Below are 115343 nucleotides of genomic sequence, written 5' to 3'. Positions count from 1 at the left end.
CTCGATGCCCTTGCTGGTGGCACCCTGGCTCTCATGATAGGTCTGCTGCAGCCAGTCCAGATTGGCGGTGTCTTCGTCCAGCACGCCCAGGTTGTCCTGCGTGATGCGGAATGCCGACAGCGACAGGTTGAGCCGGTCATTGAGCAACGCGGCTTTGATACCCACCTCTTTGTTCACCCCTTCGATCGGTGCCAGATAGTGGCCACTGCTGTCGAGCAGGTTCTGATCCTTGAAGATGTCGGTGTAGCTGGCATAGGCAGAGACCTGATCGGTCAGCTTATAAACCGTGCCGACGAACGGCGTGACCTTGTTTGCGGTGGTGGTCGTGGTGTTTTTAAAGCTGTTGAAGCGGGCACCGAGCACCAGATCCAGACGGTCGGTTAGCGAAAAGTCAGCGCTGCTGTAGAAGCCGATTTGCCGCGTGCGGTAATCCATCTGTGGCATTTTGTCCGACCACTCGGGTTCACCCAGGCCACCGTTCCAGTCCAGTAAGCTGCCGCTAAACAGTTGTGAGGCGCTGGCACTACGATAGGTGCTGTAACTGTGCTGCCAGGCGGAAGAACTGCCCACCACAAATTTGTGGTTGCGGCCCAGCAGGCTGAAATCACCGTTCAGTTTCAGGTCGACCGCATGCTGATCGCGGTAACCCTCATAACGCCCGGCATAAGGGCTTGAAGGTTTCACCGCCCAGGTATCGGGATCGATTAGCCCACCAAGACTCATCGCCATTTTGGCATCGAAAGCCTGACGGCTATGGGTGTAGTTGGCCACGCCTTTCCAGTCGTTATCGAACTGGTGCTCCAGCGTCGCGAACTGGGTGCTGAGCGTGGTATCCCAGCTCGACCAGTCAGAAGCGCCGCTGTAGTGGCGATCCCAATTGATCTCGCTGCCGTCGCTGAACCAGCCGGTCGGCAGGGCACCGCCCCAGGTGGAGGCTTTAGGCCGGTTCTGCTGATAATCCGCGCCCAGGCGCAGCAACGTATCGCTGCTCAGATCGGCTTCCAGCGTGCCATAGATTGTGCCTTTACGTTCCTGATGCCTGTCCATAAACGAGTGACTGCGTTCGCCGGCGGCCGCGACGCGTACCCGGACGGTGCCTTCGTCGTTGAGCGGTGTGCCGACATCGACCGTGGTGCGGTAGTGATCCCAGGAACCGGCGGAGAGTTCGACGCGGGCAAAAGGCGAAAGGCTGGAGGCTTTCTTTCTGACCAGGTTGATGGCCGCCCCCGGATTACCGACGCCGTTCAGCAAACCGGCGGCACCCCGGACGATTTCGACATGATCGAGGGTGATCGAGTCAATTTCTGACTCACCGCCGGAATAGCCGGAATCAAAGAAGGTGGGCACGCCGTCGTATTGATAATTATCGACGCTAAAACCGCGGTAATTGAACGAGGAGCGTTCGCTATCGTAGTTACTCTCGCTGACGCCGGTGGACCAGCGCAGAATATCCTTCAGCGAATAAGCGTTGATATCGTCAATTTGCTGGCGGGTGATGACCGAAACCGACTGCGGCGTATCCTTGATGCTCAGCGGCAAGCCGGTCGCGGTGGTCATCTGGCTGGTGGTGTAGGAGCCGGTGTTCTCGGTGCTGCCGTCATCGCTGAACGGCGAAGCGACCACTTCCAGGGTTTCTTCTTTCTGTGGGCGGGGAGCCTGCTCGGTCCCCGCAGCCTGTGCCACCATCACCGGCAGGCACAGTAGTGCGCCACCGGAGAGGCGAATCATAAAACTCGTCATTACCTGCCTCATAGTTCGCCGAGATTAATCTTGAGCAGATAATCCTGCTTTTTCTCCATCTCTTCCTTGGACTGCTTGATGCTGGCAAAGAGGGTATTGCCGTCCGCAGAAAGGGCCAGGCTGTTAGGCAGTGCGGTGGTGAGGATGCTGTTTTTGACCTGGTAGCTATTGCTGTCCACGATGCTGATGCGTTTGGCCTCGCGGTGCGTGATGTAGATTTCGTTGCGTGCCGGGTTGAACAGCACCGCCAGTGAGTTGATCACCTCAATCTGGTGCAGGATTTTGCCGCTGTTGATATCGACAACCAGCACCTTCGGCAGGTCAGGATCGGTGAGGAAGGCACGGCCGGTTTTGCTGTCCAGGCTGATATTCAAGAAGAAGTGTTTTTTAGCGGGTTCCACCACCAGACGCTTGAGGATCTTGTGGCTGGTGGCGTCCAGGGTAATCAGTTCACCGCCGCCGTTAACGCAGTAGATATGGCCACGTTCGGTGTCCAGAGCAAGACCGGTAGGGTATTCCCCAACGTTGCTGATGGTGGCAATTTTTTCCCGTTTGGCGGTATCGATCACCCACAGTACGCCTTTCTGAGCGGTGCCAGAGACATACAAACGCTGATTTTTCTTATCGAGCACCATTTCACGCGTCGGGACGAATTGGTCGTCTTTCATGCTTTCACTGAGCTGGACGGTAGCGAGTTCTTTACCGCTCTGGGTATCGATCATCGTTACTGAACCGTCGACGGTGTTGCCGATGTACAAGACATGGCGTTCTTCATCCAGCGCGGTGGCAAAGGCGCGGCGTTGGGTGATGATTTTCCCATCGGTGGCCAGCGTGGCCGGATTGATACGGTAGACAATGCCGCTGTTTTTGCCTTTGGCGAATGAAGGGGTAGAAGCGGCAAACAGGCTGTTGTTTTGGCCATCAAATGCCAGCTCATACAGGCCGTATCCCACCGGTTTGGTTTGGAAATGGCTTTCTGGCAGCTCCGCCGCCAGCGTTGAGCAAGACAGCAGCAGCATGGCGGAAGTCAGGGTGCTGAAAGAGAAACCTTTGCCTGGGGTGAACAGGGGTAATTTCATATACATTCCTTTACATCAGTTTACGATTCAAGGATGCTAATGATATTGATAATTAATATCAATATCATTTAATTAATCATATGGTGATGGTTTCTCTTGTGTTTGAAATATAAGTAATTTATTAGTTTGCCCTTATAAATTAGGCTTGTTAAGCGATCTTGTTTCCCGTTTGTTTAGTGAATGTAATGATTTTCATTTCGTTTTAATGCGGGAAAATATCCGCTATATTCGCCGCTAACTGTTAAGAACTGTAAATAAAAATACTATCAACAGGGGTTATCCGGTGATGTGCGCAGTGGGCAGGTATTGGCCACTCACTTCTTGTTACGCCGCCGTTTTTGGATGCTTTGCGGGCTACAACACCAATCGGAAACAGGTTTTATTAGGAATAGTTATGATTGATCAACACTTCATGGGAAAACGCAGCCAAATAGCCAGAGCAATGGCGCTGGTATTGATTATTGCCCCTCCTGCTTATGCGCAGGAAGGGGAGGCAGAGCAGAAAAATAACGCCTCGCAGGAAGACCAACTGGTGGTCACCGCTTCCGGATTCAAGCAGAACAAGAAATATGCCCCGGCCAGCATTTCGGTTATCGATCAAAAGACGCTCGAGAAGCAGAACAGCCACGATGTGGCCGAAGCGGTTCAGGATATTTCTGGCGTGTCGGTCAGCAATGGTGCCGGCACTGAGGTTTCCGGCGACGTTATGATCCGCGGTATGGACTCGAGTTACACCTCGTTCATGGTCAACAGCATCAAGCAGAATACCGGCGAATCCCGTCCCTATGGTCAGAATGTCGGTACTGAAGCCGGCTTTTTACCGCCGGTGGCGGCCATCGATCGTATTGAGGTGATCCGTGGCCCGATGTCATCGCTGTACGGCTCGGACTCCATCGGCGGTGTGGTCAACGTCATTACCAAAAAGCCGTTTGGCGTACGAGAATGGATGGGCTCGATCGCTGCAAACAGTTTCCTGCAACAACATCAGGAGTTCGGTAATACCCAACAGACCAACCTGTTCCTGATTGGCCCACTGGTACCCGATGTTCTGGGACTCAGCCTGTCGGCAGATTATCTCGATCGACGCGAGGACGAAAAACCCAACTCGTTCAGCAAGAACAACAAAAAGTCGATCGACATGACGCTCGGCTTTGCCGCCAATGAGACCAATTTGTTCGATCTGAACCTGGTCAAAGGGGAGAAAAAACGTAGCCGGACGGAAAAAGGTGGCGGTACGCCCTGGGGTTGGGATTTTGATCGTGACGCCCTGAGCCTGACCCACTCGGGTTGGTATGCGGAAGATAGCGTGGCCACCACCAGCTATTTCCAGTACGAAAAAGGTGAGTCGACCTTCCACACCAGCACGCTGGCACCACAGCATATTCAGAGCGAGAATTATGTGCTGAACAGCCAGGCCAAGCTAAGCCTGGGTGAGCACAACCTGACCCTTGGCGCCAACTACAGCCGTGAAACGCTGAATGACGATTTCTATGCTGACAGCAAGCGGGCGCCAGGGATTGAGCCCGTCACCAAAATCTCGCGCGACGGCTGGGCGCTGTTCGCCGAAGGACAATGGAATATTGATGATTTTTCACTGACTACCTCGGCGCGTATGGATCGCGACAACTACTTTGGCACCCACATTAGCCCGAAACTCTATGGCAACTGGATCCTCGATTCAGCCTGGGCGCTGAAGGGCGGTGTTTCTTCCGGCTATAAAAAACCGTCGCTGCGGGAAAACTCCGATCAATTCATTACGCCGCGTGGCAGTAACCCGCCTTATCCCTATCTGTCGGTGGGCAACAGCGAGTTGAAACCGGAAACCAGCCTGAACACCGAACTGGGGCTGTACTGGAACAACAATCGCGATCTTTCTTTTGACGCAACGGTGTTTTATACCGACTTCAAGGACAAGATCGCGGAGGTGAATATCTGTGAAGCGAGCGCGAACCACCCCTGCGTGGTTAACGGGTATAGCGCAGAATCCATCGATAAGTATTTCAATATTGGCAAGGCCAACGTCTACGGTCTTGAGCTTAACGCAGACTGGCAGGCCACGGACCTTCTGAGTTTTAGCGCCAACTACACCTTCAACAAAAGCGAACAGAAAAACGGCGTTAATAAGGGTTATGCCCTGAATGACTTCCCGAAACACATGGCCAACTTATCCGCCAAGTTGGCAGCGACATCGGCGCTGGACGTCTGGTCCAAAGTCAATTATCGCAGCCGCAATGAGGAGACCGGCGACCATACCCGCTATGGCGCTTATGCTTTGCTCGATAGCGGGGTAATTTACCACTTCGACAAACACACCCAGGTGATGGCGGGTGTGTACAACATTTTCGATAGTGCGCCAAAGCGCACCACCAGTTGGGGAGAATATCCGCAGTTGGAAGGCCGCCGTTATAACCTCGGCTTACGTGTCGATTTCTAACTTTTGCCGAGCAAATTACCCGGCCGCTTGCCAACTGCGGCCGGGTTAGATCTTTTCTGCCGCTGATTTGATGAGTTAATACCGGAAGGGAATAGTCGGGAATATCCATTGATCAGATAAATACGAAAATGTGCACTATCCCCGGTTTTCGTGGGCGGCATCGTTCCCGAAGCTCTTCACTTGCTCAAAAAACAGGCGTAGAATTCGCTTCGTCTATTAATTGAGGTTGTAAATTATTATGGTTGATCGTGAGTTGGGAAACTGGAAAGACTTCATCGAAGAGATGTTAGGTAACTGACACTGCGTTGAGGTTGATAACAAGGTTGGTTTATTTGTTCGTGATTAAAGCACCCTGGGAACGAGACACTCGTTCGAGATAAAGCAGCATCGGTTTCCCGACGCTGCTTTTTTTTGTCTGCTATTGCGCGACGTCTTGCGCTTTGGCGGTGGCTGCCGGCTTGCCTGGGAAGCGGCGGCGTACCAGCACAAAGAACAGCGGTACGAAGTAAATCGCCAGCAGGGTGGCGGAAATCATACCGCCCATCACCCCGGTACCCACCGCATGCTGGCTGCCTGAGCCGGCCCCACTGCTGATGGTCATCGGCAGTACGCCGAAGATAAAGGCCAGCGAGGTCATCAGGATCGGCCGCAGGCGCATGCGTGAGGCTTCCAATGTGGCTGACATTAAATCCTGACCTTTCTGGTTTAGCTCGTTGGCGAATTCGACGATCAAAATGGCGTTTTTCGCCGACAGCCCGATGATGGTCAGCATCCCGACCTGGAAGTAAACGTCATTCTCCAGTCCGCGCAGCCAGGTAGCGGCAACGGCACCAATCAGGCCCAGTGGCACCACCAGCATCACCGAGAACGGGATCGACCAGCTCTCATACAGCGCCGCCAGACACAGGAACACCACCAACAGCGAAATGGCATACAGCGCCGGTGCCTGCGAGCCGGACAGGCGTTCCTGGTAGGACATGGCGGTCCATTCCAGACCGAAGCCGGTCGGTAACTGGCTGACAATCTTTTCCATTTCGGCCATTGCGGTACCACTGCTGACACCCTCTGCCGCTTCGCCCACAATTTCCAGCGCTGAGCTGCCGTTATAGCGTTCCAGACGTGGAGAGCCATATTCCCAGTGGGAGGTGGCAAAGGCGCTGAACGGCACCATGCCACCCGCGCTGTTGCGCACGAACCATTTATCGATGTCGCCAGGCAGCATGCGGAACGGTGCGGCGGCCTGCACATAGACTTTTTTCACCCGACCGCGGTCGACGAAGTCGTTAACGTAGGTGGAGCCCCAGGCGGTCGACAGCGTGTTGTTAATGTCATCAATTGAAACACCCAGCGCCTGGGCTTTGCGTTGGTCAATATCAATTTGCAGCTGCGGGCTGTCATCCAGGCCATTGTGACGCACGCGGGACAGCAGCGGGTTAGCGGCGGCCAGTTGCAGCAGTTGATTGCGTGCCGCCATCAGTTTGTCGTGACCCAGGCCGGCGTGGTCTTCAAGTTCCATATCGAAGCCGGAAGAATTGCCCAGACCGGTAATCGCCGGTGGACTGCTGGCAATCACCCGCGCCTCGATAATCTGGTTAAATTCCTTGGTGGCGCGATCGATGATATCGAATGAGCTGTTGGCACCGGAGGTACGCAAATCCCAGTCTTTCAAGCGAATAAACATGCGTGCCACGTTCTGCCCGTTCCCGCCGGGGCCGGCGCCAATGGTGGAGAACACTGACAGCACGTCCTGTTTTTCTTTGGTCAGGAAATAGTGTTCAACTTTTTCCACCACTTTGGTGGTCTGCTGCAGGGTTGAACCCGGCGGCAATTGCACCTGGACGGTGAATACGCCGCGGTCTTCCTGCGGCAGGAAGGAGGTCGGCAACTTGATAAACAGTAACGCCATGCCGCCGAGCAGTAACAGGTAAATCACTATATAACGCACACTGGAGTGCAGCACCCGCGCCACGCCGCGCTCGTAGCGGTCGGCGTTGCGGTTGAACATGCGGTTGAACCAGCCGAAGAAGCCGCGCTTGCCGTGATGGTGGCCTTTGGCAATGGGTTTGAGCAGGGTGGCGCACAGGGCAGGGGTGAGGATCATCGCCACCAGCACCGACAGCACCATGGCAGAAACAATGGTGATCGAGAACTGGCGGTAAATGGCACCGGTGGTACCGCCGAAGAACGCCATTGGGATAAACACCGCCGACAACACCATGGCGATGCCGACCAGCGCACTCTGGATCTGCCCCATGGATTTGCGAGTGGCATCCCTGGGCGACAGGCCTTCTTCACTCATCACGCGTTCGACGTTTTCCACCACCACGATGGCGTCATCCACCAATAGCCCGATGGCCAGCACCATGGCGAACATGGTCAGGGTGTTGATACTGAATCCGCAGGCCGAAAGAATGGCAAAGGTGCCCATCAACACTACCGGCACGGCGATGGTCGGGATCAGCGTGGCGCGGAAGTTCTGCAGGAACAGGTACATCACCAGGAACACCAGCACAATGGCTTCCAGCAGGGTTTTTACCACGTCTTTGATTGAGGCCTTAACGAACGGGGTGGTTTCATAGGCGACCTTCGCCTCCAGCCCATGCGGGAAATACTGCGACAGCTCGGCGATTTTATCCTTCACCAACTGATCGGTTTGCAACTCATTGGCACCGGAGGCCAGCTTGATGTTCATGCCGGCGGCCTGCATGCCGTTATAGCGGCTGAGATAGTCATAGTTTTCGCCACCGAGTTCGATGGTGGCAACATCGCCAAGCGTGACTAATGAACCGTCCTGGTTGACTCGCAGGGTAATCTTTTGGAATTGTTCAGGCGTTTGTAACTGAGACTGCGCATTGATGGTGGCGTTAAGCGCCTGTTTATCGACGGAGGGTGTACCGCCGAGCTGGCCGACGGCGACCTGGGCGTTCTGCGATTGGATCGCGCTGACGACGTCCTGGGTGGTGAGCTGGTAACTGTTAAGTTTGTTGGGATCGAGCCAGATGCGCATGGCGTATTGCGAACCGTAAACGTCCATACTGCCCACGCCGTTGATGCGGCTGAGCGGATCCTGCAGATTGGAAACGATGTAATCGGCAATGTCCTGCTTGTCCATGCTGCCGTCGGTGGAAACGAAGGCCACCATCATCAGCGTGGTATCACCGGATTTCGATACCGTTACGCCCTGGGTCTGCACGGCCTGCGGCAGCCGTTTAATCGCCGCCTGCAGTTGGTTTTGTACCTGCTGCATCGCCTCGTTGGGGTCGGTACCTGCTTCAAAGGTCAGCGTTACCGTGGCTCGCCCGGTGTTGGTGCTCTGCGACGACATATACATCATGTTGTCCAGGCCCGTCATGTTCTGTTCGATAATCTGGGTGACGGTGTTTTCCAGCGTCTGTGCCGAAGCACCTGGATAGGTGGCGCTAATGCGAACGTTCGGCGGCGCCAGATTCGGGTATTGTTCCACCGGTAAGGAAAAAATCGCCAAGGCGCCGGTCAGGCAAAGAATAATTGCCAGGACCCAGGCGAAAATCGGGCGATCAATAAAAAAATTGGCCATGCAGCGCGAACCTCGTTATGACTTGTTCTATCTTTAAGACGCATCGGAATTGCGTTTTCTCAGTGGCTGGGAAGGATTCCGGCACTTATGCACTTTACGCGTGAAGGGGGGGGAAAGCGTGGAGAAAAAAAGGAGATAATGTAAATAACGGTAGAAGAAACCCCTAATTACACCGTCATTACCGTTAACGGCGCGATTAAGACAATTTAATGACAATCAATGGCCTGAGTATTCGGGATTGTCAAAAAATAATCAGGACTCACTTTAATGCAGGAGCAAGGCATGGAAATTAACCCGGTATTTGCCCGTCGTCTTTATCTGTGCTGGCTGATCAGCCATAGCGAGCGGCCAAACGTCCCGCGTCTGATGGAGCTGACCGGCTGGCCGCGCCGGACCCTGCAAGACGTGTTGAAAGCCTTGCCCGGTCTGGGGGTAGAGCTGCAGTTTGTTCAGCAGGGCGTACGCAATAACGACGGTTTCTATCAGTTGGAAAACTGGGGACCGATCAACAAGGGCTGGGTTCACCAGCATCATCAGGCGCTGCTTGCCGCCATCGAATAAAGCCTCCCCGGCATGCCGGGGAGAGATTATTGACTCTTGTGCTCCAGGTACATCACCGTTGCCGCCACGCGTGAACGTACATCCAGTTTGCGCAGCATATTGCGAATATGTACTTTCACCGTCTCTTCAGAAATGTGCAACTGGGCTGCTACCTGCTTATTGGAAAGGCCACGCGCCACTTCCTGCAGCACGTCCAGCTCGCGTTCGGTCAGTTCGGCAAAGGGGTCGTGTTGTTCACTACGGGATGACAGATAGTCCGCCACCGCGTCGCTGATCACGTTCTTTCCTTCCGCCGCCGCACGAATGTGTTCCAGCAACTGTTCCGGTTCGCTGTCTTTCAGCAGGTAGCCGTCGGCACCGGCGTCGATCAACGCGTACACGTCGCTGCGTGAGTCTGACACCGTCAGCACGATAATACGGGCATCCACACCTTCATTACGCAGCGCTTTCAGCGTGTCCAGGCCGGACAAACCCTTCATATTCAGATCGAGCAGGATCACGTCCGGCGTGTGTTGCAGCGCGAGCGTAATGGCTTCGTTGCCGTTACTGGCTTCGGCCAGTACGGTAAACAGCGGATCCAGCCCCAGCAGTTGTTTAATGCCGCGGCGCATCAGCGGGTGGTCGTCGACGATCATCACTCGGTAATTCTTCATCACCATGAAATATGCTCCCTGTAGCGAGTAAAGCCACTCAAACGCGCCGTGCAGCACGCTTCACAGTGGGACAGACTCTTATAAAATAGTGGCGATTGGCGCCACGAACATCCTGAAATAGACCGTTAGACTCAGCTAAACCGTAACGAAGAGTGAACAGTCCTGATTTTATGGCGGGAATGTCAGGCGGACTTCCGTGCCGTCCGGCTCAACCCGCTGGATGCGCAGCGTTCCTCCCAGTCGCGCAGCGCGCTCGCTCATGATGGTCAGACCATAGTGACCTTCAGGTTCATTCAGGCTGGCGATGCCGCAACCGTCGTCAGCGATGCTGATGCTGTTATCACCCTCGGCCGTCATTTCGCAGCGAATGACGATTTCCTGTGCTTGGGCATGTTTGATGGCGTTAAGCACCGCTTCGCGCACAATCTGTAGCGCATGCACCTGCTGCTGGGCATTGAGCGCCTGGGAAGAAAGCCGACAGTGTAACTGAATCCGTGCGTCAGTAAGAACCTTTAATGGCGCCAGCAACTGGTGCAGCGCGGTGTTCAAATCGGCCTCCTGAATGTTCAGGCGGAAGGTGGTCAGCAGTTCGCGCAGTTGGCGATAGGCGTCGGCCAGCGCCTGGTCAAAATCGCTAATAATCTCTTGGGCTTCAGGGGTGCTGTCCGCCAGCGTGCGCCTGAGCAGGGTTAACTGAATACGCAAGAACGACAGCGCCTGTGCCAGAGAATCGTGCAGCTCGCGGGCGATGGTGGCACGTTCTTCCATCAGCAAGAATTGCATATGCTGTTTCTGCGCCCGGTTAAAATAAACCCCACGACTCAGCATATTGGCCACGCTCTGCATCAGGTGCGGATGTGGTGGCTGTTCCTTATGTTGCCAACTCAGTTCACCCAGCGGTTTGTCGCCCTGGATAATGGTCAGCGATTGCCAGGCCAGCGTCGGCGAAGGGCGGCCGCTGCGCAATTGCCATTCGCTGAGGCTGTCCGCCACGTTTAGCCGGATGCAGTGCAAATCTTCACTTTGGCGCACGATGTGCAGGATCTTCTCAAATGCCTGCTGGTCTATCTGCCGCACGTTAAGTGCTTGCGAGCAGTTGTACAGCACCTCCAGCGTCTTGTTCGCCTGTTGCAGACGCTGGGTTTTCTCCTGCACTTTCTGCTCCAGCGACTCATACAACTTGGCCAGGTCGCCCGACATGGCGGTAAAGGCCTGCGACAAAACGCCCAGCTCATTCGGCAGGGCGGTATCCAGCGGTGGGTGGTTAAAGTCCCGCTGTTGCACGCGCTGGCTGGCATCCACCAGATGCTTCAGCGGTGCCACCACCTGACGGCGCATAAAACGGATGCAAAACAGCACCAGGCCGATGATGGCGATAAAGCCCAGCACGCTGATGGCCGCCACAATAGTCAGTTTCAGCTCGGAATAACGCTGTAGCGCCAACACAAAATGGTCAATCTGGTTAACATAGCCGGCGATATTGGCCTGATAGTCGGCCGACTGGCCGGCCTGGATCTGCTGCGCCAAGGGTTGCCAGGCATGCTGCAAAGACAGGTACTTTTCCCGCACTTCTGCAGGCACGTAAAAACGGTCCAACTTCTGCAACGCCGGGGCCTGCAGGGATTGCCGATATTGTAATAGATGCTGTTCCAGCTCCGGAGCCGGGCCAGTGAGATCGTAGGCCAGCCGGTAGCTCTGCATGCGCAGCGAACCGGCAATGTTGACCGCTTCGGCGTCACGCAGGCTGTCAGCCACGGTGGTTAGCGCCAGCCCGGTAGAGAGCACGGACAAAATCACAATGCAAAACAGCGCCTTGGCCAGGCTGCTGGTCACTGAACGTTTAACAAGCAATCATGCATCCTTTTCTCGCGGGCGATGAGCATCACCGGGTTTCATTCGAAAGCAAAATTATAAGTTTTGCAACTAAAATGCGTAGCGTTTTGCATGAATTTGGCTGCCATCGTCACAAAAGGTGACCGCTGTATAATCAACTAGATAGCGAGTAAGTGGAAATCGCAGGGCTAAAATTCCGCCCCCCATCGGTAATTGATTGATCTGGCGCAAACTACTCCTGCATTTACCCCTTTAGGGGGATTATATACCCCCCGAACTGATATTATCTTACCCCCGTATTTATCAAGGTTTATGCCCACCGCCTTTAATGTCTTTAACGACAACCGGAAACTCCTTGGTAACGACTACAATAACAATACAAAAACAGGTTCTATTTATTACGCGCGGTGGCGTGTTTGCAATATCGAGGAAAACAGCATGACCGTATTGTCACGGCGTAACCTGCTCGGTGGACAATGGCGTCAGCCAGCCGCAGCGATCCGCCCCCCGTGGTCGCTGCAAGGATCCCTTTTTATTACCGGTTGCACTCGCTGCCAGGCCTGCGTTCGCGCTTGTGAAACCGGGGTGCTGATTAGCGGCAGCGGCGGTTTTCCCGAAATTGATTTTCAACGAGCAGAATGTACCTTCTGCGGACGCTGCGTGCAGGCCTGCGAAGAACCGCTATTCCGCCCGTTGGCAGAAACACCCTGGCAACAACATGCGGTATTCGGTAGCGGTTGTCTGGCGCAGCGGGGCGTGGAATGCCGCAGTTGTCAGGATAGCTGTGAGACTCAGGCGATCCGCTTTCGGCCCCGTCTGGGCGAAATGGCTCAACCGGTGCTGGAGATCGCGGCCTGCACTGGCTGTGGCGCCTGTGTCGCCGGTTGTCCGGCCGGTGCCGTTACCCTAACCCAGAGCGAAAATAATGATGAATAACGAATGGCACGTCAGCGGGCTGGTGGTGCAGGCACGGCCGGAAAAAATTCCAAGGCTGGTCGCCGAGTTGCTGGCTATCGCAGACACTGAAATTCCGGCCCAGGACCAGCAGCACGGCAAGCTGGTGGTGGTGATGCAGGCAGCTTGTTCCCATCAGCTGCTGGAAAAAATTGAGTCGGTACGCAATTTGGATGGCGTGCTGGCGGTATCGCTGGTTTATCACCAGCAGGACACTCAAGGTGAGGTAACGCCATGAAACTCAGTCGTCGAGACTTCATGAAAGCAAACGCCGCGGTCGCCGCTGCGGCAGCCGCCGGGCTGACTATTCCCACGGTGGTGCAGGCGGCGGCAGGCAGCGCCGACTCTATAAAATGGGACAAAGCGCCCTGTCGTTTCTGCGGCACAGGTTGTGGCGTGCTGGTCGGTACCCAGAACGGCCGCATTGTGGCCTCACAGGGCGATCCGGAAGCGGCGGTCAACCGTGGGTTGAGCTGCATCAAAGGCTATTTCCTGCCAAAGATCATGTACGGCAAAGATCGTCTGACTCAGCCACTGCTGCGCATGAAGGACGGTCAGTACCACAAAGAAGGGGAGTTTACGCCGGTCAGCTGGCAGCAGGCGTTCGACATCATGGCCGAAAAGTTCAAGCAGGCCCTGAAAGAGAAAGGCCCAGAGGCCGTTGGCATGTTCGGCTCCGGTCAGTGGACGGTGTGGGAAGGCTATGCCGCCGCCAAACTGCTCAAAGCCGGGCTGCGCTCCAATAACCTGGATCCGAACGCCCGTCACTGTATGGCGTCAGCGGTAGTGGGCTTTATGCGCACCTTCGGCATGGACGAGCCGATGGGCTGCTATGACGATATCGAGCAGGCCGATGCCTTTGTGCTGTGGGGCTCCAACATGGCGGAGATGCACCCGATCCTGTGGTCGCGCATCACTGACCGTCGCCTGAGCAATGAGAAGGTCAACGTATCGGTCCTGTCGACTTTTGAGCATCGCAGCTTCGAACTGGCGGACAACGGCATGGTGTTCACGCCGCAGACCGATCTGGCGATCATGAACTACATCGCCAATTACATCATTCAAAACAACGCGGTAGATCAGGACTTCCTTAATCGGCACGTCAACTTCCGCCGTGGAGCGACGGATATCGGTTATGGCCTGCGCCCAACCGACCCATTGGAAAAAGCGGCGAAAAACCCCGGTAGCGACGCTTCGGACCCTATGAGCTTCGAAGAATACAAAGCCTTTGTCGCGGACTACACGCTGGAAAAAACGGCCAAAATGAGCGGCGTGCCGGAAGACCAACTGGAAGCGCTGGCAAAACTGTATGCCGATCCGAACATCAAGGTGGTGTCGTACTGGACCATGGGCTTTAACCAACATACGCGCGGCGTATGGGCCAACAACCTGTGCTACAACCTGCATCTGTTGACCGGCAAAATCTCCAAACCGGGCTGTGGGCCGTTCTCACTGACCGGCCAGCCTTCCGCTTGCGGCACCGCCCGTGAAGTGGGCACCTTTGCCCACCGTCTGCCGGCCGACATGGTGGTCACCAACGAAAAACATCGGCAGACCGCCGAGCAGAAGTGGCAACTGCCGGCCGGTACCATTCCAGCCAAAGTCGGGCTGCATGCGGTAGCGCAGGATCGAGCGCTGAAAGACGGCACGCTGAACGCTTACTGGGTGATGTGCAACAACAACATGCAGGCCGGGCCGAATATCAATGAAGACCGGATGCCGGGCTGGCGCGATGCGCGCAATTTTGTGGTGGTGTCGGATCCTTACCCGACCGTCAGCGCCCTGGCAGCCGACCTGATCCTGCCGACCGCCATGTGGGTGGAGAAAGAGGGGGCCTACGGTAATGCGGAGCGCCGTACTCAGTTCTGGCGCCAGCAGGTGAAAGCGCCGGGCGAGGCCAAATCCGATCTGTGGCAGCTGGTGGAGTTCTCCAAACGCTTTACGGTGGAAGAAGTGTGGCCGGCCGAATTACTGGCACAGAAACCGGAATATCGCGGTAAAACGCTGTACGACGTGCTGTTTGCCAACGGTGAGGTCAATAAATACCCGCTGACGGAGATCCCGGCGGATCAGCTTAACGATGAAGCTCGCGACTTCGGCTTCTATCTGCAAAAAGGGCTGTTTGAAGAATATGCCGGTTTTGGTCGCGGTCATGGGCACGATCTGGCGCCGTTCGATAGCTATCATCAGGCTCGCGGTCTGCGCTGGCCGGTGGTGGATGGCAAAGAGACGCTGTGGCGCTATCGCGAAGGTACTGACCCCTACGTTAAAGCCGGAGAAGAAGTGCGTTTCTACGGCAAGCCGGACGGCAAGGCGGTGATCTTCGCACTGCCATTCGAACCGGCGGCGGAAAGTCCGGATAAAGAATATGACCTTTGGTTATCCACCGGTCGGGTGCTGGAACATTGGCATACCGGTTCGATGACGCGCCGGGTACCCGAGCTGCACCGTGCCTTCCCGCAGGCGGTGGTGTTTATCCATCCGCTGGACGCCAAAAGCCGCAACCTGCGCCGTGGCGAGAAGGTCAGGGTGCTGTCGCGCCGTGGCGAATTGATCAGCACGGTCGAAACTCGCGGCCGCAACCGTCCGCCAAGGGGGCTGGTGTATATGCCGTTCTTTGATGCGGCGCAGCTGGTCAATAACCTGACGCTGGACGCTACCGATCCGCTTTCCAAAGAGGTCGATTTCAAGAAATGCGCGGTGAAGTTGGAGAAGGTGTGAGGCTGACGAATTGCGCGATGAACACCTTATTTAATGACCCGGGAGCCAAATAAAAATGAAAAGCCCTGTTGTGAAAAAGACGTTTGCCCTGTGGGTGACCCTGTTGTCGCTGGCCTTTGCCGGCCTGGCGTTTGCTGCCAGTGATGTCGATCTCAGTAAGTCTCCGGAAGTGTCCTCGACTGCCAGCGGGCCGATCTCGATGCCAAAGCAGCAGGAACGGATGGCGCTGAACTACGTTAATCAGCCGCCGATGATCCCGCATAGCGTGGATGGCTATCAGATCAGCAAGAACACCAACCGCTGCCTGCAGTGCCACGGTGTGGAACATTACCGCACCACCGGTGCGCCGCGTATCAGCCCGACGCATTTTATGGACCGGGACGGCAAGGTGCTGAGCGAAGTCGCGCCACGTCGCTATTTCTGTCTGCAGTGCCACGTACCGCAAACCGATGCGGCGCCGATTGTCGGCAATGATTTCCAGCCCATGCCGGGCTTTGGGCATTAAGCGGGGGAGCTATGAGCGAAGACAAACACACCACCACTGAAAAAAAGCCCGGCCGCCTGTTGCGGATCTGGCGCTGGTGGCGCAGGCCAAGCCGCCTGGCGCTGGGTACGCTGCTGTTGCTCGGCTTTGGCGCCGGCATCATCTTCTGGGGCGGTTTTAATACCGGCATGGAAGCAGCGAATACCGAACAGTTCTGTATCGGCTGTCATGAAATGCGCGAAAACGTCTATGAGGAATACATGGGCACGGTGCATTACAACAACCGCAGTGGCGTGCGTGCCACCTGTCCGGATTGCCACGTGCCGCATGAGTGGGGGCCGAAAATGCTGCGTAAGATTAAGGCCAGCAAGGAGTTGTACGCCAAAGCGTTCGGGCTGATCGATACGCCACAGAAATTTGACCAGCATCGGTTAGCGATGGCGAGCAATGAATGGGCACGAATGAAGGCCAATGACTCGCAAGAGTGTCGCAACTGCCATAATTTTGAATATATGGACTTTACCGCGCAAAAAACCGTGGCGGCGAAGATGCATGACAAGGCGATAACCGAAGGCAAAACCTGTATCGATTGCCACAAGGGGATCGCCCATAAGCTGCCGGATATGCGCGACGTACCCAACGGCTTCTAAATACTTTTGAGGGTAAAAACCCCGTGGTTCTGTATGAGCTACGGGGTTTTTTGTTGCAAATCCGTTGTCACTTCGAAGCTTAATCGCGGTATCATTTTTGCGTTTCAGCTAACGGAAAAGAAGAAGGGTTCATGTCGGCGAAAATTGAGAATGTGAAAAAAGAGCTGTTGTCGGATAACTGGTATGTACTGCACAAATATACTTTTGATCTCAAGCGCAAGGATGGCGGTTCCGTTCAGCAGATGCGCGAAGTCTACGATCGTGGTAACGGTGCGACCATTTTGCTGTATAACCGCGCCAAGGGCACGGTGGTACTGACCAACCAATTCCGTATGCCGACCTATGTTAACGGCAATGAGAGTGGCATGCTGCTGGAAGCCTGTGCGGGCCTGCTGGATGCGGATTCACCGGAACAGTGCGCGCGGCGTGAAGCGGTGGAAGAAACCGGTTTTCAGGTCGGTGAGGTGAAGAAGGTTTTCGAAGCCTATATGTCGCCGGGTGGCGTGACTGAAATTATTCATTTCTTTATTGCCGAATACCATGACGACGAACGCCATGCGGCCGGCGGCGGTATCGAAGACGAAGATATTGAAGTGGTGGAACTGCCCTTCACCGAGGCGGTGGCGATGATCGCCGACGGGCGGATGAAAGACGGCAAGACCATTATGCTGCTGCAGTACCTGCAAATTCATCGGATTATGGACTGAGAAAACCCGGCATCGCTACAATGCCGGGCTGATGAGTGCAATATATTCAATATTGCCTGAATGGGCGTCACCCTCTCCCAAAGGAGAGGGAATGACTACTTCAGCAGTGCCTGCGCCTTGGCCACCACGTTGTCCACGGTGAAACCAAACTCTTTGAACAGCTGCTCTGCCGGGGCAGACTCACCAAAGGTGGTCATACCCACGATGGCGCCGTTCAGGCCCACATATTTGTACCAGTAGTCCGCGATACCCGCTTCCACTGCCACGCGCGCGCTCACTGCCGCCGGCAGCACGGATTCGCGGTACGCCGCATCCTGCTTGTCGAACGCGTCGGTAGACGGCATGGAGACCACGCGCACCTTACGGCCCGCCGAAGTCAGCTGGTCTGCCGCTTCCACGGTGATACCCACTTCCGAACCGGTGGCAATCAGAATGACGTCCGGCGTCCCGGCGCAGTCCTTCAGCACATAACCGCCACGGTAAACGTTGGCCAGTTGCTCTGCGCTACGCGGCTGCTGGGTCAGGTTCTGACGGGAGAAAATCAGCGTGGTCGGGCCGTCGTTGCGCTCGATGCCGTACTGCCAGGCTACCGCCGATTCCACCTGGTCACACGGACGCCAGGTGCTCATGTTCGGGGTCACGCGCAGGCTGGCCATCTGCTCAACCGGCTGGTGTGTCGGGCCGTCTTCGCCCAGACCGATGGAGTCATGGGTGTAAACGAACACGTTACGGATTTTCATCAGCGCCGCCATACGCACCGCATTACGGGCGTATTCCACGAACATCAGGAAGGTCGCCGAGTACGGCAGGAAGCCGCCGTGCAGCGCGATGCCGTTGGTGATGGCGGTCATGCCGAACTCGCGCACGCCGTAGTGGATGTAGTTACCCGCCAGGTCTTCGTTGAGCGGTTTGGAGCCGGACCACATGGTCAGGTTGCTTGGTGCCAGGTCAGCGGAGCCGCCGAGGAATTCCGGCAGCACCTTGCCGAAGGTTTCCAGTGCGTTCTGCGAGGCCTTGCGGCTGGCGATATTGGCCGGGTTGGCCTGCAGTTTTTCCACGAAGGCTTTGGCTTCGGCTTTCCAGTTGGCCGGCAGCTCACCGTTCACACGGCGTTTGAACTCGGCAGCCAGTTCCGGGAAGGCTTTGGCGTAGGCGGCGAACTTGTCGTTCCAGGCCGCTTCTTTGGCCTTGCCGGCTTCTTTGGCATCCCACTGGGCATAGATGTCCTGCGGGATTTCGAAGGCGGCGTATTTCCAGCCCAGCGCTTCGCGGGTGGCGGCCACTTCGGCGGCGCCCAGCGCAGCACCGTGCACGTCGTGGGTGCCGGCCTTGTTCGGGGAGCCGAAACCAATCACGGTTTTGCACATCAGCAGCGACGGTTTGTCGGTGACCTTGCGGGCTTCTTCAATGGCGGCCCTGATGGCGTCCGGGTTGTGGCCGTCAATGTGACGCACCACGTGCCAGCCGTAGGCTTCAAAGCGCTCGGCGGTGTTGTCGGTGAACCAGCCTTCGACGTGACCGTCGATGGAGATGCCGTTGTCATCGTAGAACGCGGTCAGTTTGCCGAGCTTGAGGGTACCGGCCAGCGAACAGACTTCGTGGGAGATGCCTTCCATCATGCAGCCGTCGCCCATAAAGGCGTAGGTGTGGTGGTCGACGATGTCATGACCCGGGCGGTTGAACTGCGCGCCCAGGGTGCGTTCGGCAATGGCGAAACCGACGGCGTTGGCGATGCCCTGACCCAGTGGGCCGGTGGTGGTTTCCACGCCCGGGGTGTAGCCGTATTCCGGGTGGCCCGGGGTTTTGGAGTGCAGCTGGCGGAAGTTTTCCAGCTCGCTCATCGGCAGGTCGTAGCCGGTGAGGTGCAACAGGCTGTAAATCAGCATGGAGCCATGGCCGTTGGAGAGGACGAAGCGGTCACGGTCAGCCCAGTGCGGGTTGGTCGGGTTGTGGTTCAGGTAGTCACGCCACAGGACTTCGGCGATGTCCGCCATGCCCATAGGTGCACCCGGGTGGCCGGAATTTGCTTTTTGTACGGCGTCCATGCTGAGTGCGCGGATGGCGTTGGCAAGCTCTTTACGAGAGGACATGTTTTACTCCAGTGTGATTACAGTTCAGCGGCCAGCATATCTTCCAGCTTTTGCTGGTCAACGGCGAACAGGCGGATACCTTCGGCCAGTTTTTCAACCGCCATGGCGTCCTGATTGTGCTGCCAACGGAAGTCAGCTTCGGCCAGTGGGGCAGGCTGATGGAAACCTTCGGTGGATGGCGTCAATTTACGCTCGACCGGTTGCTCGCTGTGCTTGAGTTGTTCCAGCAGGTTTGGTGCGATGGTCAGGCGATCGCAACCGGCCAGGGCCAGAATTTGCTCTACCTTGCGGAAGCTGGCACCCATGATCACCGTCTGATAACGGTGCTGTTTGTAGTATTCATAAATGTTGCGCACTGATTTCACGCCAGGATCCTGCTCTGCGTCGTAGTCAGCCGCAGGCTGTTTAGCCTGATACCAGTCATAGATACGGCCAACGAAAGGTGAAATCAGGAACACGCCGGCTTCGGCGCAGGCGCGGGCCTGGGCGAAAGAGAACAGCAGCGTCAGATTGGTATTGATGCCTTCTTTTTCCAGCTCCTCGGCGGCTTTGATGCCTTCCCAGGTAGAAGCCAGTTTGATCAGAATACGTGACTTATCGATGCCCTGTTGCTGATACAGCGCGATCAGTTTGCGTGCCTTGGCCACGCACATACCGCGGTCGAAGGACAGGCGGGCATCCACTTCGGTGGAAATGCGGCCCGGTACGCTTTTCAGGATTTCGACGCCGATATTGACCGCCAGTTTGTCGCAGGCATTAATCAATTGGGTTTCTTTGCTGCCGCCTTGCTGGCGGGCATAGCTCAGGGCTTCGAGGATCAGTGGCTTATACTGAGGCAGTGCAGCAGCCTTCAGGATCAGTGAAGGGTTTGTGGTGGCGTCTTGCGGTTCGAACTGGCGGATCGATTCGATATCGCCGCTGTCGGCTACCACCGTGGTTAGCTGCTTGAGTGCATCCAGTTGATTCATTTATAAGCTCCTTGACCAAACGTCAATGTAGGGAAATGAGAACGTTTTCCATCGTAGGCTGCACACACTGCATCAGAAGCCCGCCGATTAAAATGCGCTTTTTCTGATTGTTGCAATGGATAAGAACTATGGATCCCCGAAAACCAGGCTTATAGCGGAGACAGACAATAAAAAAGGGTTCAGCACCCGGCTGAACCCTGCGGTATTCCCCCTCCTTATTATTTAGTCAAATTAACGTCAATTGCCTGATAGAAGGCATTGGCCGTATCTGCCACATCCCACACGGCGAGGATCACGTGCGAACCACTACGGTCTGCCGGTATGTTGCAGTGGTGGGTGACCTGCGCAGCAGGGATCGCGCCGCCGTCGTTCTGTTGGCAGAACGGCGTCAGGTCAAACGATGCACGGGTCAGCGGCTGGGAGGCATCCCAGTTCGGTTTGGTAATGAAATAACGCCAGCTGGTGGTGCTATGGCGAGCCGTAAGCGTCCAGGTGAAGGAGTTGGCACCGGTGTGCAGGTTGATCTTGTTCCAGCGGGTTGGCGTTTGCTGATCCAGCTCGAAGAAGGTGGATTTGTCGGCGCTGGCGATATGCCCATCTGCCGGACCGGCCTGTGGGAAGCCTTTCAACCCTTCAACACTCTGCGGTTCGTATTGCACGCTGCCGCACTGGGTATTGAGTTGCAGCTTGCACTGGTAGGAACGACTGGCCGGGGTTTCGACATAGCCGTGGGCGACAGCCTGCTGTGATACGCCGAACAATGCGGCGCTCAACAGGCCAAGGGACATAAGGGTACGAGAAGTATTGTTCATAAGTCACTCCTGACTGAAGTTGTATTGTAAGTCGGGTTTATTTCACCGGTGAAATGAGAGGTTATTAACGAAATTAAAAACATCATTCTTGGCGGCTTGTTTTATTTTTACTCTTAGTCTCGGCTGTCAGGATGGAATGTTTTATAGGCTATTAACTAAAATTATTATGATGATTGCCTTTCGTTTCTTGGTTGAATTTATTTAAATACTGCTGTCTAAAAAAACGGCGCCATGATGAATTTTATTTAAAGGTTCGATGAATAGTCTTTCAGATGACGCTCTCCGATATGGAGTATATTGCTTGTGGTTTTACTTACTCTTGTGTGACTTGAACGACTTTTACGCGCCAACCACTTGGGAATTTAGTGTCAATTTTTTCTTATTTTATTTCAAAGAGGAATTTGTATGACTAGATTATCCCTGGATGCGATTAAAATAATCAGCACCATAAAAAGTACCGGCTCTTTCTCAATGGCGGCGGAGGCACTGCATAAAACGCCGTCGGCGATATCCTATAGGGTTTCCAATATTGAAAGTAAACTCTGCGTGAAACTTTTTCATCGTAATGGCCCGATGATTACCCTGACAGATGAAGGGGAATTCCTGTTGCAAGAGGGCAGCTGGATTTTAAATGCGGTGCAGGATCTTGAGAGTAGGGTAAGAAACATCCCGAAATTCGATAATAATATCCGCATCGTCGTCGATAATTTCTTTCCACTGGAAACTATCACCCAGGATATCCGTGACTATATCCAGCACAGCCCAAATGCCAACATTTCCGTACAGCGTGAAGCACTGAATGGTACCTGGGACGCCCTGAAGAACAACCGGGCGGATTTGATTATCGCTATCGGTCAGATCCCGGACAGCGTGCAGGCCAAAACGCTGATGCTCGGCAAACTGAATTTTGTGCTCTGTGTTTCACCTTCGCATCCCTTTGCGGCGCAGAAAAAGCCGGTGGATAAAAACCAGCGGCTGAACGATATCGTGGTGGTGATTGCCGACAGCAGCCACGAACTGCCCAAGCGTAACCACGGCACCATGCCGTTACAGCGTCAACTGGTGGTGTGCGACGTCGAAAGTAAGCTGTCGCTGTTGAAGCGCGGCATTGGTCACGGCTTCCTGCCACCGGCGCTGATAGAAAAAGAGTTGGCGAGCGGTGAGCTGGTGACGGTGCCGGTTGATATGCAAAAGGGGGACGAAATGATTTGGCTGGCCTGGCACCCGGCCAGCAAGGGCGCGGGATTTAGCTGGTGGCATGAGCGACTGACGCGTAAAAGCGACGTCTTTAGCCTGATGGGACGCGAAGTGATACGTGACGGGGGTTACCCTTGGTGTAACAACTGAGGGAATTGACCACGAAGGGATGCGAAAATTAAACGTTTAAAGCAATAAAAACCCCGTTGCCATCGGCCCCGGGGTTTTTTAATGCGGCAACCTGCCGTTATGCCACGCGGCCCACTTTCAGCCAGGCGCTGTCCGAGCCGGGTACGGAAGTGATGAAGCCCCACTTGGTCTGCCAGACATAGCCAAGATAAGACACCAGCGCCCCCTGGTTATAGGTGGTACCGGCAACGTAAGCCGGGGCGCTCATGATCGGTAAATTACCCGGACCAACGCCGGTATAACGCAGGCCGGTGCCCATATCCAGTTGACTGTCATCGTAGTCCGCCGCGTTGAAATAGCGGTCCAGCGACGCCAGCAGGTCACCGTTACGGTTATCCTGACCCAGGTGCCAGAACATCACGCCACCCAGTTGCTGCTGCTTGATGTACTTCGCCTTGTACTTGAAGCTTTCGACGTCGTCGTAGGTAACAAACAGGCCATTGGCCGCGTGATACAGGTACGGCGTTTTGGTCTTGTCGTTCCACAGGCGCTGATAGCCGTAGTTGCCCAAGAGCATTTGTTCCAGTTGGCGGTAGGAGGCGATGCGCGGATCCTTATCGCGGACACATTCTTCGCAACCGACCAGCCAGTAGTCGGTACCCGGGAACGGATCTTCCCCCGGGGTGCTGTGGCTGCTGTACTGGCCGCCGTTGCTGCTGCTGACGCCCTTGAACGCGCGACCGTAGAACGGCACGCCCATGACTATCTTGTTGCTCGGCACGCCTTCCAGCATCAGATGCTGTTGCACCGCCGCATCTACCGTCAGGCTGAACGGGCTGGGGAAGGCGCGGGTCAGTTCTTCCCAGCTCCAGCCCAGGTTGGCTTCACGCAGCGCGTTATAGAAGGTTGGCCCGGCGCTGTCGCCGAACAGTCCCGCCTGGTGGTTGGTGATTTTCTCCCACGGGCCGGCCAGATCGTAGGTCATCAGGTTGATGTAATCGAGTGAGGCGACGATCTGCGGCAGCTTGCTGTAGTAACGCGACAGGAAGAAAGCGCCGCCGGCCCCGGCAATGGTCAGTTGGTAAGGCAGCGCCTGACGACCGTCAGCCAGGGTTTGCTGGTTCAGCAGGGTGCGGATCTCCTGCAGCGCGGCGACAAAGCCGTCCACCTCGCTGCTTTGCGGATATTCCCAGTCAATGTCTACGCCGTCAAAACCGTAATCTTTCATGATGCGGACGCAGGATTGCGCGAATTTGGTACGTGCCGCCGGGGTTTTCACCGCGTTGACATAGTTGGCATGGGAAACGCCCAGGTCGTTGGAGTAATACCAGCCGCCGATGGAGAACATGATCCGCAGGCTGGGGTTGTGTGCCTTCAGCGCGGTTAACCGGCTGACCACGTCGCGCGCCTTGGCGTCGTTAGTCGCCGGGTCCCAGGCGCATTCCAGATTGCTGTTAATGTCGAGGAACGAGAAATTAATGTGGGTCAGCTGTTTGGCCTTGGCCGGGGTGATGTTGGACACCGGGAATGGCACGATTGAAGTATCAGACTCGGTATAGTTATTAATTTGGTTGGTCGGAATAAAATAATAACCAATAACGGCTTTACGTTCGGACATGGTATTTCTCCAGGGTTGAGGTTTGTTGTTATTGAGAGCCATTCTCTCGCCGCTATTAATGTTTATTTTTTCAATAAAGAGAAGTCGAAAAAAATCACAGTAAAGATGAATTTTTTATCGCTCGACGCCGTTATTTCCCACGGGTTGTTGTGCCATGGCTGAGCATGAATCAATTTTAACTTAGAGGCTGTATTTATTCATTTGCTTTGTTATAGCATCCTTAACTAGATTCTGAATGTACCGATATCCCACCGGCCGTGATTGGCAGTTAATTAAAATAAAATAGGAGTTCAGCTATGTCCAGTTTAGAGCCAGACGCTGTTGGCTTAATTATCCAGCGAGCATGTGAATATCTGCAGCCGGTGATGAATGCCATTTTGGCGGGCATCATGGCGTTATTGCACGGAGCTTACCGCAACGTAGGTATGCGGCGCCGATTATTAAATGCCGGCATGTGTGCATTATTGGCCTGGACGGTACGCGATGCATTAGCGCTGGCCGGGTTGGAATTAAAGTGGGCGAATCTTGCCAGCGTACTGATTGGCTTTCTTGGGGCCGATTATATCAGTGCATTAATTAAAAAAATCATAGGAAAAAAAACAGGGCTTAAAAATGATAAATGAAATTGAAGACATTCAGTTTACCGCCCGCAGTGAGGCGAATTTAATTGGCGTTCACCCGGATCTGGTACGGGTGATACGGCTGGCACTGCATTACTCGTTGGTGCCGTTTTCCATCACCGAGGGGCTGCGTACCATGGCGCGTCAGCGCGATCTGGTACGCGGTGGTCAAAGCCAGACGTTGAAAAGTCGGCATTTGACCGGTCACGCGGTGGATGTGGTGGCGATGCCGGCGGGCGTGGTGTCTTGGGAATGGGACTATTACGCGCAAATCGCGGTGGCGGTGCGCCGTGCGGCACGCGAATGTGCGGTTAACGTTGAGTGGGGGGGCGAATGGAAAACGCTGAAGGACGGGCCACACTTCCAGCTTTCCTTCAGGGATTACCCGGCATGAGCGGCTGGCTGAGCCGGTTGGCGCAGGGGGGATTGTTGCTGCTGCTGTTGGCAGCCATCTGCCTGGCCGCTTATAGCTCGCTGTTGTCGCATCGGCTGGATCTGATGCGACAGCAGGCGAGCGAACAGCAAAAGACCCTGGCGCAGCAGGCGGGGTTGATTGCCACGCTGCAAACCCAGGATGCCCAGAACCGGGCGCTGATGGCGGCTCAGCAGCAGCAGGAACAGCAGTTGCGCCAGCAAAGCGACGTTTACCAGAGGAAATACCGTGATGCGATTAAAAATGACGCCTGTGCTGGGCAGCCTATGCCTGGCGCTGTTATTGAGCTCTTGCGCCCAACCCCCGCAGACGGCAGCGCCGGTGGTGCTGTTGCCCCCTGAGTCGGTGTTTACTCCGTGCGAGCAGCCGCAGCTGCTGGGTAACTCCTGGGGCGATGCGCTGAGTTACACGCTGGCACTACAAACCTCGTTACAAATTTGCGCAGGCCGGGTGGCGACGCTCAATGCCTGGCGAGCCCAACTGCCGTCGCACTGACGGTATTCAGACTACTGATGATGCCCGATATTAGGGAGAGCGTGCCGAAGGGGTCGTAGCAGCCTTGGCTGCCGGAGCGCCCCTCGGTGCGCTAGGCCCGGGTATCTCGAGCTAAAAAACAACTTTGTTATCAAACTCACTATCAGTCGCACTGACGGAGTGTTTTTCTTTTCCCTCCTGTGGTACTTCTTTTTTTACTTTTAAAAAACTATTTCGATCAAGGTTATGGCCCGCTTCAAAGTTTGTGACGTTTCTCTCACTATACTGGTCTAGCCTTAAAGGTTTACAAGTCTTACCTCAACATAAAAGCAAAAAGCATAGGAACCCATAATGGACGAACAGCTCAAACAGAGTGCGCTTGATTTTCACCAGTATCCGACCCCAGGGAAGATCCAGGTATCTCCAACCAAACCGCTGGCAACGCAACGCGATCTGGCGCTGGCCTACTCGCCGGGCGTTGCAGCCCCTTGTCTGGAAATTGCTGCCGATCCTCTCGCGGCCTACAAATACACCGCACGCGGCAACCTGGTGGCGGTGATTTCCAACGGTACGGCGGTGCTGGGGCTGGGCAATATCGGTGCCTTGGCCGGTAAGCCGGTAATGGAAGGGAAAGGCGTCCTGTTCAAGAAATTTTCCGGTATCGACGTGTTTGATATCGAAGTGGATGAGCTAAACCCTGACAAGCTGATCGACATCATCGCCGCGCTGGAGCCCACCTTTGGCGGTATCAACCTGGAAGACATCAAAGCGCCGGAGTGTTTCTACATCGAGCAGAAACTGCGTGAGCGCATGAAAATCCCGGTATTCCATGACGATCAGCACGGTACCGCCATTATCACCACCGCCGCAGTGCTGAACGGCCTGCGGGTAGTGAAAAAGAATATTTCCGACGTGCGACTGGTGGTTTCCGGTGCCGGCGCGGCGTCGATCGCCTGTTTGAACCTGCTGGTGGCGCTGGGGTTGCGCCAGCAGAACATTACCGTCTGCGACTCCAAAGGGGTGATCTACAAAGGTCGCGACGCCAACATGGAACAGACCAAAGCGGCCTACGCCATTGAAGACAACGGCCAGCGGACGCTGGGGGATGCTATCCCGGATGCCGATATCTTCCTCGGCTGTTCCGGTCCGGGCGTGTTGACCCAGGATATGGTGAAAACCATGGCCAGGGATCCGTTGATCATGGCGCTGGCCAACCCGGAACCGGAGATCTTGCCGCCGCTGGCGAAAGCCGTGCGTCCGGATGCCATTATCTGTACCGGCCGTTCCGACTACCCGAACCAGGTCAACAACGTCTTGTGCTTCCCGTTCATCTTCCGCGGTGCGCTCGACGTGGGCGCGACCACCATCAACGAAGAAATGAAGCTGGCCTGCGTGCATGCGATTGCCGATCTGGCACTGGCAGAACAGAGCGACGTGGTGGCTTCGGCCTATGGCGATCAGGACCTGTCATTTGGCCCCGAATACATCATTCCCAAGCCTTTCGATCCGCGCCTGATTGTTAAAATCGCCCCGGCGGTTGCCAAGGCGGCGATGGAGTCCGGCGTGGCGACACGTCCGATCGAAGACTTTGACGCCTACGTCGAAAAACTGTCCGAGTTCGTCTACAAAACCAACCTGTTCATGAAGCCGATCTTCTCCCAGGCGAAGAAAGAAATGAAGCGCGTGGTGATGGCGGAAGGGGAAGAGGAAAGGGTACTGCATGCGACTCAGGAACTGGTGTCGCAGGGGCTGGCCTATCCAATCCTGGTCGGTCGTCCGAGCGTGATTGAAATGCGGCTGCAAAAACTCGGCCTGCAACTGACGCCGGGTAAAGACTTTGAAGTGGTGAACAACGAGTCCGACCCACGCTTTAACGAATACTGGGGCGAGTATTACCAGATCATGAAGCGTCGTGGCGTATCTCAGGAACAGGCGCGCCGTGCGGTAATTGGTAACCCAACGCTGATCGCTGCCATCATGCTGCATCGCGGCGAGGCGGATGCGATGATCTGCGGCACCATCGGCAGCTATCACGAGCATTACGACGTGGTCGAGAAAGTGTTTGGTTTCCGCGAAGGGGCGCACGTTGCCGGGGCGATGAATGCGCTGCTGCTGCCAAGCGGCAACACCTTTATTGCCGACACCTATGTCAATGACGATCCGACGCCGGAGCAACTGGCAGAAATCACCCTGATGGCGGCGGAAACCGTGCGCCGTTTCGGGATTGAACCCAAGGTGGCGCTGCTGTCTCATTCCAGCTTTGGCTCTTCCGATAACCCGGCGGCCTGCAAGATGCGTAAAACGCTGGAGCTGGTGAACAAGATGGCACCGGAGCTGGAGATTGACGGTGAGATGCACGGTGACGCCGCGCTGGTGGAAAGCATCCGTAACGATCTGATGCCGGATAGCCCGCTGAAAGGGGCGGCCAACGTGCTGATCATGCCGAATATGGAAGCGGCGCGTATCAGCTACAACCTGCTGCGCGTATCTTCTTCCGAAGGCGTTACCGTGGGGCCGGTGCTGATGGGGGTATCGAAACCGGTACACATCCTGACGCCAATTGCCTCGGTACGCCGCATCGTCAATATGGTCGCGCTGGCCGTGGTGGAAGCGCAGACCACGCCGTTATAAGCCTTGAGTGACTATAAGCCTTAAGTGACTACAAGCCTCCAGCGTTTCGGCGCCGGAGGCTTTTTTTATTTTATGCCCTGCAGCGTGTGGCGATCTGGTGGATATCCTGCGGTGTCGTGCGGCAGCAACCGCCAATCAGCCGGGCGCCGATGCGTTGCCATTCGCCAATTTGATCAATCAGGCTGCCGTGTGCCCCCCCACAGGCATGCCAGGTTTTACTTACCGCGTCGTAGTGTTCACCCGAGTTCGGATAGACCAGCAGCGGCTTGTCAGCCAGCGCGGCAAATTGCTGCAGCGCCGGGGCCACATTTTCCAGCGCAATGCAGTTAATGCCAATCGCCAGCACCTGTGGATTGGCGTGCAGCGCTGCCATGACCTCGGTCAGCGGCGTCCCGTCGCTGAGGTGTTGACTGTCGCGCAGGGTGAAAGCGAACCAGGCACCCAGGGTTGGGAACTCTTCCAACAGCGTCAGCAACGCCTGCAGTTCGCTGAAGGATGGCAGAGTCTCGCAGGCCAGTAAATCCACCCCGGCTTCGGCCAGTGCGCTGATGCGCGGGCGGTGGAAGGCGATCATCTCTTCCTGCGGCAGCGAGTAATCACCGCGATATTCAGACCCATCGGCCAGATAAGCGCCATAGGGGCCTACCGAGCCGGCAATCAGCAGCGGTGCGGCCTGCGGGTGTTGTGCCAGATAATCGCTGCGCGCCTGCTGCGCCAACTGCACGCTTTTGGCGATCAGCGCCAGTGACTGCGCTTGATCCAAACCACGGCGCAGAAAGCCTTGTGGCGTGGCCTGATAGCTGGCGGTGATGGCGCACTGCGCTCCGGCGTTGAAATAGTCGAGATGCACCTGATAAATCAGCTCAGGGTTTTCAATCAGCACTTTTGCCGACCACAGCGGATCGCTCAGATCGCAGCCGCGGGCTTCCAGTTCGGTGGCCAGTGCGCCGTCTAAAATCAGCGTAGGGTGGGCGCTCAAGAGTGTGGCGACAGGGTTGTTAACCGACATGATTCTCTCCCAGAGAGGTTTTTTGCCCGGCACGGCGGGTCAGGTAATAGGCGATGTAGCACAGGGCGACAAAGGGCAGCCCGCAGTAAAGCGCGATGCGCTGCTCCGGATCGAACGCCAGCCCGATGCAGGCCAGCAGGCACAGGGTGAAACCAACGATCGGCGTTAGCGGGTAACCCGGCGCGCGGTATTTAAGACCGGAAATGGGCTGGCCGCTGCGGACATAATGACGGCGGAAAGCGAAGTGCGAGGCACAGATGCTCAACCAGACCACCACCACCGCAAAACCGGAAATTGCCGACAGCGCCACGAACACCGTGTCCGGGGCGATCACGCTGGTCAGCAATGCCAGTACGCCGCCGAGCATGCTGAAGGTCAGCGCGTTGATCGGGATACCGCGTTTATTCACGCGGGAGAAATAGGCCGGCAGGGTGCGCTGGTTGGCCAGCGACCACAGCATGCGCCCCGACGCGTACAGGCCCGAATTGGCTGCCGACAGGATGGCGGTCAGGATCACGAAATTAAAGATATCGGCGGCATAGGGCACCCCGATGCGTTCAAACACCAGCACAAACGGGCTTTTGACAATCCCGGCCTGATCCATCGGGATCAACGCCGCCAGAATAAACACCGTCCCGATAAAGAACAGCATCAGGCGGATCACCGTGGTACGTATCGCCCAGGGCACCACCTTTTCCGGGTTCTCGGTTTCACCGGCGGCAATGCCGATAAGCTCGGTGCCGGAGAATGCGAAATTCACGGCCACCATGGTCATCAGGATCGGCAAGGTGCCGTTTGGCAGCCAGCCGGAGGCGGTCAGGTTATGCAGGAAGGGCGCTGGCGTGCCGTCTTTCATCGGCAGCAGGCCGAACATGGCCGCACCGCCGAGGATGATAAACGCCAGAATGGTAACGACCTTGATCAGCGAGAACCAGAATTCGCTCTCAGCAAAGAAGCGGGTCGTGACCACGTTAAGCAGGAAAATCGCCGCACAGAAGATCAAACACCACAGCCACACCGGTGATTGCGGGAACCAATACTGCATGCAGAAACCGGCGGCGGTCAGGCTCGATCCCAGTGCTACCGTCCAGGTCAGCCAGTACAGCCAGGCGACGGTGTAACCGGTGGCCGGGCCAAGATAGCGAGAAGCGTAGACGTGGAAGGCGCCGGTTTCCGGCATCGCCACCGACAGTTCACCCAGGCACAGCATCACCAGATAGACCACCAATGCGCCGATCAGATAGGCCAGCAGGGTGCCGAGAGCACCGGTAGTGGAAATGATATAGCCGGTGTTGAAGAACAGCCCGGTACCAATCACGCCGCCCAGCGACAGCATCACCAGATGTCGGGCCTTCATGGTGCGTTTGAACTGCCCTTCGGCGGGAACGGCTGAGTGCATAATATTCTATCCGTATAGACGTCTAAATAGCTAAATGGCTATCAGTTATACCCGCAATACTTCATGAAATCAATGTGTGAGCGGAAACCATAAAGCAAAAACCGTTATCAGCGTCTCACGACAGGTTGCTTTCTATATGCAAATGATAATTATTATCTATAATGTCGCCACTTTTATTACAAGGGCAGCATGATGAGATTTTTGATTTTATTGGCCGCGCTGGCACTGGGCGCCTGTAGTCAGGCACCGGTTTCCTCGCCGAAAAACAGCCTTGATAACCTGGGGAAAATTACCGACTTGCGCAGCGGCGAAAGTTTGTCACCCGAGCAACTGCTGACCCGATTGGCCGCTCAGCCACGGGTTATCGTCGGAGAAAAGCATGACAACCCATACCACCACCAGATTGAACTGTGGCTGGTGGAAAACTTACCGCAGCAGCGGCCGCAGGGCAGCGTACTGATGGAGATGATTAACCCGAATCAGCAGGCCAAAGTGAGTCAGGTGAAACAGTGGCTGCAGGGTAATCCGAGAGTGCGTGATGAGCGCGTGGCGGAGTTGATTGACTGGCAACCAGGCTGGAAATGGCCGCTGTACGGGGATTTGACGATGGCGGCGATGCGCGCACCGTACCCGCTGTGGTCGGCCAACCTGGATCGCGATGAAATCATGGCGTTTTATCAGCAGCCGGTTTTCCCGCAGGGCCAACTGTCAGTGCGTCCTGCGGTGCAGAAGGCGCTGGAAGAAACTATCCGCACTTCGCACGGTGGGAAAATTGAGCCTCAACAACTGCATGCCATGCTGGCGATCCAGCAGCAACGCGATCGACGTATGGCCGAACGGTTAATGGCCGCGCCGACGCCGACGCTGCTGATTGCCGGCGGTTATCATGCTTCCAAATCGGTGGGGGTGCCGCTACACGTGCAGGATCTGCAGCCGACAGCCGTGCCAACCGTGTTGATGCTGGTTGAGCCTGGTGTACAGGTCGATAAGCAGGTGGCGGATTACCTGTGGGTTACCCCAGCGGTTAACCCTGAGGGTAAATGATTAGGTTAAGACGGTGAAAAGAACTGTTAATACAAATTACAAATGATTATCATTAGCAAATGAGATCTAAAATCATTCGTAATTAAGTAATCTAATATCCCTATGCCGAGTCCGTCTTTATCTTATCCGCTCGCCTCCATGCCACAGCCGCGCTGGGCGCGCGGATTTTTATGTGCGATAGCGGCACATGTGGCGCTGGTACTGCTGTTTTATTGGCCACCCCAGCCGCTGCCGCCAATGCCGTTAGCGCCACCGGCGGTGATGATGAGTTGGGCGGCACAGATTGAAGCACCGGAAAGTCCCAAGCCGCTGCCGTTGGGTGTGCAACAGGCCGAGTCTTCTGCGGCACAACCGGCCGAGCCGCAGGATCAACCCGATTTGCCCAAGTTGGCGCGGGCCGAAAAGACCAAAATCAGCGTGGCTGAGAAAAAGCGAACCGAACACCAGCCACCGCAGAAAGCCCAGCCGAAGCCGGAACAGCAGCTGAAAGAGATCAGGCACGCCGCTGCATCCAGCGCTGCCGCACCGAAAGCCTTGAACATAGCCCGGCAGACGGCCGCACCGCTGAACAGCGATTCCGCAAGCAGCGAACAGGTCAGGCTGTCGTGGGAAAGCCGGGTAAAGGGAATGCTAAACCGCATCAAGCGTTATCCGTCAGATGCGCAGCGCCGCCGCCGTACCGGCATGCCGCAGGTGTCTTTTTCCGTGGATGAACAGGGACGGGTTTTCGATCTGACCTTGCATGCTCCGTCGGGCACCGCCTCGCTGGATCGTGAGGCGCTGGCCGTGGTCATGCGGGCGCAGCCACTGCCGCCACCGCCGGTCGAAATGCTGCGGCAGGGCAAGGTTCAGGTAACGATGCCCATCGATTTTAATCTGGCGGCGCTGGACGCCAGCCAATAATTTATTTCGTGAGCCGCGTTCTTTTGTTTACCCAAACAAAAGGGAGCTGCTGATGCCAAACTATCGTGAGGGACCATGAAACAAACACTTCTGTCGGGCCGCCAGCGTTGGCGTTCGGCCACCTATGCCGTGATTTCATTAAGCTTATTGGGCCAGGCCGCCTGGGCGCAGCCGTTGGCGCCCAGCGCCGAGATTATCCCGCACCCATTAACCGCCCAGGGGGAAACCCGGGTGGATGATTATTATTGGCTGCGTGACGACAGCCGGCAAAATAAAAAGGTGCTGAATTATCTGACGGCGGAAAACCGTTATACCGAGCAGATGATGCAGCCGTATAAAAAACTGCGCGATAGCCTGTATCAGGAAATGCTGGGCCGCATCAGCCCGGAAGATCGCTCGGTGCCCTACCAACTTAATGGGTATCGCTATCAGGAAAGTTACGCGGCGGGCAAAGATTTTGCCCTGTATCAGCGACAAGCCCTGACTGCCGATGCGCCGTGGCAAACCTTGCTGGACGCCAATCAGCGTGCGGCGGGGCAGGATTATTATCGTCTGGGCGGGATGGCGATCAGCCAGGATAACCAGCAGATGGCGGTTGCTGAAGATCTGCAGGGGCGCAGGCAGTACCGGATTTCGCTGCGTGAAATCGATAGCGGAAAATGGGCGCCGGAAGTGATTGAAAACACCTCCGGTGACATGGCGTGGGCCAATGACGGCAAGACGCTATTTTATATTCGCAACCACCCGCAGACCCTGTTGCCATATCAGGTTTATCGCCATCAGTCCGGCACGCCGGTTGCGGACGACAAACTTGTCTATCAGGAAAATGATGGCGGGTTCTATTTGAGCCTGGGTCGTTCTTCTTCGCGTGACTACGTCATTATTACCATCAGCGGCAATACCACTTCCGAGGCACGGCTGATTGACGCTAATCAGCCTCTGAGCACGCCGGTGTTGTTTGCCGCGCGCAAGAACGGCCACGAGTATTATGTAGACCACTATCGCGGTGAGTTCTATCTGCGATCCAACCACCAAAGCCCGCATTTTGGTCTGTATCACACCGCGGCAGTCGGCAAGCCATGGCAGGCGCTACTGGCACCACAGGAAAAGCGCGAGGTGGAAGACTTCACGGTGTTCCGCGACTGGCTGGTAGTGAAGGAACGTGCTGATGGCCTGGTACAGCTACGGCAAATCAGTTGGGACGGTAAAACCCAGCGCAGTATTCCGTTCGACGACGCCAGTTATATGGCCTGGCTGGGCTATAACCCGGATCCGGACAACCAGCAGCTGCGCTATGGCTATTCGGCGATGACAACCCCGACCCGCACATACCAATGGGATCTCAACAAAGGCGAGCGCACCCTGCTGAAACAGCAGGTAGTGAAGGGAGTGGATCCCAGCCAGTACCACAGCGAGCGGGTGTGGATTAACGCGCGTGACGGTGTGAAGGTGCCGGTCTCGCTGGTCTACAACAAAGCCATGTTCAAACCGGGGCACAGCCCGCTGCTGGTGTACGGTTATGGTGCCTATGGCATGAGTATGGATCCGGCCTTTAGCGCCAACCGCATTAGTTTGCTGGATCGCGGTTTCGTTTATGCGCTAATCCACGTGCGCGGTGGCGGTGAGCTGGGGCAGAACTGGTACCAACAGGGCAAGTTGACTCATAAGCCAAACACCTTCAGTGACTTTATCGACGCCACCCAGGCATTAATCCAACAGGGTTATGGTCAGCCGGGCCGTATTTACGCCATGGGGGGCAGTGCCGGCGGGCTGCTGATGGGGGCAGTGATTAATCAGGCACCGCAGTTGTATAACGCGGTGGTGGCGCAGGTGCCTTTTGTTGATGTGCTGACCACCATGCTGGACGACAGCATTCCGCTGACGGTCGGTGAATACGAAGAGTGGGGCAATCCGAATCAGCCGCAGGCCTATGCGTTGATGAAGTCCTATAGCCCGTATGACAACCTGGCTAAACAGGCCTATCCGAACCTGCTGGTCACCAGCGGCCTGTATGATTCCCAGGTGCAATATTGGGAACCGGCCAAATGGGTAGCCAAACTGCGTCGTTTTAAACAGGGTGATTCAGTGTTGCTGCTGGCGACCGATATGACGGCCGGCCACGGCGGAAAATCGGGCCGCCTGACGCGGCTGGAAAATAACGCGCTGGAATACAGTTTTATTATGGCGATGGATCAGAAAACACAGAAATAACCACTATCACCGTCGGGTAATAAGCCCGGCGGTTTATTAAAACTATAAAAAATAAATTTACCGTCGATTTCGGCGGGCTTTTTGCTGGGCATTGTCGGCCATAAAATCTTTTTGGCAATTTCTGGGGATATATGAAAATCAAATTAATAGTAAGCCTGATCGGCGCGGGAATAGCGCTGAGCGGGGCGGCGACGGCTGCGCAGAATGGGGCAGAAGAGGGAAAGGGCAAGGTCGTTTTCAGCCCGTTGAATGTTTCGGCGGCAGATAGCAGTACCAGCAGCAGTGAAAAAGAAGCGTTGGAAAAGCCCGGCGCTTTCAGCTCGCGCGGGGAAAATAAAAATCTGGAGTCGGTGGACAGCATTCTGCGCAGTATGCCTGGCACTTATACCCAGATCGACCCCGGCCAGGGTTCGGTCAGCGTCAATATTCGTGGCATGAGCGGTTTTGGCCGCGTTAATACCATGGTTGATGGCATTACCCAGAACTATTATGGCAGTTCACCCAGTGACGCGGCGCATGGCGGTTTGCCAACCAGCCAGTTTGGTGCGCTGATCGATCCTAACTTTATCGTCGGCGTTGATGTGGCACGCGGTAATGCGACGGGATCCGCCGGTGTCAATGCGCTGGCAGGCAGCGCCAACTTCCGCACCATTGGCGTGGATGACGTAGTGTTTTCGGATAATCCTTTTGGCGTGCGCACCAAGTTTTCTGTAGGCAATAACGGTATTGGCCGCAGCGGTATGATCGCCGTGGGTGGGAAAACCGGCGCATTCGGCGAAGGCGGTAGCCTGGGAGCCATGGCGGCTATCAGCGGCAGTTCGATCACCTCTAATTATAAGAACGGTTCCGGGTTTGACAGTGAAGAGTTTAATGTCGATAAAACTTATCGCCAGAATCCAAAATCTCAGTTATTTAAAGTGGATATTAAACCCGACGCTTTTAATAGTATTGAACTGTCGGCCAGAACTTATCAAAACAAGATCACCCGTCGCCATATCGACAGTAATGACTTCTATATTAAATATCATTACGCCCCGTTTTCAGAGCTGATTGATTTTAATCTGACTGCCAGTACCAGCCGGGGTGAGCAGAAGTTTATGTCCGATAATATGGCGGGATTTAGCGACAGCACCGCAAAAAATATCTCGGACGCGCTGGACGTCAATAACACCAGCCGTTTCAGCCTGCAGGAGGTCGACTTTGCCTTTAGCTATGGCGGCAAGCTGATCCGCAACGAATACAAGAAGCGCGCCTCCGGGCTGGTGACAGATGAGGGCCAGGCGGAAAGTTCGCCGGTGGGAATTGCTGGAAAACAAAATATAGCCAGCCTTTACAGTGGGCTGCAGCTTAATTACGGCATCTGGCAGGGTAATTTTGACCTGAACTACAGTGCCTATGATATCTCCGGCTATAAACCGGCCTGTGATGAACGCGTGGCCTGCTTCCCGCAGGGGGCCAGCAACATCAATTTGAAAGAGCACGGCTTTAACCCGGCGGTGATGTTGTCCGCACAGGTAACACCGTGGTTGCAGCCGTTCGTCAGCTACAACAAATCGATGCGTGGGCCGAATATTCAGGAAGTGTTCTTCGCCAACAGCGGCGGGCAGTCGATGAACCCGTTCCTTAAGGGGGAAACGGCAGAAACCTATCAGGCGGGTTTTAACGCCAATGCTCATGACCTGCTGTTTAAACAGGACAGCTTCCAGCTGAAGGCGGTGTATTTTGAGTCGAAAATCAAAAATTACATTTCCAGCCAGAGCTACATGGTGTGCAGTAATCGCCAAAAATGTAATCGTGCCCAGACTAGTCAGGAGGAATGGGATAACGCCGATGTGAATGTCGCCATGACCATGTACAGCAACTCATACGAGCCAGTCAGGTCGCGTGGGGTGGAAGTGGAGGCGATGTACGACGCCGGTTTTGCCTACACCAAACTGTCCCTGAGCAAGGAACACACCAGCCAGCCGACCAATCAGGCCAGCAATGTGTTCGGTGCCGGTGACATTAGCGAGCTGCCGGAATTGTACTTCACGCTGGATACGGGTGTGCGTTTGCTGGATGAGAAATTGACGCTGGGCGGGCTGGTGAAATACACCGGCAAGGCTGTGCGCCTTTCACCTGATTCTAACGTCGATGAGAATGAGCAGTTGCTGAAAGAGCCTGCGCCGCATATCCCGACCGTTATCGATCTTTACAGCACCTATCAGTTCAACCGCAATCTGCTGTTAAAATTCAGCGTGCAGAACCTGATGGACAAAGACTATTCCGATGCGTTGAACAAGATGAACGCCATGCCATCGCAATCAAGAGACTTCTCACCGACCAACACCGCCCGCGGCCGAACTTATATCTTCGGCGGCGAGGTGCGTTTCTAAACGGAATGCGGGCGCAATTACTGCGCCCGTTTTGCCTGCTGCAACCACTTGTCCAGCTCATTGGCGAACTGCTGGCGATCGCGCTGGTTCAGCGTATTCGGGCCGCCGGTCTGGATGCCGCTGGAGCGCAGGGTGTCCATAAAGTCACGCATGTTCAGGCGCTCACGAATGGTGTCCGGGGTGTAACGTTCACCGCGTGGGTTCAGCGCCACTGCCCCTTTTTCTATCACTTCCGCTGCCAGCGGGATATCGGCGGTGATCACCAAATCGCCTTTCTCACAGCGGCGCACGATTTCGTTATCCGCCACGTCAAAACCGGCCGCCACCTGCAGGGTGTGGATGTGCTTTGACGGCGGCGTTCTCAGCGGCTGGTTCGCTACCAGCGTCACCGACATTGCGGTGCGCTCCGCCGCCCGAAACAGCACTTCTTTAATTACGTTGGGACAGGCGTCCGCATCAACCCAAATCTGCATCATTCCGGCTCCTTCAACCAATCGCGTACCGGCAGGAAATCACGGTACAGCGCCGCTTCCGGGCTGTCTTCCGCCGGTTGATAATTGTATTCCCAACGCACCAGCGGCGGCATCGACATCAGGATGGATTCGGTGCGGCCACCGGTTTGCAGGCCGAACAGCGTGCCCCGGTCCCAGACCAAATTGAATTCTACGTAGCGGCCTCGACGATACAGTTGGAACTGGCGCTCGTGATCGCTCCAGCTCAGCGTTTTGCGTTTCTCTACGATCGGCAGATAGGCCTCGAGGAAGCCTTCGCCCACCGCCTGGGTAAACGCGAAACAGGTGGCGAAGTCCGGGGTGTTCAGGTCATCAAAGAACAGGCCGCCGATGCCGCGTGCTTCGTTACGGTGTTTGATAAAGAAATAGTCGTCGCACCACTTTTTGTATTTGGGATAGACCTGCTCACCGAAGGGCGCACACAGTCGTTCGGCGGTGCGGTGCCAGTGAACGGCATCTTCTTCAAAGCCATAAAACGGCGTCAGGTCAAAGCCGCCGCCAAACCACCACACCGGCTCTTCGCCCGGCTTTTCCGCAATGAAAAAGCGCACGTTGGCGTGGCTGGTCGGAATGTAAGGGCTACGCGGATGGATCACCAGCGACACGCCCATCGCCTGGAAACTGCGTCCGGCCAGTTCGGGGCGATGCGCGGTAGCGGAAGCGGGCAGGGTAGCGCCGGAGACGTGTGAGAAGTTGACGCCCGCCTGTTCGAACACCGCACCCTCGGTCAACACCCGGCTGCGGCCACCGCCGCCTTCTTCACGCGTCCAGCGGTCTTCGTTGAAAACGGCGCTGCCGTCGGCCTGGGCCAACTGCGTGCAGATGCGGTCTTGCAGCGCCAGCAGGAAGGATTTTACTTCTGCGATGGTCGATAAACTCATACGGGATAATTCACAGCGTCTGACTGAACAAGGCGCAGAGTATACCTTTATTCACCGCGGCTGGCAGTATCAGCCGGGTTTTCGTTGGTGTGAATCGTAATAGCTGAAGAAACTGATCACCCCGTCGGCAATGGCGCGGGCGATTTTCTCGCGGAATGCGGTGGTGCCCAGCAGACGCTCTTCTGCCGGGTTGGTAATGAACGAGGTTTCGACCAGCACCGACGGGATAGACGGGGATTTCAGCACCGCAAATGCCGCCTGTTCCGTACTGTTGCTGTGCAGGTGGTGAACCGGCCGGATTTGGCCGAGCACGTGGCGGCCGAGCGTCAGGCTGTTGTTGATGGTATCGGTCTGCACCAGATCAAACAGCACCTGTTGCAGATAGTTGTCCTGGTTTTTGTACTTGCCACCGGCCACATCATCGGCGGCGTTTTCACGGTTGGACAGGTAACGCGCCATGGCGCTGCTGGCCCCGCGATTGGACAGGGCAAACACCGAAGCGCCTGAGGCTTCCGGGCTGGTAAAACCGTCGGCGTGAATCGAGATAAACAGATCGGCCTGATGCTGGTGGGCAATCTCCACCCGTTGGAACAGCGGGATAAATTCGTCTTCTTCCCGTGTCAGACGGACTTCGACGTGTTCCTGCTCGTGCAGGATGCGGCGGACGTGGTTGGCAATATCCAACACGACGTGCTTTTCCTGTGAGCCTTCGCTGCCAACCGCGCCGGAGTCGATACCGCCATGGCCAGGGTCGATCATCACCAGCCTTTTGCTGCCGGAGGGTTTAGGCGCTGGTTTAGCGGTCGGTTTGGGATGTTGGTTGCGCAGCATGCCACCAGACTCGGCTTCGGCGCTTTGGCTTTTGCTGCCGAGCAGCACCAACGCCAGGCCGGAGAGCAGTAATTGACGTCGCGTGGGGGAAACGGAGAGCGGCTTAAAATTGAGGAATTGTTTAACCTGCTTTTTCATAACGCTACGCTCCGTCGACAAATTCTATTTTGCGACGTTATATCGTATTGATAATCATTAATCGACCTGATAACTATGTCCATTTATTACGCGGGTAACCGATCATTTCTGGATAATTGCTGGGGTAAATCGCAGTTTGATATTGCGTAAGTGAATAATCACGCGATAATCAGATAAACATCTTAATTAACAGCGGCGAACATCGATGGAAATTCGCGTATTTCGGCAAGACGACTTTGAAGAAGTCATTACCCTGTGGGAGCGCTGCGATCTGCTGCGACCGTGGAACGATCCTGAGATGGATATCGAGCGCAAACTGAATCACGATCCGGGCCTGTTTCTGGTCGCTGAAGTGGGCGGAGAAGTCGTAGGGTCGGTGATGGGCGGTTACGATGGCCATCGCGGTTCGGCGTATTACCTGGGGGTACACCCGGATTATCGCGGGCGCGGTATTGCCAATGCGTTAATTAACCGTCTGGAGAAGAAGCTGATCGCGCGTGGGTGTCCGAAGATCCAGCTGGTGGTACGTGAAGACAACGACACGGTGATCGAGATGTACGAAAAACTCGGTTACGAGATCCAGAACGTGACCAACCTGGGTAAACGCTTGATCGAAGATCAGGAATATTGAGTCGTCATTCGGGCGGTGAAGTTTCACCGCCCGTTGCTGCGTGTTAAGGCAGTTTTTTGATGTTCTTCACATCCACTTCCACACTGCTCCAGTCTTTATCCACTTTCCCTTCCAACTGCACTTTATCTTTCGGGGTGATGGTCTGGCCGTTCCAGCGTTTTCTGTCGATCTCAACCGTCAGGGTGCCGCTGGCGTCACGGAAGGTATAGGTGTCGTCGCCGACGCGCTGCTCGATGTTGCCCTGCAGCATCACCCAGGTGTCATCGCTCATCGACTTCACCTTGTCTACCGTGGTCAGCGCCGCGCTTGGGCCGGAGAAGCCGCCCTGTTGGGTATTTTGCGTTTGTGTCTGCGGCGCGGCAGGGTCGATAAACCCGCCTTGCTGTGCCAGAACCGGTGCGCTGCACAGCGCGATTAATGCGGCCAGGGTATATTTTTTCATCTTAAGCTTCCTTATCTCAATCGCGAATTAAAGCCCTGCCAATCAGGACTGCTGGTTTGATGGGGTTAAGTAAAGCATGAAAATCTTAAGGGGTTCTTAAGCGAGTACATTGAAAACAATAAATCTGGCTCCCATTTGAAGGAGTAATAATAATGAAATTGGCAAGGAATCGACGTTGAAGCCACTCCCACACCGTTTTTCCCCCGACGATTACGATCATCATGGCGCGCTGCGTTTGCCGCTGTGGTTTTGGGGCGTGCTGGTTTTACAGGCCCGGACCTGGATTTTGTTCGTGATGGCCGGTGCTTCGCGCCAGCAGGGTGAAGGGCTGCTGCAGCTGTTTTACCCTGATACCCAAAGGTTCTGGTACGGCATCATGCTGGGGTTGCCGGCGGCGTTGGCATTTCTGTTGGCTCCACGGCGTCACCAATGGCCACGATTGTGGCGCGCCTGGCGTTGGGTGCTTTGTCTCTCGCTACTGGCGGCACTGGGCGGTTCGCTGTTCAGCCTGTGGCAGCAGGCCGACAATCAGCCACCGCTGGATGCTGTCCTGATACTGCTTGATGCGCTGGCCCTGGCCTATCTGTTGCTGAACCAGCGGCTGAAAGCCTGCTTTACCGTACAGAACGAAGCGGGGTAATTGCCGCCTGCGGCGGCACTTTTCCTATTTTCTGCACTCCAAGCTCGCAACCGATGGCGAAGCGTGGGCAGTTGTGAGAGGCTGGCACGCAGCAAAACGCCGGGCCCATGCCTTTGATGTTAAGGAGCTAGAGATGAATATTCGCCCATTATTGTTAGGGCTCCCGCTGTTACTGACCGGCTGTTCGACGATGTCGAACTTCTCCTGGTCGAGCCTGTCGCCGCTTAACTGGTTTGGCAGCAGCCTTGAGGTCAGCGCCAAGGGCGTTGGCGATTTGAACGCCGGCACCCCGATGTCGGAAAGCGCCATCAACGACGGGTTGAAAGGCGATTACCGCCTGCGCGGCGGCATGGCCACCAGCCAGGGCCAGATAGTTTCTTACTATCAGGCGATGGACGGCAATGACGTGAAACTGGTGATCACCGGTGAACCCAAGGGCCACGTGCAGCGTGTGGACGTGATGGACAGCAAGGTGGCGACCGAGTGGGGCAGCAAACTTGGCACGCCGTTCAGCGACCTGTACAGCAAGGCGTTCGGTGCCTGTAAACCGGCCGATGGCGACGATGCCGGCAAGGTGGAGTGTGTGGCGGAGCAGAGCAAGTACGTGACTTACATTTTCAACGGCAAGTGGGCTGGCCCGCAGGACATCATCCCACCGGATGACACGTTGAAAAGCTGGACGGTCAGCAAGATCATCTGGCACGCCAAACCTCAGTAAACCCTTCTTTTTGGGGCGTCCGATCTGCGGCGCCCCAGCTTCCTTCATCTTGACGGATATCCTTATTTTCTTTGCGTTCGGGCAAGGCAATTACCCCTGCTTGCGGTATGATGCTGCGCATTCGTAACAGGCTACTGTTACCCGATTCTGCTATTGAGGATAACGACAATGACACAGGTTCAGAGCGGCATTTTGCTGGAACACTGCCGTTTCGCCATTTTTATGGAAGCCACGGTACAGGGCGAATTTGCCGAACTTCGTCAGGGCTGCAAGCAGTTTTGCCAGACGTTGACCGAGCTGCAACAGCAGTTCCCCGATGCGCATTTGGGCGCGGTGGTTGCCTTTGGCTATGACGTTTGGCATGACCTGTCCAGCGGTCAGGGTGCCAAAGAGCTGAAGCCATTCACTCCGCTCGGCAAAGGGCTGGCACCGGCCACCCAGCGCGACCTGCTGATCCATATTCAATCCCTGCGTCATGATGTTAACTTCACGCTGGCCCAGGCCGCGCTGGCGGCGTTCGGCAATGCCATCAAAATTGAAGAAGAAACCCACGGTTTCCGCTGGGTGGAAGAGCGTGACCTGAGCGGCTTTATCGACGGCACGGAAAACCCGCAGGGCGACCAACGTCCGGAAGTGGCGGTGATTGCCGAAGGCGAAGAAGACGCAGGCGGCAGCTATGTGCTGGTGCAGCGTTACGAACACAACCTGCGTCAGTGGCAGCGTTTCACCACTGAACAGCAGGAGCAGATTATCGGCCGTACCAAACATGACAGTGAAGAACTGCCGCCAGAGCAACGCCCGGACACCTCGCACGTCAGCCGCGTTGATCTGAAAGAAGACGGCAAGGGGCTGAAGATCCTGCGCCAAAGCCTGCCTTATGGCACCGCCAGCGGCAAGCACGGGCTGTATTTCATCGCCTACTGCGCACGCCTGCATAACATCGAAAAGCAACTGCTGAGCATGTTTGGCGATCTGGACGGCAAACGCGACGCGATGCTGCGTTTCAGCCGTGCGGTGACCGGCAGTTATTACTTTGCGCCATCACTGACGCGCCTGCTGTCGCTGTAATACCTCTACCGGGGCAGGCTACGTCGGCTCCGGTTTTACTTCCCCCCTCTGGCATGCCGCTCCGCTCCTGCCTTATAGCGTTTGATGCTTGAAAATCACTAAACGGTATATAAAAGCGTTACAGCTCCGCACCTAGTTATAAATACACTGGTCAACATCAGGGCGAAAGCCCGACGGATTGACTCAGTGATAAGGTGCACAATGAAACAAACGCGGGTTAAAAATATCGTACTGAAAGGGTGGTTGGCGGCGGCGCTGTTAGCCAGCGGCCCGCTGTCGGCAACCGAATTGCTGAACAGCTCCTATGACGTTTCCCGTGAATTGTTTACCGCGCTGAACCCAGGTTTTGAGCAGCAATGGAACCAACAGCATCCGGGCGACAAGCTGAGCATAAAGCAATCCCACGCCGGCTCCTCCAAGCAGGCGCTGGCGATCCTGCAGGGCTTGCGCGCCGACGTAGTGACCTACAACCAGGTCACCGACGTGCAGATCCTGCACGATCGCGGCCAACTGATCCCGGCTGACTGGCAGACCCGTTTACCGAACAACAGCTCACCTTTCTATTCCACCATGGCTTTCCTGGTGCGTAAGGACAATCCAAAAGGCATTCATAACTGGAATGATTTGGTGCGTGACGACGTGAAGCTGGTGTTCCCGAACCCGAAAACCTCCGGTAACGGCCGTTATACCTATCTGGCCGCCTGGGGCGCTGCCAATCAGGCGGATGGCAATGATCAGGCCAAAACCCGCGCCTTTATGACCCGTTTCCTGAAAAACGTTCTGGTGTTTGACACCGGCGGCCGCGGCGCGACCACTACCTTCGTCGAGCGTGGCCTGGGTGACGTGCTGATCAGTTTTGAGTCGGAAGTGAACAATATTCGCAAGCAGTATGGCGAAGACAAATACGAGGTGATCGTGCCGCCGGTCGATATTCTGGCGGAGTTCCCGGTGGCCTGGGTCGATAAAAACGTGGCAAGAAACGGCACCGAACAGGCGGCCAAAGACTATCTGAATTATCTCTACAGCCCGGCAGCACAGCAGGTTATCACCAGCTACTACTATCGCGTTTACGACAAACAGGCGATGGCCGCGGCCAAAGGGCAGTTCCCGGAGACCAAGTTGTTCCGGGTGGAAGATCAGTTTGGTGGCTGGCCGCAGGTGATGAAAACGCATTTCTCCACCGGTGGCGAGTTGGATCAGCTGTTAGCCGCAGGGCATAAGTAATGTTGTCGTTGACCAGCAAGCGGGTTTTACCTGGGTTTGGCCTCAGCCTGGGGAGCAGCCTGTTTTATACCTGCCTGATCCTGTTGTTGCCGCTCAGCGCGTTGGTGATGCAGTTGGCGCAGATGAGCCTGGCGCAGTATTGGGAAGTGATTTCCAATCCGCAGGTGGTGGCGGCTTATAAAGTCACGCTGCTGGCGGCGGGCGTTGCCAGCCTGTTTAACGCGGTGTTCGGCATGCTGATGGCCTGGATCCTGACCCGCTATCGTTTTCCCGGTCGCACGCTGTTGGACGGTCTAATCGATCTGCCGTTTGCCCTGCCGACCGCGGTAGCCGGCCTGACGCTGGCGGGACTGTTTTCCACCACTGGCTGGTACGGCCAATGGCTGGCGCATTTTGACATCAAGGTGACTTTTACCTGGCTCGGCATTGCCGTGGCGATGGCCTTTACCAGCCTGCCGTTCGTGGTGCGCACCGTACAGCCGGTTCTGGAAGAACTGGGGCCGGAATATGAAGAGGCGGCAGAAACCCTGGGCGCGACTCGCTGGCAGAGTTTTCGTCGCGTGGTGATCCCTGAGCTGGCCCCGGCGCTGTTGGCCGGTACGGCAATCTCTTTTACCCGCAGCCTGGGCGAGTTTGGCGCGGTGATCTTTATCGCCGGCAATATTGCCTGGAAGACGGAAGTGACCTCGCTGATGATTTTTGTTCGTTTGCAGGAATTTGATTATCCGGCGGCCAGTGCGATTGCCTCGGTGATCCTGGCGGCCTCGCTGCTGTTGCTGTTCAGCATTAACGTTCTGCAGAGCCGCTTTGGCCGACGTATCGGGGGGCACTGATGGCGGATATCTCTGAGTTTAACGGCGTTGAACGCCCGCGCGTCAACTGGGGCAAGTGGACGCTGATCGGTATCGGCGTGCTGTTTTCGGTATTGCTGTTGGTAGTGCCGATCATTTCGATTTTTGCCGAAGCCTTTTCCAAAGGTATTGGCGTGATGTGGGGCAACCTGGTCGATCACGACATGTTGCACGCTATCTGGCTGACGGTGCTGATCGCCTTGATTACCGTGCCGTTCAACCTGATTTTCGGCACGCTGTTGGCCTGGCTGGTGACGCGTTTCACCTTTCCGGGGCGTCAGCTGTTACTGACGCTGATCGACATCCCGTTCGCCGTTTCGCCGGTGGTAGCGGGGCTGATTTACCTGTTGTTCTACGGCAGTAATGGCCTGCTGGGCGGTTGGCTGGATGCGCATAATATCCAGCTGATGTTCTCCTGGCCGGGCATGGTGCTGGTGACCATTTTCGTGACCTGTCCGTTCGTGGTACGTGAGCTGGTTCCGATGATGCTAAGTCAGGGCAGTCAGGAAGACGAGGCCGCCATTTTGCTGGGGGCTTCCGGATGGCAGATGTTCCGCCGGGTGACCTTGCCAAACATTCGCTGGGCGCTGTTGTACGGCGTGGTATTGACCAACGCGCGCGCCATCGGTGAGTTCGGCGCGGTATCGGTAGTGTCCGGTTCTATTCGCGGCGAGACTTTCAGCTTGCCGCTGCAGGTTGAGTTGTTGCAACAGGATTACAACACGGTCGGTTCCTTTACCGCCGCCGGTTTGCTGACCCTGATGGCGATAGTGACCCTATTTTTGAAGAGTGGCCTGCAATGGCGTCTGGAACGTCAGAATGCACGTCTCGAGCGGGAGGAAAATCATGAGCATTGAGATTAACGGTATCAATAAGTTTTTCGGTCGTACCAAGGTATTGAACGATATCTCGCTCGACATTGCCTCCGGTGAGATGGTGGCACTGCTGGGGCCGTCCGGTTCCGGTAAAACCACGCTGCTGCGTATTATCGCCGGGCTGGAAAGCCAGAGCGGCGGCAAGCTGGGCTTCCACGGCACCGACGTCAGCCACGTGCATGCCCGCGATCGTCGAGTGGGCTTCGTGTTCCAGCATTACGCGCTGTTCCGCCACATGACGGTGTTCGATAATATCGCCTTTGGCCTGAGCGTGCTGCCGCGCCGTGAGCGCCCGAATGCCGCGGCGATCAAACAAAAAGTGACCCAGTTGCTGGAAATGGTGCAGTTGGCCCATTTGGCTAACCGTTATCCGTCACAGCTTTCCGGTGGTCAGAAGCAGCGCGTGGCCCTGGCGCGTGCACTGGCGGTCGAACCGCAAATTCTGCTGCTGGATGAACCCTTCGGCGCGCTGGATGCGCAAGTGCGTAAAGAGCTGCGCCGCTGGCTGCGTCAGCTGCATGAAGAACTGAAATTTACCAGCGTATTCGTCACCCACGATCAGGAAGAGGCGATGGAAGTCGCCGATCGTATCGTGGTGATGAGCCAGGGCAATATTGAGCAGGTCGGTTCGCCGGAAGAGATTGTACGTGAACCGGCCAGCCGCTTCGTGCTGGAATTTATGGGCGAAGTGAACCGCCTGAGCGGCGAGATCCGCGGTTCGCAGCTGTTCGTCGGTGCGCACCAGTGGCCGTTGTCGTTCCAGCCAATGCATCAGGGTCGCGTGGACTTGTTCCTGCGCCCGTGGGAAATGGAAGTCGGTACCGAGAGCAGCGACCGCTGCCCGCTGCCGGTGCAGGTGCTGGAAGTCAGCCCACGCGGCCATTTCTGGCAGATGACCGTGCAGCCGATTGGCTGGCATCAGGAACCTATCAGCGTGGTGCTGCCGGAGGGTAACGAACCGCCGGTACGCGGTGGCCGCTACTACGTTGGCAGCCTGAATGCGCGCCTGTACGCCGGCGATCAACTGCTACAACCTGTTGCGTTAGCTAAAAGCGCCTGATAGTTTTTAGTCCCCAACAGCATTTTAAAGGCAACCCTGGGGTTGCCTTTTTACTTTTCGCACTTCAACACAGGCAAAGATCGTGACAACGCTTGAACAATGCATCGGTAATACCCCGCTGGTAAAATTACAACGACTGGCTGCAGGCCTGGGCAGCGAGGTTTGGCTCAAACTGGAAGGCAATAACCCGGCGGGTTCGGTAAAGGATCGCGCCGCGCTGGCGATGATCCAGCAGGCGGAGCTGCGCGGTGAGATAAAGCCCGGCGATCGGTTGATCGAGGCCACCAGCGGCAACACCGGCATTGCACTGGCGATGATAGCGGCGCTCAAGGGCTATTCGATGACCCTGCTGATGCCGGAAAACATGAGCCTGGAACGTCAGGCGGCGATGCGTGCCTATGGCGCAGAGTTGATCCTGGTCAGCCGCGAAGTGGGGATGGAAGGCGCGCGCGATCTGGCGCTGGAAATGCAGAATCAGGGACAGGGCAAGGTGCTGGATCAGTTCAATAATCTGGACAACCCTTACGCCCACTTCACCACCACCGGTCCGGAAATCTGGCAGCAGAGCCATCAGCGGGTGACCCATTTCGTTTCCAGCATGGGCACCACCGGCACCATTACCGGAGTGGGGGGCTACCTGAAGAGCCAAAACCCGCAGGTGCAGATTATCGGCCTGCAGCCGGCAGAAGGCAGCAGTATTCCCGGCATTCGCCGCTGGGCACCGGCTTATATGCCGGGGATCTTCCGGCCGGACCTGGTGGATCAGGTGCTGGACATTGAGCAAACCGACGCTGAACAGACCATGCGTCAGTTGGCGCAGCGCGAAGGTATATTCTGCGGCGTCAGCTCCGGCGGAGCAGTAGCCGGTGCGCTACAGATTGCGGCGGCCAATCCGGGCAGCGTGATCGTGGCTATCATCTGCGATCGCGGCGATCGTTATCTCTCCACCGGTGTTTTTGCTTAAGGGTTATCCCCTTTTCAACGCTTGTAGTGGATCCATCCCGGCGGCTTGTTTCGCCGGGAAGAAATCAAAATCCCCCAATATCTCTTCTGCGTCCCTCAGAGCGTTCTGTTGTGTTGAGTCGTCAATCTCGGCTACCGCTGCCTTTTATGCTGTTAATCGCCCAGCGCCACGTCCAGGGCCTTTATCTGGTCCTATTTTGGACCACCAGGGCGATATAAAGGGAAGTTCTTCGCCGTCTTGCGCCCTGAAGTAGAGAAATCAGGCAATAGCGACCACAATAACGGTGGGCTTCCCTGGCACAAAAGCGCGGCAAAAATCTGTTGGCACTAATTTAACGCGCCGTCGGCCGGGCTGCGGTAAGTGGCGTTCAGGAATATGTAAGGATTGAGTAAAACCGGCTGCGAAGCAGACAAATAGGCGTGAAAATGATGAAAATCCGCGAAGGAGCAAGGCATGAAAATTTTATTGGTCGATGATGACCTCGAACTCGGCACCATGCTGAGCGAATATCTGACCGGCGAAGGCTTTAACGCCACGCTGGTGCTGACCGGCAAGGCCGGGGTGGAAGGCGCGCTGTCAGGTGATTACACCGCGATGATCCTCGACATCATGCTGCCGGACATGAGTGGCATCGACGTACTGCGCGACGTGCGTAAAAAAAGCCGCATGCCGATCATCATGCTGACGGCCAAGGGCGATAACATCGATCGGGTTATCGGCCTGGAGATGGGCGCCGACGACTATATGCCCAAGCCGTGCTATCCCCGGGAACTGGTGGCGCGCCTGCGTGCGGTACTGCGCCGCTTCGACGAGCGTCCGGATGAGGTGGACGATGAGATTGCGATTAATTTCGGCGAACTGACCCTTAACCCATCGACCCGCAGCAGCGAATGGCGCGGCAAGGCGTTTGATCTGACCGCTTCCGAATTCAACCTGTTGGAGTTACTGCTGCGCGCGCCGGAGCGGGTGGTATCAAAAGACGAGCTGTCAGAAAAAGGTTTAGGCCGCCCACGAGAAGCCTATGATCGCAGCGTCGACGTGCATATCAGCAATATCCGCCAGAAGCTGGGGGCGTTGACGGACAACGCGCTCAGCATTGAGACGGTGCGCAGCATCGGCTATCGCATCCGATAATGCCTATGCGTGGAAGACTGTTCTGGAAAATCCTGCTCGGCTTCTGGCTGACCTTTATCATCATGACCCAGGCGTTGTGGGTCGCTTTTTCCTTGTATGGCGATCGCTACGAGCCACCGGAAAGTTCGATGGCCCGACGGGTGATTGGGCTGCACCTGACGTCGGCCGCCACGCAGCTGCGCAGCGGCGGAATGCCGGCGCTGGATGCCATGCTGAAAGACTGGTCGGATGATGACCGGCGCTTGCTTTCCGTGACCCCACTGGACAAGCCGCCTGCACCGGTAACTGAGGAGCCGGTGTTTGAGAGCCGCCGGATGCCGAAAGCAGTCACCTCCTGGGTAGAGGGCGAGGGCGGTAAGGGCTATTGGCTGAGTTACGACATGCGCAGCCTGCGGGACGAGTATCGCCCGAAAAAGCGTTCGCATTTCTTCAATATTCCTGCGCCGATGCTGTGGGTGGGCGGGCTGGCAGGACTGTTGTTCAGTGCGGTACTGGCCTGGAACCTGACCCGGCCGATGCGCAAACTGCGTGACGGTTTTGATCGTGTGGCACAGGGCGACTTGTCGGTGCGCCTGTTCCCGGCGATGCGTCGGCGGCATGACGAGCTTTCAGAGGTGGCACGTGACTTTGACAGCATGGCGGAAAGGCTGGAGCTGTTGGTCAGCGCCCGTGAGCAGTTGCTGCATGACGTTTCGCACGAACTGCGTTCGCCGCTGGCCCGCTTGCAATTGGCGATTGGCCTGGCGCGGCAGAATGCGGGTAACGTAGAGAATTCGCTGCAGCGCATTGAGCACGAAGCGGGGCGGCTGGATAAAATGATCGGCGAACTGTTGGCGCTGTCGCGTGCCGAGAGCAACAGCCTGCCGGATGAAGAGTATTTTGACCTGTACGGGCTGGTGGATGCGGTGGTGAGCGATGCGCGCTACGAAGCACAGATCCCCGGCGTAGACATCGTGCTGCAGGCCAGCTCGGACGTGGATTACACCGTCAAGGGCAATGCCGAACTGATGCGGCGGGCGGTGGATAATATTGTGCGTAATGCGTTGCGTTTCTCCAGCCACGGACAGCGGGTGACGGTGGTGCTGACGCGTATCGAGCAGTTGTTCCAGATTGAGGTCAGCGATCAGGGGCCGGGTGTGGAAGAGTCAAAAATTTCCAGCATTTTTGATCCGTTCGTCAGGGTAAAATCGGCAATGTCAGGCAAGGGCTACGGGCTGGGACTGGCGATCACCCGCAAGGTGGTTCTGGCGCACGGTGGTCAGGTTGAGGCGCGTAACGGCGAACGGGAAGGGCTAGTGATTACCCTGCGAATTCCGCGCTGGAGTTAATTGCTGTTGCGATTGGCTTGAATGACAGACATAAAAAAACGGCGCCGAGGGCGCCGTTCTTGCGTTCATCCGCTATTACTTCTTGATGCGGATGATCGGGGTCTCACCAACGGTGACGTTACCGGTCAGTTTGATCAGTTCTTTGATCTCGTCCATGTTGGAGATAACCACCGGCGTCAGGATAGACTTGGCTTTCTCTTCCAGCAGGGCCAGATTGAACTCGATAACCACATCACCTTTCTTGACGCGTTGGCCTTCTTCAGCGATGCGTTTGAAGCCTTCGCCTTTCAGTTCAACGGTGTCGATACCGAAGTGGACAAACAGCTCGATGCCGCTGTCGGATTCGATAGAGAAAGCATGGTTGGTTTCGAAAATTTTACCGATGGTGCCGTCAACCGGAGCAACCATTTTGTTGCCCGTTGGTTTGATGGCAATACCGTCGCCAACGATTTTTTCAGCGAATACTACGTCAGGTACATCTTCGATATTAACGATTTCGCCAGAAAGTGGAGCTACGATCTCGATAGTGCCCGTGTCTTTCTTGTCATCAGAAACCAGAGATTTCAATTTATCGAACAAACCCATGATCTTCTCCTAAGCATTAAATTGGGCGGCGTTCCAGTGTCGTGGAAGTTTAGCAGAGCGTCTTTTCTTCGATGAATTTATTCACGCAATTCATCAGATCTTGCGCCGTTGGCTGTGCCAAGGCTTGCGCTGCCAACGCCTTCACATCTTCGAAATTAGTATTACGTATAATTTTCTTGATGCGCGGGATTGAAATCGCACTCATGCTGAACTCATCCAGCCCCATGCCCAATAACAACAGTGTAGCACGCTCATCACCAGCCAGTTCACCGCACATACCGGTCCACTTGCCTTCTGCATGAGATGCATCAATAACCTGTTTGATCAGGCCAAGCACTGATGGGGACATCGGGTTATAGAGATGAGAAATCAGCTCGTTGCCGCGATCTACCGCCAGAGTATACTGGGTTAGATCGTTTGTCCCAATACTAAAGAAGTCGACTTCTTTCGCCAGGTGATGAGCAATCACCGCCGCGGCCGGTGTTTCCACCATCACGCCCACTTCAATTGTTTCGTCAAACGCCTTGGCTTCTTCACGCAATTGCGCTTTCAGCGTCTCGATTTCGCCTTTCAGATCGCGAACTTCTTCTACCGAAATGATCATCGGGAACATGATGCGCAATTTGCCGAACGCGGAGGCGCGCAGGATGGCACGCAGCTGCGCGTGCAGGATTTCTCTGCGATCCATGGCGATACGGATGGCGCGCCAGCCGAGGAACGGGTTCTCTTCTTTCGGCAGGTTCATGTACGGCAGGTCTTTGTCGCCGCCGATGTCCATGGTGCGTACGATCACTGCCTGTGAGCCCACGGCTTCCGCAACGGCTTTATAGGCCTGGAACTGCTCGTCTTCGGTCGGCAGTGAGTCGCGGTCCATGAACAGGAATTCGGTACGATACAGGCCGACACCTTCAGCGCCGTTGCGCTCTGCACCTGCGACGTCGCGCACGGTGCCGATGTTGGCACAGACTTCAACCTGATGCCCGTCCAGCGTAATTGCCGGCAGGTCTTTCAGCTTGGCCAGATCGTTTTTCTCGGTCACGTACTGGTTCTGTTCGGCTTTCAACTGATCGATAACGTCAGCGGTTGGGTTAACGTAAATTTTATTGTTAACCGCGTCCAGAATCAGGTAGTCGTCGTTCTTCACCTGCTTGGTCACGTCGCTGGTGCCCACGATTGCCGGCAATTCCAGGGAGCGCGCCATGATGGAGGTGTGTGAAGTACGGCCGCCGAGATCGGTGATGAAGCCCAGAACCTTGTCCAGGTTCAACTGCGCGGTCTCAGACGGGGTCAAATCGGTAGCAACCAGGATCACTTCGTCCTGAATTGAGCTCAGATCGACGATTGCCAGGCCCAGAATGTTCTGCAGCAGGCGTTTACCGATGTCACGTACGTCGGCCGCACGCTCTTTCAGGTACTCATCGTCGAGTTCTTCCAGCGCTTTCGCCTGGCCTTCGATGATGGTGTAGGCAGCCGCGTCCGCAGAAGCCAGATCGTCTTTGATTAGGGCTATGATTTCCTGCTCAAGCTCTTCGTCTTCCAACAGCATGATATGGCCTTCGAAGATAGCTTCTTTCTCTTCGCCGAAGGTTTCGCCAGCTTTGGTCTTGATCACTTCCAACTGCGCGGATGCCTTGGCGCGGCCATCAAGAAAACGTTGGACTTCCTGCTCTACAGCGTCTGCAGAGATTTTCTTCCGGTTGATGACAATTTCATCTTCTTTCAGTAGGAGAGCCTTACCAAAAGCGATACCCGGTGATACTAAAATGCCTGAAATCATAACCCTACCTTACTCTTGACTGGTGTTAACTAAGAAGACGGGCCGATTACTCAAGCTCTGCCATCAGTTTTACCAAGTGTTCAACGGCTTTCTGCTCGTCTTCACCTTCAGCGGAGATGGTCACTACGGTCCCTTGAGTCAGCCCCAGAGTTTGCAGTTTGAACAGGCTTTTGGCGCTGGCGCTTTTACCGTTAGAGGTCACGGTGATGTCAGACGTGAAGCCTTTGGCTTCTTTCACGAACTGAGCGGCAGGGCGAGTGTGCAGACCATTCGGAGCGGTAATAGTAACTTCTTGCTGGAACATTGATGTTTCCCCAACTTATTGGTGTGTTGTGGAGCTAAAGTTTAGCCCAAGGGTATGACTTTAGCTTGTCTGGTTAGCGCCTGACTATGGTACAGGGGCGAGCATTGATGCAACAGAAAACGACGAGTTTGGCACTTCAGATCAAAAAAACCGGCTTCTGCCGTCGTTTAAATCCGCTCTCCATTATGCCGTGTTTACCGCATCCGCGACAAACGAGTAAATCGATTCAGCCTAAACAACGAATGGAGAGTGATTAATTTCGCGCATCGAAATAATGCACCGTTAAATACTAAAGCTGGCGGGTAAAATCAATCTTCGACTGCTATAAACTTTGATCCAGTCCACAAAAAAGCACCCCGTAAGGTGCTTTTTTAGCGATTAGTGCGCGGCTGGCACTACTGTTGCAATTCTTGTTCGGTGAACAAATCGGCGAACAGGGCGGTGCTCAAATAGCGCTCGCCGGAGGAAGGTAAGATCACCACGATGGTTTTGTCGGCGAACTCTGGTTCTTCAGCCAGTTTCACCGCTGCGGCCACGGCGGCACCGGAGGAAATGCCTGCCAGAATCCCTTCTTCGTCCATCAGGCGGCGTGCCATGCTGATGGCTTCGTCGTTGGTGATTTGCTCGACACGGTCAACCAGGTCGAGCTCCAGGTTGCCTGGGATAAAACCTGCGCCGATGCCCTGAATCTTGTGCGGGCCCGGTTTGATTTCTTCACCATTCAGCGCCTGGGTGATTACCGGTGAGTCGGTAGGTTCGACCGCCACGGTGGTAATCGCCTTGCCTTTGGTGTTCTTGATATAGCGGCTGACACCGGTCAGCGTACCGCCGGTACCGACGCCAGAGATGAAAACGTCAACTTCGCCATCGGTATCTTCCCAGATTTCCGGGCCGGTGGTTTGTTCGTGGATCGCCGGGTTGGCCGGGTTGCTGAACTGCTGCAGGATCAGGTAGCGGTTGGGATCGGTGGCGACAATTTCTTCCGCCTTGGCGATCGCGCCTTTCATGCCTTTAGCGCCTTCGGTCAGCACCAGGTTGGCGCCCAGCGCCTTGAGCAGTTTGCGGCGTTCGATGCTCATGGTTTCCGGCATGGTCAGCGTCAGCTTATAGCCGCGTGCGGCGGCGACGAACGCCAGTGCGATACCGGTGTTGCCGCTGGTTGGCTCCACCAGTTCTTTGCCGGCGACCAGGACGCCGCGTTTTTCTGCGTCCCAAATCATATTGGCACCGATGCGGCACTTGACGCTAAAGCTCGGGTTGCGTGATTCAACCTTGGCCAGAATGCGTCCGTTGCCGATACGGTTCAGACGAACCAGCGGCGTATGGCCGATCGTTAATGAGTTGTCTTCATATATCTTGCTCATAGCCCGTCCTTTAACTCTATGAAAAATGTGGGGAACGTCGAAAGCATACGCTAACAGTACCGGCAGGGAAGTAAAGAATTGGTATATCTATATGTTATTAGGAAATAAGTTTTAAGCACAAGGATAAGGGCGCAAATTGCGCGCCCTGTCGAAGAATTAATCGTAATGTGGCCGATAAAACGGCTCAGGAACGAACGAATTGTGGGCGGTAACGATCAACCCACATCGCCGTGGCACCGCAAACCGCGACCGGCAGGATCACCAGATTGAGGATCGGGATCATGGTGAACAGGCTGACCATCGCACCAAACTGCAGATTGTCGGTCTTATGCTGACGCAGTGCGCGGCGCATATCGGCGAAGCTTACCTTGTGGTTATCGAACGGATAGTCGCAATACTGGATTGCCAACATCCAGGCGCTGAACAGGAACCACAGCACCGGTGCCACCGTCTGGCCAATGCCTGGAATGAAATAGAGTATCAGCAGCAGTAGCGCGCGTGGCAGGTAGTAGGTCAGCTTGCGCCATTCACGCGCCATAATGCGCGGCAAATCTTTCACAATGCCAAAGATGCCGGTGTCCGGCAGCGGTTTGCCGGTCAGGCTGCCCTCGAGGTGTTCGGCCAGCAGGCCGCAGAAGGGGGCGGCGATCAGGTTGGTGATGGTGCTGAACAGATAGCTGAACACCAGCAGTACGGAAATGACCGCCAACGGCCACAGTAAATAGCTAAGCCACTGCAGCCAGGTGGGAACATGGCTCATCATGCTGGGGATCCAGTCGCCGAGCTGGCTGAACAGCCACCAGAAGGCGGACCCCATCAGCAGTACGTTGACCAGTAACGGCAATACGACATAGCGTTTAATCCCCGGGCGTGAAATCAGGCGCCAGCCTTCGGCAAAATAATGCAGGCCGCTGGTGGAGTGAGAAGGTGACTGCGTATAGGACATATCTTAAGTTATCTCTTTGTCTGAACAGGCTTAGCTATCATATCGGGATGATTTTCTACTGGCTAGGGTGACATTGGCTGAAAAAACAGCAAAAAAAGGCAGTATAATCATCTTTATTGGCATAAAGTTCAGCACGGACTTGCACTTGTGTGCTCGGGCAAATAGAGTTAAAGAGTGAATGTTTGCCGCGGTGGCAATGTATTGGAACAACAGAGATAGCAATGATGCAGGATTTGCGTCTGATATTAATCGTTGTTGGCGCGATCGCCATAATAGCGTTGTTATTGCACGGTCTTTGGACCAGTCGTAAGGAACGCTCATCGCTTTTTCGCGATCGCCCAGCCAAACGTTCCAAAAAGGAACGTGAACAATCCCCGATCGACGAACTCGATGAAGGTGTGGGAGAGGTGCGTGTACGCTCCGCTCACCCGGAAGACGAGCCGTCCTTTGGTCATTTCGATGCCGCTCGCGAAGAACCCGTGGTTGCGCCCAAGCCCGCTCCGGCGGCTGAGCCAGCACCGCGTGCCGTTCAACCGGCTGCCCATCAGACTCCGCCACCGCTGTCTCAGCGGCCGGATTATGATGACATCCTGTTGGACAACTACGCGCAGGAAGAAGACGACGAGCCGCAGCAGCCTGCGCCGCGCCGTGAGCCGCGCGTTGACGATCTCCCGCCTGTGGCACCTGCAGCAGAGCCGGCGTTCCATGCCGAACCTGCTCATCAGCCGCAGCCGGAAGTGAAACCAGCGGTGGCGCACGAGCCTCAGCCTGCTCCAGCTGCCATCAAACCGGCAAAACTGAAAGAAACCGTACTGGTGCTGCACGTTACCGCACACCAGGGGGGCGTGATCGGCGGCGAAATTCTGCTGCAGAGCGTGCTGCAGGCGGGCTTCCAGTTTGGTGAAATGGGGATCTTCCATCGCCATATCAGCCCTGCGGGCAGCGGTCCTGTGCTGTTCAGCCTGGCGAATATGGTTAAGCCAGGGTCCTTTGATCCTGAGATGATGTCCGATTTCTCTACTCCGGGTGTGTCGATGTTCATGATGGTGCCGTCTTATGGCGACGCTAATCAGAACTTCAAGCTGATGCTGCAGTCGGCACAGCGAATCGCCGACGATGTGGGCGGTGTGGTGCTGGACGATGAGCGCCGCATGATGACCCCGCAGAAGCTGGAAACCTACAAAGCGCGCCTTCGTGAAGTGTTGGAAAACAACGCCTGATCGACGGCCACGCGCACTGAACATCCGTAACAACAAAGCCCCCGCCTGCCGGGGGTTTTTTATCTTTGATGGTGAGCCATGGAATCGATAATCCAACAAATCAATCAACTACGAACCTCACTGCGCCATCACGAATATCAATACCATGTGCTGGACGCGCCGGAAGTACCGGATGCGGAATATGATCGCCTGATGGGTGAACTGCGTGCCCTGGAAAGCGCACATCCGGAGCTGATCACCGCAGATTCTCCGACCCAGCGCGTGGGTGCCGCCCCGCTGGCGGCGTTCGATCAGGTGCGTCATGAAGTGCCTATGTTGTCACTGGACAACGTTTTCGACGAAGAAAGCTTCCTGGCATTCTACAAACGAGTGCAGGATCGCCTGAAGAACAGCGATCCGCTGACCTTCTGCTGCGAGCTGAAGCTGGACGGTCTGGCGGTCAGCCTGCTGTACGAAGATGGCGAACTGGTTCGCGCGGCAACGCGTGGCGACGGCACAACCGGTGAAAACATTACCTCTAACGTGCGCACCATCCGCGCCATTCCACTGCGACTGACCGGTGACAATATCCCACGCCGGCTGGAAGTGCGCGGCGAAGTGTTTATGCCGCAGGCCGGTTTCGAGCAGATGAACGAAGAGGCGCGTCGCAAGGACGGCAAGATCTTCGCCAATCCGCGTAACGCCGCCGCCGGTTCGATTCGTCAGCTCGACCCGCGTATTACCGCCAAACGCCCACTGACCTTTTTCTGTTATGGCGTTGGCCTGCTGGAAGGCGGCGAATTGCCTCGCAGCCACTGGCAGCGCCTGATGCAGTTCAAAGACTGGGGGTTACCGGTCAGCGATCGCGCCAAACGTTGTACCGGCAGCGACGAAGTGCTGTCGTTCTACCGCCAGGTGGAGCAGGACCGCACGCAACTCGGATTTGATATCGACGGCGTGGTAGTAAAAATTGACGATATCGACCTGCAGGAAACGCTGGGCTTTGTGGCGCGAGCGCCACGCTGGGCGACAGCATTCAAATTCCCGGCGCAGGAACAGATTACCCAGGTGCGCGAGGTGGAGTTCCAGGTTGGCCGTACCGGTGCGATTACGCCGGTGGCAAGACTGGAGCCCGTGCTGGTTGCCGGGGTGATCGTCAGCAACGCCACGTTGCATAACGCCGATGAAATTGAACGTTTGGGCCTGCGCATCGGCGATACGGTGATTGTGCGCCGTGCCGGCGACGTGATCCCGCAGGTGGTGGGAGTGATAGCCGAACGTCGTCCAGCGGACGCGCGTGAAATTTTGTTCCCGCAGCATTGTCCGGTATGCGGTTCCGACGTTGAGAGAGTGGAAGGCGAAGCGGTAGCGCGTTGCACCGGCGGTCTGATCTGCGCTGCACAACGCAAAGAAGCGCTTAAGCACTTTGTTTCCCGTCGGGCGTTGGACGTCGACGGCATGGGTGACAAAATCATCGAGCAGTTGGTGGAAAAAGAGTACGTGAAGAATCCGGCCGATCTGTTCCGTCTGTCCGCCGGGATCCTGACCGGGCTGGATCGCATGGGGCCGAAATCGGCGCAGAATCTGGTCAACGCGCTGGAAAAATCCAAGCAGACCACCTTTGCCCGTTTCCTGTATGCGCTTGGCATCCGTGAAGTCGGCGAAGCCACAGCGGCCAATCTGGCTGCACACTTCGGTACGCTGGAAAAACTGTTAGCCGCCGATATCGAGGCGTTGAAAGAAGTGCCGGAGGTCGGTGAAATCGTGGCGAAGCACACGCGTCATTTCCTTGACGAAGAGCTCAACCAACAGGTGATCCAGGAGCTGGTCAGCGACGAAATCGGTATTAACTGGCCGGCCCCGGTGGTGATAGTAGCGGAAGAGATCGACAGCCCGTTTGCCGGAAAAACCGTGGTGCTGACCGGCTCGTTGAGCCAGCTCTCACGCGACGAGGCCAAAGATCGTCTGACGGCGCTGGGCGCCAAGGTCAGTGGCAGCGTATCGAAGAAAACCGATCTGGTGATTGCAGGTGAAGCCGCCGGTTCCAAACTGGTGAAGGCGCAGGAACTGGGCATTGAGGTCATCGACGAAGCGGAAATGATCCGCCTGCTGGGGGCCTGATGGAAAAAGAGAATCTGTTGGAAATTGCCAATACGGTAATGCCATTCGGCAAGTATCAGGGGCGGGTGCTGATTGACCTGCCCGAAGAATACCTGTTGTGGTTTGCCCGTAAGGGGGAGTTTCCCCAGGGCAAGCTTGGTATGCTGATGGAAATGACGTTGGCGATTAAAATTGAAGGGCTCGACCACCTGGTCAAGCCGCTGAAGAAAAGTTGAGTTGCCGGGTGCGGTATCCGCCGCACCCATTTTCCTATCCTCGCGCGGTTTCCACTTTGGGCGCCGCCTGTTGTTCCTGCTGTTTCTTCTGATAGCGTCGTGCCAATACCGCGCAGGTCATCAGTTGCACCTGATGGAACACCATCAGCGGCAGCACCATAATTCCCACGGTTGAGGCCGGAAACAGGATATTGGCCATCGGGATACCGTTCGCCAGGCTTTTCTTCGAACCGCAGAACACGATGGTGATTTCGTCGGCTTTGCTAAAGCCCAGCCAGCGAGCCATATAAGTGTTCACCACCAGCACAATTGTCAAAAGCACCAGGCTGCCCACCACAATAAATACCAGCGAACCGATGCCGACCTGATGCCAGATGCCATGCGTCACCGCTTCGCTAAAGGCGGCATACACCACCAGCAGAATTGAGGTCTGGTCGGTCTTGCCGATCAGCTTGCGGTTGCGTTCAATCCATTTGCCGATCAACGGTCGTGACAGATGACCGGCGACAAACGGCACCAGCAGTTGCAGCACGATGGAGCCTACCTGTTGCAGGCTGCCGGTTTCCCCGTGCACATTCATCAACAGCCCCACCAGCAGTGGCGAGACGAAAATCCCCAGCAGGCTTGAAGCCGAAGCGCTGCACACCGCAGCGGCCACGTTGCCGCCCGCCAGCGAAGTAAAGGCGATGGCCGACTGCACGGTGGCGGGCAGAATGCACAGGTAGATAAAGCCGGAATAGAGCTCGGGGCTGACGTTGACCGGCGACCACCATTTAAACAGCACGCCAAGCGTCGGGAAAATAATAAAGGTGCTGAACATCACCCACAGGTGCAGCCGCCAGTTATTGCTGCCGGCCAGAATGGCTTCGCGCGACAGCTTGGCACCGTGCATAAAGAACAGCAGGGCGATGGCGGCGATGGTCAGCGCGTTCAGCCAGCCGACGAACTCGCCGCGTGCCGGCAGAAACGAAGCCAGCAGCACGGTGGCGATCAGCGTCAGGGTAAAGCGATCGGGCAAAAATCTCATGGCGGCGTACTCGAAGAAAAATCAATGCGCCCATTGTCGCGCGACCGGATATAATAATTAAATTGATTTATTTAATTCATATATGAATAAAAAACATGAATTACTCGATTAAACAACTCAAAGTCTTTGTCGCTATTGCCCGGCACCGCAGTTTCAGCCGGGCCGGCGAGGCCATTGGGCTGACACAGTCGGCGGTCAGCCACAGCGTGAAAGAGCTGGAGGCGGAAGTCGGCGTTCGCCTGCTCGATCGCACCACCCGTGAAGTGTTGCTGACCGACGCCGGGCAACGGCTGGCCAACCGGGTTGAACGTTTACTGGATGAGTTGCAGTCGTCATTGTTGGATGCGCGCAGCTTTGGCGTGCTACGCAGTGGTACGGTGCGGGTGGCATCGAGCCAGACCATCTCCGCGCACCTGATGCCGCAGTGCATTGCCGCCGGGGAAAAGCAGTATCCGGATATCCGCATCATGCTGCGTGACCAGGCGCAACAGCAGGTGCTGCACAGCATTCGCAACGCCGAGGTCGATTTTGGCATCGTGGTCGATCCGGTGCAGGCGTTGGATCTGGACTGTGAACCGATCCTGCACGAACCTTTCCTGTTGTTGTGCCGCAACGATCATCCGTTTGCCGAATTGCCCGAAGTGCACTGGTCGGCGCTGAACGGCAGCCGTTTGGTGTTGCAGGATTATGCTTCAGGTAGTCGGCCACTGATTGACAGCGCGCTGCGCCAACAAGGGGTGGAAGCGACGGTAGTGCAGGAGATTGGCCACCCGGCTACGCTGTTTCCTATGGTGGCCGCGGGTATCGGCATCAGTATTTTCCCCGCGCTGGCGTTACCCTTACCGGAGGGGGGCCAATTGAAGGTTCGCCGATTGGTGCCGGAAATCAACCGTGCGCTGATGCTGGTACGGCGTAAAAACCGCTCGCTGACACCGGCAGCAGAGGTCATCTGGCAGGTGGTGGGGCAGCAGGCGGCCTTGCTGCAACAGCAGCGTCAGCGGCAGGCAGATTACTGAGTCAAATATACACATCCACGGCGTTGTGCGCGGTAGCCTGTTTATTGAACAGCATTGACGGTCGGGTTAATCGGTGTACCATAACGAATATAAGCGATATCACGATATTCAGGCGGTAATATGGTCATTAAACAGCGGACACGTCACGAAGTACAAACGTCATTGAACATTCAGACGATTAGCGGGGCTGAGCTTCGCAAGCTTGAAACCAAATCAAATGCTGAGTATTTGGTGGTAGAGCTTGGCGATTTAACAGGGCATATTCCGCATTTTGCTGACGCCATCAAAGCGGCGATGAAAGCGGCTATTACTTCCCTGGCGACGGCATTCTCTGGCTGTGCAGATGATACATCATCTTCTCTAACGCCCCGAAAAGCGGAGAATAGCACCGATAAAACAGCCAAATTAACAACAGTGGCGAAAGATAAAACGCCGACTGTTCAAGCAAGAACCCGCCAAGATGAAAAAACTGAACGTCAACGTCGTCATGCAGAACGCTTAGCGAAGCACAATGCCGCCATCATAGAAGATTCGGTGTGGTTAACTGCGCATGATTTGTCGCAAAAAACGGGTTTTACATCAGCAAATCCTAGCGCGGGCCCGCATCGTTGGAAATCATCAGGTAAAATTTTTGCCATTCAGTTGCAGGGGAAGGATTTTTATCCGGAATATGCTTTGGATGAAGGGTATCGCCCGCTGCCGATAATTAAAAAAATAATCCTGATGTTTGGTGAAAGGAAAACATCATGGGGGCTGGCCACCTGGTTTGGGGCTGACAATAGCTGGTTGGGTGGCCGTAAGCCCAAAGACATGTTGATCAGCGCGCCGGAACAGGTGTTGCTTGCGGCCAGAGAGGAAACGTTGAGGGGAACTCATGGATGACAGTAAGGGCGAAAATGACGTTGAACGTCGGATCCCGCCGCCAATTAGCGATCTGCAGGTAAACTTTTTCACCTGGCCGGCAGGACAACATATTTATCGCGTACATTCTATCTGCTATACCGCCATACAGTTCAATCCTGGAACGCGGGGAAGTGCCAGATTTAGCCCTGTGTACGACAGCCTGAGGCGACGAGTTCCCACGATTTATGGTGGTGTCAGTACCGGAGTTGCGGTGATGGAAACCCTATTTCATGACCTCCCGGAACATACTGACGGGGTGGCTTATGATATGGGCAATCTTCAAGGGTTGGCACATTCGGTTATTGCGCCAAAAGTTGATTTAAATCTGGTCGATCTCAATCCTAAGACCATGAAAAAAATGGGCGTCAATAGAGCTCAGCTCCTGGACTCGACAGCCGATCAGTATATTTATACTCAGGAATATGCCTCTGCAATTCATGCGGCTCATCCCGCAGCACATGGGTTGAAATGGTCATCCAAGCAGCATGGCGACAGTGCCTTAATGCTGTTTGGCGATCGGATTAAGGGGGATCAGTTGGATGTCATCGTCGAATCTGAAGTGATTATTGATTCGGACACCGTGCTGGAAGTGATTGACGAGGAGGCGGATCAACTCGGTATTGTACTTATAAATGACGGTGATGAGCCTGATATGGCAGGCTCAATCAAGTGATTTATCAGTGTAAAAAGCCTGTCAAATATACACATCCACGGCGTTGTGCGCGGTGGGGCGGTTGATGCCATCGCCCTTGGCCGGCGCGATACTAGCGGCAGCTTTAGCCGTTTGCTCTGCCTGCTGTTTTTCCATCTCTTCTTTCTGAATGCGCGCGATCTCGGCCTGCAGCATTTTGATCTGCGCCTGAATCAGCTGTTTTTGTTTTTCAATTTCTTTGGGATCGGCGTCCGAGTCTTTCAGGTCTGCCAGTTTTTGTTGCAGCCCCTGGATTTGCTTGTTCAGCGCCTTGATACGCGCTGAAGCGCTGCTGTCGGCCACTTTCACTTGTTCGTTACCCTCAGCCTCCCTGGCTTCTTTCATCTTGCCGCCTTCCGGCTGTTGGTTGACCGGCTTGGCCATCAGCAACTGGCCTTGGTTACCGGGGGCGCTAAAAACGTTGCTGATGCCGGGTACGGTGTTTTTCACCGGGACAATCATGGTAATGCTGGTCGACATAACACTCTCCCTGAGTTTGGATTTCGCTGCTCAGGGTATCGGCAGAATGGGGTAAAACTTTACCCGCGGATTTGCCGCAGGCGTGGCCAGCGCTGCAACCAGCCTTTGCTGGCCACCCGTTGTTCATAGGCGTCGAGGTCGCCGTTTTTGGCATTGAAGGTGATGGTGTTATCGAACAACCCGTCGAGGCCAAAGGGAGCCACCAGCTGTAGGCTGTCGTCCGCATTCAGCCGCACGCCCACCGCCGTTTCCAGCTCGGTCCAATAGCTGATGGCGTCTTCGCTGTTAAGGTAGGGCACCCGACCGCTGCGCAGGTGCATGCGCGCCTGATTTTTCACTGACCAGGGCTGCGGCAACCATTCTTGTAACCGTGCTTCCAGCATCTGGTCACGCTCCGCCTCCGGGCGCTGTGCGTCAAAATGGATCACGTCGATGTCGTTGAGCGGCGTTGGCATGGCGTAATCGTGCAGCCGATCCCATACCAGATTACGCACAAAGCCGGCACCCAGGCACCAGTCATTCAGACCGAGCCGACGGGCGGTGCGCAATATCGTCATTCTTTCATTATCTTGTTGTAACCATTGGATAATTTGTTGTTGCCGGGTCATTGCCTCTCCTTTGTTGCGGCTACTGTAACCTGAAGCGGCCGTGGGCGAAACCGCAGGAGAATATATTCGCCGGTCGACTGACTACACTTGGTACAGGGTTTGCAACTTCAGGTAAACATTCAGGCAGAACAGGGGACGCTATGTATCAGGCAACGCTTAGCCGGCGCAGCTATCGTTTCAGCGATTTACGTCAGTTGATGGCCAAGGCATCACCGGCCCGTTCCGGCGACTATCTGGCGGAAGTGGCGGCGGACAGCGCAGAGGAACGTATGGCGGCACGCATCGCGCTGGCGGAGGTGCCGCTGAAAACGTTTCTCCAGCAGTTGCTGGTGCCCTATGAACAAGACGAGGTCACTCGGCTGATTATCGACAGCCACGATGCATTGGCCTTTGCGCCAATTTCGCACCTGACGGTGGGGGATTTTCGTGACTGGCTGCTGAGTGAACAGGCGGACAGTGCGATGTTGGCGCAGGTAGCCCCCGGCATTACGCCGGAAATGGCGGCGGCAGTGAGTAAGTTGATGCGCAATCAGGATCTGATCCTGGTGGCCAAAAAATGTCGGGTGATTACGCGTTTTCGTAACACTATTGGCCTGCCGGGCCACCTGAGCGTGCGGTTGCAACCGAACCATCCCACCGACAGCTTACAGGGCATTGCGGCCAGCATGCTCGACGGCCTGCTGTACGGCAGCGGTGACGCGGTGGTGGGCATCAACCCGGCCAGCGACAGCCTGCCGCTGCTGGAAAAACTCAATCATATGCTGGACGACGTGATCCAGCGTTTTGCCATACCGACCCAATCCTGCGTGCTGACGCACGTCACCAATACGCTACGCCTGATCGAACGCGGTGCACCGGTGGATTTGGTGTTCCAGTCGATAGCCGGAACCGAGGCGGCCAATAGCGGTTTCGGCATTAATCTGGCGCTGCTGGCGGAGGCTCAGCAGGCGGCGCTGAGCCTCAATCGCGGCACCCTGGGTAATAACGTTATGTACTTTGAAACCGGGCAGGGCAGCTGTTTGTCGTCCAATGCGCACCATGGCGTCGATCAGCAAACCTGCGAAGCACGTGCTTACGCGGTGGCGCGACATTTCTCCCCGTTGCTGATCAACACCGTGGTCGGGTTTATCGGCCCTGAGTATTTGTATGACGGTAAGCAGATTATCCGTGCCGGGTTGGAGGATCACTTCTGCGGCAAGCTGCTCGGCCTGCCGCTGGGTTGCGATGTGTGTTACACCAATCATGCAGAGGCGGATCAGGACGACATGGACACGCTGTTGACGCTGTTGGCCACCGCCGGGCTGACCTTCCTGATTGGCGTGCCGGGAGCGGACGACATCATGCTCAATTACCAAAGCACTTCATTCCATGATGCACTGTACATCCGCGAACTGCTGGGCTTGAAGCACGCGCCGGAGTTCGCCGACTGGCTGACGAAAATGCAGATCACCGACGATCTGGGCCGGCTGCGCGACACCGCGGCCAATCACCCGTTGTTGCTGGCGTTACAGGGAGAGCAACCATGAGCAAGCCGGTTCACGTTAACCGTTGGGATGCGCTGCGCGCCTTTACCGATGCGCGCATTGCGCTGGGGCGCACCGGCTCCAGCCTGCCAACCCAGGAGTTGCTTAAATTTGGCCTGGCGCATGCGCAGGCGCGTGATGCGGTGCACCAGCCGTTCGACAGCGATACGTTGGGCGGGGCGTTGCAGGATCAGGGCTGGCCAACCTTGACGGTGCACAGCCAGGCTGCCGACCGTACAGCATATCTCAGCCGGCCGGATCTGGGACGTCGGTTGGCCGCGGACAGCCGTAGCCTGCTGTTGGACTTGCCTGACAAGCCGGTGGATTTATTGCTGGTGGTGGCGGACGGTTTGTCCTCCAAGGCGGTACATCGGCAGGCACTGCCGTTGTTGCAGGCGCTGCGGCCTTATCTCGAATTATTGGGGCTTTCAGTCGCACCGGTGGTGTTGGCGCATCAGTCGCGGGTGGCGTTGGGGGATGATATTGGCGAATGTTTAGGGGCCAGAGCTGTGGCGATGTTGATCGGCGAGCGACCGGGCCTGTCATCGCCGGACAGCCTGGGGATCTACCTCACCTGGGGGCCGAATACCCAGCGGCGCGAGTCGGAACGCAATTGCATCTCCAACGTGCGTCCGGAAGGGCTGAATTACCCGCAGGCGGCGTTCAAACTGGCGTGGCTGCTGGAACAGGCTTTCCAGCGTCGCCTGACCGGAATAGACCTGAAAGACGAAAGCGACAACCCGGCGTTGTATGGCCGGGTATCACCGCTTCACTCCCAGCTTGGGGGCTGACCGATACTTTGCTTGAGCAACGTGATGAACAGGTTAAGCCGTGCCGACACCTTTGCCACCGGGCGCAGCAGATAAATCCCCTGTTGCTCCTGACGCGGATCCTCAAGCACCGGCAGCAACCGACCGGCCTGTATATCCGGCCCGACCACCCAATTGGGTAAAAAGGTGATCCCCAACCCTAACAGCGCCGCCTCGCGTTGAGCGGTAAAGTCGTCACAGCGCAATACCAGGCTGCAGCGGTCCATCAAGGGGGCGCTGAGAATTTGCGCCCAGCAGGCCGGCTGTTGCTTGTGGTAGCGGGCAATCAGCCGATGCTCCGGCAACGCGTTCAGATCGGCAGGCCTGCCATAACGGGCGAGATAAGCCGGGCTGGCGCACATCACCCAGCGCTGGGTGGCTATCCGGCTGGCGTACAACCCACTGTCTTTCTGCTCGCCGATGCGAATGGCGGCATCCAGCAATTCCTGCGTCGGATCGGTCTGGCGCTCCGTCAAATCCAGTTCAACAAACAGCTGCGGATAACGTTCAGCAAGCAGAGGCAACAGCGGCAGGATATAGGTTTTGCCGAAGGTCGGCAGACAACTGATACGTAGCGTGCCTTGCGGCCTGTCGCTAAGTGAAGCCAGCTCGGCGCGGATATCGCTGATGTCCGAAAGCAGCGTTGCCGCGCGCGCCTGCAGCATTTCTCCGGCATCTGTCAGCATCAGGCCGCGTGTTGAACGGATAAACAGCGTAGCGTCCAGGGCACTTTCCAGCGCATCGACGTGGCGTACCAGGGACGAAGGCACCATTCCCAGTTTGCGGGCGGCGGCGGAGAAGCTGCCCAACAGGGCCACCTCGAGAAATATCGGCAGATGTTCAACATAACGGGCGTCATTCATTTTTGCATTATATGCAAAAGCGTTTCTTATGAATACCAGGTTCTCCGTCTGGCGCATTACGGCTACTCTTTTTGGGAGCTTACGGCGAGTAACAACGTGCCGTGATCTCACCGCGCAGAGCAATAATGCATAAAGCACGCGGTTTTTAGAACGTTAGAACACTTGTTTTCCCCAGGCTTTGCTGTGTGCCTGCGGTATTGATCGCTGCTTCAACACCAGATTAACCGTTCAATTTGGCGTCCTGTTTAACAATAATGGTTAGTGAAACTAAACCGTTGTTGACATTGGGCGCCGCCGGCCTGCCGTGCCGGTTTTTTTGTCGCCGATGGCTGAATCGTTCCAACAGGACGGGTTGCCGGCGACATCTTTGCTCACTCTCTGGTGAGCATTTTGAACGCACGGGGCATTTCACTCCGTGCTGGTGGAGGAGTAGGTTATGAACGAAGATCACGGGTGTGCCTGTGCGCAGCATTTGGCGCAGGGCTTTGCCAGGCAGTCGCTGAGCGTTGGGGAGGGCGAGATCTACCAAATCTCGCTGATGAGCGCGTTAATCAGCGGTGTTTACGAAGGGGAGGTCACCATTGCCGAGTTGCTCAGGCACGGCAATTTTGGCCTGGGGACTTTCAACCACCTGGACGGTGAACTGATCGCCTTCGACAAGGAAATACACCAGTTGCGTGCCGACGGTAGCGCACGACCGGCCAGTCTGCAGCAGAAAACCCCATTTGCCGTCGTCACCTTTTTCCAACCCAGCGTCACCCAACATTTCGATCGTCCAATCACCAAGGCGCAGCTGCACCAATGCATTGATGAACAGGTGGCTTCGCCGAATCTGTTCTGTGCGGTGCGCGTCGACGGCGAGTTCAGCCACGTGGAAACCCGGACTGTGCCCCGTCAGGAACGCCCCTATCGCCCAATGCTGGAGGCGATTGAAGAACAGCCCACCTTTGCCTTTCATCACTGCCAGGGCACGCTGGTCGGTTTTCGCTCGCCTGACTATATGCAGGGCGTTGGCGTGGCCGGTTATCACGAGCATTTTGTCACCGAAGACCGCAACGGCGGTGGGCACGTGCTGGATTACCAGCTCGACCATGGCCGTCTGCAATTTGGTGTGATCACCCGTCTCAATCTTCAGTTGCCGCATGACGCGGATTTTCTGCGCGCCGACCTCTGTCCAGAGGATTTGGATCGCGCAATTCGTTCTGCCGAGGGTTAATTCCGCGACAGTCTTGGGTTAGTTTTCAGGAGGTATTCCATGAACAAGGCAAAAACAGACAATAACTGGGCATGTGGCGCAGATTTAGTGGTGAAAAATCTGGAGGCGCAGGGGGTTAAGCACGTATTCGGCATCCCTGGGGCCAAGATTGACCGGGTATTTGATTCTCTGGAGGATGCGCCGTCGATAGAAACGGTGGTGGTGCGTCACGAAGCCAACGCGGCATTTATGGCGGCGGCGGTCGGGCGCCTGACCGGCAAGGCCGGGGTGGCACTGGTGACCTCCGGGCCGGGCAGTTCCAACCTGATCACCGGGCTGGCGACGGCGACCTCGGAAGGGGATGCGGTAGTGGCTTTTGGCGGCGCGGTGAAACGAGCCGATAACCTGAAACAGACTCACCAGAGCATGGACACCGTCAGCATGTTCCGGCCGGTGACCAAGTACTGTGCCGAGGTGCATGCCGGTTCGGCGATTTCAGAAGTGATCGCCAACGCCTTCCGCCACGCCGAGTTCGGCCGTCCGGGGGCCTCTTTTATCAGTCTGCCAATGGATATCGTCAATGAGCCGGTCAGTGCGCCGGTGCTGGCGGGATGCCGGCTGCCACGCATGGGGGCGGCGGCGGCCGAGGATATTCGCGCCGCGGTCAAATTGATCCAGCAGGCAAAATGCCCGGTATTGCTGTTGGGTTTGCAGGCCAGCCGTCCGGAAAACAGCGAGTCGGTACGTCAGTTGCTGCATCGCACCCATATGCCGGTGGTGGGCACTTATCAGGCGGCGGGGGTGATAGACGTTAACCACTTTGCGCGCTTTGCCGGGCGCGTTGGCTTGTTCAATAACCAACCCGCCGACCAGCTATTGCAAAAGGCCGATCTGGTGGTCAGCGTCGGTTATGGCCCAATTGAATACGATCCCTGCATGTGGAATAGCCAGGGCCGGTTGAAACTGGTGCATATCGACGTGCTGCCGGCGGATATAGACACCTGCTATCGCCCGGACGTCGAGCTGGTGGGCAATATCAGCGCCACTCTCGACATGATGACCGAAGCCTTTAGCGGTGTGGTGAGCGTGCCGACGGAGGTGGAATTGATCCTCAGCGATCTGGGCCGTCAGCGCCATGAACTGGCGGAACGCGCTGCCCGGCGCGGCGGCATGCCAATTCACCCGTTGCGCATCGTGAAAGAGCTGCAGGATATCGTCAGCGACGACGTGACGCTGTGTGTGGACATGGGCAGTTTCCACATCTGGATCGCACGTTATCTTTACAGTTTCCGCGCGCGCCAGTTACTGATTTCCAACGGCCAACAGACCATGGGGGTGGCGTTGCCGTGGGCGATCGGTGCGGCGCTGGTGCGGCCGGGGGACAAAGTGGTCTCTATCTCCGGCGACGGCGGTTTTATGCAGTCGAGCATGGAGCTGGAAACCGCAGTACGCCTGAAAAATAACATCGTGCACGTCATTTGGGTGGATAACGCCTACAACATGGTAGAAATGCAGGAGGTGAACAAATACCGGCGCAAATCCGGGGTGGAATTCGGCCCGATTGATTTTAAAGCCTATGCTGAAGCCTGCGGCGCGGTCGGGTTTGCCGTGCAGTCGGTGGAAGACTTGCGACCGATGCTGCGCAAGGCAATGGAAATCCAGGGGCCGGTGGTGGTGGCTATTCCGGTGGATTACGCCGACAACTACAAACTGATGGCGCAGATGAACTTCAGCCAGATGATTTAATTTCAGCAAGTCGCTAAACCACGGGGAATGCCGCATGAGGCACTCCCCGTTTTTGATGCTCAGAATTTGTGCTTTACATCCCTAACTGCATGATTTATTGGTATCCCTCGAGTCTGTTTTCTACTCTGGGGATGGCACAATGAATAAAAAAGCAATAACAATGACGTTGGGACTATTGGCTCTAACGGTGATGGGCGGCGCTCGCGCCAGCACGCTGGTTTATTGTTCCGAAAGCTCGCCGGAAGGGTTTAATCCGCAGTTGTTTACCTCCGGCCCGACGGTTGACGCCAGTTCGGCGACGATTTACAACCGGCTGGTGGACTTTAAAGTCGGTACCGTCGAGCTTCAACCCAGCCTGGCGGAAAGCTGGCAGGTGAGCGAAGACGGAAAGCAATACACTTTTCATCTGCGCAAAGGGGTGAAATTCCAGAGCAATAAATACTTTACCCCTACCCGCGACTTCAACGCCGACGACGTTATCTTCTCCTTTATGCGGCAAAAAGACGCCAACAACCCCTATCACAAGGTCTCCAACGGCGCTTACACCAACTTTGAGTCGATGGAGTTTGGCACGCTGATCAACAAGATTGTCAAAGTGGACGACAACACTGTGCGTTTTGAGCTTTCGCGTGCCGAAGCGCCGTTTGTGGCCGATCTCGGCATGTATTTCGCCACTATTCTCTCGGCTGAATATGCCGATGCGATGCTGAAGGCCGGCACGCCACAGCGGGTGGATAACGATCCTGTCGGCACCGGGCCATTCCAACTGGTGCAGTACCAGAAGGATGCGAAGATCCTCTACAAGGCGTTCGACCAGTATTGGGAGGACAAGCCGAAGATAGACCGGCTGGTGTTCTCGATCACCCCGGATGCGGCGGTCCGCTTTGCCAAACTACAAAAGAATGAATGTCAGGTGATGCCGTTCCCCAACCCGGCGGATCTCAAGCGCATGCGCGAGGACAAAAATATCCAGGTGATGGAGAAATCCGGGCTGAACATCGGGTTCCTGGCGTTCAATACCCAGAAAAAACCGCTGGATAACCTCAAGGTGCGGCAGGCGCTGGCGCTGGCGGTGAACAAGCCGGCGATCCTCGAGGCGGTATTCCACGGCGCAGGCCAGCCAGCGAAGAACCTGTTGCCACCAACCCAGTGGGGCAGCAATGACCAGATTGAGGACTATCCGTACTCCCCGGAAAAAGCCAAACGGTTGTTGCAAGAGGCCGGGCTGGGGCAGGGATTCGCCATCGATCTGTGGGCGATGCCGGTACAGCGGCCGTACAATCCGAACGCCAAACGCATGGCGGAGATGATCCAGGCCGACTGGGCGAAAATCGGGGTGAAGGCCAAGATTGTCACCTTCGAGTGGGGCGAATATTTGCAGCGGATAAAAAATGGAGAGCATCAGGCCGCGTTGATGGGCTGGACCACCGCCAACGGCGATCCGGATAACTTCTTCGGCCCGCTGTTTACCTGCGTTTCGGCCAACGGCGGTTCAAACTCGGCCAAATGGTGCTATCCGCCGTTCGACAAGCTGATCCAGCAGGCGCGTGAAGAGAACGATCACGCCAAACGGGTGGTGATGTATCAGCAGGCGCAGGTGATGATGCATGACCAAATGCCGGCGATGATGATTGCCCACTCAACCATTTTTGAGCCGGTGCGCAAGGAAGTGAAAGGCTACGAGATTGACCCGTTTGGCAAGCACATCTTCAAACAGGTTTCGCTGGAGAAATAAATAAACGGGGCTGCATGGCAGCCCCCGTTTCATTACCGGTTTATCCCACGATTAGAAATGGGTATTCACGCTCATATAGTAAGTTCGGCCCGGTTCGTTGTAGGTGGCTGCGCCTGCACCGGCGATATTAATCGCGCCGGTGGTCGGGTCACCTACGTTCTGCGAGTTACCTTCACGGAACTGGCGTTTGTCGAACAGGTTGTCGATACCGGCCGTCAGGCTGACGTTTTTGGTCACATCATAGGTGGCGCTGGCGCCCACGACGGCGTAAGGGCTGACTTCCTTGGTTTCGGTGCCGCTAACCGGTTTGCCCTGATAGTTGTACTTCTTCGGCTTCTGACGGCCGTACCAGGTCAGGGTCGACTGCATCGACAGCTCCTCTGTCGCCTGCCAGCTCAGGGTCGAGTTGATGGTGAATTCAGGAATAATCGACAGGTAGTCACCGGTAGTCTTATTCTTGTTTTCAATCATATAGGTAGCGTTGTTGGTCCAGGAAACGGTCTCGCTGACCGGCACGTTCAACGTGCCTTCCAATCCCTGTACTACCGCTTTAGGCACGTTTTCCCATTGGTAGATAGCGGTACCGGTGCTGCTGGTGCCGATTCGGGAGTTACCCGCTTCGATTTTGTTGTGGTAGTCGTTGCGGAAATAAGTCACGCCGGCCAGCCAGCCGTCGTTATGGAACTCCAGACCCACCTCTTTGTTGACGCTGGTTTCCGCCTTCAGATCGTCGTTACCCAGCAGGTAACAACCATTTTTGACATCGCTGGATGAGCAACCCTGGCCTTTGCTGTAGAGCAAATAGTTTGGGTTGGTCTGGTACAGGTTCGGTGCCTTGTAGGCGCGGGCAATGCCCATCTTCAGGGTGAAGAAGTCACCCAATTCCTGCGACAGATTCAGCGACGGGCTCCAGTTGTTGCCGGCCTCGGAGTGCAGGTCGTAACGCAGGCCTGGCGTCAGCATGGTGCTGTCGGTCAGCTCCATGTTGTCTTCGGCAAACAGCGAGAAGATATGCGCGGAGGCATAAGGACTGCGGGTGCCGGAATTCTGGCCTGGAATGGTGCCGCCCATCAGGGTTTGACTGGTGGAGGAGCCGTCTTTCATCTTCTGCTGGTTCCATTCGGTGCCCAGCGTCGCGGTTTGTGTCACGCCCAGTTCGAATGGCACGCTGACTTCGCTGTGTGCCAGGAAATCGTCCAGTTTGGTGGTGCCAAACCCTTCGTTTTTGGTATCGAAGATGCCTTCGGTACCGCCGGCCAGGCCTTCGTTCAGACGGGTATTACGGGTGCGTTCGAACTGAATATAGTTGTTGGTACTAACGCCACTATCCCAGGCCCCCCGGTGGTTAAGACCGAAGGTTTCGCGGTAGATACGGTTAGTCTCTTTGCCGTAGTTGCTTTGCACCAGCGGGTTGGAGTTGGTGTTTTGAGTATCCCCGGCATACAGGTTGCCCTGACGACCGTAGGCATACTCAAACTCCAGTGACTGCAGGTGCGCAAAATCCCAATGCAGCATGGCATCGATGTTTTTGTCTTCCACGCCCTCACGCCCGGAGGGGGTGCTGTTGGCGTAAGCCGGTGCACGGTAAGATTTGTGCGCTTCGTTGATATCCCAGGCGTCGGCCTGAGTTTTGCTGTAGCCACCGAACAGGCGGAAGCTCAACTCGTCGGTCAACGGGCCGGACAGGCTAAAGTCGGTGCGCTTGGTAGAGCCTTCCTGCTTGTGCTGCGGCACGTTGAAGTAGGCATTTAACGAGCCGTGCAGCTCTTTGGTGTTCTTTTTGGTGATGATATTGACTACGCCGCCGGCGGCGCCATTGCCGTAGCGTGCCGCTGCCGGGCCGCGCAGCACTTCGATGCGTTCAATCATCTCCGGTGGCACCCAGGCGGTATCGCCACGGGTATCACGTTCGCCACGCCAACCCTGACGTACAGAGTTGCGGCTGGTGGCCGGTTTGCCGTCGATCAGGATCAGGGTATTTTCCGGGCCCATGCCGCGAATATCGATCTGGCGGTTGTTGCCGCGCTGGCCGCTGGTGGAGTTACCGGTCAGGTTAACGCCCGGCATGGTGCGGATCAGTTCGCTAATATCGCGTGCCGGTGGGCGTTTTTTGATTTCGTCGGCGGTAATGGTCGAAACCCCGGGTGCCTGCAGGTTCTGCTTGGCGGCGGTGACAACAATGGTGTCCTCGGCGGCTTCTTTTTTATTTTTGGCGACGGAGTCTGTTTCTGCGGTGGTTTCTGTTTGCTGTGCGGCGTGCGCAAAGGCGGACGCGCCTAATCCTAACCCGATGAGTGTGGCTAAGGAATAACGAGATAATTTGCGGTTCATGTGAGAGTTCCTACCTTGCTGCCTTTCCCGGAGCACCGAAAGCAGGCCTCCGGCAGTAGAGAAGGGCGGTTGTAGTTTTTGTGTTTTCGGAAATAAAAATCCAACCGGTCGGATGCGACATCACCGACATTGGATCCAGCGCTATACCCTGCAACTTGAAAGATGACGGGTATAAAATTCGGTATCCATCCCTGTTGAACATACCTGCCCGGTTTGCGAGCCTACACACACTATTGCAAACGCAAATAATTATCAATAGTATTCGGTTTACCGTTTTCTTGGGCAGCGCCTCGCGCCGCGAATTTACCGGCTTTCCTGAAGCTGCCAGCTAAATAGTGAATAGGCGTTTTGAAAACAAAATCCGAGTCAGAAAGCAGCAGATTATTATCGAGCAAGCACGCAGGGCGCCATGGATGGTGGCTGACTATCGCCAAACGCGGCACGCCGCTGGTGGAACTGCAGGGGGATGGGCGAGGGAAGGTCACATTTTTATGGCGCGATCCGCAGGGATGTGAACTCACTTCAGCCTATCAACGCGTCTGGATCCACATCAATTGCCTGACCGACCACCACCAGTCGTCGCCGCCGCAGAGCCTGCAACGGCTGGAAGGGACCGACGTCTGGTACTGGCAAACCGAACTGAGCGCCGACTGGCGTGGCAGCTACTGCTTTATCCCCTGTATGGACGACCGACCGCTGGAACACAGTGGCGACGATGCACACGCCAATATGCATTCGATTCGTCACTGGTGGCATCAGGTGTTTGCCGGTGCCACTCAGGATCTGCTGAATCCCCATCGTTCATGGACCGGTGTTGGCGGCAACGTGCTGTCCGGGCTGCATATGCCGGAAGCCCCAGCGCAAGCGGCCTGGCAGGATTTTGATCGCTACGCCGTGGCCAGTGGACGTTGTACGCCAGCGCCACCGGCCAGACTACAGCGTCACAGTTGGCACAGCGAGCGGTTGGGTAATACCCGCGACGTCTGGGTTTACACCACCGGCGACAGCAACCCGGCGCAGCGACCGCTGGCGGTATTGCTGGACGGCCAGTTCTGGTCGAGCAACATGCCGGTCTGGGATCCGCTGATGCAGTTGACCCGTGAAGGCCAATTGCCGGAAGCGGTTTATCTGCTGATCGACATTATCAGCCTCAAACACCGCAGCCAGGAGCTGGCCTGCAATGAAGATTTCTGGCTGGCGGTGCAAGAAGAACTGCTGCCGCAGGTGGCCGAATGGGCACCTCACAGCCGCGACCCTGCCACGACGTTGGTATGCGGCCAGAGTTTTGGCGGCCTGTCGTCGCTGTATGCCGGGTTGCACTGGCCACAGTGCTTCGGTGGAGTGATCAGCCAGTCCGGTTCATTCTGGTGGCCGCGCCGCGATATGTATCAGCGTGAAGCAATACCGGCCGATGCCGGCTGGCTGCTGCATCAGGTAGAGCAGGGCGTCGGTCAGGGTAAATTGAAGGTATTTATGGAGGCCGGCGTGCACGAAAAAGTGGCGCACCGGGTGAATGACCGAATGGCAGAGTTGCTGCGTGACGCCGGGCATCGGGTGCAATACCGGACGGTGGCGGGCGGCCATGACTACCTGTGCTGGCGTGGCGGCCTGATCGACGGGCTGCAGGCGCTGTGGTCGGATAGCCTTCCTGCCTCTGCGGCCAAACTCACCTTCACCGTCCAGGGAGTCCGTGATGGAAACTCAGAACCCGTTCGATGACGAACAACAAATTTGCCTGATAGTGTGCAATGACCAACTGCAGTACAGCCTGTGGCCCGAATTTAGCGCAGTACCGGCGGGGTGGACGCCGGTATTCGGCCCGGCGGCGCGGCCGCTGTGCGTGCTGTGGCTGGAACAACATTGGCAGGATATGCGGCCCGCATCACTGCGTAAGGCGTGATGGCAATAATACCGAGAACAGGAGTCAGTCCCTTGTCAGACAGCACTTTATTATCGACCGAACAGCCACTCGCCACTGAGTTGCCGTTGGTCGCCGCGCAACCCGGGATCTGGGTTGCCGATCAAATTTCACCGCACGCCAACGCCTATGCGGTTTCCCACTATATCGAACTCTGCGGGGCGCTGGACCAGGATTGCCTGCTGCAGGCGATCGCGCAGGGGCTGTCCGAAGTGGATACCCTGCAGTTCCGTTTTGAAGAGCGTGACGGGGTGCCGATGCAGTGGCATGACCCGCAACTGGCGATCCTGCCGGTTGAGCTGATTGATCTGCGAGACTCCCCTGATGCAGCAGCGGCAGCGCGTGCCTTGATGCAGCTGGATATGTCCGGTGATTTACGCATCGGCAGCGGCAATGCACTGTATCGCCATATGTTGATCCGCCTGTCGGATCAGCGTTGGTTCTGGTATCAGCGCTATCACCATATTCTGGTGGATGGCTTCAGTTTCACCGCCATTGCCCGCAGAATTTCCCATATTTACACCCGGATGTCGCGCAATGAGCAGCCGGACCCGACGCCGTTTAGTGCCTTCAGTGAAGTGGTTGAAGAATATCAACGCTATGCACAATCGGCGACTTGCCAGCGTGACGCGGCCTTTTGGCTGAACAAGGCAAAGCAGTTGCCTGCGCCAGCCACACTCTGTCCGCAGCCACTGGCCGGCCAGACGCCGACCACCCGCATTCATCGGTTATCACAGCTGTGCGACCGCCAGGACTTCAGCCAACTGGTGAACGCCGGTCAGCAGCAGTTCAGCGTAGCAGATATGGCGTTGGCGCTGGTGGCGCTGTGGGTGTCTCGCCTGAGCGGTCACGCCAGCTTCAGCGCCGGCTTTATCTTTATGCGTCGCACCGGCTCGGCTGCACTGTGCGCCAACGGCCCGGTGATTAACGTACTGCCGATCGAAATGCACCTCGATCCTCAGGCGACGCTGAGCGAGGTTGCCGGCAATATCGGCCGTGAGCTGAAAAGCGTCCGTCGCCATCAGCGTTACGAGGCGGAGCAGGTGCAGCGTGATCTGGGGCGGATCGGTGATGCCCAGCCGCTGTATGGCACCGTTTTCAACTTTAAGATGTTCGATTTCCAGTTGGACTTTGGCGATATCGAAGGCATTACCCATGAGCTGGCCTCTGGGCCGGTGCGTGACCTGGAGATTGCGCTGTATCTTGATGAGGCCGGCACGCTGAAGGTCGATCTGCTGGCCAATGCCGAGCGTTATCAGCGGGATGAATTGGCGGCCCATCTGCAACGCCTGCCGCTGTTGCTGCGTCAGTTCGCCGCTCAGCCGCAAATGCCGATCGGCGACGCCGACTTGCTCACCGGGCAGGATCACCAATTATTGGCTCGGGTCAACGACACTGCTTATCCTGTGGCGCCGCAAACCCTCAGCGGCTTGCTGGCGCAGCAGGCGCAGAAAACTCCGGATGCCCCGGCGCTGGCCGATGCGCAGTATCAATTTAACTACCGCGAGACCCGCGAACAGGTCAGCGCGTTGGCGCGCCAACTGGTAGCGCAGGGCGTGCAACCCGGCGATATCGTTGCCGTCGCCTTGCCGCGCTCGGTGTTTCTGTCGCTGGCGTTAATGGCGATTGTCGAGGCCGGCGCGGCTTATTTACCGCTGGACACCGGTTACCCGGACGAACGCCTCAGCATGATGCTGGAGGACGCTACGCCGCGTCTGATTATCACCGAAGCCAGCCAGCAGGCACGTTTTGTCGGCAAGGGTGACATTTTTCTGTATGACGCGCCGCTGGCCGCAGACAGCGCGACGGACGTGGTGCTAAGCGGACCCACGCCGCACCATCCGGCCTATATTATCTTTACCTCAGGTTCGACCGGGCGACCGAAAGGCGTGCTGGTGGGGCACCAGGCAATCGTCAACCGTCTGCTGTGGATGCAGCATCAGTATCCAATGGCGGCGGGCGATGTGGTGTTGCAGAAAACCCCCTGCAGTTTTGACGTCTCGGTATGGGAGTTTTTCTGGCCGTTGATGGTCGGCGCCCAGTTGGTGATGGCACCGCCGGAGGCGCATCGCGATCCGGAACAGCTGCTGCAACTGATTGATCGACACCGCGTCACCACGATGCACTTTGTGCCTTCAATGCTGGCCGCCTTTGTCGGTGCGCTGGACAATCGGCAGGCGGTGGCGTGCTGCGCGCCATTACAACAGGTGTTCTGCAGCGGCGAAGCGCTACCGGCCGAGCTGTGCCGTCTGTGGCAAAGCCGCACCGGGGTGCGACTGCACAACCTTTATGGCCCGACCGAAGCGGCGGTGGACGTCAGCTGGCACCCTGCCTGGGGTGAGGCGTTGGCCGCCGTCACCGGTGCCAACGTGCCTATCGGTTTGCCGGTATGGAATACCGGATTGCGTATTCTTGACGCGCGCTTACGGCCGGTGCCGCCGGGTGTCGCCGGGGATTTGTATCTCACCGGAGTACAACTTGCACACGGTTATCTGGGGCGACCTGAACTGACCGCCAGCCGCTTTGTGGCTGACCCGGCGGGCGACGGTGGGCGGATGTATCGCACGGGTGACGTCGCGCGCTGGTTACCGGGCGGCGAAGTGGAGTATCTCGGTCGCAGCGACGATCAACTGAAAATTCGTGGACAACGCATCGAACTGAGTGAAATCGATCATGCGTTGTTGTCATTGCCGGGCATCAAGCAGGCGGTAACCCATGCGCTGGTGCTGGACAATACGCCGACAGATCCGGCCGGTGGTGATGCCCGCCAACTGGTGGGGTATCTGGTAGCGCAGCCGGGTGTACGCCTTGATCTGGAGGTGCTGCGTGCCGCGCTGGCCGATCGCCTGCCGCCACATATGGTGCCGGTGGCGTTAGTCGAAATGGACGCCTTGCCGCTGAGTGCCAATGGCAAGCTGGATCGCAAAGCGCTGCCGCAACCGCAAAGCGGGGTCAGGGCCGCAGGGCGCGAGCCTGAAGCCGGACTGGAAACGGCGATCGCGGCGGTATTCGCCCGTTTGCTACAGCGTGAAACAGTGTTTGCCGATGATGATTTCTTTGCCCTTGGGGGTCACTCGCTGCTGGCGATGCGCCTGGCGGCGGAGCTGCGCCGTGAACTGGGTAAGGCGGTTTCGGTCGGGCAGGTGATGGTGGCTTCCCGCGTGGAACAGCTGGCGCAACTGTTGGCGGAAGATCGTACGCAGGAAGAGGCCGATCAGACCGGTTTCGACAGCGTACTGCCGCTGCGCACCACCGAAGGCCCTACGCTGTTTTGCCTGCATCCGGCTTCCGGATTCTCATGGCAGTTCAGCGTGCTGCCGCGCTATATCGACCAGCATTGGTCGCTGGTGGGTATTCAGTCACCGCGCCCCGACGGCCCGCTGGCGCTGAGCGAGAATATGGATCAGGTGTGCGACGCGCATCTGGAGCAGGTATTGCAGGTACAGCCGCAGGGCCCGTATCACTTTATCGGTTATTCACTGGGCGGCACTCTGGCGCAGGGTATCGCCGCCAGATTGCAGGCGCGGGGGGAAGAAGTGGCCTTCCTGGGGCTGCTGGATACCTATCCGCCGGAAACCCAGAACTGGGACGTGATGCTCGATGACAACGTGCTTAAAGAAGTCCAGCGCGAGCGCGAGCAGTTCCTGGCCGTTTCCGAAGATGCGCTTGATCCTGCATTGGGCGAAACCCGGGTGGCGATGTTCGATAATATCGAAGCCAACTATGCCGACTCAGTGCGCCTGCTTTCAGCCACCCATACGGCGAACTTCAAAGGGCAGGCGACGCTGTTTGTCGCGCGTCAGACGTTGCAGGAAGGGATGGACGTGCAGCAAACCTGGTCGCAATACGTCGATGCCTTGCAGGTGCATGAGCTGGATTGTGCGCACGTAGATATCGTTTCACCAGCATCGTTCAAGGTGTTGGGACCGTTGCTGAACCGTATTCTAAGAGCGCTGTAATACCCAGTGACGGGTAGGGGGCGAATAGATTCGCCCCGATTAACGCGGGCCCAGCATGCTGGGCCCCTACAATATTTATGACTTACCCAGTGGTACCACCAACGGCGTATGCGAGACCGGATCGTCAATGATCATGCAGCGCAGGCCGTACACCTCTTCGATCAGTTCCGCGGTCACAATATCCTTCGGCGCCCCTTCGGCCACCACCTTACCGTCGCGCATGGCAATCAGATGCGTGGCGTAACGACAGGCATGGTTGAGGTCGTGCAGCACCACGACCAGCGTATGGCCGTTTTCACGGTTTAGCTGACGCATCAGCTCCAGCAGGTCGATCTGATGGCTGATGTCCAGCCAGGTGGTTGGCTCATCCAGCAGCAGCAGCGGCGTTTGCTGCGCCAGCACCATCGCAATCCACACTCGTTGCCTTTGCCCACCGGAGAGGGTATCGACCGGCTGTTCGGCCAGTTCGAATACGCCGGTGGAGCGCATCGCCTGGTCCACTGCCTGCTGATCCGCTTCGCTCCAACGACTGAACAGGCGCTGATGCGGATAGCGACCGCGCGCCACCAGATCAAACACGGTGATATCACCCGGCGCGGTGGAGCTTTGCGGCAGCAGCCCCAACTGGCGCGCCACCTCTTTAGTGGCGTATTCGCTGATGTGTTTGCCGTTCAGCCAGACAGCCCCGGCCTGCGGCTGCATCAGGCGGCTGAGGGTGCGCAGCAGGGTGGATTTGCCGCAGGCGTTTGGCCCGATAATCACCGTCAGTTCGCCGTGCGGGATAGCGACGGAAAGGTCGCTGGCGACAATCTTTTTGTCGTAGCCCAGCGTCAGGTGTTCGGCGCGCAACGGCGCGGACTGCAGGGGTTCAGCATTCATTTTTTACGTGACTCACGGATTAATAGCCAAATCAGATAAATGCCGCCCAGGCTGACGGTCAACACTCCGACCGGCAACTGATAAGGCATAAACAGGCGCTGCGCAGCGACATCGGCGAGCAGCAACAGCAGGGCACCGATCAGGGCCGTCAGCAGCAGCACGCTGCGGTTGGCACACAGGCGTCGCGCAATCTGCGGGGCCACCAGCGCAATAAAGGAGATTGGCCCGGCGACGGCGGTGGCTGCTGCCGTTAGCGTTACGCCGATCAACAGCAACATGACGCGCGAACGTTCAACCGGGACGCCCAGCGCGCAGGCGGTATCGTCACCCATCTCCAGCAGGCGCATGCGGCGGGTCAGGGTCAGTAACAGCAGACAGCACAGCGCAATCACCGCCAACACCGGCAGGCTTTTCGCCCAGTTGATGCCATTAAGTGAACCGGCGCTCCACAACCCGGCGGTCATGGCCGACTCCAGTGAGGCGCTGATAATAAGCCAGGTATTGCCGGCCACCAGCAGGGCGCGCACGGCGATGCCGACGATAATCAAACGGAATGACTCGACGCCGTTGCGCCATGCCAGCAGATAAATCAACGCGGCGGTTAACAGGCCGCCGGCCAGCGCCCCGGCGGTAATGCCGATAACGCCACCGTTAAACAGCACTATGGCCACCAGCACGCCGCTGTAGGCACCGGTATTAAAGCCAATCACGTCCGGGCTGCCGAGCGGGTTGCGTAGTATCGACTGGAAAATGGCCCCGCTGAGGCCCAGTGCCGCCCCCAGTAACAGCGCCATCACCACGCGTGGCAAACGCCACTGGGTGACGATCACCGCCAGATTGGCCGGGCCTTCGCCGCGCAAGGCGTCGATCACCTGGGTAGCCGTCAGTGACAAGGCACCTGAACCCAGAGCGTAAATCGCCAGCGCCAAAGCAGCCAACAGCAGCAGCAGGGCGGTTAGCGTCGGGCGCGACAGGGCGCGCATTTTGTGAATGGTCATCAGACGGGCCGCGGACGTCGACATTAGCGCTGCCTCCTGAACATATGACGTTGTCGCACCAGCATGATCAGCAGTGGGGCGCCAATCAGGGCGGTGACGATGGACACACGCAGTTCACCGGCCACCAGGAAGCGACCGATCAAATCGGCGCTCAACAGCAGGATGGGGGTCAGTACCAGCGTCCATGGCAGCATCCAATGCAGTTCGGAACCGCCCAGCCGCCGGGCGATGTGCGGCATCATCAGGCCGACAAAGGCTATCGGGCCGACGGCCGCGGTAGCCCCGCCGCACAGCAGAGTAATCGCCAGCAGGCCCAGCAACTGAGTACGAACAATGCCGGTACCCAACGCGGTAGCCAATTCATTACCCATGCTCAGGCTGTTCAGCGACTTGCTCATCCACAGCGTAATCAGCGTGCCCAACAGGATCGGCAGGGCGACGGTGCGCACCACCTGCATATTTTGAATATCCAGCGAACCGGCCTGCCAAAAACGGAGCTGGTCGAAAACCAGTGGATTCAACAGGGAAATCCCGGAGGTCATGCCTTCCAGCACCGCCGCCAGCGCGACACCGGCCAGCGTCAGACGCACCGGGTTGAGGCTGCTGCCACCCAGAGCGCCAATCAGCGCGACCAGCAGTGCGGCGAACATCGCACCGGCAAAGGCGAACCACAGATATTGGCTGACGTCGACGGCACCAAAGAAGGTGATCCCCAGCACCACGGCAAAGCCTGCACCGGCGTTAACCCCGAGAATGCCCGGATCGGCCAGCGGGTTGCGGGTGAGGGTTTGCATCAGCACGCCGGACAGGCCCAGCGCAATACCGGCCAGAATGCCAACCAGCGTACGCGGCAGCCGGGCGTTGGTGATGATGGTGCAGTCAGCACCGCTGCACTGGCCTTTCAGCGCCTGGATCACCGTGTCGAAGGGAATAGATTTAGCTCCGAGTGACAGGCTGAGCAGCATAACGATCAGCAGCGCACCAACGGCAATCAGCAGGCCAAAAAGCCTGCGACGAAATGAACGGGAAGTGCCGCCAATAAGACGCTCCTGGGGAGCGGGGACGGGCTGTGTGCCTGGGCGTGTAATCCGTAACATACCAATCCATTATTCAATTGAATATAAATGAGTTTTATTATCATTATTGATTACTTTCATCTATGGTACCATGAGTCCCTTCGCTATTGCAGCCCAGACGCTGCCCCTTTTTCTTTAGTTTTGGTGAGAAAGCTCATGAGTAAGCCCTCTATTTTGCTTGATTTTGGCCTGCTTAAGACCAATGGCGCTTTTCGTGCCGTTTTTTGCGCGCGCTTTATTTCCATTTTAGCGCTGGGGTTGATGGCCATTGCGATCCCGGTGCAGATCCAGGCCTTGACCGGGTCGACGTTGCTGGTCGGGCTATCCGTAACGCTGGCGGGTAGCGGCATGTTTGCCGGTTTGCTGATGGGGGGCGTGCTGGCCGACCGTTACGAACGCCGTCGGTTGATATTGTTTGCCCGCTCCACCTGCGGCATTGGTTTTGTCGGCCTGTGCCTGAATGCCGCACTGCCCACGCCTTCATTAACGCTGATTTACCTGCTGGCAGTCTGGGACGGCTTTTTCGGTGCGGTTGGCGTCACGGCGCTGCTGGCGGCGACACCGGCGTTGGTGGGGCGTGAAAATATTGTGCAGGCCGGGGCCATCAGCATGCTGACGGTGCGTTTTGGTTCGATCCTCTCTCCGGCGATCGGCGGGTTGGTGATCGCCAACGCCGGTGTGGCATGGAACTACGGTCTGGCCGCATTTGGCACCTTGCTGACGCTGATCCCGTTACTGCGTCTGCCACAGTTGCTGCCGCCGCCGCAGCCGCGTGAGCACCCGCTACGTGCGCTGGCCGGTGGCTTTGGTTTCCTGTTTCGCAACCGGGTGATTGGCATGGTGGCGCTGATCGGCGCGCTGTTGACCATGGCCAGTGCGGTGCGGGTGCTGTATCCGGCCATGTCCGGTATGTGGCAGGTCAGTGCGGCTCAACTGGGCTTTATGTATTCCGCGGTGCCACTGGGAGCAGCCATCGGTGCCTTTACCAGCGGCCGGGTGGCTCATGTCGCGCGTCCGGGCTGGATGATGCTGATGACGGCGATTGGCGCTTTCGTCGCTATTGGCCTGTTCGGTCTGATGCCGTGGTACGGCCTGGCGCTGTTTTTCCTGGTGGTTTTCGGCTACCTGAGCGCGTTGAACTCACTGCTGCAATACGGCTTGATCCAGAACCTGACGCCGGATGCGTTCCTCGGCCGTATCAATGGTCTGTGGACGGCGCAAAACGTGGTGGGTGATGCACTGGGCGCGCTGCTGCTGGGGGCGATGGGGGCGTTTATGCTGCCGGCGATGACCTCCACCAGCTTTGGTTTTGGCGTGGCGCTGCTCGGTGTAGTGCTGGCATTTGCGATGCGCGGTTTGCGTCAGGTGGGCAGTGACGGGCAAGAAAGCGATCTCCAGCCCGCCGCGGGATCTACTGAGAAGTAAACTGCTTTTCCAACAGCGTCAGCAGGTTGCTGGCGCTGTAGTAATCGAGTCGGAAGGTGTCGCTGCCCAATGCGTAAACCCGCTTGTGCTGCACCGCCGGCAGGTCCGCCAGGAAAGGATTGGCCATCAGCCGCTCGACGTCGCTGTCATTGTTGGCGAACAGCATTAGCGTTTGGCCATTCAGCCCTTCCGCCAGGTTCTCTCCAGACAGTTGAATAATGTCCTTGCGCATCCCCATGCTGCGGCTGTTGTTCAGCTTGGCCGGTAGCGTCGCCAGCGTAAAACCCAACTGTTTGAGCATTTGCCCCTGGGAGGATGCGGCGGTCCACAGGTTGGCGGATTTGCCATCGGCGTTGAAGACCAGGGCGGAAATCGGTTGTTCCGGCAGTTTCATACGCTGCTTCAGCGATTGTTCACGTGCGTCGAAATCACTGACGACTTTCTGCGCCTGGGCTTCGTGGCCGGTGGCCTGGCCCAGTTCGAGTGCCAGTGCCTGCCAGCTTTTGTCGTCGTAATTGACCACCAGCACCGGGGCAATGGCGGAGAGCTGATCGTACAGACGCAGAGCGGAATCGGCACCGGTCGCCGAGATGATAATCAGATCGGGCGCCTCACCGGCAATGGTTTCTGCGTTGGGTTCGCCGATATACAGGCGTTTAACGCCGCGCTGCGTCGCGACAGCGCTCCATTGATGGAAGAACCCTTGTGAGTCTGCCACCCGGTTGTTGGGGGTAGTTGCGCCACTGGCGATCACCGGGGCATCAATCGCCAGCAGGGTTCCGGTAACGGTAACGCTGGTAGAAACGATGCGGGCAGGGGCTTGCGTGAGGGTTACGACGCCGTGTGAGGTTTCGATTTTACGCGGCCAACCGGCGTCTGCGGCATGGGCCGTGCCAATCAGCATCAGCCCAAACAGCATCAGGCTGAAGACGGGGTTCTTCTTCATAAAGCATTCCTTAGAAGTTAAATAGTAATACTTATCATTTATATAATTAAAACTGCTGGTTTTATATCACGATTATGAATGGAAGAACTGTTTACATTTATTGACATAGCATATTCACGAGGGTAATTTAACGCGATTCAATACAAATGATAATCATTATTATACAGGTTATTGTTCATGATACGAAAGGGAGCACCGATGAGCGTTACACTAAACAGTACCGGGCAGAAGAAGCCGCAAAGCAAGGATAGCGAACAAGCTGCTGCAAATGTGTCGCCGACCTCCGGCTTTTTCTTTACCTCTCCTTTCCGTAGCCTGAGCACCCAAGGCTGCTTTGCCAAAATCACGATGCCGGCCCATAACGGGGACCAGCTTAACGGCGATTTCCAGCAGGCGGTACAACATGCTTTTGCCGAAGCGAAACTGGCGGGGGTTAAAAACCCGGTTCTGTGCGGCGCGATCCCGTTTGATACTCATCAGCCCTCCGCTCTGTTTATTCCCCAGCAAACCCAATGGTTTGAGCGCGATGCCTTTCTGGCTGGCGTAACTTCCCCGCAGGACGCGTTGCCGGAAATTATCCGCCAAAATGAAGTGCCGGCACAACAACCCTTTATGCAAATGGTGGCGGATGCGGTGGAAGCGACCCGCGGCGACCAGTTGGATAAAGTGGTGTTGTCGCGCCTGCTGGAGATTGAAACGCGTGAGCCGGTAGACCGCCAGGCGTTGATGGCGCGGATCATCGCCCAGAATCCTCATGGTTTCCACTTCCATGTCCCGCTGGAACAGGGGGCATTACTGGGGGCCAGCCCGGAATTGCTGCTACGCAAATCCGGCGCGCAGTTCTACTCCAACCCGCTGGCCGGTTCTGCCCGTCGTGATGCCGATCCGCAGCGGGATCTGGAAGTCAGCCAACAGTTGTTGGTGTCAGAAAAAGATCGCTATGAGCACCAGTTTGTCACTGAAGGCATGCGGCAGGTGTTAGCCGAGCGCTGTCGCTATCTGAATATTCCCACCGTTCCTGAATTATTGAGCACCACCACGCTGTGGCACCTGTCCACGCCTATCGACGGTGAAGCCGCCAACCGCGCTGAAAATGCGCTGTCGCTGGCCTGCCTGCTGCACCCAACACCGGCGCTGTGCGGTACCCCGACCGCGCTGGCGCATCAGGTGATTAAGCAGTTGGAGCCGTTCGATCGCGGCCTGTTTGGCGGCATCGTCGGCTGGTGTGACGCCGAAGGCAACGGTGAGTGGGTAGTGACCATCCGCTGCGGCACGGTGCAGGGCAATCAGGTGCGACTGTTTGCCGGTGCCGGCATCGTGCAAGACTCTTCGCCGGAATCCGAATGGCATGAAACCGGCACCAAACTCAGTACCATTTCGCGGGCGTTTGGCCTGAACCAAGGATAGACATTCCCATGACCATTGCTTTTACCCCCTGGCCTGAGGCGTTAGCCCATCGTTATCGCGAACGCGGCTATTGGACCGACCGGCCCCTGACCGACATCATCACTCGCCAGGCCAAAAATGACGCTATCGCGCTGATCGACCCGGAGCGCAGCCTGAGTTATCGCCGGCTTAATCAGCTCTCCGATCGGTTGGCTGCCGCCCTGCAGCGCCGCGGCATTCAGAGCGGAGATACTGCTCTGGTGCAGTTGGGCAACGTGGTCGAGTTCTATGTGACCTTTTTCGCGTTGTTGAAAATTGGCGTAGTGCCGGTGAACGCGCTGTTCAGCCATCAACGCAACGAGCTGAACGCCTACGCCGTACAGATCAAACCAGCATTGCTGATTGCCGACCGTCAGCATGGCCTGTTTGGCAACGACGAATTTCTGACGGCGTTTCGCGCCGAGCATCCTTCATTGCGCGTGGTGGCATTGCGCAATCAGGACGGGGGCGAGCAGTCGCTGGCGGCCTGGCTGGAAGAGGACAGCAGTGGTTTTGTTGCGACGCCAAGCCCGGCCGACCAGGTGGCGTTTTTCCAGCTTTCCGGTGGCAGCACCGGAACGCCAAAGCTGATCCCGCGGACTCACAACGATTACTACTACAGCATTCGCCGCAGCGTGGAAATTTGCCATTTCGATGTCGATACCCGCTACCTGTGCGCGCTGCCGGTGGCCCATAACTATCCGATGAGTTCTCCGGGCATCCTGGGCGTGTTTTATGGCGCCGGGCTGGTGGTGTTTGCCAGCGACCCGGATGCCGGACAATGTTTCCGTTTGATCGAGCAGCATCAGATTAACGTGACGGCGCTAGTGCCACCGGCGGTGACGCTGTGGCTGCAGGCGATTGAAGAGTGGGGCGGTTGCCAGCAACTGACCAGCCTTAAGCTGTTGCAGGTGGGCGGCGCCAAGCTGGGCGAAACCCTGGCGGCACGTATTCCGGCCGAGATCGGCTGCCAGTTGCAGCAGGTGTTCGGCATGGCGGAAGGCCTGGTGAACTACACCCGTCTGGACGATGACGACCAGCATATTCTGACCACTCAGGGCTGCCCGATGTCGCCGGATGACGAGCTGTGGGTGGCTGACGAAGATGGCAACCCGCTGCCGGTGGGGGAAACCGGGCGTCTGATGACCCGTGGCCCTTATACCTTCCGCGGCTATTACCAAAGTCCGGAGCACAACGCCGCCGCCTTTGATAAGGATGGTTTCTACTGTTCCGGCGATTTGATCAGCCTGACCGAAGATGGCTATGTGAAAGTTGAAGGGCGACAAAAAGATCAGATTAACCGTGGTGGGGAAAAGATCGCTGCGGAAGAAATCGAAAACCTGTTATTGCGCCATCCGGAAGTGATCAATGCGGCGTTGGTGTCGATGCCGGACGAACTGATGGGTGAAAAAAGCTGCGCCTATATCATCGCGACCAGCGCGTTGAAGCCGGTGGTGTTGCGCCGCCATTTACGCGGCGAGGGCGTGGCCGAATTTAAATTACCCGACCGTTTTATACAGGTTGATACGCTGCCGCTCACCCCGGTTGGCAAAGTGGATAAAAAACTGTTGCGCCAACGCCTGGAGGCGCAACAACTGACTCTGGTCCAGGGAGAATAAGTCATGGCCATTCCAAAACTGAATGATTACGCGTTGCCGACTCAGGCTGAACTGCCGACCAACAAAGTGAGCTGGACGGTGGAACCGCAGCGCGCTGCACTGTTGATCCATGATATGCAGCAGTATTTCCTGAATTTCTGGGGTGAAGACAGCCCGTTGATCAAGCAGGTGGTGGAGAATATTGCCAACCTGCGTCGTTACTGCAAATCGCAGGGGATCCCGGTGTTTTACACCGCGCAGCCTAATCAGCAGAGCGATGAAGACCGTGCATTACTCAATGACATGTGGGGGCCGGGCCTGAATAAGCACCCGGAACAGCAGGCGGTGGTCGCGGCTCTGGCCCCGGAAGAAGACGATACGGTGTTGGTGAAGTGGCGCTACAGTGCCTTCCACCGCTCACCGCTGCAGGAAATTCTGCAGGAGTCGGGGCGCGATCAGTTGATCATCTGTGGTGTCTACGCCCATATCGGCTGTATGACTACGGCGATCGACGCCTTCATGCGCAATATTCAGCCGTTTATGGTGGCTGACGGCCTGGCCGATTTCTCCCGCGAAGAGCATCTGATGGCGCTGCGTTATACCGCTGGCCGTTGTGGCCGCGTGGTGACCACTGCCGAACTGTTGCCGGGCATTGCCAGCAAGGCTGCCTTACGCCAGCAAATCATGCCTTTCCTCGATGAAGACAGTGAAGATATGGGCGACGATGAAAACCTGATCGACTACGGTCTGGATTCGGTGCGCATCATGGAGTTGGCGGCACGCTGGCGTAAAATTCGTGGCGATATTGATTTTATCGCACTGGCCAAGAACCCGACCATCGATGGCTGGTGGACGCTGTTGTCGGAGGGAAAAGCCTGATGGAACAACGGGGCGATTTCGCCGGTAAGCGAGTCTGGGTCACTGGTGCTGGGGCCGGGATTGGTCTGGCAACGGCATTGGCGTTTGTGCAGGCCGGTGCCGAAGTGATTGGCTTTGATAAACATTTTGGCGAGCCGGAATACGCATTCCGCACCGAAGTGCTGGATATTGCCGACAGTGATGCGGTAGATCGGGTTTGCGGACGTTTGCTGGCGGAGCAGGGGGCGTTGGACGTGCTGGTCAACGGCGCCGGTATTCTGCGTATGGGGCTGGCGGATGAAACCAGCACCGCAGATTGGCTGGCTTGCCTGGCCGTCAATGCCGGTGGGGCATTTAATATGTTCCGCCACGCTTTGCCGGTATTCCGTCGCCAACGACGCGGTGCGATTGTCAGCGTGGCATCTAACGCCGCGCATGTGCCGCGCGTCGGTATGGCGGCCTATTGTGCTTCCAAGGCGGCATTACGCAGCCTGTGCAACACCGTAGGGCTGGAGATGGCCCCTTATGGCGTACGTTGCAACCTGGTTTCGCCAGGATCGACCAATACGCCTATGCAGCGCGGCATGTGGCAGGATGAAACCGGTGAGCAGAACACCATTAACGGTTTCCCGGAACAGTTCAAATTGGGCATTCCGCTGGGTAAAATTGCTCAGCCGCAGGAAATCGCCGATGCCATTTTGTTTCTGGCTTCCGATCGCGCCAGCCATATCACCATGCAGGATATTGTGATTGACGGCGGGGCGACGCTGGCGGCCTGATAATCAGGTTCTATCTTCGCGATAGCCGTAAGGCGCTGCAAGCAGCGCCTTTATTTTGTAGTGAAATAGTTGTCTTTAATCCCGAGATACTCGGGCCTAGCGCACCGAGGGGCGCTCCGGCGGGCAAGCCGCTACGACCCCTTCGGCACGCTCTCCCTAATAACGAGTATTGTTAGTTGTATGGAGATACTGGGAGGATTACTGAGGTTTTGAGCGCTTCCGGACGTCAGATGCGAAAAAAGCGCCAAAAGGCGCTTTTTTCTGTATTGGTGGGTCGTGCGGGATTAACTCGGCCTTTGGCCTCACCCTTCAGGCCAGCGCAAGCGCTGTTCAAAAATTGCCGGGGCAATTTTGTCGAACCTGCACAGGTTCTCATCCAGCACGACACTCTGCACTATGTTAGAAAGGTGTTTGAGATGATTACTGTGCTGCAGATGCGAAAAAAGCGCCAAAAGGCGCTTTTTTCTGTATTGGTGGGTCGTGCGGGATTCGAACCTGCGACCAATTGATTAAAAGTCAACTGCTCTACCAACTGAGCTAACGACCCGCAGAAGTGGTGGGTGATGACGGGCTCGAACCGCCGACCCCCTCCGTGTAAAGGAGATGCTCTACCAACTGAGCTAATCACCCACTTCAGAACTTCCGGGTACTGCCAAACAAGAGAATGAGTGGTGGGTGATGACGGGCTCGAACCGCCGACCCCCTCCGTGTAAAGGAGATGCTCTACCAACTGAGCTAATCACCCTCATTCTTCTCATTTCTTACTGCTTTACTACTCAACAAGATGGTGGGCGATGACGGGCTCGAACCGCCGACCCCCTCCGTGTAAAGGAGATGCTCTACCAACTGAGCTAATCGCCCCGTCTTGTTGGAGTCGCATTATAGGGATAGTTGAAAGTGAGTCAACGGTTTTTAAAATGATTTCAATCGTTCGCCGCAAATTTAAACAGGATGCGATATTTATCGCCTGCAATGTCGAATCTTTGCACATTGTTATGCGTAAAGCGCCGCAGAGATGATGAAATCAGCCTTGGCAATATCGTGTCAGCGTTGAGGAATTAGCGCGTGGTGGTACAATGTTGCCCACTTTTTTAAATTCCGAGCAATCGTCGGCAACCGCCGACACGCGTTGCGTAATAAGGCAGTGAAACCAATGAAAATCAAAACCCGTTTTGCACCGAGCCCAACCGGCTATCTTCACGTCGGTGGCGCCCGTACTGCGCTTTACTCCTGGTTGTTCAGCCGCCATGCGGGCGGTGAGTTCGTTCTGCGTATCGAAGATACCGATCTGGAACGCTCAACCCAGGACGCGATCGACGCAATTATGGATGGCATGAACTGGTTAAACCTGGATTGGAATGAAGGCCCGTACTTCCAGACCAAGCGTTTTGACCGCTATAACGCGGTGATTGACGACATGCTGGTGCAGGATACCGCCTATAAATGCTATTGCTCGAAGGAACGTCTGGAAGCGCTGCGTGAAAAGCAGATGGAAAACGGCGAAAAACCGCGTTACGACGGCCACTGCCGCGACAGCCAGTGTAGCCATACCGATGACGAGCCACACGTGGTGCGTTTCCGTAACCCGCAGGAAGGCTCGGTGATCTTCGACGACAAGATCCGCGGTCCGATCGAATTTAGCAACCAGGAGCTGGATGACCTGATCATCCGCCGCACCGACGGCTCACCAACCTATAACTTCTGCGTAGTGGTAGATGACTGGGATATGGAAATCAGCCACGTGATCCGCGGCGAAGACCACATCAACAACACCCCGCGCCAGATCAACATCCTGAAAGCGCTGGGTGCGCCGGTGCCGGAATACGCGCACGTTTCGATGATCCTCGGTGACGACGGTAAAAAACTGTCGAAACGCCACGGTGCGGTAGGGGTGATGCAGTACCGTGACGACGGCTACCTGCCGCAGGCGCTGCTGAACTATCTGGTGCGTCTGGGCTGGTCTCATGGCGACCAGGAAATCTTCTCTATTGATGAGATGAAAGAGTTCTTTACCCTGGAAGCGATCAACAAATCCGCCAGTGCCTTCAATACCGAGAAGTTGCAGTGGCTGAACCACCATTACATTAACCATATGCCGGCCGAAGAAGTGGCAGTGCACCTGGCGTGGCATGTTGAGCAACTGGGTATCGAGACCCGCAATGGCCCTGAGCTGAAAGATATCGTTAAGCTGCTGGGCGAGCGTTGCAAAACGCTTAAGGAAATGGCCGAGTCTTGCCGTTACTTCTACGAAGACTTCAGCGAGTTCGACGCTGACGCTGCCAAGAAGCACCTGCGTCCGGTTGCTCGTCAGCCACTGGAAGCGGTGCGCGCCAAACTGGCCGCTATCACTGCCTGGACGCCGGAAAACGTGCATGACGCCATTCAGGGCACGGCAGATGAGCTGGGCGTAGGTATGGGCAAGGTAGGTATGCCGCTGCGCGTGGCGGTTACCGGTGCCGGTCAGTCACCGGGTATGGATGTCACCGTTCATGCCATCGGTCAGAGCCGTTCTCTGCAGCGTATCGACCTGGCGCTGGCTTATATTGCCGGGCGTGAAGCTTAAGGCTGAGCGTTTCCCTGCCAGTTAATGACAAAGCCCCGTGGAGCAATCCCGGGGCTTTTTTGTATCTGCTACTTGATGGCGAATTCCTGGTACGCCGCGGCAGGGTCATGGTTTGGGGCATAATGCTCAATTTTTAGCAGCAAACGCGCTGATTTGGCGGCTTTTTCAGCGCTTGAAGCAGGAATGCAATTTAGCCGTTGACAGCTTAGAGTGGGTTTCATATTATGCGCCCCGTTCACAGGATTTTGTGATTGTGGATTGGGGCTATAGCTCAGCTGGGAGAGCGCTTGCATGGCATGCAAGAGGTCGACGGTTCGATCCCGTCTAGCTCCACCAACCTTTATCTCAGAAAGGTTGGGGAATACCGTAACGCCGGTTAAAGCGTACCACTTTTGTGGGGCTATAGCTCAGCTGGGAGAGCGCTTGCATGGCATGCAAGAGGTCGACGGTTCGATCCCGTCTAGCTCCACCACCATTTAAAAAGCCGACCTTAGGGTCGGCTTTTTGCTTTCTGTCTTTCCTTACTGCCTTCCCTTTCCCATGCACCGAATTGCAGGCATTAAAAAAGGCCGCCGAAGCGACCTTTATCTTACTGATATCTTACTGACGTTTCGGCTTAGCCCAGAACCAGGCCCGCGATGGACGCAGACAGGATGCTGACCAGCGTTGAACCGTAAACCAGCTTCAGACCAAAGCGAGAAACCACGTTGCCCTGATGCTCGTTCAGCCCTTTAATCGCACCGGCAACGATGCCGATGGAAGAGAAGTTGGCGAAGGAAACCAGGAACACCGACAGAATACCCATGCTGCGAGGAGAGAGTTCAGCAGAGATTTTCTGCAGTTCCATCATCGCCACGAATTCGTTGGATACCAGTTTGGTTGCCATGATGCTACCCACCTGCAACGCTTCGTGCTTAGGAATACCCATAATCCAGGCGAATGGATAGAAGAAGTAGCCCAAAATTTCCTGGAAGCTCAGGCCGAAGATGGCGCTGAACAGGCCGTTGAGCGCGGCGATCAGGGCGATAAAGCCGATCAGCATCGCAGCAACGATAATAGCTACTTTAAAACCAGCCAGAATGTATTCGCCCAGCATTTCGAAGAAGCTCTGGCCTTCGTGCAGATTGCCCAGGTGCAGTTCTTCTTCTTTACTGGTGTCATACGGGTTGACCAATGACAGCACGATAAAGGTGCTGAACATGTTCAGTACCAGTGCCGCGACCACAAATTTGGCGTCCAGCATGGTCATGTAAGCGCCGACGATGGACATGGAAACCGTAGACATCGCGGTCGCCGCCATGGTGTACATGCGCTTTTCAGACATCTTGCCCAGAATATCTTTATAGGCAATGAAGTTTTCAGACTGGCCCAGGATCAGCGAGCTGACGGCGTTGAACGATTCCAGCTTGCCCATACCGTTAACTTTTGACAGCACGGTACCAATGATGCGGATGACAAACGGCAGTACTTTAATGTATTGCAGAATACCGATCAGCGCGGAGATGAAGACGATCGGGCACAGTACCTTCAGGAAGAAGAAGGCCAAACCTTTGTCGCCCATACCGCCGAATACAAACTCAGTCCCTTGCCCAGCAAACCCGAGCAGCTTGTCAAACAGCGCTGCGAATCCTTTTACAAAGCCTAAACCCGCTTCCGAATGCAGGAAAAAATAGGCCAGCAGTACTTCAATAACCAACAGTTGAATAACGTAGCGAATGCGGATGCTTTTACGATCGCGGCATACTAAAAGTGCCAGGATCGTGACCACCACCAACGCCAACGCGAAGTGCGCAATATGGGACATGTTTGCTCCAAACTTGAGGCAGGCTGAATTTCGGATGTCATTTTATGTAACGCCACGTTTAAAAACGAGAGGTCTATTGCAAATATGGAAATTCATACTGGGAAACGTCTTAAATTATTACGGTAAAGCATAAAAAATCAATAGCTTAATGAAGTCATATGAAATTCCTATTCCTCCACTAATTTGATTATAAGACGGATTGTGCTCTGAATATGGCTCGGCAGAGTGCGGAAAATGTTCATCTACCTGCTAAACCTTTCGTTAAATCCGTGTTTTTTCCCTATTGCAGAGATAAGTATTACCGCCACAAATGCACTTGATAATTATTATCATTTACATAAGATAACCCCAGGCTTATTAGAAGTAAGGGTTCAGAACATGCTGAACAGTCGCGTGGTTGAGACCACCCCGCGCTCATCCAGGAAGATCAAACTTTCCCTGATGGGCCCCGCATTTATCGCGGCTATCGGCTACATTGACCCCGGTAATTTCGCCACCAATATTCAGTCCGGTGCCTCTTTTGGTTATACCCTGCTGTGGGTGGTGGTGTGGGCCAATGTGATGGCGATGTTGATCCAACTGTTGTCTGCCAAACTGGGCATTGCCACGGGTAAAAACCTGGCGGAGCATATTCGCGATCGTTTCCCGCGTCCGGCGGTGTGGGCTTATTGGGTTCAGGCAGAAATTATTGCGATGGCCACAGATCTGGCCGAATTTATCGGCGCGGCTATAGGTTTCAAACTGCTGTTGGGCGTGACTTTGCTGGAGGGAGCGATCCTGACCGGCATCGCGACTTTCCTGATCCTGATGTTGCAACAACGTGGGCAAAAACCTTTGGAATGGGTGATTGGCAGCCTGCTGCTGTTTGTCGCTTTGGCTTATATGGTGGAACTGGTGTTTTCCCAACCGCAGTTAGGCCCGCTGTTAACAGGTATGGCGCTGCCGGATTTGCCGAACAGTGATGCGGTGTTTCTGGCCGCCGGGGTGCTTGGTGCCACCATTATGCCGCACGTGATTTATCTGCATTCGTCGTTAACTCAGGCGGCCGGGGAAAACTCAAAGGCCGACAGGTATGCTGCCACCAAGGTCGATGTGGCCATTGCCATGACCATTGCCGGGTTTGTTAACCTGGCGATGATGGCTACCGCCGCCGCGGCCTTTCACTTTAATGGTCACAGCGGTATTACCGATCTTGACCAGGCCTATCTGACGCTGCAACCTTTGCTGGGGCAGGCGGCGGCCACGATCTTCGGGCTGAGCCTGGTAGCCGCCGGGTTATCTTCTACCGTGGTGGGCACGCTGGCGGGGCAGGTGGTGATGCAGGGGTTTGTGCGTTTTTACATTCCGCTGTGGGTGCGTCGTGTGGTCACCATGCTGCCATCGTTTATCGTCATTATGTTGGGGATGGACGCCACGCGCATTTTGGTACTGAGCCAGGTATTACTGAGTTTCGGTATTGCACTGGCATTGGTGCCGTTGCTGTCGTTCACCGGGAATCGTGAGTTGATGGGTGAGATGGTGAACAGCCGCACCATACAGACGATAGGTAAGTTGATCGTGGTGGTAGTGGTGGGGTTGAACGGTTATCTGCTGGTCAGTAGCCTGCTGTGAGCGCCTATTAAATGAAAGGCCGGCAGTGCCTAATGCCGGTCAGCTAAGCAAAGTTCTGAATAATAATGTACGACTTTGCTAAAGCGATAGTCCCCCTCTCCAGAGGGAGAGGGAGAGGGCCGGGGTGAGGGGCTTTCGCGTAAGTATGTATCCCCTCACCCTAACCCTCTCCCAAAGGAGAGGGAACAATTTCACCTTAGCTGGCAGGCATTACGGCATGATGCCTGTCAGTCGTCGTGATCGTGGTGGCGATGATCACGGTCATCATGATGTTTTTTCTTCCAGTGGTGCTTTTCATGATGCTTGTAGTAGTGCTTATCGTATTTGCGATAGCGGCCTTCATGATAGTAATAATTTTTGCGCCAGTAGTCGTTGTCGCGCCAGCGATAACCATCCCAGTTGTAGCCCCGGCGATTGCGGTCACCCAGGTAGCGCCCCTGATGGCCCTGCCACCAGTCACGGTCGCGCCAGTCATAACCGTCCCAGTAACGGCCGCGGTTGTCTTGTTCGCCGATGCGTAATGAAACGCCCGGCATCAGATCGATACTGAGGCCGTCAGCCTGGGCTTGCTGCATGGCTGGCAGTGTCGACGCCACCAACAGGGCGGCTAATAACAGAGGTTTAAACATGAATTCTCCTTTCCGCCGCAGCGGCCTGGCCCTTTTTATAAGTAATGAAGCGCGTTCATCAGTTTATAAAATGGCCTTATAGTTTTGCCTGCAATAGCGGCATCTTAGCCTTTGCGGATAGGGTTGAATCTTAGAGAGAATCTGAAAAACGATCGGAGGCGAGTGATTTAAGATTTGTCTGGCCGAAATAGGGTATCGCCGGTGGGGAAACCGGCGAGAATTGTAAGCGATTACATTAGTATTTGTTCGATCTGAGTTATTTCGTCATCGCTGAAGCTGCGATTAGCCAACATGCCGACGGCATCTTCAATCTGGCCGGTCTTGCTGGCACCGATCAGTACCGAAGTGACGCGGTCGCCACGTAATACCCAGGCCAGTGCCATTTGCGACAGCTTCTGTCCGCGCTGTTGTGCCAGCGCATCGAGCCGACGCACCTTATCCAACTTATCGTCGGTGAGTTGGCCGGGTTGCAGGAATTGGCTGCTGCTGGCGGCGCGTGAATCTTGCGGGATCCCCTGCAGATAGCGATCGGTCAGCAGGCCACCGGCCAGCGGTGAGAAGGCGATGGAGCCTACGCCGTGTTCTTCCAGCGTGTCCAGTAATTCTGGCTCAACCCAACGTTCGAACATTGAGTATTTCGGCTGATGGATCACGCATGGCGTGCCGAGTTTTTGCAGAATAGCAAACGCCTGGCGCGCGCGGTCGGCCGGATAGTTGGACAGCCCGACGTACAGCGCCTTGCCCTGACGCACCAGCAAATCCAGCGCTGCCATGGTTTCTTCCAGCGGCGTATCCGGATCCGGGCGATGGTGGTAGAAGATATCCACGTACTCCAGCCCCATGCGCTGCAGGCTTTGATCCAGGCTGGCAACCAGATATTTTTTCGATCCCCAGTCGCCATAAGGGCCTGGCCACATGGTGTAACCGGCTTTTGAGGCGATGATCAGCTCATCGCGCCAGGGCTTCAGGTCCGCGCTGAGAATACGGCCGAAGTTTTCCTCGGCGGAACCGGGCGGCGGGCCATAGTTGTTGGCCAAGTCAAAATGAGTGATCCCACGGTCGAACGCACAGTGGATCAGCTTGCGCGCATTGTCATACAGCGTGGTGTCGCCAAAGTTATGCCATAGGCCGAGTGAAATGGCCGGCAGTTTCAGGCCGCTACGGCCGCAGCGGCGATATTCCATATTTTGGTAACGTGAAGAATCAGCCTGGTAGAGCATAGGAACCCTTTTCAGCAGAGGTGAAATGAATTTTAGTGTATGCGTTTTCACAAGGGTTGTCAGAGTTCCCGATCACGCTTAATCGCCATAACGGGACAAATACGGCGGGTGAGGTATTCCCCATGCCTGCCAATAGGGCGTAGATGTAACGCTGGGTTGCCAGTCGTTTTTTATACATAAAGCTCGAAATTCATACCACATCTTCGATACTTAATACTGACAATCTCAAGTGTTGGCAGGTGATGATCATGAATACGACCTATAGAGTGGCTGATTACCTACTCGATCGTTTGGCTCAGATCGGCATCCGACATTTCTTTGGCGTGCCGGGTGACTACAACCTGCAGTTTCTCGATCATGTCATCAGTCATCCGCAAATTACCTGGGTAGGCTGCGCTAATGAACTCAATGCCGCCTATGCCGCAGATGGTTACGCACGCTGTAAACCGGCCGCCGCTTTATTGACCACCTTTGGCGTGGGCGAACTGAGCGCGCTCAACGGTATTGCCGGCAGCTACGCCGAATATCTGCCGGTGATCCACGTGGTGGGGGCCCCAACGTTACGCGCGCAGCGGGCCGGTGATTTGCTGCACCATTCGCTGGGGGACGGTGACTTTGGCCACTTTGCCCGTATGGCGAAAGAGGTGACCGTCGCGCAGGCCAGCCTTACCCCCGACAACGCCGAGGCGGAAATCGACCGTCTGCTGACCATCGCGCTGTTTGAGCACCGTCCGGTCTATTTAGTGTTACCCAGTGAGGTGGCGGAAGCACCGTTGACATCCCGGCCTGCGCCGTTGGTGTTACGGCAGGCGCATCTTTCCCAGGCGTCGCTGCAAGCTTTTATCGCCGCTGCGCGGCAAATGCTGTTACCGGCCAAGCGAGTTTCCCTGCTGGCGGATTTTTTGGCGGAACGTTTTGGGGCGGAAAAAGTGCTGGAACAGTGGATGAATGAGGTTGAGATACCGCATTCAACCATGCTGCTGGGCAAGAGTGTATTGGATGAAACCCATGCCTGTTTTACCGGCACTTACGCCGGTGCCGCCAGCGATCCACAGGTGAAGCAACTGATTGAAGGGGCCGATGTGGTGATTAACGTCGGCGTGCGCTTTACCGATACCATTACCGCCGGTTTCAGCCACCATCTGCCTGCGGAAAAATGCATTGATCTTCAGCCGTTTGAAGCACGGGTAGGGCAGCAGGTATTTAGCCACATCCCGCTGCGTGATGCGGTAATAGCACTGCACCAGTTGACGTTGTCGTTGGCAAAACAATGGTCATTACCGGCCATTCAGCGCCCGGCGTTGCCGGATCCGAGCGGCAGCGGCCTGGATCAGCACGGCTTTTGGCAACAGATACAGGACTTTCTGCGTCCGGGCGATATTTTGATCGCCGAACAGGGCACCGCCTGCTTTGGTGCGGCGGCTCTTGGCCTGCCGCAAGGCTGCCGGTTTATCGTCCAGTCGCTGTGGGGCTCTATCGGTTACACCCTGCCGGCGGCGTTCGGTGCACAAACGGCGGAGCCGGATCGGCGGGTGGTGTTGCTGATCGGCGATGGTTCGGCTCAGCTCACGGCGCAGGAACTGGGTTCGATGCTGCGTGATGGACAAAAGCCGGTGATCTTCCTGCTCAATAATGAGGGGTATACCGTTGAACGTGCCATTCACGGCCCGCAACAGCGTTACAACGACATCGCCCAGTGGAACTGGACGCAGTTACCGCAGGCGCTGGCGGGCGAGCATCAGGTGAAAACGCTGCGGGTCGCCGATCCGCAGCAGTTGCGCCAGGCGCTGAAAGAAGTTGGCGACAGCCCACAACTGGCCTTTGTGGAAGTGATGCTGCCGAAGATGGACATTCCCGAACTGCTCGATAGCGTTTCACGCGCCATTCACTCGCGTAACGCGGCCGCCTGATCCGCCGCGTTCTCCAGCAGGCGTTCCAGTAACCAATACCCCGCCGGCCCCGGCGGGGTCAGTTTCGACCATACCGCATCCACTGAAATCAGCTTCGGCCAGCCGCGGGGTTTGAGCTCGGTCAACTTGTCATGGCCGTATTGTTTTACCAACCAGTTCGGCAGTACGGCCCAGCCAAACCCTTGTTCCGCCATTTCCAGCAATAGCAGGTAGCTGGGAGCTGACCACACCAGACCGCCGGAGCGGGCGGCTTCAGCGCCGCTATAGGTATTGAGGATGAGTTGGCGCGTGCTGGACAGTTGTTCGGGCGTGGGGGAGGCCGTTTGCGCCAGCGGGTGCGAGTGGGTGACGAACAGCCCCATTTCCGTTTGTTCCGGCAGCCGCGCAAACCCGATGTCCGGCGGGTAACTGGCCTGAACCTCCACCATGCCGAGATGCGCGCGGCCGCTTTGCAACAGGTCAAGCACGTCGCCGTCTTCGGCGATCATCCACTCCAGTTCGATATCCTGATAGCGCTGCTCGAAAAGTTGCATCAGTCGATCATGGTGTTTCGGCTGATAGGTATCGGAGAACACCAGGCTGAGGCGCGGCTCGATATTGTCCGCCAGCCGAATGCTTAGTGCGTCCAGCCGTTCGCTGGCGGCAAGGATCTCCTGCACATGGCCCAGCACCTTATGGCCGGCGGCGGTTAATACCGGCTGGCGTGCCTGGCGATCGAACAGGAGCAGCCCGAGATCGGCCTCCAGGTTGGCGATCGCGGTACTGATGGTGGACTGGCTTTTGCGTAGCTTACGGGCGGCGGCAGAGAACGAGCCGAGGGCGGCAGCTTCAACAAACGCCTGCAGGGCTTCAGGGGAATAACGCATGATGTATCTACTTTATCGATGGAACCTATTTTTAATCTACCCAAAAAATCGATGACAATCACCTGACTTTAGCAATAACAGTAAAAAAACAGGTGATGTATGCAACTGCAAAACAAGTCTTTCATTGAACGTATCGTCCACGCCGTCGGTTTTGAAGCCATCGCAGTGATGATCTGCGCCCCGCTGGGCGCGTGGTTGCTAAACCGTTCGATGGTACAGGTCGGTGCGTTGGCGGTGATGTTGTCCACCGTCGCCATGGTATGGAACATGGTTTATAACACCGTTTTTGACCGCCTGTGGCCAGTGGGCCGCGTGGTGCGTAATCTTAAGGTGCGGGTGTTTCATGCCCTGGGTTTTGAGGCCGGGTTTGTGTTGATCGGCGTGCCGATTGCCGCCTGGATGCTGAGCATCTCTTTTGTGCAGGCGTTTATGCTGGAACTTGGTTTCTTCCTGTTCTTCCTGCCGTACACCATGTTCTATAACTGGGCGTACGATACCCTGCGTCAGCGCTGGTTCGAGGCGCGCCAGCCGGTCAATTCCTCGGCTAAATAAGGCGTCGTCATCACTGCGATTCTCAGGTAATGTCGGATCATTGCAGCAATGACGGAGGAGCAAACGATGAAAGTGTTGGGCCTGCTGGGCGGCATGAGTTGGGAATCAACCATACCTTATTACCGCATGATCAATGAACAGGTGAAAGAGCGCCTCGGTGGCCTGCATTCGGCGAAAATTGTGCTCTACAGCGTCGATTTTCACGAGGTTGAACGCCTGCAGCATCAGGGCGACTGGGACGGCGCGGGGCGTTTATTGGCTGCCGCTGCGGCCTCGCTGCGTGCCGCCGGTGCGCAGGCCATCGTCATTTGTACCAACACCATGCACAAGGTGGCGGATGCGGTTGAACAGGCCAGCGGCTTGCCGTTGATTCATATTGCCGACGCCACGGCACTGCAGGTGCGCCAACAGGACATTCGCCGCGTCGGGCTACTCGGCACGCGTTTTACCATGGAGCAGGAGTTTTACCGTGGACGCTTGCAGGAAAAATACGGCATCGAAGTGGTGACCCCGGTGGCGGCCGATCGCGACATTGTGCACCGTATCATTTATGAAGAGCTGTGCCTGGGGAAAATACGTGATGCGTCGCGCGATGAGTACCGCCGCATTATCGGCGACCTGGAACAGCAGGGGGCGCAAGGCATCATTTTCGGCTGCACCGAGATTGGCCTGCTGGTCAGCGCGCAGGATGCGTCAGTGCCGGTCTTCGACACCACCGCCATCCATGCGCGCGCCGCAGCGGAATTCGCGCTCGCTTAATCGTCCTGCGCAGAGTGGCGCTTGCCCACCAGCATCAGCGGTTTGCCCGCCAGCACCAGCCAGGCGGGCAACATCACCACACAGAGTATGGGCAACAGGTGCAGTTCCGGCACCACGGCAACGGCCATAAACAGGCTGAGCCAGCCGTCACGCGTGACCACCAATACCAACCCCATAATGGCGCAGGAAACGGTAATCGCTGCCGGTACCGCTGGAACATGCTGATGCAGCATCAGGCCCAGCGCTACCCCGACAAACACCGCCGGGAAGATACGTCCACCACGAAAGCCGCTGGCGGCTGCAATCACCAGAGCCGCCAATTTGCTCAGTGTAATCAGCAGTAGCTCCGTGACAGAATAATTCTCTCCGATCGCCAGCCGCTTCATTTCATCGAGCCCTTTAAACAGGGTGATGTCGCCACCGATTAACGCCAGCAACCCAAGCACAAAACCGCCCAATCCCAACATCAGCACCGGGTTTTTTATCGAGTGGAACAGACGGTGGGCGTGCGGGAAGCCCCATAGCGCCACCATGCCCAGTGCGATGGCGATCAGGGCGACGATGGAACCACTGAAAATATCCGTCAGTCGGGTGACGGTGTAGGGATCAAGCTGCAGGGCAAAGTTCGGCGTGAAAAATAACTGTGTAGTGACCGCACCGGCCGCTGCCGCCATTAGCGGGGCAAATAGCCGATCCCACAGCGGCACGTCATTATTGCCTGCCAGCGTTTGTGAAAAGATCAGCGCAGCGGCAACCGGGGTACCGAACAGTGCGCCGATGGTGCCGGCCGCGGCCAGAATAATCCAGTCCATGCGGGGGACTTTCGGTAGCAGGCGCGAACCTATTGCCACCACCAGCGCAATATTGATGGCGGTGATCGGGTTTTCCGGCCCCAGACTGACGCCACCCACCAGGCCAACGATCAGCGCCAGCGTAAGACCGGGCAGCGCCGAAAGCGGCAGCGGCATCCCGATCAAAGATTCAGTGGCCGGATCAGGCCCCGCATGACCAGGCATATAGCGGATTATCAGCCCAACGGCGACGCCGGTCAGCGTCAGAATGCCGATCAGCCACCAGGGCGAATGAGTATCGATATTCATAGCCGCAGGAATATTCACCCACAGCAACCGCTGCAGCGCATCGGCGAACTTCATCACCAGAATGAGCACCAGGCTTGAGGCCGAACCGATAACGAGAGCGGGCAGAGCGAAAGCCAACATGGCATTGGCGCGCGGGTGCAGCATGCAGGGATCCCTTTTCAATGGCGCTGGATGGCAGGCCGAACGGGTGATGGTTATGGCCACAGCTTGCCAGACAATCGGCACTCTGGCACGCAATGATATTTCCGGCCGGACGTGAAGGTCGCAGCCGGTTAATAGTGCCTTTCTGTCATGACGGTTAACAGTGACTATGGCGCGTTTTTTGCCGCAATTTGTTTCAGATGGGGCTGAAAAGGGTTGGCTGAAACGTTTTTTGTGATCCGGATCGCTAATGGATGGCCGCGCAGCGGATGGTGATTGTTGTTTTTGCAGCGGGATTTTACAGTGTGGGCAGCTTTCTATTATTCATTTCGCGGAGAAGATACTGATGACTTATGCCCTCGTAGGTGATGTAGGCGGCACCAATGCCCGCCTGGCGTTGTGCACTGTGGCGACGGGTGAAATTACCCAGGCGAAAACCTATTCCGGCCTGGAGTTTGACAGCCTGGAGGCGGTAATCCGCCAATACTTAAAAGATCAGGATATCCAGGTACAGGACGCCTGTATTGCCATTGCCTGTCCGGTCACTGAAGACTGGGTGGCGATGACCAATCATACCTGGGCGTTTTCGATTAAACAGATGAAGGCCAGTCTGGGGCTGAGCCATCTGGAAGTGATCAACGACTTTACCGCCGTTTCGATGGCGATCCCGATGCTGTCGCCAGAGGATGTATTGCAGTTCGGCGGTGGGAGCGCGCAGAAAGACAAACCTATTGCGGTGTATGGTGCCGGGACGGGTTTGGGGGTGGCACATCTGGTGCACGTCAATCGTCGCTGGGTGAGCCTGCCGGGCGAGGGCGGCCACGTTGATTTCGCACCGAACAGTGAAGAGGAAGATATCATTCTGGAGGTGTTACGCGCTGAAGTGGGCCATGTGTCTGCCGAGCGAGTGCTGTCCGGGCCGGGGCTGGTCAATCTTTACCGCGCTATCGTCAAGTCCGATAACCGCCTGCCGGAAAAGCTGGAGCCGAAGGACATTACCGAGCGCGCACTGGCTGACAGTTGTATCGACTGTCGCCGCGCCCTGTCGCTGTTCTGCGTTATTTTGGGGCGCTTCGGCGGCAACCTGGCGCTGAACCTGGGCACCTTTGGCGGCGTTTACATTGCCGGTGGCATCGTGCCGCGCTTTATGGAGTTCTTCAAAGCCTCTGGTTTCCGTGCGGCGTTCGAGGATAAAGGGCGTTTCAAGGATTACGTGCACGACATTCCGGTCTTTATGATCACCCATGGACAACCCGGTTTGCTGGGTGCCGGCGCTCACCTGCGCCAGACGCTGGGTATGCATCTGTAATAATCGCAGCAATTAAAAAAGGGGCGCAACCGTTAAGTTGCGCCCCTTTTATCGTTTTAGGCGTTAGGCTTTTGCCAACTGCGCCTGCGAGAAGTGTTCTTCTTCCTGCGCTACCGCTTTCGGTGCCTTGATGAACAGGGTGATTATCAGAGAAGCCACTGACAGCACGCCAATCACGATGAAGGTCGCATGGAAGCCGCCGAAGTATTTGGCGACAAACGAACCGGCCAGTGCGCCCAGACCGAAGCCCTGATAGATAATGCCGTAGTTTTTGCTGTGGTTTTTCAGGCCGAAGAAGTCACCGACAATCGCTGGGAATACGGTGATGTTGCCACCGAAGCAGAAGGCGACGGCACCGACGCAGATGAAGAACAGGGTGTGGTTCAGAGTCAGGAAGCTCAGCGCCACAATCGCCAGAACGGTGACCAGCATGGTAAAGCTGATGACGCGCATGCGGCCCACTTTATCGGACAGCGTACCCAGAATAATACGGCCTGCGGTGTTAAAGATGGCGACGGCGGAAACGGTGTTGGCGGCGGTAGCCAGGTCCATCCCAGCCAGTTGTACGCCCATGTCTTTCACGATACCAATCAGATACAGCCCACTCATACAAGCCGCGAAGAAGATGATGAACAGCAGGTAAGCTTCTTTGGTCGCCAGCATTTGGCGGACGCTGAAGTCATTGCCCAGGCCGTTGGTCCCTTGCTGTGCAGACTGGCTCACCAGTACCGGCTCTTTCAACAGCAGGGAGCCCAGTACAATCAGCGCCATCACAATGGCACCCCAGTAGAAGAAGGCAGAGGACACACCAACGTCGGCAATCAACGCGGCGTTAACGTATTTGAACAGCAGGCTACCGCTACCGAAAGCCCCCACCGAAATACCGGAGATCAGCCCTTTGTTGGCCGGGAACCATTTGATCAGGTTGGACAGGGTAGAGATATAAGCGATACCTACCGCGAAACCAACCACCACCCCGGCCAGCAGATAAACCATATTCAGTGAGCTGACGTAGGCACTGGCAATCAGGCCCAGACCCACCAGGATGCCAGAGCACAGGGTCAGGTTACGGATCCCGAAGCGTTCCTGCAGTTTGCCGGCAAATAAAGTGGCGAAGGCCAGGAAGAAGCTGGTGATGGAGAAGGTGGTGGCGACGTCAGCGAGGCCCCAGTGGAACTTGTCGACCAACGGCTGGTTGAACAGACTCCAGGTATAGATAGTACCGAGACCCATCTGGCAGATGATGGTACCCAGAACGATTAAGCTGCGATTTGCCGGTTTGGTGTTCATGGCCGGGCTCCTTCCTGTGTGTGCATTGCCGGGCGTTAGCCGTTGGCTGAAATTTGCGGGCGCTGTCTTGAACCCCGCGGTATGGGCATATTATATGGCTGGTAGTACCAGCCGGCGGCGGATCGGGAATGAGTTGCACAAGGGAAGGAATGAAATGCCTCTGACGATGCATGAGTTGCCGTTTTAAGGCTTAAAAGGGGATGAAATGCAGCGGGTGGCGCGTGATCTAAATCAAGAATGTTAGCGATTTATCGCCAATGCCCCGCCGGGGATTGTGGCTGAATTGTGAAGGATGTGGGGGGAATTCGTAAATGGGCATTGTTCCTATAGAGCGGCGGTTGGCGCAGATCTATGTTATCTGCGAACGGACGGGTTCCGCTCTGCAGGAGTCGTTGAGATGAAAAAAATATTGTTGTTATTAGCTGCGTTGCTGTCACTGCCATTGGTGAGCCACGCAGACGTATCGATTGGCGTAAATGTTCCGGGCCTTTCATTACACATCGGCGACCGCGATGATCGCGGTCATTATTGGGACGGTGGTCGCTGGCGCGATCCGCGCTGGTGGTCCGAACACCGGGGCTATGAATACCGGGGTTATGAACGCCCGCGCGGTTATTACTATGGTCCGCCGCCACGGGTGATTTATTACGGCCCGCCACGACATGAATGGCGTGATCGCCCGCATTACCGCATGCCTCCACCGCCACCGCCGGGCTATTACTACCGCCCAGGGCCACGCTGGTAACGGCCGGCGATTATAAACGCATCAGTTTGCGAAACTCTTTCACCTTGCTGCGGCTGACCGGCACTTCAAAATCCAGATCGCTCAGCCGCAGAATATAAGTGTTGTTGAACCAGGGCACGATCTCGCGGATTTTAGACAGATTGACGCAGTAGGAACGGTGGCAGCGGAAGAAATACTCTTCAGGCAGGCGCCCGTAAAACTCGGTCAGGTTCATCGGCATCACAAACTCCTCGCGCCGGGTATAAACCCGCGTCACTTTCTCATCGGCGGCGGCATAGTAAATGTCGTTGATGTCGGTAACGATAATCCGCTCGTCTTTGATCAGGTTAATGCTGTGGCTGCTGCGATTCGGTGCGCTGGCCTGCTCCGGTAAAGTGGCGGGGCGGTTATGCAGCGCTTCCAGCTTCTGCAGCATGGTGACGATACGCGCTTCGTGATAGGGCTTGAGGATATAGTCAAAGGCCTCGATTTCGAATGCCTCCACCGCATGCTCTTTATAGGCGGTGATAAATACAATAGAAGGACGGTGCGCGAATTTGCTGATGTTCTGCGCCAACAGTACCCCGTCCAGCGACGGGATATTGATATCGAGAAAAATGGCGTCAACCTGATGGGTTTGCAGGTATTTCAGCACGTCCAGCCCGTCCTCGAAGGTGGCTTCGATAACGATATTGCTGTGTTTTTTTATCAGATAACTGAGTTCTTCCTGCGCGAGGAACTCGTCTTCAACGATGATGGCTTTCATGATAGCTCCCCGGCCGGCAGTATGTTGTTCTCTACCGGCAGTTTGCCGCCATTTTTGCTGATGTAAAAGGCAATTTCGGTGCCGGGTTCCAGGCGACGGATGCGAAGCCCTTCGCCGTACAGCAGGGACACCCGGTGATGCACGTTCAGCAGACCGATGTTGTGGCCTGGCATCTCGTTGCGGGCCACCCGTTCGATGACCTGTGGGTCGATGCCGTGGCCGGTATCTTTGACTGAAATCTTGACCCGGTCACCCTGATCTTTCACCGCAATCACCACCACGCCTTTGCCTTTACAGGGTTGGATACCGTGCACGATGGCGTTTTCCACCAGTGGCTGGATCAGCAGGCTGGGGATGCGTACCGAAATATCGTCATCGATGTCATAAATCACCGTCAGCTTGGCGCCAAAGCGTGCCTGTTCGATGGCAATATAATCCTGGATTTGGTGCAGCTCTTTGCGGATGTCGATTAACTCGTCATTCAGCTCCAGATTATAGCGCAGGTAGCGTGACAGGTTGATAATCAGTTGGCGCGCGGTGTCCGGATTGGTGCGGATCGAGGACGAAATGGCGTTAAGCGCGTTGAAAAGGAAGTGCGGGTTGATCTTGCTTTGCAGGGCGCGCATTTCCGCTTTGTCCGCCATCTGGCGCAGATGCTCAATGCGCGAGACTTCCATTTGGGTGGAGATAATCTGCGACAGGCCGACCGCCATCACCTTCAGCGTATTGGTGATCTGATGGGCGTGGCAGTAGTAAATTTTCAGCGCGCCGGTCACTTCGCCTTTCTCCCACAGCGGGATCACCAATTGCGAGTGGATCTGCGGCGTGGCCGGGTTTTCCAGATTATTTTTGATGATGATCTTGCCGTGCCGGATGCTTTCACGGGTCACGCGGCTAAGACCTTCGCGGCCAATCGGGTAGGCCTCTTCCCCCACCCCGACATAGGCCAGCACCTGATGGGTATCGGTGATGGCAACCGCGTCGGCCTGAATGTCGTGGCGAATGATGTCGCAGATGGTGGCCAGCGTTTCACTGTTGATATTGCGAAAATAAGGCAGCGTTTTGCGGGCAATATCCAGCGCCAGTTTGGCCTGGCGGGCAGCGATCACTTCTTTTTCGTCTTCCACGCTCTGCACCAGCAGCACGATCAGGCCAATGCACACCGTGCCGAGGATCATCGGCAGGGCAATTTGGGAGACGATATCCAGCCCCAGTTCGGTCGGCCTGGCCCACAGCACGATCAACAGCATGGTCAGGCATTCACACAGCATGCCGCCGATGATCCCGGCGCGCCAGCGCTGTTCTTTCTTCACCTTCAGGTTGATATACCCGGCACCGATCCCGGCAATGATACTGGTGATCAGGCAGGGAACCGAGGTAATGCCATCGATATCTATCAGGTAGCGATGCACCCCGGCAATGATGCCGGTAATGATCCCCACCCAGGGGCCGAACAGAATGCCGCCGGCCATGATGGCGATCACCCGTACGTTGACCAGCGAACCTTCAACGTTAACGCCGGAATAGGTGCTGAACAGGGCAAACAGCGAGAAGATGGCGGTGACCATGGCCAACTCCAGCGGCGTATGGTCCTCTTTTTGCAGCAACTGGCGGAACAACCGGGTGCGAGTGAGGAAAAACAGGCAGATCAACATCAACGCGGCGCGATCAAATACCGCTAACAGCATTTCAAAAAAGGGGTGCACGGCGGGCTCTCGCTGCGGCGGAAAGATACCGGGAGTATATCACAGCGAATTGACCCCGTGACGGCCGGGCGGCGCGCCACGGGGCAGCGTATTATTTATTAATGCCCAACTGTTCCTTGCCGAGCGCTGTCAGCAGGTCAACCGTGGCCCGGCCGACGAAGTCCACTTCGAAATCATCAGGGGCGAAATCCGGCGGGGTTTTGCCGGCGATAAAGCTGGGCAGCTGACGTTGCAGGTAGGCATCATTTTTCTCGCAGCCCGGCGCGGCAGCGATGTACATTACGTTGCTGTCGAATTCGCCGTTATGCTCATTTTCCACCGCGTGGATCACGTCGCAGTGCCAGAAAACCGTATCACCCGGCTCTAAATCGGGAATAGGGGAAATCCCACTGATTAAAAGGGGATGCCATTTTTCGGAGATCGAAAGTGCCCGTCCTGGGGCGGCATCGCACAGATCATCGTCGGCGACGTCATCCTGCAGCGCACGCAGCAGCACATAAGCCATGGCGTTGGCCACCGGCACCAGGTTCAGCGTGCCGGCATTGGTGCGCTGCGGCGTCAGCGCCGTCCAGCCCTGGAAAGTGCGGAACATCGAGCACACTGCCGGTGAAGCGATTTCACGCACTTCGGTGCGGCCGTCGGCGGCGAACGGATCATAATCCTGCCAGTTGCCGGAGAACACGTGGCGATAGACGTAACGGAAGTTTTCATCCAGCCAGCGCTCAATGGTGCCGCTGTCTACGTGTGGCGACAGGCCCAGCGAAGAGGAGTTCGGCGGACGGCGACGGGTGCGATCGGCGTAGGTGCCGACGCGTGTCGGATCAAAATGCTGTTTTCCGTTGCTTTCGGTTTCCCACAGGCTGTTAAGGAATACCTGTACCGCGTGCATTCTGGCGTCCTGGCGGGCTTCCACCTGCGGTTTTGACCAGTAAATGCCGTAGATTTGGGGCTTGCTGGCGGCCAGTTTGCCGAAGTAGTTGTCTTCGGCGGCCCCTTTCAGACGTTCGACGAAGTTGTTGCGGTCGAGGTAGTCGCCGATTTCCCGGTTCCAGGCCGTGGCTTTGTCACGGGGAAAAACGCCGCGAATGGCGCAGGCACCGCGCTGTTTAATCAGCGCTTTTTGCTGCTCGCTGACGCGCTGTTGAAGGATATCTTCGGCATCGATTTGCGGCACCGGGTTTTGACCGGCGGCCAGCTCCTGGCGGATTTGTTCGACCTGCTGACGGATATTGTCTTCCAGTGCCAGGAAGGTCTCACGGTAATTCGGTAATGCCTGGCGCAGTTGTTGTTTGACGGTTTTAATTGCGCCTGGAATATCGTCAATCTGTAAGGAAGCCATGGTGTTCTCCTCGTGTTGCGGGTGGGCAACGACGGACGGTTGTAGGGGACCGGGTAAGGCGTTATGGTTTTGTTGTTTTGACGTTAATGATTATCTGGATTTAATAGGGGAAAATAAAGGGATATCTTTCATTCGTAACTTCCTCATTTTCATTTTTCGGAGATCTTTGTTTTTAGGAGACAGAAGCAATGAAGTTGGTAACTGAGCGTTTGACCCTGGAGTCGTTGACTGCTGATGACTGGCCGCTGTTTTTACGCCTGTATAAGGATCCTGATGTGATCCGTTACATCTCCGACCCGTACAGCGATGAGGGCATCCTCAGTCGTTTCGAGGCCCGTTTACCAACCTGGGACAAGCATTTGGATCAATGGTTGTGCCTGGTGTTGCGAGAGAAAGAGAGCGGAGAAGTGGCTGGCATGACCGGTTTTCGTCCGATGTGGTTGCCTAATCAACAGGCGGAAGTGGGATACGCCTTGCTGCCGTCCGCGCAAGGTAAGGGCTATGGCAAGGAATCACTGCGTGCGGTACTGGATTTTGGTTTTAATGGCTGTGGTTTCCATAAGCTGACCGCGACGGTGACCGCCGGCAATATAGCCTCGCGCCGGTTGCTGGAGTCCTGTGGCTTTATGCTGGAAGGTACGCTGCGCGATAATTACCGGCTGGCGGGGCAGTGGCGTGATGACTGGCACTTCGGGCTGCTGGCGAGGGAATTTAAGGCCGGGGAATAAAAAAGTTGTACTGGGTCTCGACAAGCCTGCCGAGGCTGGGATATGTTCAATATCCGGTCAATCTTTAGGTTGGCCAGCGTCGCTCGGATGGTCCGGGCGCTAACGTCTCTTCGAGGTATCTATGGCTGATAATAGTCCGCAACGCCGTTTCACGCGTATTGAACGTCTTCCCCCTTATGTATTCAACATCACCGCCGAACTCAAGATGGCTGCGCGCCGTCGTGGCGAGGATATCATCGATTTCAGCATGGGCAACCCCGACGGGCCAACCCCGCCGCACATCGTGGAAAAGCTCTGTACCGTTGCCCAGCGTGACGATACCCATGGCTACTCCACTTCGCGGGGGATCCCGCGTTTGCGCCGTGCCATTTCACGCTGGTATGCCGATCGCTACCAGGTGGAGATCGATCCCGAAAGCGAAGCCATTGTTACCATAGGTTCAAAAGAAGGGCTGGCACACCTGATGCTGGCGACGCTCGACCACGGTGATACCGTGTTGGTGCCGAATCCGAGCTATCCGATCCACATTTACGGTGCGGTGATTGCCGGTGCTCAGGTGCGTTCGGTGCCGCTGGTGGAGGGAGTGGATTTCTTTGGTGAGCTGGAGCGCGCCATTCGTGAAACCATCCCGCGCCCGAAAATGATGATCCTCGGCTTCCCGTCAAACCCGACTGCCCAGTGCGTAGAGCTGGACTTCTTTGAACGCGTGGTCGCGCTGGCCAAACAGTACGACGTGCTGGTGGTCCACGATCTGGCCTATGCCGATATCGTTTATGACGGTTGGAAAGCGCCCTCGATTATGCAGGTACCCGGCGCCAAGGATATCGCGGTGGAGTTTTTCACCCTGTCGAAAAGTTACAACATGGCGGGCTGGCGCATCGGCTTTATGGTCGGTAACCCGGAGCTGGTCAACGCGCTGGCAAGGATTAAGAGTTATCACGACTACGGGACCTTCACCCCGTTGCAGGTGGCTGCCATCGCCGCGTTGGAAGGCGATCAGCAGTGCGTGCGGGATATTGCGGAACAGTACCGCCAGCGCCGCAATGTGCTGGTGAAAGGGCTGCATGAAGCGGGCTGGATGGTGGAAAACCCGAAAGCGGCGATGTATGTCTGGGCCAAAATTCCCGAGCCTTATGCACATCTCGGTTCACTGGAGTTTGCCAAACGTCTGTTGGCGGAAGCCAAGGTGTGCGTATCGCCGGGCATTGGCTTTGGTGACTACGGTGACACCCACGTGCGTTTCGCGCTGATAGAAAATCAGGATCGTATCCGTCAGGCCGTTCGCGGCATCAAAGCCATGTTCCGGGCTGATGGGCTGATCAAACCGGCCAAGAGCAGCCCGGCAACCACCAAATAATCACTTCAGGCCGGCGTATTCACGCCGGTTTTTTTCTTGCCCCCAAGGTTTTCTTCATTATTCACCCATTATTCTCTAATAAGATTTTTTTATTTATCGGGGGAGTTTATGGGGAACCGTTACGCGAACTCACAAATTGTGTTGCACTGGTTGACGCTGTTGATGGTGATCCTGACTTACGCGGCGATGCTGCTGAAGAATTCGGTGCCGGATGACATGGCTCCATTGATAAAAAATCTGCATTTTAACTTTGGTGTGGCCGTCTTTTTACTGATGTTGGTTCGGTTGGGATTGCGTCGGCGGCATGGCACACCGGCTACCACTCCGCCGCTCGAAGAGTGGCAGGACGTGGGGGCCAAGGTCTTTCATTGGCTGCTATACGTGATATTCCTGACCTTGCCGGTATTGGGGATGCTGACTCTGGCTTATGGCGGGAAAACCTGGGTGTTGCTGGGTTGGCAGGTACCGCAGTGGATAACACCGGATCCGGTGATGCGGCGTTTGATCAAAACCACACACGAAACGCTGGCCAACGTCGGCTATTTCATCATTGGCGCACATACGTTGGCAGCGCTCTACCACCATTATCTGCGCAAGGACGACACTCTGCGCCGCATGATGCCGGGGAAATAGCCCCATTCAGAAACAACAAAGGGGCGCTGTGCGCCCCTTTATCTATATTCCCGGTTATGCCTTGGTTATGCAACCATCAGCATAAAGGTGCCAATCCATGTAACCAACATGAATGAAACGCCAAATACGAAATATTTCACTGAACAACTCCCTTCTGGAGTCCCTCGCAAGCCAATGATCCCGATTGTTGTGCTGAGTATTTTGTGGATAGTCGGTGGTGGAGAGGCGGATCCTTCAAGAGGAAGAACAACGTCCTTGACCACAGATTATCCGGTTGTCGTGCTTCAAAGTCCGTGAGGTAAAACATGAACCACGACAGGATCGGCGTTAATGTACTCCCAATCTCAGCCTGATTACAATACTGTGTTTTTGATCACACTTTTTGACGGTTTTTTAACCAGGCGTGACTGTTTCTAAACGATTTTTATTTACCTTTTTCATCAGGCAAAAAAGGATTAGCCCGCTGAAGCAGGCTTTATAATTATGCTTGCTGTGATGTTATGAAAAGGGATCAGGCGACGGCGTTGGCACCGGTCAGCAGGATGGCCCAGAAGACAAGGCAACACAGCAGAATTACGGCCCAGATATTGCGGCGGCTCCACTCCATTTTTAGCCTTCACTTTTTGCTCTTGATGATTCGGTAATGAACACATCGGCGAAAAATGGAGAAAATTTAGCCCCCGAATAAAATATTTTTCTTATTGCTGGCGGATCTCTGCTACCGAGGTTTGTACCTCATATCCCAACAGGTAAAGAGCCTGTTCCAACGCTTCTACCTTGGAGGCATAGGCCACATCCAACAGGCGGTCCATTTGGCCGGCGTTAAAGCCCAGTTTACGAGCCAGGCTGGCTTTGGAAGTGGTATCGGCCAGCATAATGTTATGCAACTCGAGCTTGAGTTTAACCAGCACCGGCAGGTGGATCGCCAGCTCATCCGGCAAGGCACGAGAAGGGGCCGGTACCGGGCGGCCTTCTTCCATTTCCAGCGCGATGGCAATCAGCAGGCTTTCCTGTGCTTCCAGTTCGATGTCTTCACGCTTATAGCAGGCAGCCTGTTGCTGAGGAAAATCACGAAACTGAATCTGCCAGGCGTCGCTGTCGTTATCAAAGGTGTATTGGGCGGGGTAGTGGCAAGACATGGTATTTCCTGTTTGGGCCGGGAGTGGTGCGGCATTGTGACCGCTTGGCCCACAGATAGCCAGTGTTGTACCGGCTGGAGATGATAGTTGTTCTCATTGGCAGCAAGTGTTGGTTGCCGTTGGTGCAGCCACTTACCCTAAGTCTTTCGTTGTTTCTGTGCTGCCCGTCACGTTTTCTTGAGTTTTGGCTTGTGGCGGTGTGATCGGCGACATAATCCGGTTTTTTCGCACCTGACAATGGATTAACATAACCCACACTTATCACTGGCCTGGCTTATATGGATATCCGATGCGTCATTTAGTTGTTCTTCTCCCTCTGCTTACCTTACTCACTGCCTGTAGCAGCGGGCCGAAGTCGACCCCAGCCACGCCTCAGGACAACACCGTGAAAGGCGGGTTTCTGCTGACACCAGCGCATTCCGGTCAGCCGTTGGGGGGCGATTTTGCCAACAATCCGAACACCGCCCGTTTTATCGATAAAATGGTGCAGGAACACGGTTTCGATCGTCAGCAGTTGCATGACGTGCTGGCCCAGGCCAGGCGGTTAGACTCTGTACTGCGGCTGATGGATCGTCAGGCACCGACGCCAACGACCCAGGCACCGTCCGGCCCTAATGGTTCCTGGCTGCGTTACCGCAATAAGTTTATTACGCCGGATAACGTGCAAAACGGCGTGCAGTTCTGGAATCAGTATCAGGACGCGCTGCAGCGCGCCTACCAGACCTATGGCGTGCCGCCGGAGATCATTGTCGGCATTATCGGCGTTGAAACCCGTTGGGGCCGCGTGATGGGTAAAACCCGCATTATCGATGCGCTGTCTACTCTGGCGTTCGACTATCCGCGCCGTGCCGATTACTTTGCCGGCGAGCTGGAAACCTTCCTGTTGATGTCACGTACCGAAGGGGATGATCCGCTGGAGCTACGCGGCTCCTTCGCCGGCGCTATGGGTTACGGTCAGTTTATGCCGTCCTCGTTCAAGAGTTACGCGGTTGATTTCAACGGTGACGGGCACGTTAACCTGTGGGATCCGGTGGATGCCATCGGCAGCGTCGCCAACTACTTTAAAGCGCACGGCTGGACCAAGGGCGAACCTGTGGCCGTGCCGGCCAGCGGCCAGGCACCGGGGTTGGAAAATGGCTTTAAAACCCGCTATTCGGTGGCCAGTTTGTCGGAAGCTGGGCTGACGCCGCAAGGGTCGCTTGGTGGCAATCAGGAAGCCAGCCTGCTGCGCCTGGATATGGGGACCAGCTACCAGTATTGGTACGGTTTACCCAACTTCTACACCATTACCCGCTACAACCACAGTACCCATTATG

Annotated in this window: 101 protein-coding genes, 6 tRNA genes and 1 other RNA gene (2 of these 108 cut by a window edge); 63 read left to right on the top strand and 45 right to left on the bottom strand. The window is 56.2% G+C overall.

The genetic code is table 11. The features are described from left to right. On the bottom strand, nucleotides 1-1740 hold the 5' portion of the coding sequence (locus SERS4_RS0118655) for a TonB-dependent siderophore receptor (protein ID WP_026142479.1). 432 nt of this gene lie to the left of the window's left edge; only the first 1740 of its 2172 coding nucleotides appear in the window; its start codon is at nucleotides 1738-1740; its stop codon lies beyond the left edge, outside the window. Between the two features lie 8 nt (nucleotides 1741-1748). Further along, the gene (locus SERS4_RS0118650) at nucleotides 1749-2819 is read right to left on the bottom strand and encodes a YncE family protein (RefSeq protein WP_017893613.1); all 1071 of its coding nucleotides are present in this window, start codon (nucleotides 2817-2819) and stop codon (nucleotides 1749-1751) included. A 394-nt stretch (nucleotides 2820-3213) separates the two neighbouring features. Here SERS4_RS0118650 and SERS4_RS0118645 point away from each other — a divergent pair, with 394 nt between their 5' ends. After that, on the top strand, nucleotides 3214-5253 hold the full coding sequence (locus SERS4_RS0118645) for a TonB-dependent receptor domain-containing protein (RefSeq protein ID WP_017893612.1): 2040 nt from the start codon (nucleotides 3214-3216) through the stop codon (nucleotides 5251-5253). Nucleotides 5254-5491: 238 nt separating this feature from the next. Further along, nucleotides 5492-5551, top strand: a complete 60-nt coding sequence (gene ypfM, locus SERS4_RS27075; protein WP_112349006.1) for a protein YpfM — start codon at nucleotides 5492-5494, stop codon at nucleotides 5549-5551. 120 nt (nucleotides 5552-5671) lie between these two features. Here the strand turns inward: ypfM and acrD are convergent, their stop codons facing one another. Continuing rightward, nucleotides 5672-8809, bottom strand: a complete 3138-nt coding sequence (gene acrD / locus SERS4_RS0118640; RefSeq protein WP_017893611.1) for a multidrug efflux RND transporter permease AcrD — start codon at nucleotides 8807-8809, stop codon at nucleotides 5672-5674. Nucleotides 8810-9091: 282 nt separating this feature from the next. On the opposite strand from acrD, the gene SERS4_RS0118635 reads away from it, so the two are divergent. Then, nucleotides 9092-9370, top strand: a complete 279-nt coding sequence (locus SERS4_RS0118635; protein WP_017893610.1) for a helix-turn-helix domain-containing protein — start codon at nucleotides 9092-9094, stop codon at nucleotides 9368-9370. Between the two features lie 26 nt (nucleotides 9371-9396). Here the strand turns inward: SERS4_RS0118635 and narL are convergent, their stop codons facing one another. Together narL and narQ are read right to left on the bottom strand one after the other, a co-directional pair. After that, a complete protein-coding gene (gene narL / locus SERS4_RS0118630; protein ID WP_017893609.1) occupies nucleotides 9397-10029 on the bottom strand; it encodes a two-component system response regulator NarL in 633 nt (210 codons plus the stop codon). 162 nt (nucleotides 10030-10191) lie between these two features. Next, nucleotides 10192-11874 (bottom strand): nitrate/nitrite two-component system sensor histidine kinase NarQ, encoded by a 1683-nt coding sequence (gene narQ / locus SERS4_RS0118625; protein ID WP_017893608.1) that lies wholly within the window; start codon nucleotides 11872-11874, stop codon nucleotides 10192-10194. Nucleotides 11875-12294: 420 nt separating this feature from the next. On the opposite strand from narQ, the gene napF reads away from it, so the two are divergent. The 6 genes from napF to nudK all read left to right on the top strand — a co-directional run bounded on the left by napF (nucleotide 12295) and on the right by nudK (nucleotide 17372). Further along, entirely contained in the window at nucleotides 12295-12792 is a 498-nt protein-coding gene (gene napF, locus SERS4_RS0118620) for a ferredoxin-type protein NapF (protein WP_017893607.1), read from the top strand. Beyond that, entirely contained in the window at nucleotides 12782-13048 is a 267-nt protein-coding gene (gene napD / locus SERS4_RS0118615; RefSeq protein ID WP_026142478.1) for a chaperone NapD, read from the top strand. Before napF ends, napD begins: the two co-directional genes overlap by 11 nt. Beyond that, a complete protein-coding gene (gene napA, locus SERS4_RS0118610; protein WP_026142477.1) occupies nucleotides 13045-15531 on the top strand; it encodes a nitrate reductase catalytic subunit NapA in 2487 nt (828 codons plus the stop codon). Before napD ends, napA begins: the two co-directional genes overlap by 4 nt. 55 nt (nucleotides 15532-15586) lie before the next feature. Further along, nucleotides 15587-16036: a nitrate reductase cytochrome c-type subunit gene (napB, locus tag SERS4_RS0118605; RefSeq protein ID WP_012146197.1), complete on the top strand. Its 450-nt coding sequence runs from the start codon at nucleotides 15587-15589 to the stop codon at nucleotides 16034-16036. Nucleotides 16037-16047: 11 nt separating this feature from the next. Beyond that, the gene (gene napC, locus SERS4_RS0118600; protein ID WP_012146196.1) at nucleotides 16048-16665 is read left to right on the top strand and encodes a cytochrome c-type protein NapC; all 618 of its coding nucleotides are present in this window, start codon (nucleotides 16048-16050) and stop codon (nucleotides 16663-16665) included. A gap of 131 nt (nucleotides 16666-16796) precedes the next feature. Beyond that, nucleotides 16797-17372 (top strand): GDP-mannose pyrophosphatase NudK, encoded by a 576-nt coding sequence (nudK, locus tag SERS4_RS0118595; protein WP_012146195.1) that lies wholly within the window; start codon nucleotides 16797-16799, stop codon nucleotides 17370-17372. Between the two features lie 95 nt (nucleotides 17373-17467). Here nudK and tkt read toward each other — a convergent pair whose 3' ends face one another. From tkt to SERS4_RS0118580, 3 genes are all read right to left on the bottom strand, one after another. Then, nucleotides 17468-19462, bottom strand: coding sequence for a transketolase (gene tkt, locus SERS4_RS0118590; protein WP_017893604.1), 1995 nt, complete (start codon nucleotides 19460-19462; stop codon nucleotides 17468-17470). A 17-nt stretch (nucleotides 19463-19479) separates the two neighbouring features. Then, nucleotides 19480-20430 (bottom strand): transaldolase, encoded by a 951-nt coding sequence (gene tal, locus SERS4_RS0118585; protein WP_017893603.1) that lies wholly within the window; start codon nucleotides 20428-20430, stop codon nucleotides 19480-19482. A gap of 218 nt (nucleotides 20431-20648) precedes the next feature. Then, entirely contained in the window at nucleotides 20649-21242 is a 594-nt protein-coding gene (locus SERS4_RS0118580) for a lytic polysaccharide monooxygenase (RefSeq protein ID WP_017893602.1), read from the bottom strand. Between the two features lie 405 nt (nucleotides 21243-21647). Here SERS4_RS0118580 and SERS4_RS0118575 point away from each other — a divergent pair, with 405 nt between their 5' ends. Then, complete coding sequence (locus tag SERS4_RS0118575; RefSeq protein ID WP_012146189.1) at nucleotides 21648-22589, top strand: LysR family transcriptional regulator; 942 nt, start codon at nucleotides 21648-21650, stop codon at nucleotides 22587-22589. A gap of 97 nt (nucleotides 22590-22686) precedes the next feature. Here SERS4_RS0118575 and SERS4_RS0118570 read toward each other — a convergent pair whose 3' ends face one another. Then, nucleotides 22687-24186, bottom strand: coding sequence for a glycosyl hydrolase family 18 protein (locus SERS4_RS0118570; protein WP_017893601.1), 1500 nt, complete (start codon nucleotides 24184-24186; stop codon nucleotides 22687-22689). A gap of 296 nt (nucleotides 24187-24482) precedes the next feature. Here SERS4_RS0118570 and SERS4_RS0118565 point away from each other — a divergent pair, with 296 nt between their 5' ends. The 5 genes from SERS4_RS0118565 to maeB all read left to right on the top strand — a co-directional run bounded on the left by SERS4_RS0118565 (nucleotide 24483) and on the right by maeB (nucleotide 28344). After that, nucleotides 24483-24809, top strand: coding sequence for a phage holin, lambda family (locus tag SERS4_RS0118565; protein WP_012146187.1), 327 nt, complete (start codon nucleotides 24483-24485; stop codon nucleotides 24807-24809). After that, the gene (locus tag SERS4_RS0118560) at nucleotides 24799-25200 is read left to right on the top strand and encodes a M15 family metallopeptidase (RefSeq protein WP_017893600.1); all 402 of its coding nucleotides are present in this window, start codon (nucleotides 24799-24801) and stop codon (nucleotides 25198-25200) included. The genes SERS4_RS0118565 and SERS4_RS0118560 overlap by 11 nt, the downstream gene beginning before the upstream one ends. Then, a complete protein-coding gene (locus SERS4_RS0118555) occupies nucleotides 25197-25580 on the top strand; it encodes a DUF2570 family protein (protein ID WP_017893599.1) in 384 nt (127 codons plus the stop codon). Before SERS4_RS0118560 ends, SERS4_RS0118555 begins: the two co-directional genes overlap by 4 nt. Beyond that, nucleotides 25561-25734: a hypothetical protein gene (locus tag SERS4_RS27070; protein ID WP_017893598.1), complete on the top strand. Its 174-nt coding sequence runs from the start codon at nucleotides 25561-25563 to the stop codon at nucleotides 25732-25734. Before SERS4_RS0118555 ends, SERS4_RS27070 begins: the two co-directional genes overlap by 20 nt. 330 nt (nucleotides 25735-26064) lie before the next feature. Beyond that, entirely contained in the window at nucleotides 26065-28344 is a 2280-nt protein-coding gene (maeB, locus tag SERS4_RS0118545) for an NADP-dependent oxaloacetate-decarboxylating malate dehydrogenase (RefSeq protein WP_012146184.1), read from the top strand. Between the two features lie 70 nt (nucleotides 28345-28414). Here the strand turns inward: maeB and mmuM are convergent, their stop codons facing one another. Both mmuM and mmuP read right to left on the bottom strand, forming a co-directional pair. Beyond that, a complete protein-coding gene (gene mmuM, locus SERS4_RS0118540; protein WP_017893597.1) occupies nucleotides 28415-29353 on the bottom strand; it encodes a homocysteine S-methyltransferase in 939 nt (312 codons plus the stop codon). Beyond that, entirely contained in the window at nucleotides 29343-30752 is a 1410-nt protein-coding gene (gene mmuP, locus SERS4_RS0118535) for an S-methylmethionine permease (protein ID WP_017893596.1), read from the bottom strand. Before mmuP ends, mmuM begins: the two co-directional genes overlap by 11 nt. A 192-nt stretch (nucleotides 30753-30944) precedes the next feature. Here mmuP and SERS4_RS0118530 point away from each other — a divergent pair, with 192 nt between their 5' ends. From SERS4_RS0118530 to SERS4_RS0118515, 5 genes are all read left to right on the top strand, one after another. Continuing rightward, a complete protein-coding gene (locus tag SERS4_RS0118530; RefSeq protein WP_017893595.1) occupies nucleotides 30945-31796 on the top strand; it encodes a ChaN family lipoprotein in 852 nt (283 codons plus the stop codon). A 189-nt stretch (nucleotides 31797-31985) separates the two neighbouring features. Further along, nucleotides 31986-32699, top strand: a complete 714-nt coding sequence (locus tag SERS4_RS0118525; protein ID WP_253275392.1) for a TonB family protein — start codon at nucleotides 31986-31988, stop codon at nucleotides 32697-32699. A 75-nt stretch (nucleotides 32700-32774) separates the two neighbouring features. After that, nucleotides 32775-34910: a S9 family peptidase gene (locus tag SERS4_RS0118520; RefSeq protein WP_017893593.1), complete on the top strand. Its 2136-nt coding sequence runs from the start codon at nucleotides 32775-32777 to the stop codon at nucleotides 34908-34910. Nucleotides 34911-35105: 195 nt separating this feature from the next. Beyond that, complete coding sequence (locus tag SERS4_RS27460; RefSeq protein WP_371257926.1) at nucleotides 35106-35159, top strand: hypothetical protein; 54 nt, start codon at nucleotides 35106-35108, stop codon at nucleotides 35157-35159. Next, nucleotides 35156-37285 (top strand): TonB-dependent receptor domain-containing protein, encoded by a 2130-nt coding sequence (locus SERS4_RS0118515; protein WP_371257925.1) that lies wholly within the window; start codon nucleotides 35156-35158, stop codon nucleotides 37283-37285. The genes SERS4_RS27460 and SERS4_RS0118515 overlap by 4 nt, the downstream gene beginning before the upstream one ends. Before the next feature lie 17 nt (nucleotides 37286-37302). On the opposite strand, the gene SERS4_RS0118510 is transcribed toward SERS4_RS0118515, so the two are convergent. The 3 genes from SERS4_RS0118510 to amiA form a co-directional block, all read right to left on the bottom strand. Beyond that, a complete protein-coding gene (locus SERS4_RS0118510) occupies nucleotides 37303-37758 on the bottom strand; it encodes a YaiI/YqxD family protein (protein ID WP_004947732.1) in 456 nt (151 codons plus the stop codon). Beyond that, the gene (hemF, locus tag SERS4_RS0118505; protein WP_017893591.1) at nucleotides 37758-38678 is read right to left on the bottom strand and encodes an oxygen-dependent coproporphyrinogen oxidase; all 921 of its coding nucleotides are present in this window, start codon (nucleotides 38676-38678) and stop codon (nucleotides 37758-37760) included. The genes SERS4_RS0118510 and hemF overlap by 1 nt, the downstream gene beginning before the upstream one ends. Before the next feature lie 69 nt (nucleotides 38679-38747). Next, nucleotides 38748-39647, bottom strand: a complete 900-nt coding sequence (gene amiA / locus SERS4_RS0118500; RefSeq protein WP_017893590.1) for an N-acetylmuramoyl-L-alanine amidase AmiA — start codon at nucleotides 39645-39647, stop codon at nucleotides 38748-38750. 205 nt (nucleotides 39648-39852) lie between these two features. Here amiA and SERS4_RS0118495 point away from each other — a divergent pair, with 205 nt between their 5' ends. After that, on the top strand, nucleotides 39853-40278 hold the full coding sequence (locus SERS4_RS0118495) for a GNAT family acetyltransferase (protein WP_012146174.1): 426 nt from the start codon (nucleotides 39853-39855) through the stop codon (nucleotides 40276-40278). 43 nt (nucleotides 40279-40321) lie between these two features. Here SERS4_RS0118495 and SERS4_RS0118490 read toward each other — a convergent pair whose 3' ends face one another. Continuing rightward, nucleotides 40322-40720, bottom strand: a complete 399-nt coding sequence (locus tag SERS4_RS0118490) for a YgiW/YdeI family stress tolerance OB fold protein (RefSeq protein WP_017893589.1) — start codon at nucleotides 40718-40720, stop codon at nucleotides 40322-40324. Between the two features lie 175 nt (nucleotides 40721-40895). On the opposite strand from SERS4_RS0118490, the gene SERS4_RS0118485 reads away from it, so the two are divergent. The 10 genes from SERS4_RS0118485 (at nucleotide 40896) to SERS4_RS0118440 (ending at nucleotide 50582) form a co-directional block, all read left to right on the top strand. Further along, nucleotides 40896-41360 carry a DUF2919 domain-containing protein gene (locus SERS4_RS0118485; protein WP_012146172.1) on the top strand — a complete coding sequence of 155 codons (465 nt, stop codon included), beginning with the start codon at nucleotides 40896-40898 and terminating at the stop codon, nucleotides 41358-41360. Nucleotides 41361-41493: 133 nt separating this feature from the next. Continuing rightward, the gene (locus SERS4_RS0118480; protein ID WP_012146171.1) at nucleotides 41494-42078 is read left to right on the top strand and encodes an RpoE-regulated lipoprotein; all 585 of its coding nucleotides are present in this window, start codon (nucleotides 41494-41496) and stop codon (nucleotides 42076-42078) included. A gap of 168 nt (nucleotides 42079-42246) precedes the next feature. Next, nucleotides 42247-43146 carry a Dyp-type peroxidase gene (locus SERS4_RS0118475; RefSeq protein WP_012146170.1) on the top strand — a complete coding sequence of 300 codons (900 nt, stop codon included), beginning with the start codon at nucleotides 42247-42249 and terminating at the stop codon, nucleotides 43144-43146. A 201-nt stretch (nucleotides 43147-43347) separates the two neighbouring features. Further along, a complete protein-coding gene (locus SERS4_RS0118470; protein WP_017893588.1) occupies nucleotides 43348-44370 on the top strand; it encodes a sulfate ABC transporter substrate-binding protein in 1023 nt (340 codons plus the stop codon). Beyond that, nucleotides 44370-45203 (top strand): sulfate/thiosulfate ABC transporter permease CysT, encoded by an 834-nt coding sequence (cysT, locus tag SERS4_RS0118465; protein ID WP_012146168.1) that lies wholly within the window; start codon nucleotides 44370-44372, stop codon nucleotides 45201-45203. The genes SERS4_RS0118470 and cysT overlap by 1 nt, the downstream gene beginning before the upstream one ends. After that, nucleotides 45203-46078, top strand: a complete 876-nt coding sequence (gene cysW / locus SERS4_RS0118460; protein WP_017893587.1) for a sulfate/thiosulfate ABC transporter permease CysW — start codon at nucleotides 45203-45205, stop codon at nucleotides 46076-46078. The genes cysT and cysW overlap by 1 nt, the downstream gene beginning before the upstream one ends. After that, nucleotides 46068-47156 carry a sulfate/thiosulfate ABC transporter ATP-binding protein CysA gene (gene cysA, locus SERS4_RS0118455; protein ID WP_012146166.1) on the top strand — a complete coding sequence of 363 codons (1089 nt, stop codon included), beginning with the start codon at nucleotides 46068-46070 and terminating at the stop codon, nucleotides 47154-47156. Before cysW ends, cysA begins: the two co-directional genes overlap by 11 nt. 82 nt (nucleotides 47157-47238) lie before the next feature. Then, nucleotides 47239-48120 carry a cysteine synthase CysM gene (cysM, locus tag SERS4_RS0118450; RefSeq protein ID WP_012146165.1) on the top strand — a complete coding sequence of 294 codons (882 nt, stop codon included), beginning with the start codon at nucleotides 47239-47241 and terminating at the stop codon, nucleotides 48118-48120. Nucleotides 48121-48573: 453 nt separating this feature from the next. Next, nucleotides 48574-49254: a response regulator transcription factor gene (locus SERS4_RS0118445; RefSeq protein WP_012146164.1), complete on the top strand. Its 681-nt coding sequence runs from the start codon at nucleotides 48574-48576 to the stop codon at nucleotides 49252-49254. 5 nt (nucleotides 49255-49259) lie between these two features. Continuing rightward, nucleotides 49260-50582, top strand: coding sequence for an ATP-binding protein (locus SERS4_RS0118440; RefSeq protein ID WP_026142475.1), 1323 nt, complete (start codon nucleotides 49260-49262; stop codon nucleotides 50580-50582). 75 nt (nucleotides 50583-50657) lie between these two features. Here SERS4_RS0118440 and crr read toward each other — a convergent pair whose 3' ends face one another. From crr to cysZ, 5 genes are all read right to left on the bottom strand, one after another. Next, nucleotides 50658-51167, bottom strand: a complete 510-nt coding sequence (gene crr / locus SERS4_RS0118435) for a PTS glucose transporter subunit IIA (RefSeq protein ID WP_012146162.1) — start codon at nucleotides 51165-51167, stop codon at nucleotides 50658-50660. Nucleotides 51168-51216: 49 nt separating this feature from the next. Next, entirely contained in the window at nucleotides 51217-52944 is a 1728-nt protein-coding gene (ptsI, locus tag SERS4_RS0118430; RefSeq protein ID WP_017893585.1) for a phosphoenolpyruvate-protein phosphotransferase PtsI, read from the bottom strand. A 46-nt stretch (nucleotides 52945-52990) separates the two neighbouring features. Then, entirely contained in the window at nucleotides 52991-53248 is a 258-nt protein-coding gene (gene ptsH, locus SERS4_RS0118425) for a phosphocarrier protein Hpr (RefSeq protein ID WP_004936458.1), read from the bottom strand. Nucleotides 53249-53643: 395 nt separating this feature from the next. Next, nucleotides 53644-54612, bottom strand: coding sequence for a cysteine synthase A (gene cysK / locus SERS4_RS0118420; RefSeq protein WP_017893584.1), 969 nt, complete (start codon nucleotides 54610-54612; stop codon nucleotides 53644-53646). A 184-nt stretch (nucleotides 54613-54796) separates the two neighbouring features. Continuing rightward, the gene (gene cysZ / locus SERS4_RS0118415; RefSeq protein WP_017893583.1) at nucleotides 54797-55558 is read right to left on the bottom strand and encodes a sulfate transporter CysZ; all 762 of its coding nucleotides are present in this window, start codon (nucleotides 55556-55558) and stop codon (nucleotides 54797-54799) included. A 221-nt stretch (nucleotides 55559-55779) separates the two neighbouring features. On the opposite strand from cysZ, the gene zipA reads away from it, so the two are divergent. The 3 genes from zipA (at nucleotide 55780) to SERS4_RS0118400 (ending at nucleotide 59093) form a co-directional block, all read left to right on the top strand. After that, nucleotides 55780-56778, top strand: coding sequence for a cell division protein ZipA (gene zipA, locus SERS4_RS0118410; RefSeq protein ID WP_012146158.1), 999 nt, complete (start codon nucleotides 55780-55782; stop codon nucleotides 56776-56778). A 78-nt stretch (nucleotides 56779-56856) separates the two neighbouring features. Continuing rightward, nucleotides 56857-58878: an NAD-dependent DNA ligase LigA gene (gene ligA / locus SERS4_RS0118405; RefSeq protein WP_017893582.1), complete on the top strand. Its 2022-nt coding sequence runs from the start codon at nucleotides 56857-56859 to the stop codon at nucleotides 58876-58878. Continuing rightward, nucleotides 58878-59093: a DUF3820 family protein gene (locus SERS4_RS0118400; RefSeq protein WP_012146156.1), complete on the top strand. Its 216-nt coding sequence runs from the start codon at nucleotides 58878-58880 to the stop codon at nucleotides 59091-59093. Before ligA ends, SERS4_RS0118400 begins: the two co-directional genes overlap by 1 nt. A 34-nt stretch (nucleotides 59094-59127) precedes the next feature. Here the strand turns inward: SERS4_RS0118400 and SERS4_RS0118395 are convergent, their stop codons facing one another. Further along, on the bottom strand, nucleotides 59128-60120 hold the full coding sequence (locus tag SERS4_RS0118395) for a bile acid:sodium symporter family protein (protein ID WP_017893581.1): 993 nt from the start codon (nucleotides 60118-60120) through the stop codon (nucleotides 59128-59130). Nucleotides 60121-60215: 95 nt separating this feature from the next. Here SERS4_RS0118395 and SERS4_RS0118390 point away from each other — a divergent pair, with 95 nt between their 5' ends. The 3 genes from SERS4_RS0118390 (at nucleotide 60216) to SERS4_RS0118380 (ending at nucleotide 62712) form a co-directional block, all read left to right on the top strand. Continuing rightward, the gene (locus SERS4_RS0118390) at nucleotides 60216-61136 is read left to right on the top strand and encodes a LysR family transcriptional regulator (RefSeq protein WP_012146154.1); all 921 of its coding nucleotides are present in this window, start codon (nucleotides 60216-60218) and stop codon (nucleotides 61134-61136) included. A gap of 120 nt (nucleotides 61137-61256) precedes the next feature. Next, entirely contained in the window at nucleotides 61257-62018 is a 762-nt protein-coding gene (locus SERS4_RS0118385) for a hypothetical protein (protein ID WP_017893580.1), read from the top strand. Next, a complete protein-coding gene (locus SERS4_RS0118380; protein WP_017893579.1) occupies nucleotides 62011-62712 on the top strand; it encodes an RES family NAD+ phosphorylase in 702 nt (233 codons plus the stop codon). Before SERS4_RS0118385 ends, SERS4_RS0118380 begins: the two co-directional genes overlap by 8 nt. A gap of 21 nt (nucleotides 62713-62733) precedes the next feature. Here the strand turns inward: SERS4_RS0118380 and SERS4_RS0118375 are convergent, their stop codons facing one another. Next, the gene (locus SERS4_RS0118375) at nucleotides 62734-63210 is read right to left on the bottom strand and encodes a FlxA-like family protein (protein WP_017893578.1); all 477 of its coding nucleotides are present in this window, start codon (nucleotides 63208-63210) and stop codon (nucleotides 62734-62736) included. A 59-nt stretch (nucleotides 63211-63269) separates the two neighbouring features. After that, complete coding sequence (locus SERS4_RS0118370; protein WP_017893577.1) at nucleotides 63270-63818, bottom strand: nucleotidyltransferase family protein; 549 nt, start codon at nucleotides 63816-63818, stop codon at nucleotides 63270-63272. A 140-nt stretch (nucleotides 63819-63958) separates the two neighbouring features. Between SERS4_RS0118370 and SERS4_RS0118365 the strand changes: the two genes are divergently transcribed. Together SERS4_RS0118365 and eutC are read left to right on the top strand one after the other, a co-directional pair. Beyond that, the gene (locus tag SERS4_RS0118365; RefSeq protein WP_012146149.1) at nucleotides 63959-65344 is read left to right on the top strand and encodes an ethanolamine ammonia-lyase subunit EutB; all 1386 of its coding nucleotides are present in this window, start codon (nucleotides 63959-63961) and stop codon (nucleotides 65342-65344) included. Continuing rightward, a complete protein-coding gene (gene eutC, locus SERS4_RS0118360) occupies nucleotides 65341-66132 on the top strand; it encodes an ethanolamine ammonia-lyase subunit EutC (protein WP_017893576.1) in 792 nt (263 codons plus the stop codon). Before SERS4_RS0118365 ends, eutC begins: the two co-directional genes overlap by 4 nt. Here the strand turns inward: eutC and SERS4_RS0118355 are convergent. Further along, nucleotides 66111-67070: a LysR family transcriptional regulator gene (locus SERS4_RS0118355; RefSeq protein WP_012146147.1), complete on the bottom strand. Its 960-nt coding sequence runs from the start codon at nucleotides 67068-67070 to the stop codon at nucleotides 66111-66113. The genes eutC and SERS4_RS0118355 overlap by 22 nt on opposite strands. A 379-nt stretch (nucleotides 67071-67449) precedes the next feature. Between SERS4_RS0118355 and budA the strand changes: the two genes are divergently transcribed. The 3 genes from budA (at nucleotide 67450) to SERS4_RS0118340 (ending at nucleotide 71689) form a co-directional block, all read left to right on the top strand. Further along, complete coding sequence (gene budA / locus SERS4_RS0118350) at nucleotides 67450-68229, top strand: acetolactate decarboxylase (protein ID WP_012146146.1); 780 nt, start codon at nucleotides 67450-67452, stop codon at nucleotides 68227-68229. A gap of 39 nt (nucleotides 68230-68268) precedes the next feature. Beyond that, nucleotides 68269-69954 carry an acetolactate synthase AlsS gene (gene alsS, locus SERS4_RS0118345; RefSeq protein WP_017893575.1) on the top strand — a complete coding sequence of 562 codons (1686 nt, stop codon included), beginning with the start codon at nucleotides 68269-68271 and terminating at the stop codon, nucleotides 69952-69954. Nucleotides 69955-70093: 139 nt separating this feature from the next. Further along, nucleotides 70094-71689, top strand: a complete 1596-nt coding sequence (locus SERS4_RS0118340) for an ABC transporter substrate-binding protein (protein WP_026142474.1) — start codon at nucleotides 70094-70096, stop codon at nucleotides 71687-71689. A 51-nt stretch (nucleotides 71690-71740) separates the two neighbouring features. Here the strand turns inward: SERS4_RS0118340 and SERS4_RS0118335 are convergent, their stop codons facing one another. Continuing rightward, nucleotides 71741-74020: a TonB-dependent siderophore receptor gene (locus SERS4_RS0118335; RefSeq protein WP_017893573.1), complete on the bottom strand. Its 2280-nt coding sequence runs from the start codon at nucleotides 74018-74020 to the stop codon at nucleotides 71741-71743. A gap of 348 nt (nucleotides 74021-74368) precedes the next feature. Between SERS4_RS0118335 and fes the strand changes: the two genes are divergently transcribed. Genes fes through SERS4_RS0118320 form a run of 3 tightly spaced genes read left to right on the top strand, consistent with a single transcriptional unit; the run spans nucleotide 74369 to nucleotide 79897 of the window. Next, nucleotides 74369-75739 carry an enterochelin esterase gene (gene fes, locus SERS4_RS0118330; protein WP_037410468.1) on the top strand — a complete coding sequence of 457 codons (1371 nt, stop codon included), beginning with the start codon at nucleotides 74369-74371 and terminating at the stop codon, nucleotides 75737-75739. Next, nucleotides 75714-75920, top strand: coding sequence for an MbtH family NRPS accessory protein (locus tag SERS4_RS0118325; RefSeq protein WP_017893570.1), 207 nt, complete (start codon nucleotides 75714-75716; stop codon nucleotides 75918-75920). Before fes ends, SERS4_RS0118325 begins: the two co-directional genes overlap by 26 nt. Before the next feature lie 32 nt (nucleotides 75921-75952). After that, on the top strand, nucleotides 75953-79897 hold the full coding sequence (locus SERS4_RS0118320; protein WP_017893569.1) for an enterobactin synthase subunit F: 3945 nt from the start codon (nucleotides 75953-75955) through the stop codon (nucleotides 79895-79897). Between the two features lie 75 nt (nucleotides 79898-79972). Here SERS4_RS0118320 and SERS4_RS0118315 read toward each other — a convergent pair whose 3' ends face one another. Genes SERS4_RS0118315 through fepD form a run of 3 tightly spaced genes read right to left on the bottom strand, consistent with a single transcriptional unit; the run spans nucleotide 79973 to nucleotide 82871 of the window. Then, nucleotides 79973-80776, bottom strand: a complete 804-nt coding sequence (locus tag SERS4_RS0118315) for an ATP-binding cassette domain-containing protein (RefSeq protein WP_017893568.1) — start codon at nucleotides 80774-80776, stop codon at nucleotides 79973-79975. Then, the gene (gene fepG / locus SERS4_RS0118310; RefSeq protein WP_012146138.1) at nucleotides 80773-81798 is read right to left on the bottom strand and encodes an iron-enterobactin ABC transporter permease; all 1026 of its coding nucleotides are present in this window, start codon (nucleotides 81796-81798) and stop codon (nucleotides 80773-80775) included. The genes SERS4_RS0118315 and fepG overlap by 4 nt, the downstream gene beginning before the upstream one ends. Then, nucleotides 81798-82871 carry a Fe(3+)-siderophore ABC transporter permease gene (gene fepD, locus SERS4_RS0118305; protein ID WP_012146137.1) on the bottom strand — a complete coding sequence of 358 codons (1074 nt, stop codon included), beginning with the start codon at nucleotides 82869-82871 and terminating at the stop codon, nucleotides 81798-81800. The genes fepG and fepD overlap by 1 nt, the downstream gene beginning before the upstream one ends. Before the next feature lie 135 nt (nucleotides 82872-83006). On the opposite strand from fepD, the gene entS reads away from it, so the two are divergent. Continuing rightward, entirely contained in the window at nucleotides 83007-84275 is a 1269-nt protein-coding gene (entS, locus tag SERS4_RS0118300; RefSeq protein ID WP_017893567.1) for an enterobactin transporter EntS, read from the top strand. Here the strand turns inward: entS and fepB are convergent. Beyond that, nucleotides 84262-85221, bottom strand: a complete 960-nt coding sequence (fepB, locus tag SERS4_RS0118295; protein WP_017893566.1) for a Fe2+-enterobactin ABC transporter substrate-binding protein — start codon at nucleotides 85219-85221, stop codon at nucleotides 84262-84264. The genes entS and fepB overlap by 14 nt on opposite strands. A gap of 198 nt (nucleotides 85222-85419) precedes the next feature. Between fepB and SERS4_RS0118290 the strand changes: the two genes are divergently transcribed. From SERS4_RS0118290 to dhbA, 4 genes are read left to right on the top strand one after another with little or no spacing between them, the layout of a single operon-like run. Further along, nucleotides 85420-86628, top strand: coding sequence for an isochorismate synthase (locus SERS4_RS0118290; protein WP_017893565.1), 1209 nt, complete (start codon nucleotides 85420-85422; stop codon nucleotides 86626-86628). An 8-nt stretch (nucleotides 86629-86636) separates the two neighbouring features. After that, nucleotides 86637-88265 (top strand): (2,3-dihydroxybenzoyl)adenylate synthase, encoded by a 1629-nt coding sequence (locus SERS4_RS0118285; RefSeq protein ID WP_017893564.1) that lies wholly within the window; start codon nucleotides 86637-86639, stop codon nucleotides 88263-88265. Nucleotides 88266-88268: 3 nt separating this feature from the next. Further along, nucleotides 88269-89123 (top strand): isochorismatase, encoded by an 855-nt coding sequence (locus tag SERS4_RS0118280; RefSeq protein ID WP_012146132.1) that lies wholly within the window; start codon nucleotides 88269-88271, stop codon nucleotides 89121-89123. After that, the gene (gene dhbA / locus SERS4_RS0118275; RefSeq protein WP_012146131.1) at nucleotides 89123-89881 is read left to right on the top strand and encodes a 2,3-dihydro-2,3-dihydroxybenzoate dehydrogenase; all 759 of its coding nucleotides are present in this window, start codon (nucleotides 89123-89125) and stop codon (nucleotides 89879-89881) included. The genes SERS4_RS0118280 and dhbA overlap by 1 nt, the downstream gene beginning before the upstream one ends. A 267-nt stretch (nucleotides 89882-90148) precedes the next feature. Here dhbA and SERS4_RS26540 read toward each other — a convergent pair. The 5 genes from SERS4_RS26540 to SERS4_RS0118255 form a co-directional block, all read right to left on the bottom strand. Then, nucleotides 90149-90278, bottom strand: a non-coding RNA gene (locus tag SERS4_RS26540) — RtT sRNA. A 74-nt stretch (nucleotides 90279-90352) separates the two neighbouring features. Then, a tRNA-Lys gene (locus SERS4_RS0118270) sits at nucleotides 90353-90428 on the bottom strand. Nucleotides 90429-90435: 7 nt separating this feature from the next. Further along, nucleotides 90436-90511: transfer RNA gene (locus SERS4_RS0118265), tRNA-Val, on the bottom strand. Between the two features lie 39 nt (nucleotides 90512-90550). Further along, nucleotides 90551-90626 (bottom strand) — tRNA-Val (locus SERS4_RS0118260). Between the two features lie 40 nt (nucleotides 90627-90666). Then, nucleotides 90667-90742, bottom strand: a tRNA-Val gene (locus tag SERS4_RS0118255). Between the two features lie 292 nt (nucleotides 90743-91034). Between SERS4_RS0118255 and gltX the strand changes: the two genes are divergently transcribed. The 3 genes from gltX to SERS4_RS0118240 all read left to right on the top strand — a co-directional run bounded on the left by gltX (nucleotide 91035) and on the right by SERS4_RS0118240 (nucleotide 92916). Next, on the top strand, nucleotides 91035-92444 hold the full coding sequence (gene gltX / locus SERS4_RS0118250; protein WP_017893563.1) for a glutamate--tRNA ligase: 1410 nt from the start codon (nucleotides 91035-91037) through the stop codon (nucleotides 92442-92444). 260 nt (nucleotides 92445-92704) lie between these two features. Next, nucleotides 92705-92780, top strand: a tRNA-Ala gene (locus SERS4_RS0118245). A gap of 60 nt (nucleotides 92781-92840) precedes the next feature. Beyond that, a tRNA-Ala gene (locus SERS4_RS0118240) sits at nucleotides 92841-92916 on the top strand. Between the two features lie 144 nt (nucleotides 92917-93060). On the opposite strand, the gene SERS4_RS0118235 is transcribed toward SERS4_RS0118240, so the two are convergent. After that, nucleotides 93061-94248, bottom strand: a complete 1188-nt coding sequence (locus tag SERS4_RS0118235) for a NupC/NupG family nucleoside CNT transporter (RefSeq protein ID WP_012146129.1) — start codon at nucleotides 94246-94248, stop codon at nucleotides 93061-93063. 378 nt (nucleotides 94249-94626) lie between these two features. On the opposite strand from SERS4_RS0118235, the gene SERS4_RS0118230 reads away from it, so the two are divergent. Further along, entirely contained in the window at nucleotides 94627-95859 is a 1233-nt protein-coding gene (locus tag SERS4_RS0118230) for an Nramp family divalent metal transporter (RefSeq protein WP_017893562.1), read from the top strand. A gap of 227 nt (nucleotides 95860-96086) precedes the next feature. On the opposite strand, the gene SERS4_RS0118225 is transcribed toward SERS4_RS0118230, so the two are convergent. After that, a complete protein-coding gene (locus tag SERS4_RS0118225; RefSeq protein WP_012146127.1) occupies nucleotides 96087-96488 on the bottom strand; it encodes a DUF2502 domain-containing protein in 402 nt (133 codons plus the stop codon). Nucleotides 96489-96718: 230 nt separating this feature from the next. Further along, a complete protein-coding gene (gene mgrA, locus SERS4_RS0118220) occupies nucleotides 96719-97708 on the bottom strand; it encodes an L-glyceraldehyde 3-phosphate reductase (protein ID WP_017893561.1) in 990 nt (329 codons plus the stop codon). Nucleotides 97709-97956: 248 nt separating this feature from the next. Between mgrA and SERS4_RS0118215 the strand changes: the two genes are divergently transcribed. After that, nucleotides 97957-99618 carry an alpha-keto acid decarboxylase family protein gene (locus SERS4_RS0118215; RefSeq protein ID WP_017893560.1) on the top strand — a complete coding sequence of 554 codons (1662 nt, stop codon included), beginning with the start codon at nucleotides 97957-97959 and terminating at the stop codon, nucleotides 99616-99618. Here the strand turns inward: SERS4_RS0118215 and SERS4_RS0118210 are convergent. Next, complete coding sequence (locus SERS4_RS0118210) at nucleotides 99594-100484, bottom strand: LysR family transcriptional regulator (RefSeq protein ID WP_012146124.1); 891 nt, start codon at nucleotides 100482-100484, stop codon at nucleotides 99594-99596. The two genes, SERS4_RS0118215 and SERS4_RS0118210, sit on opposite strands and share 25 nt — an antisense overlap. Before the next feature lie 99 nt (nucleotides 100485-100583). Here SERS4_RS0118210 and SERS4_RS0118205 point away from each other — a divergent pair, with 99 nt between their 5' ends. Both SERS4_RS0118205 and SERS4_RS0118200 read left to right on the top strand, forming a co-directional pair. Next, nucleotides 100584-101036 (top strand): multidrug/biocide efflux PACE transporter, encoded by a 453-nt coding sequence (locus SERS4_RS0118205; RefSeq protein ID WP_012146123.1) that lies wholly within the window; start codon nucleotides 100584-100586, stop codon nucleotides 101034-101036. Nucleotides 101037-101102: 66 nt separating this feature from the next. Continuing rightward, on the top strand, nucleotides 101103-101795 hold the full coding sequence (locus SERS4_RS0118200; RefSeq protein ID WP_017893559.1) for an aspartate/glutamate racemase family protein: 693 nt from the start codon (nucleotides 101103-101105) through the stop codon (nucleotides 101793-101795). Here the strand turns inward: SERS4_RS0118200 and SERS4_RS0118195 are convergent. Beyond that, nucleotides 101792-103039, bottom strand: a complete 1248-nt coding sequence (locus tag SERS4_RS0118195; RefSeq protein ID WP_017893558.1) for an ion channel protein — start codon at nucleotides 103037-103039, stop codon at nucleotides 101792-101794. The two genes, SERS4_RS0118200 and SERS4_RS0118195, sit on opposite strands and share 4 nt — an antisense overlap. Nucleotides 103040-103379: 340 nt before the next feature. Between SERS4_RS0118195 and glk the strand changes: the two genes are divergently transcribed. Beyond that, nucleotides 103380-104345 carry a glucokinase gene (gene glk, locus SERS4_RS0118190; protein WP_112363913.1) on the top strand — a complete coding sequence of 322 codons (966 nt, stop codon included), beginning with the start codon at nucleotides 103380-103382 and terminating at the stop codon, nucleotides 104343-104345. 63 nt (nucleotides 104346-104408) lie between these two features. Here the strand turns inward: glk and SERS4_RS0118185 are convergent, their stop codons facing one another. Then, on the bottom strand, nucleotides 104409-105635 hold the full coding sequence (locus SERS4_RS0118185; protein ID WP_017893556.1) for an OFA family MFS transporter: 1227 nt from the start codon (nucleotides 105633-105635) through the stop codon (nucleotides 104409-104411). A gap of 397 nt (nucleotides 105636-106032) precedes the next feature. Between SERS4_RS0118185 and SERS4_RS0118180 the strand changes: the two genes are divergently transcribed. Next, nucleotides 106033-106380, top strand: a complete 348-nt coding sequence (locus SERS4_RS0118180) for a DUF2502 domain-containing protein (protein ID WP_017893555.1) — start codon at nucleotides 106033-106035, stop codon at nucleotides 106378-106380. Nucleotides 106381-106390: 10 nt separating this feature from the next. On the opposite strand, the gene SERS4_RS0118175 is transcribed toward SERS4_RS0118180, so the two are convergent. From SERS4_RS0118175 to SERS4_RS0118165, 3 genes are all read right to left on the bottom strand, one after another. Further along, nucleotides 106391-107125, bottom strand: a complete 735-nt coding sequence (locus SERS4_RS0118175) for a LytTR family DNA-binding domain-containing protein (RefSeq protein ID WP_017893554.1) — start codon at nucleotides 107123-107125, stop codon at nucleotides 106391-106393. Then, on the bottom strand, nucleotides 107122-108813 hold the full coding sequence (locus SERS4_RS0118170) for a sensor histidine kinase (RefSeq protein WP_017893553.1): 1692 nt from the start codon (nucleotides 108811-108813) through the stop codon (nucleotides 107122-107124). Before SERS4_RS0118170 ends, SERS4_RS0118175 begins: the two co-directional genes overlap by 4 nt. A gap of 109 nt (nucleotides 108814-108922) precedes the next feature. Beyond that, complete coding sequence (locus SERS4_RS0118165) at nucleotides 108923-110170, bottom strand: DUF1479 domain-containing protein (protein WP_017893552.1); 1248 nt, start codon at nucleotides 110168-110170, stop codon at nucleotides 108923-108925. Nucleotides 110171-110358: 188 nt separating this feature from the next. Between SERS4_RS0118165 and SERS4_RS0118160 the strand changes: the two genes are divergently transcribed. From SERS4_RS0118160 to SERS4_RS0118150, 3 genes are all read left to right on the top strand, one after another. Continuing rightward, the gene (locus SERS4_RS0118160) at nucleotides 110359-110898 is read left to right on the top strand and encodes a GNAT family N-acetyltransferase (RefSeq protein WP_017893551.1); all 540 of its coding nucleotides are present in this window, start codon (nucleotides 110359-110361) and stop codon (nucleotides 110896-110898) included. Between the two features lie 121 nt (nucleotides 110899-111019). After that, a complete protein-coding gene (gene alaC, locus SERS4_RS0118155; protein ID WP_012146114.1) occupies nucleotides 111020-112255 on the top strand; it encodes an alanine transaminase in 1236 nt (411 codons plus the stop codon). 108 nt (nucleotides 112256-112363) lie between these two features. Further along, nucleotides 112364-112888 carry a cytochrome b gene (locus SERS4_RS0118150; RefSeq protein WP_017893550.1) on the top strand — a complete coding sequence of 175 codons (525 nt, stop codon included), beginning with the start codon at nucleotides 112364-112366 and terminating at the stop codon, nucleotides 112886-112888. Nucleotides 112889-112953: 65 nt separating this feature from the next. Here SERS4_RS0118150 and ypdK read toward each other — a convergent pair whose 3' ends face one another. Both ypdK and SERS4_RS0118140 read right to left on the bottom strand, forming a co-directional pair. Continuing rightward, nucleotides 112954-113028 (bottom strand): membrane protein YpdK, encoded by a 75-nt coding sequence (ypdK, locus tag SERS4_RS27065; RefSeq protein ID WP_112349011.1) that lies wholly within the window; start codon nucleotides 113026-113028, stop codon nucleotides 112954-112956. Between the two features lie 558 nt (nucleotides 113029-113586). After that, the gene (locus SERS4_RS0118140; RefSeq protein WP_012146113.1) at nucleotides 113587-114027 is read right to left on the bottom strand and encodes an antitoxin HicB; all 441 of its coding nucleotides are present in this window, start codon (nucleotides 114025-114027) and stop codon (nucleotides 113587-113589) included. 289 nt (nucleotides 114028-114316) lie between these two features. On the opposite strand from SERS4_RS0118140, the gene mltB reads away from it, so the two are divergent. Beyond that, nucleotides 114317-115343, top strand: the 5' portion of a protein-coding gene (gene mltB, locus SERS4_RS0118135; RefSeq protein ID WP_026142471.1) for a lytic murein transglycosylase B. The gene runs 59 nt beyond the window's last position; only the first 1027 of its 1086 coding nucleotides appear in the window; its start codon is at nucleotides 114317-114319; the stop codon falls past the right edge of the window.

This window comes from Serratia sp. S4, from assembly GCF_000347995.1.
Taxonomy (GTDB): domain Bacteria; phylum Pseudomonadota; class Gammaproteobacteria; order Enterobacterales; family Enterobacteriaceae; genus Serratia; species Serratia quinivorans.
This window is presented reverse-complemented; position numbering and strand designations above follow the sequence as displayed.

Excerpts from the sequence above, each read along its gene's own strand:
- SERS4_RS0118650 (WP_017893613.1), bottom strand. The coding sequence starts at position 2,819 with ATGAAATTACCCCTGTTCACCCCAGGCAAAGGTTTCTCTTTCAGCACC.
- SERS4_RS0118645 (WP_017893612.1), top strand. The coding sequence starts at position 3,214 with ATGATTGATCAACACTTCATGGGAAAACGCAGCCAAATAGCCAGAGCA.
- acrD (WP_017893611.1), bottom strand. The coding sequence starts at position 8,809 with ATGGCCAATTTTTTTATTGATCGCCCGATTTTCGCCTGGGTCCTGGCA.
- SERS4_RS0118635 (WP_017893610.1), top strand. The coding sequence starts at position 9,092 with ATGGAAATTAACCCGGTATTTGCCCGTCGTCTTTATCTGTGCTGGCTG.
- narL (WP_017893609.1), bottom strand. The coding sequence starts at position 10,029 with ATGGTGATGAAGAATTACCGAGTGATGATCGTCGACGACCACCCGCTG.
- napF (WP_017893607.1), top strand. The coding sequence starts at position 12,295 with ATGACCGTATTGTCACGGCGTAACCTGCTCGGTGGACAATGGCGTCAG.
- napD (WP_026142478.1), top strand. The coding sequence starts at position 12,782 with ATGATGAATAACGAATGGCACGTCAGCGGGCTGGTGGTGCAGGCACGG.
- napA (WP_026142477.1), top strand. The coding sequence starts at position 13,045 with ATGAAACTCAGTCGTCGAGACTTCATGAAAGCAAACGCCGCGGTCGCC.
- napB (WP_012146197.1), top strand. The coding sequence starts at position 15,587 with ATGAAAAGCCCTGTTGTGAAAAAGACGTTTGCCCTGTGGGTGACCCTG.
- napC (WP_012146196.1), top strand. The coding sequence starts at position 16,048 with ATGAGCGAAGACAAACACACCACCACTGAAAAAAAGCCCGGCCGCCTG.
- nudK (WP_012146195.1), top strand. The coding sequence starts at position 16,797 with ATGTCGGCGAAAATTGAGAATGTGAAAAAAGAGCTGTTGTCGGATAAC.
- tkt (WP_017893604.1), bottom strand. The coding sequence starts at position 19,462 with ATGTCCTCTCGTAAAGAGCTTGCCAACGCCATCCGCGCACTCAGCATG.
- tal (WP_017893603.1), bottom strand. The coding sequence starts at position 20,430 with ATGAATCAACTGGATGCACTCAAGCAGCTAACCACGGTGGTAGCCGAC.
- SERS4_RS0118580 (WP_017893602.1), bottom strand. The coding sequence starts at position 21,242 with ATGAACAATACTTCTCGTACCCTTATGTCCCTTGGCCTGTTGAGCGCC.
- SERS4_RS0118575 (WP_012146189.1), top strand. The coding sequence starts at position 21,648 with ATGACTAGATTATCCCTGGATGCGATTAAAATAATCAGCACCATAAAA.
- SERS4_RS0118570 (WP_017893601.1), bottom strand. The coding sequence starts at position 24,186 with ATGTCCGAACGTAAAGCCGTTATTGGTTATTATTTTATTCCGACCAAC.
- SERS4_RS0118565 (WP_012146187.1), top strand. The coding sequence starts at position 24,483 with ATGTCCAGTTTAGAGCCAGACGCTGTTGGCTTAATTATCCAGCGAGCA.
- SERS4_RS0118560 (WP_017893600.1), top strand. The coding sequence starts at position 24,799 with ATGATAAATGAAATTGAAGACATTCAGTTTACCGCCCGCAGTGAGGCG.
- SERS4_RS0118555 (WP_017893599.1), top strand. The coding sequence starts at position 25,197 with ATGAGCGGCTGGCTGAGCCGGTTGGCGCAGGGGGGATTGTTGCTGCTG.
- maeB (WP_012146184.1), top strand. The coding sequence starts at position 26,065 with ATGGACGAACAGCTCAAACAGAGTGCGCTTGATTTTCACCAGTATCCG.
- mmuM (WP_017893597.1), bottom strand. The coding sequence starts at position 29,353 with ATGTCGGTTAACAACCCTGTCGCCACACTCTTGAGCGCCCACCCTACG.
- mmuP (WP_017893596.1), bottom strand. The coding sequence starts at position 30,752 with ATGCACTCAGCCGTTCCCGCCGAAGGGCAGTTCAAACGCACCATGAAG.
- SERS4_RS0118530 (WP_017893595.1), top strand. The coding sequence starts at position 30,945 with ATGAGATTTTTGATTTTATTGGCCGCGCTGGCACTGGGCGCCTGTAGT.
- SERS4_RS0118520 (WP_017893593.1), top strand. The coding sequence starts at position 32,775 with ATGAAACAAACACTTCTGTCGGGCCGCCAGCGTTGGCGTTCGGCCACC.
- SERS4_RS0118510 (WP_004947732.1), bottom strand. The coding sequence starts at position 37,758 with ATGCAGATTTGGGTTGATGCGGACGCCTGTCCCAACGTAATTAAAGAA.
- hemF (WP_017893591.1), bottom strand. The coding sequence starts at position 38,678 with ATGAGTTTATCGACCATCGCAGAAGTAAAATCCTTCCTGCTGGCGCTG.
- amiA (WP_017893590.1), bottom strand. The coding sequence starts at position 39,647 with ATGAAAAAGCAGGTTAAACAATTCCTCAATTTTAAGCCGCTCTCCGTT.
- SERS4_RS0118495 (WP_012146174.1), top strand. The coding sequence starts at position 39,853 with ATGGAAATTCGCGTATTTCGGCAAGACGACTTTGAAGAAGTCATTACC.
- SERS4_RS0118490 (WP_017893589.1), bottom strand. The coding sequence starts at position 40,720 with ATGAAAAAATATACCCTGGCCGCATTAATCGCGCTGTGCAGCGCACCG.
- SERS4_RS0118480 (WP_012146171.1), top strand. The coding sequence starts at position 41,494 with ATGAATATTCGCCCATTATTGTTAGGGCTCCCGCTGTTACTGACCGGC.
- SERS4_RS0118475 (WP_012146170.1), top strand. The coding sequence starts at position 42,247 with ATGACACAGGTTCAGAGCGGCATTTTGCTGGAACACTGCCGTTTCGCC.
- SERS4_RS0118470 (WP_017893588.1), top strand. The coding sequence starts at position 43,348 with ATGAAACAAACGCGGGTTAAAAATATCGTACTGAAAGGGTGGTTGGCG.
- cysT (WP_012146168.1), top strand. The coding sequence starts at position 44,370 with ATGTTGTCGTTGACCAGCAAGCGGGTTTTACCTGGGTTTGGCCTCAGC.
- cysW (WP_017893587.1), top strand. The coding sequence starts at position 45,203 with ATGGCGGATATCTCTGAGTTTAACGGCGTTGAACGCCCGCGCGTCAAC.
- cysA (WP_012146166.1), top strand. The coding sequence starts at position 46,068 with ATGAGCATTGAGATTAACGGTATCAATAAGTTTTTCGGTCGTACCAAG.
- SERS4_RS0118445 (WP_012146164.1), top strand. The coding sequence starts at position 48,574 with ATGAAAATTTTATTGGTCGATGATGACCTCGAACTCGGCACCATGCTG.
- SERS4_RS0118440 (WP_026142475.1), top strand. The coding sequence starts at position 49,260 with ATGCGTGGAAGACTGTTCTGGAAAATCCTGCTCGGCTTCTGGCTGACC.
- crr (WP_012146162.1), bottom strand. The coding sequence starts at position 51,167 with ATGGGTTTGTTCGATAAATTGAAATCTCTGGTTTCTGATGACAAGAAA.
- ptsI (WP_017893585.1), bottom strand. The coding sequence starts at position 52,944 with ATGATTTCAGGCATTTTAGTATCACCGGGTATCGCTTTTGGTAAGGCT.
- ptsH (WP_004936458.1), bottom strand. The coding sequence starts at position 53,248 with ATGTTCCAGCAAGAAGTTACTATTACCGCTCCGAATGGTCTGCACACT.
- cysK (WP_017893584.1), bottom strand. The coding sequence starts at position 54,612 with ATGAGCAAGATATATGAAGACAACTCATTAACGATCGGCCATACGCCG.
- cysZ (WP_017893583.1), bottom strand. The coding sequence starts at position 55,558 with ATGTCCTATACGCAGTCACCTTCTCACTCCACCAGCGGCCTGCATTAT.
- zipA (WP_012146158.1), top strand. The coding sequence starts at position 55,780 with ATGATGCAGGATTTGCGTCTGATATTAATCGTTGTTGGCGCGATCGCC.
- ligA (WP_017893582.1), top strand. The coding sequence starts at position 56,857 with ATGGAATCGATAATCCAACAAATCAATCAACTACGAACCTCACTGCGC.
- SERS4_RS0118400 (WP_012146156.1), top strand. The coding sequence starts at position 58,878 with ATGGAAAAAGAGAATCTGTTGGAAATTGCCAATACGGTAATGCCATTC.
- SERS4_RS0118395 (WP_017893581.1), bottom strand. The coding sequence starts at position 60,120 with ATGAGATTTTTGCCCGATCGCTTTACCCTGACGCTGATCGCCACCGTG.
- SERS4_RS0118390 (WP_012146154.1), top strand. The coding sequence starts at position 60,216 with ATGAATTACTCGATTAAACAACTCAAAGTCTTTGTCGCTATTGCCCGG.
- SERS4_RS0118385 (WP_017893580.1), top strand. The coding sequence starts at position 61,257 with ATGGTCATTAAACAGCGGACACGTCACGAAGTACAAACGTCATTGAAC.
- SERS4_RS0118380 (WP_017893579.1), top strand. The coding sequence starts at position 62,011 with ATGGATGACAGTAAGGGCGAAAATGACGTTGAACGTCGGATCCCGCCG.
- SERS4_RS0118375 (WP_017893578.1), bottom strand. The coding sequence starts at position 63,210 with ATGTCGACCAGCATTACCATGATTGTCCCGGTGAAAAACACCGTACCC.
- SERS4_RS0118370 (WP_017893577.1), bottom strand. The coding sequence starts at position 63,818 with ATGACCCGGCAACAACAAATTATCCAATGGTTACAACAAGATAATGAA.
- SERS4_RS0118365 (WP_012146149.1), top strand. The coding sequence starts at position 63,959 with ATGTATCAGGCAACGCTTAGCCGGCGCAGCTATCGTTTCAGCGATTTA.
- eutC (WP_017893576.1), top strand. The coding sequence starts at position 65,341 with ATGAGCAAGCCGGTTCACGTTAACCGTTGGGATGCGCTGCGCGCCTTT.
- SERS4_RS0118355 (WP_012146147.1), bottom strand. The coding sequence starts at position 67,070 with ATGCGCCAGACGGAGAACCTGGTATTCATAAGAAACGCTTTTGCATAT.
- budA (WP_012146146.1), top strand. The coding sequence starts at position 67,450 with ATGAACGAAGATCACGGGTGTGCCTGTGCGCAGCATTTGGCGCAGGGC.
- alsS (WP_017893575.1), top strand. The coding sequence starts at position 68,269 with ATGAACAAGGCAAAAACAGACAATAACTGGGCATGTGGCGCAGATTTA.
- SERS4_RS0118340 (WP_026142474.1), top strand. The coding sequence starts at position 70,094 with ATGAATAAAAAAGCAATAACAATGACGTTGGGACTATTGGCTCTAACG.
- SERS4_RS0118335 (WP_017893573.1), bottom strand. The coding sequence starts at position 74,020 with ATGAACCGCAAATTATCTCGTTATTCCTTAGCCACACTCATCGGGTTA.
- SERS4_RS0118325 (WP_017893570.1), top strand. The coding sequence starts at position 75,714 with ATGGAAACTCAGAACCCGTTCGATGACGAACAACAAATTTGCCTGATA.
- SERS4_RS0118315 (WP_017893568.1), bottom strand. The coding sequence starts at position 80,776 with ATGAATGCTGAACCCCTGCAGTCCGCGCCGTTGCGCGCCGAACACCTG.
- fepG (WP_012146138.1), bottom strand. The coding sequence starts at position 81,798 with ATGTCGACGTCCGCGGCCCGTCTGATGACCATTCACAAAATGCGCGCC.
- fepD (WP_012146137.1), bottom strand. The coding sequence starts at position 82,871 with ATGTTACGGATTACACGCCCAGGCACACAGCCCGTCCCCGCTCCCCAG.
- entS (WP_017893567.1), top strand. The coding sequence starts at position 83,007 with ATGAGTAAGCCCTCTATTTTGCTTGATTTTGGCCTGCTTAAGACCAAT.
- fepB (WP_017893566.1), bottom strand. The coding sequence starts at position 85,221 with ATGAAGAAGAACCCCGTCTTCAGCCTGATGCTGTTTGGGCTGATGCTG.
- SERS4_RS0118290 (WP_017893565.1), top strand. The coding sequence starts at position 85,420 with ATGAGCGTTACACTAAACAGTACCGGGCAGAAGAAGCCGCAAAGCAAG.
- SERS4_RS0118285 (WP_017893564.1), top strand. The coding sequence starts at position 86,637 with ATGACCATTGCTTTTACCCCCTGGCCTGAGGCGTTAGCCCATCGTTAT.
- SERS4_RS0118280 (WP_012146132.1), top strand. The coding sequence starts at position 88,269 with ATGGCCATTCCAAAACTGAATGATTACGCGTTGCCGACTCAGGCTGAA.
- dhbA (WP_012146131.1), top strand. The coding sequence starts at position 89,123 with ATGGAACAACGGGGCGATTTCGCCGGTAAGCGAGTCTGGGTCACTGGT.
- gltX (WP_017893563.1), top strand. The coding sequence starts at position 91,035 with ATGAAAATCAAAACCCGTTTTGCACCGAGCCCAACCGGCTATCTTCAC.
- SERS4_RS0118235 (WP_012146129.1), bottom strand. The coding sequence starts at position 94,248 with ATGTCCCATATTGCGCACTTCGCGTTGGCGTTGGTGGTGGTCACGATC.
- SERS4_RS0118230 (WP_017893562.1), top strand. The coding sequence starts at position 94,627 with ATGCTGAACAGTCGCGTGGTTGAGACCACCCCGCGCTCATCCAGGAAG.
- SERS4_RS0118225 (WP_012146127.1), bottom strand. The coding sequence starts at position 96,488 with ATGTTTAAACCTCTGTTATTAGCCGCCCTGTTGGTGGCGTCGACACTG.
- mgrA (WP_017893561.1), bottom strand. The coding sequence starts at position 97,708 with ATGCTCTACCAGGCTGATTCTTCACGTTACCAAAATATGGAATATCGC.
- SERS4_RS0118215 (WP_017893560.1), top strand. The coding sequence starts at position 97,957 with ATGAATACGACCTATAGAGTGGCTGATTACCTACTCGATCGTTTGGCT.
- SERS4_RS0118210 (WP_012146124.1), bottom strand. The coding sequence starts at position 100,484 with ATGCGTTATTCCCCTGAAGCCCTGCAGGCGTTTGTTGAAGCTGCCGCC.
- SERS4_RS0118205 (WP_012146123.1), top strand. The coding sequence starts at position 100,584 with ATGCAACTGCAAAACAAGTCTTTCATTGAACGTATCGTCCACGCCGTC.
- SERS4_RS0118200 (WP_017893559.1), top strand. The coding sequence starts at position 101,103 with ATGAAAGTGTTGGGCCTGCTGGGCGGCATGAGTTGGGAATCAACCATA.
- SERS4_RS0118195 (WP_017893558.1), bottom strand. The coding sequence starts at position 103,039 with ATGCTGCACCCGCGCGCCAATGCCATGTTGGCTTTCGCTCTGCCCGCT.
- SERS4_RS0118185 (WP_017893556.1), bottom strand. The coding sequence starts at position 105,635 with ATGAACACCAAACCGGCAAATCGCAGCTTAATCGTTCTGGGTACCATC.
- SERS4_RS0118180 (WP_017893555.1), top strand. The coding sequence starts at position 106,033 with ATGAAAAAAATATTGTTGTTATTAGCTGCGTTGCTGTCACTGCCATTG.
- SERS4_RS0118175 (WP_017893554.1), bottom strand. The coding sequence starts at position 107,125 with ATGAAAGCCATCATCGTTGAAGACGAGTTCCTCGCGCAGGAAGAACTC.
- SERS4_RS0118170 (WP_017893553.1), bottom strand. The coding sequence starts at position 108,813 with ATGCTGTTAGCGGTATTTGATCGCGCCGCGTTGATGTTGATCTGCCTG.
- SERS4_RS0118165 (WP_017893552.1), bottom strand. The coding sequence starts at position 110,170 with ATGGCTTCCTTACAGATTGACGATATTCCAGGCGCAATTAAAACCGTC.
- SERS4_RS0118160 (WP_017893551.1), top strand. The coding sequence starts at position 110,359 with ATGAAGTTGGTAACTGAGCGTTTGACCCTGGAGTCGTTGACTGCTGAT.
- alaC (WP_012146114.1), top strand. The coding sequence starts at position 111,020 with ATGGCTGATAATAGTCCGCAACGCCGTTTCACGCGTATTGAACGTCTT.
- SERS4_RS0118150 (WP_017893550.1), top strand. The coding sequence starts at position 112,364 with ATGGGGAACCGTTACGCGAACTCACAAATTGTGTTGCACTGGTTGACG.
- SERS4_RS0118140 (WP_012146113.1), bottom strand. The coding sequence starts at position 114,027 with ATGTCTTGCCACTACCCCGCCCAATACACCTTTGATAACGACAGCGAC.